This is a genomic window from Sulfuricella sp., assembly GCF_035531155.1.
Lineage (GTDB): Bacteria > Pseudomonadota > Gammaproteobacteria > Burkholderiales > Sulfuricellaceae > Sulfuricella.
Genome location: NZ_DATKTK010000056.1, coordinates 229,438 through 343,640, shown reverse-complemented (window position 1 = coordinate 343,640; position 114,203 = coordinate 229,438). Strand labels below are relative to the sequence as shown.

113 protein-coding genes, 1 tRNA gene, 1 other RNA gene and 2 pseudogenes (2 of these 117 only partly in view) are annotated in these 114,203 nt (G+C 57.6%); 26 read left to right on the top strand and 91 right to left on the bottom strand.

What is annotated here, in order from left to right; all coding sequences use genetic code 11:
• The 7 genes from VMV64_RS14035 to VMV64_RS14005 form a co-directional block, all read left to right on the top strand.
• On the top strand, positions 1-363 hold the 3' portion of the coding sequence (locus VMV64_RS14035; RefSeq protein WP_325331385.1) for a TRZ/ATZ family hydrolase. 984 nt of this gene lie to the left of the window's left edge; only the last 363 of its 1,347 coding nucleotides appear in the window; its start codon lies beyond the left edge, outside the window; its stop codon occupies positions 361-363.
• A 61-nt stretch (positions 364-424) separates the two neighbouring features.
• Positions 425-1,132, top strand: a complete 708-nt coding sequence (gene ubiG / locus VMV64_RS14030) for a bifunctional 2-polyprenyl-6-hydroxyphenol methylase/3-demethylubiquinol 3-O-methyltransferase UbiG (RefSeq protein WP_325331383.1) — start codon at positions 425-427, stop codon at positions 1,130-1,132.
• Complete coding sequence (locus VMV64_RS14025; protein ID WP_325331381.1) at positions 1,129-1,779, top strand: HAD-IA family hydrolase; 651 nt, start codon at positions 1,129-1,131, stop codon at positions 1,777-1,779. Before ubiG ends, VMV64_RS14025 begins: the two co-directional genes overlap by 4 nt.
• A gap of 121 nt (positions 1,780-1,900) precedes the next feature.
• Positions 1,901-2,359, top strand: coding sequence for a (2Fe-2S)-binding protein (locus VMV64_RS14020; RefSeq protein ID WP_325331379.1), 459 nt, complete (start codon positions 1,901-1,903; stop codon positions 2,357-2,359).
• Positions 2,360-2,362: 3 nt separating this feature from the next.
• The gene (locus VMV64_RS14015; RefSeq protein ID WP_325331377.1) at positions 2,363-4,558 is read left to right on the top strand and encodes a xanthine dehydrogenase family protein molybdopterin-binding subunit; all 2,196 of its coding nucleotides are present in this window, start codon (positions 2,363-2,365) and stop codon (positions 4,556-4,558) included.
• The gene (locus VMV64_RS14010; protein WP_325331507.1) at positions 4,558-5,562 is read left to right on the top strand and encodes an XdhC family protein; all 1,005 of its coding nucleotides are present in this window, start codon (positions 4,558-4,560) and stop codon (positions 5,560-5,562) included. Before VMV64_RS14015 ends, VMV64_RS14010 begins: the two co-directional genes overlap by 1 nt.
• Positions 5,559-6,167, top strand: coding sequence for a nucleotidyltransferase family protein (locus VMV64_RS14005; protein ID WP_325331375.1), 609 nt, complete (start codon positions 5,559-5,561; stop codon positions 6,165-6,167). Before VMV64_RS14010 ends, VMV64_RS14005 begins: the two co-directional genes overlap by 4 nt.
• Before the next feature lie 126 nt (positions 6,168-6,293).
• Here VMV64_RS14005 and hybE read toward each other — a convergent pair whose 3' ends face one another.
• From hybE to VMV64_RS13980, 5 genes are read right to left on the bottom strand one after another with little or no spacing between them, the layout of a single operon-like run.
• Positions 6,294-6,872, bottom strand: coding sequence for a [NiFe]-hydrogenase assembly chaperone HybE (gene hybE / locus VMV64_RS14000; RefSeq protein ID WP_325331373.1), 579 nt, complete (start codon positions 6,870-6,872; stop codon positions 6,294-6,296).
• Complete coding sequence (locus VMV64_RS13995; protein WP_325331371.1) at positions 6,865-7,377, bottom strand: molecular chaperone TorD family protein; 513 nt, start codon at positions 7,375-7,377, stop codon at positions 6,865-6,867. The genes hybE and VMV64_RS13995 overlap by 8 nt, the downstream gene beginning before the upstream one ends.
• A 6-nt stretch (positions 7,378-7,383) precedes the next feature.
• Positions 7,384-8,340: an NrfD/PsrC family molybdoenzyme membrane anchor subunit gene (gene nrfD / locus VMV64_RS13990; RefSeq protein WP_325331369.1), complete on the bottom strand. Its 957-nt coding sequence runs from the start codon at positions 8,338-8,340 to the stop codon at positions 7,384-7,386.
• 3 nt (positions 8,341-8,343) lie between these two features.
• Positions 8,344-8,955, bottom strand: a complete 612-nt coding sequence (dsrO, locus tag VMV64_RS13985) for a sulfate reduction electron transfer complex DsrMKJOP subunit DsrO (RefSeq protein ID WP_325331367.1) — start codon at positions 8,953-8,955, stop codon at positions 8,344-8,346.
• Positions 8,952-11,744: a molybdopterin-dependent oxidoreductase gene (locus tag VMV64_RS13980; RefSeq protein ID WP_325331365.1), complete on the bottom strand. Its 2,793-nt coding sequence runs from the start codon at positions 11,742-11,744 to the stop codon at positions 8,952-8,954. Before VMV64_RS13980 ends, dsrO begins: the two co-directional genes overlap by 4 nt.
• 213 nt (positions 11,745-11,957) lie before the next feature.
• Between VMV64_RS13980 and ssrA the strand changes: the two genes are divergently transcribed.
• Positions 11,958-12,330: a transfer-messenger RNA gene (gene ssrA / locus VMV64_RS13975) on the top strand.
• A gap of 89 nt (positions 12,331-12,419) precedes the next feature.
• Here the strand turns inward: ssrA and VMV64_RS13970 are convergent.
• The 19 genes from VMV64_RS13970 to VMV64_RS13880 all read right to left on the bottom strand — a co-directional run bounded on the left by VMV64_RS13970 (position 12,420) and on the right by VMV64_RS13880 (position 32,527).
• The gene (locus VMV64_RS13970) at positions 12,420-12,914 is read right to left on the bottom strand and encodes a TlpA disulfide reductase family protein (protein ID WP_325331363.1); all 495 of its coding nucleotides are present in this window, start codon (positions 12,912-12,914) and stop codon (positions 12,420-12,422) included.
• Between the two features lie 85 nt (positions 12,915-12,999).
• Positions 13,000-14,088: a hypothetical protein gene (locus tag VMV64_RS13965; RefSeq protein ID WP_325331361.1), complete on the bottom strand. Its 1,089-nt coding sequence runs from the start codon at positions 14,086-14,088 to the stop codon at positions 13,000-13,002.
• Positions 14,085-15,197 carry a YeeE/YedE family protein gene (locus VMV64_RS13960; RefSeq protein WP_325331359.1) on the bottom strand — a complete coding sequence of 371 codons (1,113 nt, stop codon included), beginning with the start codon at positions 15,195-15,197 and terminating at the stop codon, positions 14,085-14,087. Before VMV64_RS13960 ends, VMV64_RS13965 begins: the two co-directional genes overlap by 4 nt.
• Positions 15,198-15,299: 102 nt before the next feature.
• Complete coding sequence (soxA, locus tag VMV64_RS13955; protein ID WP_325331357.1) at positions 15,300-16,130, bottom strand: sulfur oxidation c-type cytochrome SoxA; 831 nt, start codon at positions 16,128-16,130, stop codon at positions 15,300-15,302.
• Positions 16,131-16,167: 37 nt separating this feature from the next.
• Complete coding sequence (soxZ, locus tag VMV64_RS13950) at positions 16,168-16,482, bottom strand: thiosulfate oxidation carrier complex protein SoxZ (protein ID WP_325331355.1); 315 nt, start codon at positions 16,480-16,482, stop codon at positions 16,168-16,170.
• A gap of 26 nt (positions 16,483-16,508) precedes the next feature.
• Positions 16,509-16,979: a thiosulfate oxidation carrier protein SoxY gene (gene soxY / locus VMV64_RS13945; protein ID WP_325331353.1), complete on the bottom strand. Its 471-nt coding sequence runs from the start codon at positions 16,977-16,979 to the stop codon at positions 16,509-16,511.
• 20 nt (positions 16,980-16,999) lie between these two features.
• Positions 17,000-17,365: a sulfur oxidation c-type cytochrome SoxX gene (soxX, locus tag VMV64_RS13940; RefSeq protein ID WP_325331351.1), complete on the bottom strand. Its 366-nt coding sequence runs from the start codon at positions 17,363-17,365 to the stop codon at positions 17,000-17,002.
• Between the two features lie 78 nt (positions 17,366-17,443).
• Positions 17,444-17,953, bottom strand: a complete 510-nt coding sequence (locus tag VMV64_RS13935) for a DUF302 domain-containing protein (RefSeq protein ID WP_325331349.1) — start codon at positions 17,951-17,953, stop codon at positions 17,444-17,446.
• 29 nt (positions 17,954-17,982) lie between these two features.
• Positions 17,983-18,552 carry a pentapeptide repeat-containing protein gene (locus VMV64_RS13930; RefSeq protein WP_325331347.1) on the bottom strand — a complete coding sequence of 190 codons (570 nt, stop codon included), beginning with the start codon at positions 18,550-18,552 and terminating at the stop codon, positions 17,983-17,985.
• Between the two features lie 125 nt (positions 18,553-18,677).
• Positions 18,678-19,166, bottom strand: a complete 489-nt coding sequence (locus VMV64_RS13925) for a hypothetical protein (protein ID WP_325331345.1) — start codon at positions 19,164-19,166, stop codon at positions 18,678-18,680.
• 72 nt (positions 19,167-19,238) lie between these two features.
• Complete coding sequence (locus VMV64_RS13920; protein WP_325331343.1) at positions 19,239-20,696, bottom strand: hypothetical protein; 1,458 nt, start codon at positions 20,694-20,696, stop codon at positions 19,239-19,241.
• 69 nt (positions 20,697-20,765) lie between these two features.
• Positions 20,766-21,467, bottom strand: coding sequence for a TlpA family protein disulfide reductase (locus tag VMV64_RS13915; RefSeq protein WP_325331341.1), 702 nt, complete (start codon positions 21,465-21,467; stop codon positions 20,766-20,768).
• A gap of 411 nt (positions 21,468-21,878) precedes the next feature.
• Positions 21,879-23,237, bottom strand: coding sequence for a sigma-54 dependent transcriptional regulator (locus VMV64_RS13910; RefSeq protein ID WP_325331339.1), 1,359 nt, complete (start codon positions 23,235-23,237; stop codon positions 21,879-21,881).
• Complete coding sequence (locus VMV64_RS13905) at positions 23,234-25,813, bottom strand: ATP-binding protein (protein WP_325331337.1); 2,580 nt, start codon at positions 25,811-25,813, stop codon at positions 23,234-23,236. The genes VMV64_RS13910 and VMV64_RS13905 overlap by 4 nt, the downstream gene beginning before the upstream one ends.
• Positions 25,814-26,077: 264 nt before the next feature.
• Positions 26,078-29,188, bottom strand: coding sequence for an efflux RND transporter permease subunit (locus tag VMV64_RS13900; protein ID WP_325331335.1), 3,111 nt, complete (start codon positions 29,186-29,188; stop codon positions 26,078-26,080).
• 11 nt (positions 29,189-29,199) lie between these two features.
• Positions 29,200-30,258, bottom strand: coding sequence for an efflux RND transporter periplasmic adaptor subunit (locus tag VMV64_RS13895; RefSeq protein WP_325331333.1), 1,059 nt, complete (start codon positions 30,256-30,258; stop codon positions 29,200-29,202).
• Positions 30,259-30,325: 67 nt separating this feature from the next.
• Positions 30,326-31,216: an efflux RND transporter periplasmic adaptor subunit gene (locus VMV64_RS13890; RefSeq protein WP_325331331.1), complete on the bottom strand. Its 891-nt coding sequence runs from the start codon at positions 31,214-31,216 to the stop codon at positions 30,326-30,328.
• A 59-nt stretch (positions 31,217-31,275) separates the two neighbouring features.
• Entirely contained in the window at positions 31,276-31,755 is a 480-nt protein-coding gene (locus VMV64_RS13885) for a hypothetical protein (RefSeq protein ID WP_325331329.1), read from the bottom strand.
• Between the two features lie 190 nt (positions 31,756-31,945).
• Complete coding sequence (locus tag VMV64_RS13880; protein ID WP_325331327.1) at positions 31,946-32,527, bottom strand: superoxide dismutase family protein; 582 nt, start codon at positions 32,525-32,527, stop codon at positions 31,946-31,948.
• Between the two features lie 282 nt (positions 32,528-32,809).
• On the opposite strand from VMV64_RS13880, the gene VMV64_RS13875 reads away from it, so the two are divergent.
• Positions 32,810-33,091 carry a hypothetical protein gene (locus tag VMV64_RS13875; RefSeq protein WP_325331325.1) on the top strand — a complete coding sequence of 94 codons (282 nt, stop codon included), beginning with the start codon at positions 32,810-32,812 and terminating at the stop codon, positions 33,089-33,091.
• A gap of 37 nt (positions 33,092-33,128) precedes the next feature.
• On the opposite strand, the gene VMV64_RS13870 is transcribed toward VMV64_RS13875, so the two are convergent.
• Positions 33,129-34,547: a homospermidine synthase gene (locus VMV64_RS13870; protein ID WP_325331323.1), complete on the bottom strand. Its 1,419-nt coding sequence runs from the start codon at positions 34,545-34,547 to the stop codon at positions 33,129-33,131.
• Between the two features lie 9 nt (positions 34,548-34,556).
• Positions 34,557-35,861: an FAD-binding oxidoreductase gene (locus tag VMV64_RS13865; protein WP_325331321.1), complete on the bottom strand. Its 1,305-nt coding sequence runs from the start codon at positions 35,859-35,861 to the stop codon at positions 34,557-34,559.
• Positions 35,862-36,777: 916 nt separating this feature from the next.
• Between VMV64_RS13865 and VMV64_RS17490 the strand changes: the two genes are divergently transcribed.
• The 5 genes from VMV64_RS17490 (at position 36,778) to VMV64_RS13845 (ending at position 39,358) form a co-directional block, all read left to right on the top strand.
• Entirely contained in the window at positions 36,778-37,389 is a 612-nt protein-coding gene (locus VMV64_RS17490; RefSeq protein WP_422664381.1) for a hypothetical protein, read from the top strand.
• Between the two features lie 107 nt (positions 37,390-37,496).
• A complete protein-coding gene (locus VMV64_RS13855; RefSeq protein WP_325331317.1) occupies positions 37,497-38,564 on the top strand; it encodes a Fic family protein in 1,068 nt (355 codons plus the stop codon).
• A gap of 292 nt (positions 38,565-38,856) precedes the next feature.
• Positions 38,857-38,997 carry a hypothetical protein gene (locus VMV64_RS13850; RefSeq protein WP_325331315.1) on the top strand — a complete coding sequence of 47 codons (141 nt, stop codon included), beginning with the start codon at positions 38,857-38,859 and terminating at the stop codon, positions 38,995-38,997.
• A gap of 9 nt (positions 38,998-39,006) precedes the next feature.
• On the top strand, positions 39,007-39,141 hold the full coding sequence (locus VMV64_RS17485) for a hypothetical protein (RefSeq protein ID WP_422664380.1): 135 nt from the start codon (positions 39,007-39,009) through the stop codon (positions 39,139-39,141).
• Between the two features lie 16 nt (positions 39,142-39,157).
• Positions 39,158-39,358, top strand: coding sequence for a DUF2905 domain-containing protein (locus tag VMV64_RS13845; RefSeq protein ID WP_325331313.1), 201 nt, complete (start codon positions 39,158-39,160; stop codon positions 39,356-39,358).
• A 58-nt stretch (positions 39,359-39,416) separates the two neighbouring features.
• Here VMV64_RS13845 and VMV64_RS13840 read toward each other — a convergent pair whose 3' ends face one another.
• Both VMV64_RS13840 and VMV64_RS13835 read right to left on the bottom strand, forming a co-directional pair.
• Complete coding sequence (locus tag VMV64_RS13840) at positions 39,417-39,698, bottom strand: hypothetical protein (protein ID WP_325331311.1); 282 nt, start codon at positions 39,696-39,698, stop codon at positions 39,417-39,419.
• A 44-nt stretch (positions 39,699-39,742) separates the two neighbouring features.
• Positions 39,743-39,928, bottom strand: coding sequence for a hypothetical protein (locus VMV64_RS13835; protein WP_325331309.1), 186 nt, complete (start codon positions 39,926-39,928; stop codon positions 39,743-39,745).
• 122 nt (positions 39,929-40,050) lie between these two features.
• On the opposite strand from VMV64_RS13835, the gene VMV64_RS13830 reads away from it, so the two are divergent.
• Positions 40,051-41,022: a helix-turn-helix transcriptional regulator gene (locus VMV64_RS13830; protein WP_325331307.1), complete on the top strand. Its 972-nt coding sequence runs from the start codon at positions 40,051-40,053 to the stop codon at positions 41,020-41,022.
• 71 nt (positions 41,023-41,093) lie between these two features.
• Positions 41,094-41,336 carry a hypothetical protein gene (locus VMV64_RS13825; protein ID WP_325331305.1) on the top strand — a complete coding sequence of 81 codons (243 nt, stop codon included), beginning with the start codon at positions 41,094-41,096 and terminating at the stop codon, positions 41,334-41,336.
• Positions 41,337-41,566: 230 nt separating this feature from the next.
• Here VMV64_RS13825 and VMV64_RS13820 read toward each other — a convergent pair whose 3' ends face one another.
• Together VMV64_RS13820 and VMV64_RS13815 are read right to left on the bottom strand one after the other, a co-directional pair.
• On the bottom strand, positions 41,567-42,238 hold the full coding sequence (locus tag VMV64_RS13820) for a glutathione S-transferase family protein (RefSeq protein WP_325331303.1): 672 nt from the start codon (positions 42,236-42,238) through the stop codon (positions 41,567-41,569).
• 79 nt (positions 42,239-42,317) lie between these two features.
• Positions 42,318-42,773, bottom strand: coding sequence for a MarR family winged helix-turn-helix transcriptional regulator (locus tag VMV64_RS13815; protein WP_325331301.1), 456 nt, complete (start codon positions 42,771-42,773; stop codon positions 42,318-42,320).
• A 111-nt stretch (positions 42,774-42,884) separates the two neighbouring features.
• Between VMV64_RS13815 and VMV64_RS13810 the strand changes: the two genes are divergently transcribed.
• Entirely contained in the window at positions 42,885-43,214 is a 330-nt protein-coding gene (locus VMV64_RS13810; protein ID WP_325331299.1) for a TusE/DsrC/DsvC family sulfur relay protein, read from the top strand.
• Positions 43,215-43,242: 28 nt separating this feature from the next.
• Here VMV64_RS13810 and VMV64_RS13805 read toward each other — a convergent pair whose 3' ends face one another.
• A complete protein-coding gene (locus VMV64_RS13805) occupies positions 43,243-43,389 on the bottom strand; it encodes a hypothetical protein (RefSeq protein WP_325331297.1) in 147 nt (48 codons plus the stop codon).
• Between the two features lie 161 nt (positions 43,390-43,550).
• Between VMV64_RS13805 and VMV64_RS13800 the strand changes: the two genes are divergently transcribed.
• Entirely contained in the window at positions 43,551-44,171 is a 621-nt protein-coding gene (locus VMV64_RS13800; protein WP_325331295.1) for a 3'-5' exonuclease, read from the top strand.
• Between the two features lie 27 nt (positions 44,172-44,198).
• Here VMV64_RS13800 and VMV64_RS13795 read toward each other — a convergent pair whose 3' ends face one another.
• From VMV64_RS13795 to VMV64_RS13785, 3 genes are read right to left on the bottom strand one after another with little or no spacing between them, the layout of a single operon-like run.
• Positions 44,199-44,576: a YajD family HNH nuclease gene (locus VMV64_RS13795; protein ID WP_325331293.1), complete on the bottom strand. Its 378-nt coding sequence runs from the start codon at positions 44,574-44,576 to the stop codon at positions 44,199-44,201.
• A gap of 44 nt (positions 44,577-44,620) precedes the next feature.
• Positions 44,621-45,154 carry a peroxiredoxin gene (locus tag VMV64_RS13790; protein WP_325331291.1) on the bottom strand — a complete coding sequence of 178 codons (534 nt, stop codon included), beginning with the start codon at positions 45,152-45,154 and terminating at the stop codon, positions 44,621-44,623.
• Positions 45,155-45,183: 29 nt separating this feature from the next.
• On the bottom strand, positions 45,184-45,750 hold the full coding sequence (locus VMV64_RS13785) for a phosphohydrolase (protein ID WP_325331289.1): 567 nt from the start codon (positions 45,748-45,750) through the stop codon (positions 45,184-45,186).
• 175 nt (positions 45,751-45,925) lie between these two features.
• Between VMV64_RS13785 and VMV64_RS13780 the strand changes: the two genes are divergently transcribed.
• From VMV64_RS13780 to VMV64_RS13765, 4 genes are all read left to right on the top strand, one after another.
• Entirely contained in the window at positions 45,926-47,524 is a 1,599-nt protein-coding gene (locus VMV64_RS13780) for an MFS transporter (protein WP_325331287.1), read from the top strand.
• 158 nt (positions 47,525-47,682) lie between these two features.
• Positions 47,683-47,976 carry an HU family DNA-binding protein gene (locus tag VMV64_RS13775; protein WP_325331285.1) on the top strand — a complete coding sequence of 98 codons (294 nt, stop codon included), beginning with the start codon at positions 47,683-47,685 and terminating at the stop codon, positions 47,974-47,976.
• A 189-nt stretch (positions 47,977-48,165) separates the two neighbouring features.
• A complete protein-coding gene (locus tag VMV64_RS13770; protein WP_325331283.1) occupies positions 48,166-49,371 on the top strand; it encodes an NAD(P)/FAD-dependent oxidoreductase in 1,206 nt (401 codons plus the stop codon).
• A 207-nt stretch (positions 49,372-49,578) separates the two neighbouring features.
• A complete protein-coding gene (locus VMV64_RS13765) occupies positions 49,579-50,427 on the top strand; it encodes an ABC transporter ATP-binding protein (protein ID WP_325331505.1) in 849 nt (282 codons plus the stop codon).
• An 18-nt stretch (positions 50,428-50,445) separates the two neighbouring features.
• On the opposite strand, the gene VMV64_RS13760 is transcribed toward VMV64_RS13765, so the two are convergent.
• From VMV64_RS13760 to VMV64_RS13740, 5 genes are all read right to left on the bottom strand, one after another.
• Entirely contained in the window at positions 50,446-51,240 is a 795-nt protein-coding gene (locus VMV64_RS13760; protein ID WP_325331281.1) for an ABC transporter ATP-binding protein, read from the bottom strand.
• Between the two features lie 2 nt (positions 51,241-51,242).
• Positions 51,243-52,076: an ABC transporter permease gene (locus VMV64_RS13755; protein WP_325331279.1), complete on the bottom strand. Its 834-nt coding sequence runs from the start codon at positions 52,074-52,076 to the stop codon at positions 51,243-51,245.
• Between the two features lie 16 nt (positions 52,077-52,092).
• The gene (locus VMV64_RS13750; RefSeq protein WP_325331277.1) at positions 52,093-53,064 is read right to left on the bottom strand and encodes an ABC transporter substrate-binding protein; all 972 of its coding nucleotides are present in this window, start codon (positions 53,062-53,064) and stop codon (positions 52,093-52,095) included.
• Positions 53,065-53,159: 95 nt separating this feature from the next.
• Positions 53,160-54,227 (bottom strand): NADH:flavin oxidoreductase/NADH oxidase, encoded by a 1,068-nt coding sequence (locus VMV64_RS13745; RefSeq protein WP_325331275.1) that lies wholly within the window; start codon positions 54,225-54,227, stop codon positions 53,160-53,162.
• Between the two features lie 70 nt (positions 54,228-54,297).
• A complete protein-coding gene (locus VMV64_RS13740) occupies positions 54,298-55,347 on the bottom strand; it encodes a class I fructose-bisphosphate aldolase (protein WP_325331273.1) in 1,050 nt (349 codons plus the stop codon).
• A gap of 154 nt (positions 55,348-55,501) precedes the next feature.
• On the opposite strand from VMV64_RS13740, the gene VMV64_RS13735 reads away from it, so the two are divergent.
• Positions 55,502-55,642 (top strand): hypothetical protein, encoded by a 141-nt coding sequence (locus VMV64_RS13735; protein WP_325331271.1) that lies wholly within the window; start codon positions 55,502-55,504, stop codon positions 55,640-55,642.
• 276 nt (positions 55,643-55,918) lie between these two features.
• Positions 55,919-56,971: a hypothetical protein gene (locus VMV64_RS13730; RefSeq protein WP_325331269.1), complete on the top strand. Its 1,053-nt coding sequence runs from the start codon at positions 55,919-55,921 to the stop codon at positions 56,969-56,971.
• A gap of 124 nt (positions 56,972-57,095) precedes the next feature.
• Here the strand turns inward: VMV64_RS13730 and nosD are convergent, their stop codons facing one another.
• From nosD to VMV64_RS13705, 5 genes are all read right to left on the bottom strand, one after another.
• Positions 57,096-58,322 (bottom strand): nitrous oxide reductase family maturation protein NosD, encoded by a 1,227-nt coding sequence (nosD, locus tag VMV64_RS13725; RefSeq protein WP_325331267.1) that lies wholly within the window; start codon positions 58,320-58,322, stop codon positions 57,096-57,098.
• Positions 58,323-58,474: 152 nt separating this feature from the next.
• Complete coding sequence (locus VMV64_RS13720; protein WP_325331265.1) at positions 58,475-60,379, bottom strand: ATP-binding cassette domain-containing protein; 1,905 nt, start codon at positions 60,377-60,379, stop codon at positions 58,475-58,477.
• Positions 60,380-60,669: 290 nt separating this feature from the next.
• Entirely contained in the window at positions 60,670-62,277 is a 1,608-nt protein-coding gene (locus VMV64_RS13715; RefSeq protein ID WP_325331263.1) for a putative bifunctional diguanylate cyclase/phosphodiesterase, read from the bottom strand.
• A 14-nt stretch (positions 62,278-62,291) separates the two neighbouring features.
• Positions 62,292-62,687: a TraR/DksA family transcriptional regulator gene (locus tag VMV64_RS13710; protein WP_325331261.1), complete on the bottom strand. Its 396-nt coding sequence runs from the start codon at positions 62,685-62,687 to the stop codon at positions 62,292-62,294.
• Positions 62,688-62,783: 96 nt separating this feature from the next.
• Complete coding sequence (locus VMV64_RS13705; RefSeq protein ID WP_325331259.1) at positions 62,784-63,581, bottom strand: hypothetical protein; 798 nt, start codon at positions 63,579-63,581, stop codon at positions 62,784-62,786.
• A 60-nt stretch (positions 63,582-63,641) separates the two neighbouring features.
• Here VMV64_RS13705 and VMV64_RS13700 point away from each other — a divergent pair.
• Positions 63,642-63,717 (top strand) — tRNA-Arg (locus VMV64_RS13700).
• A 152-nt stretch (positions 63,718-63,869) separates the two neighbouring features.
• Here the strand turns inward: VMV64_RS13700 and VMV64_RS13695 are convergent.
• The 29 genes and pseudogenes from VMV64_RS13695 to VMV64_RS13560 form a co-directional block, all read right to left on the bottom strand.
• Positions 63,870-64,100, bottom strand: coding sequence for a hypothetical protein (locus VMV64_RS13695; RefSeq protein ID WP_325331257.1), 231 nt, complete (start codon positions 64,098-64,100; stop codon positions 63,870-63,872).
• 173 nt (positions 64,101-64,273) lie between these two features.
• Positions 64,274-64,939, bottom strand: coding sequence for a hypothetical protein (locus VMV64_RS13690; protein ID WP_325331255.1), 666 nt, complete (start codon positions 64,937-64,939; stop codon positions 64,274-64,276).
• Positions 64,936-65,349, bottom strand: a complete 414-nt coding sequence (locus VMV64_RS13685; protein ID WP_325331253.1) for a hypothetical protein — start codon at positions 65,347-65,349, stop codon at positions 64,936-64,938. Before VMV64_RS13685 ends, VMV64_RS13690 begins: the two co-directional genes overlap by 4 nt.
• Before the next feature lie 116 nt (positions 65,350-65,465).
• Entirely contained in the window at positions 65,466-67,439 is a 1,974-nt protein-coding gene (locus tag VMV64_RS13680; RefSeq protein ID WP_325331251.1) for an AAA family ATPase, read from the bottom strand.
• On the bottom strand, positions 67,432-67,773 hold the full coding sequence (locus tag VMV64_RS13675) for a hypothetical protein (RefSeq protein WP_325331250.1): 342 nt from the start codon (positions 67,771-67,773) through the stop codon (positions 67,432-67,434). Before VMV64_RS13675 ends, VMV64_RS13680 begins: the two co-directional genes overlap by 8 nt.
• Before the next feature lie 430 nt (positions 67,774-68,203).
• Complete coding sequence (locus VMV64_RS13670) at positions 68,204-68,812, bottom strand: hypothetical protein (protein ID WP_325331247.1); 609 nt, start codon at positions 68,810-68,812, stop codon at positions 68,204-68,206.
• Positions 68,813-69,382: 570 nt separating this feature from the next.
• Positions 69,383-69,709 carry a HigA family addiction module antitoxin gene (locus VMV64_RS13665; protein ID WP_325331245.1) on the bottom strand — a complete coding sequence of 109 codons (327 nt, stop codon included), beginning with the start codon at positions 69,707-69,709 and terminating at the stop codon, positions 69,383-69,385.
• Between the two features lie 13 nt (positions 69,710-69,722).
• Complete coding sequence (locus VMV64_RS13660) at positions 69,723-70,004, bottom strand: type II toxin-antitoxin system RelE/ParE family toxin (RefSeq protein WP_325331243.1); 282 nt, start codon at positions 70,002-70,004, stop codon at positions 69,723-69,725.
• A gap of 40 nt (positions 70,005-70,044) precedes the next feature.
• Positions 70,045-71,391 carry a tyrosine-type recombinase/integrase gene (locus tag VMV64_RS13655; protein WP_325331241.1) on the bottom strand — a complete coding sequence of 449 codons (1,347 nt, stop codon included), beginning with the start codon at positions 71,389-71,391 and terminating at the stop codon, positions 70,045-70,047.
• A gap of 355 nt (positions 71,392-71,746) precedes the next feature.
• A complete protein-coding gene (locus tag VMV64_RS13650) occupies positions 71,747-72,013 on the bottom strand; it encodes a hypothetical protein (RefSeq protein WP_325331239.1) in 267 nt (88 codons plus the stop codon).
• A 473-nt stretch (positions 72,014-72,486) separates the two neighbouring features.
• Positions 72,487-73,548 carry a chemotaxis response regulator protein-glutamate methylesterase gene (locus VMV64_RS13645; protein WP_325331237.1) on the bottom strand — a complete coding sequence of 354 codons (1,062 nt, stop codon included), beginning with the start codon at positions 73,546-73,548 and terminating at the stop codon, positions 72,487-72,489.
• Positions 73,549-73,616: 68 nt separating this feature from the next.
• A complete protein-coding gene (locus VMV64_RS13640) occupies positions 73,617-75,332 on the bottom strand; it encodes a GGDEF domain-containing response regulator (protein WP_325331235.1) in 1,716 nt (571 codons plus the stop codon).
• The gene (locus VMV64_RS13635) at positions 75,332-75,922 is read right to left on the bottom strand and encodes a chemotaxis protein CheD (RefSeq protein WP_325331233.1); all 591 of its coding nucleotides are present in this window, start codon (positions 75,920-75,922) and stop codon (positions 75,332-75,334) included. Before VMV64_RS13635 ends, VMV64_RS13640 begins: the two co-directional genes overlap by 1 nt.
• Before the next feature lie 2 nt (positions 75,923-75,924).
• Complete coding sequence (locus tag VMV64_RS13630) at positions 75,925-76,737, bottom strand: protein-glutamate O-methyltransferase CheR (protein ID WP_325331231.1); 813 nt, start codon at positions 76,735-76,737, stop codon at positions 75,925-75,927.
• Positions 76,738-76,772: 35 nt separating this feature from the next.
• Positions 76,773-77,105, bottom strand: a complete 333-nt coding sequence (locus tag VMV64_RS17440) for a CZB domain-containing protein (protein WP_414718901.1) — start codon at positions 77,103-77,105, stop codon at positions 76,773-76,775.
• 117 nt (positions 77,106-77,222) lie between these two features.
• A pseudogene (locus VMV64_RS17435) lies at positions 77,223-77,639 on the bottom strand (methyl-accepting chemotaxis protein); the annotation flags it as partial.
• Positions 77,640-77,858: 219 nt separating this feature from the next.
• On the bottom strand, positions 77,859-78,419 hold the full coding sequence (locus tag VMV64_RS13620) for a chemotaxis protein CheW (protein ID WP_325331227.1): 561 nt from the start codon (positions 78,417-78,419) through the stop codon (positions 77,859-77,861).
• Between the two features lie 23 nt (positions 78,420-78,442).
• A complete protein-coding gene (locus tag VMV64_RS13615; RefSeq protein ID WP_325331225.1) occupies positions 78,443-80,449 on the bottom strand; it encodes a methyl-accepting chemotaxis protein in 2,007 nt (668 codons plus the stop codon).
• 105 nt (positions 80,450-80,554) lie between these two features.
• Positions 80,555-81,121 (bottom strand): chemotaxis protein CheW, encoded by a 567-nt coding sequence (locus VMV64_RS13610; protein ID WP_325331223.1) that lies wholly within the window; start codon positions 81,119-81,121, stop codon positions 80,555-80,557.
• An 11-nt stretch (positions 81,122-81,132) separates the two neighbouring features.
• Positions 81,133-82,755 (bottom strand): methyl-accepting chemotaxis protein, encoded by a 1,623-nt coding sequence (locus VMV64_RS13605; protein WP_325331221.1) that lies wholly within the window; start codon positions 82,753-82,755, stop codon positions 81,133-81,135.
• 42 nt (positions 82,756-82,797) lie between these two features.
• Complete coding sequence (locus VMV64_RS13600; protein ID WP_325331219.1) at positions 82,798-85,005, bottom strand: chemotaxis protein CheA; 2,208 nt, start codon at positions 85,003-85,005, stop codon at positions 82,798-82,800.
• 32 nt (positions 85,006-85,037) lie between these two features.
• Entirely contained in the window at positions 85,038-85,361 is a 324-nt protein-coding gene (locus VMV64_RS13595; RefSeq protein ID WP_325331217.1) for an STAS domain-containing protein, read from the bottom strand.
• 58 nt (positions 85,362-85,419) lie between these two features.
• Complete coding sequence (locus tag VMV64_RS13590; RefSeq protein ID WP_325331215.1) at positions 85,420-85,788, bottom strand: response regulator; 369 nt, start codon at positions 85,786-85,788, stop codon at positions 85,420-85,422.
• Positions 85,789-85,801: 13 nt separating this feature from the next.
• A pseudogene (locus VMV64_RS17430) lies at positions 85,802-86,407 on the bottom strand (methyl-accepting chemotaxis protein); the annotation flags it as partial.
• A gap of 604 nt (positions 86,408-87,011) precedes the next feature.
• Positions 87,012-87,401, bottom strand: a complete 390-nt coding sequence (locus VMV64_RS13580) for a response regulator transcription factor (protein ID WP_325331211.1) — start codon at positions 87,399-87,401, stop codon at positions 87,012-87,014.
• Positions 87,402-87,909: 508 nt separating this feature from the next.
• Entirely contained in the window at positions 87,910-88,548 is a 639-nt protein-coding gene (locus VMV64_RS13575) for a response regulator transcription factor (RefSeq protein WP_325331209.1), read from the bottom strand.
• Positions 88,545-90,038, bottom strand: a complete 1,494-nt coding sequence (locus tag VMV64_RS13570) for a PAS domain S-box protein (RefSeq protein WP_325331503.1) — start codon at positions 90,036-90,038, stop codon at positions 88,545-88,547. Before VMV64_RS13570 ends, VMV64_RS13575 begins: the two co-directional genes overlap by 4 nt.
• A gap of 136 nt (positions 90,039-90,174) precedes the next feature.
• A complete protein-coding gene (locus VMV64_RS13565; protein WP_325331207.1) occupies positions 90,175-92,037 on the bottom strand; it encodes a sensor histidine kinase in 1,863 nt (620 codons plus the stop codon).
• A gap of 557 nt (positions 92,038-92,594) precedes the next feature.
• Positions 92,595-93,227 carry a surface-adhesin E family protein gene (locus VMV64_RS13560; RefSeq protein ID WP_325331205.1) on the bottom strand — a complete coding sequence of 211 codons (633 nt, stop codon included), beginning with the start codon at positions 93,225-93,227 and terminating at the stop codon, positions 92,595-92,597.
• A 449-nt stretch (positions 93,228-93,676) separates the two neighbouring features.
• Here VMV64_RS13560 and VMV64_RS13555 point away from each other — a divergent pair, with 449 nt between their 5' ends.
• Positions 93,677-94,231, top strand: coding sequence for an NUDIX hydrolase (locus VMV64_RS13555; RefSeq protein WP_325331203.1), 555 nt, complete (start codon positions 93,677-93,679; stop codon positions 94,229-94,231).
• A gap of 34 nt (positions 94,232-94,265) precedes the next feature.
• On the opposite strand, the gene htpG is transcribed toward VMV64_RS13555, so the two are convergent.
• The 18 genes from htpG to nuoG form a co-directional block, all read right to left on the bottom strand.
• Positions 94,266-96,176, bottom strand: coding sequence for a molecular chaperone HtpG (htpG, locus tag VMV64_RS13550; RefSeq protein ID WP_325331201.1), 1,911 nt, complete (start codon positions 96,174-96,176; stop codon positions 94,266-94,268).
• Between the two features lie 243 nt (positions 96,177-96,419).
• Positions 96,420-96,917 carry an RloB domain-containing protein gene (locus tag VMV64_RS13545; RefSeq protein ID WP_325331199.1) on the bottom strand — a complete coding sequence of 166 codons (498 nt, stop codon included), beginning with the start codon at positions 96,915-96,917 and terminating at the stop codon, positions 96,420-96,422.
• 9 nt (positions 96,918-96,926) lie between these two features.
• Positions 96,927-98,108 (bottom strand): ATP-binding protein, encoded by a 1,182-nt coding sequence (locus tag VMV64_RS13540; protein WP_325331197.1) that lies wholly within the window; start codon positions 98,106-98,108, stop codon positions 96,927-96,929.
• Positions 98,109-98,314: 206 nt separating this feature from the next.
• The gene (locus tag VMV64_RS13535; RefSeq protein ID WP_325331195.1) at positions 98,315-98,977 is read right to left on the bottom strand and encodes a DUF6680 family protein; all 663 of its coding nucleotides are present in this window, start codon (positions 98,975-98,977) and stop codon (positions 98,315-98,317) included.
• A complete protein-coding gene (locus VMV64_RS13530; protein WP_325331193.1) occupies positions 98,977-100,152 on the bottom strand; it encodes a restriction endonuclease subunit S in 1,176 nt (391 codons plus the stop codon). Before VMV64_RS13530 ends, VMV64_RS13535 begins: the two co-directional genes overlap by 1 nt.
• The gene (locus tag VMV64_RS13525; RefSeq protein WP_325331191.1) at positions 100,149-101,846 is read right to left on the bottom strand and encodes an HsdM family class I SAM-dependent methyltransferase; all 1,698 of its coding nucleotides are present in this window, start codon (positions 101,844-101,846) and stop codon (positions 100,149-100,151) included. The genes VMV64_RS13530 and VMV64_RS13525 overlap by 4 nt, the downstream gene beginning before the upstream one ends.
• Positions 101,847-102,023: 177 nt before the next feature.
• Positions 102,024-102,317 carry a GIY-YIG nuclease family protein gene (locus tag VMV64_RS13520; RefSeq protein ID WP_325331189.1) on the bottom strand — a complete coding sequence of 98 codons (294 nt, stop codon included), beginning with the start codon at positions 102,315-102,317 and terminating at the stop codon, positions 102,024-102,026.
• Entirely contained in the window at positions 102,314-104,461 is a 2,148-nt protein-coding gene (locus tag VMV64_RS13515; RefSeq protein WP_325331187.1) for a DEAD/DEAH box helicase family protein, read from the bottom strand. The genes VMV64_RS13520 and VMV64_RS13515 overlap by 4 nt, the downstream gene beginning before the upstream one ends.
• Positions 104,462-104,502: 41 nt before the next feature.
• On the bottom strand, positions 104,503-105,060 hold the full coding sequence (locus VMV64_RS13510) for an NUDIX hydrolase (RefSeq protein ID WP_325331185.1): 558 nt from the start codon (positions 105,058-105,060) through the stop codon (positions 104,503-104,505).
• 99 nt (positions 105,061-105,159) lie between these two features.
• A complete protein-coding gene (locus VMV64_RS13505) occupies positions 105,160-105,462 on the bottom strand; it encodes a DUF2818 family protein (protein ID WP_325331183.1) in 303 nt (100 codons plus the stop codon).
• The gene (gene nuoN / locus VMV64_RS13500) at positions 105,459-106,907 is read right to left on the bottom strand and encodes an NADH-quinone oxidoreductase subunit NuoN (protein WP_325331181.1); all 1,449 of its coding nucleotides are present in this window, start codon (positions 106,905-106,907) and stop codon (positions 105,459-105,461) included. The genes VMV64_RS13505 and nuoN overlap by 4 nt, the downstream gene beginning before the upstream one ends.
• Before the next feature lie 174 nt (positions 106,908-107,081).
• Positions 107,082-108,563, bottom strand: a complete 1,482-nt coding sequence (locus VMV64_RS13495) for an NADH-quinone oxidoreductase subunit M (RefSeq protein WP_325331179.1) — start codon at positions 108,561-108,563, stop codon at positions 107,082-107,084.
• A gap of 8 nt (positions 108,564-108,571) precedes the next feature.
• Entirely contained in the window at positions 108,572-110,554 is a 1,983-nt protein-coding gene (nuoL, locus tag VMV64_RS13490; RefSeq protein WP_325331177.1) for an NADH-quinone oxidoreductase subunit L, read from the bottom strand.
• Positions 110,555-110,638: 84 nt separating this feature from the next.
• The gene (gene nuoK, locus VMV64_RS13485) at positions 110,639-110,944 is read right to left on the bottom strand and encodes an NADH-quinone oxidoreductase subunit NuoK (RefSeq protein ID WP_325331175.1); all 306 of its coding nucleotides are present in this window, start codon (positions 110,942-110,944) and stop codon (positions 110,639-110,641) included.
• A 1-nt stretch (position 110,945) separates the two neighbouring features.
• Positions 110,946-111,548 carry an NADH-quinone oxidoreductase subunit J gene (locus VMV64_RS13480; protein ID WP_325331173.1) on the bottom strand — a complete coding sequence of 201 codons (603 nt, stop codon included), beginning with the start codon at positions 111,546-111,548 and terminating at the stop codon, positions 110,946-110,948.
• Positions 111,549-111,652: 104 nt separating this feature from the next.
• On the bottom strand, positions 111,653-112,141 hold the full coding sequence (gene nuoI, locus VMV64_RS13475) for an NADH-quinone oxidoreductase subunit NuoI (protein WP_325331171.1): 489 nt from the start codon (positions 112,139-112,141) through the stop codon (positions 111,653-111,655).
• Positions 112,142-112,151: 10 nt separating this feature from the next.
• Entirely contained in the window at positions 112,152-113,126 is a 975-nt protein-coding gene (nuoH, locus tag VMV64_RS13470) for an NADH-quinone oxidoreductase subunit NuoH (protein ID WP_414718899.1), read from the bottom strand.
• A 66-nt stretch (positions 113,127-113,192) separates the two neighbouring features.
• Positions 113,193-114,203, bottom strand: partial view of an NADH-quinone oxidoreductase subunit NuoG gene (gene nuoG / locus VMV64_RS13465; RefSeq protein WP_325331167.1) — the end only. 1,281 nt of this gene lie beyond the right edge of the window; the window shows 1,011 of its 2,292 coding nt (coding positions 1,282-2,292); its start codon lies beyond the right edge, outside the window; its stop codon occupies positions 113,193-113,195.

Sequence of the window (114,203 nt, the reverse complement as noted above, 5' to 3'; positions counted from 1 at the left end):
GCCAAGGGCCAGAACCTCCATGCCGCCGCGCTGCCCGCCCATCAGGCGCTGGACATGGCCACCATCCATGCTGCCAAAGCGCTGGGGATCGACAGCCTGACTGGATCTCTCGCCATCGGCAAGGCGGCGGATATCACCGCGGTGGACTTGTCCGCCCCGGAAACCCAGCCATGTTATGATGTCATCTCGCACCTGGTGTATGCCGCTGGACGGGAAAACGTCAGCCACGTCTGGGTAAACGGCAAGCTGGTGCTGGACGAACGGCGCCTCACCACCATCGACATCCATGAACTCAATGCCAGAACCCGCTTCTGGCACGAAAAAATCAACAACCAAAAAAGTTTCAGCGAAGGGCAACCTTGAGGTTAGCCGGAACTCAAATTTTTTTAGTGGGGTTAACCTCCAGGGTTAACCGGAGCAAAAAATGAATGAACCGAACTTGAACGTCGACGCACAGGAACTGGACAAATTCGCCCAGCTCGCCCATCGCTGGTGGGATCCCAACAGCGAATTCAAACCGCTGCACGACATCAACCCGCTGCGCCTCGACTACGTCGACCAGACCGCCGGGCTGGCCGGCAAGAAGGTACTCGACGTCGGCTGCGGCGGCGGCATCCTGGCCGAAAGCATGGCCGCCCGCGGCGCCCAGGTTACCGGCATCGACCTCGGCGAAAAAGCGCTCAAGGTCGCCAAGCTGCACCTGCTGGAAAGCGGCCAGAAAGTCGACTACCGCCTGATCGCGGTAGAAGAGCTGGCCAAGGAGCAGCCGCACCAGTACGACATCGTCACCTGCATGGAAATGCTCGAACATGTACCCGATCCGGCCAGCGTGGTGCGAGCCTGCGCGGAACTGGTCAAGCCCGGTGGCCATGTGTTCTTCTCCACCCTCAACCGCAACCCGAAATCCTACTTGTTCGCCGTGATCGGCGCCGAGTATGTGCTCAACCTGCTGCCCAGAGGCACCCACGAATACGCCAAGTTCATCAAGCCTTCCGAACTGGGCGGCTACTGCCGCGCCGTCGGCCTCGGTGTCGCCGGCATCACCGGCATGAGCTACGACCCGTTCGGCAAGACCTATTCCCTCGGGTCGGATACCAGCATCAACTACCTGATCCACTGCCGACAGGAATGATTCAGGCAGTCTTGTTCGACCTCGACGGGACGCTGGCCGACACCGCGCCCGACCTCGGTTACGCCCTCAACCTGCAGCGCGAACGGCATGGCCTGGCGCCGCTGGCGCAGGAAACGATCCGCCCCTATGCCTCCCACGGCACGCGCGGCCTGTTCGAAATCGGCTTCGGCCTGACGCCGGAAGATGCGCGCTTCGACCCCATGCGCGAGGAATACCTGGAACTCTATACCGCCAACCTGTGCCGCTTCACGCAACTGTTCCCCGGTATGGCCGCTTTGCTGAAAGCACTGGAGGAAAGAAACGTCCACTGGGGCGTGGTCACCAACAAGCCGGCGCGCTTCACCAACCCGCTGCTCGAGCAACTCGGATTGATCAAGCGCGCCGCCAGCATCATCAGCGGCGACACCTGCCTCCACCCCAAACCCCATCCCGAACCTCTGCTGTGCGCCGCCCGCGAAATCGGCGTGGCGCCGCAAACCTGCCTGTACGTAGGCGATGCCGAGCGCGACATCGAGGCGGCGCGCGCCGCCGGCATGCCAGCCCTGATCGCCGACTATGGCTACCTCGGCGCGGCAGACCGCCCCGAAACCTGGGGTGCTCAGGGACGCATCGACACGCCGCTGGGCATCCTCACTTTCCTTGAATAATTCCTGAATTGTCTATAATGAGTTCAGCTTTGAACTCGTGACGAGACGCGCTGCCCGGCGTCTGTGTAGCAACCCTCGTTTCCCCCATCTTCGTTATTGACCAATACCGGAGGGAATCCGCATGATCTCTTTTATCGTCAACGGCAAACCGCGCAATGTGGACGCCGCGCCTGACACGCCCCTGCTCTGGATACTGCGTGACAATCTGGGGCTGACCGGCACCAAATATGGCTGTGGCATGGGCCAGTGCGGCGCCTGCACCGTCCATCTGAACGGCGCCCCGGTGCGCGCCTGCATGACGCCGGTTTCGGCAGTTGCCGGGCAGAAGATCACCACCATCGAAGGCGCCCAGAGCAAGGCCGTGAAAGCCCTGCAGGATGCCTGGGTCAAACTCGACGTGCCGCAATGCGGCTACTGCCAGTCAGGGCAGATCATGTCGGCGGCGGCGCTGCTCGCGCGCAACCCCCATCCGACGGATGCCGATATCGATGCGGCGCTGGACGGCAACCTGTGCCGCTGCGCCACCTATCAGCGCATACGCGCGGCGGTGCATCAAGCCGCCAGAACGATGAGGGGGTGAGCCATGGACAAAATCATTAACCCGAGCCGGCGCGAGTTCCTGAAAACCGGCGCCGCTCTGGGCGCCGGCCTCACCATCGCGTTCTACCTGCCTGTCGGCGCCGCCAGGATGATGGCGAGTCAAGGCGCAGACAAATCCTTTGCGCCCAATGCCTTCATCCGGATCGCGCCCGACGACACCGTGACGGTAATCGTCAAGCACCTGGAGATGGGACAAGGGGTCAATACCGGCCTGCCGACCCTGGTCGCCGAGGAACTGGATGTACCCTGGGAAAAGATCAGAGTCGAATCGGCACCAGCCGACGCCAAGCTGTATAACAACCTGCTCTGGGGTCCGATGCAGGGTACCGGCGGCAGCACCGCCATGGCCAATTCGTTCGAGCAGCTGCGCCGGGCGGGCGCCACTGCGCGCGCCATGCTGATCGCGGCAGCGGCGGATAACTGGAAAGTGGACGCCAACACGCTCTCCACCAGCGACGGCATGGTGCTGCACCGCGCCAGCGGCCGCAAGGCAAGCTATGGACATCTGGCGGAGAAGGCAGCGACCATGCCCCAGCCTGCCGAAGTGCAGCTCAAGTCACCCAAGGATTTCAAGTACATCGGCAAGCAATTCAAGCGCACCGACTCGAAGGCAAAAGCCAACGGCAGCGCCCAGTTCGCTTTAGACCTGCGGCTGCCCGGCCAGCTCACCGCCCTGATCGCGCGCCCGCCGCTATTCGGTGCCAAGGTCAAACACGTTCAGGCAGAGCGGGCGAAAGCGGTGCCCGGCGTGCGCGCCGTGGTCGAAGTGCCGCGCGGCGTTGCCGTGATCGCGACGGACTTCTGGAGCGCCAAAAAAGGGCGCGATGCACTGCAGGTAGAATGGGACGAAACGGGCGCGGAGCGGGTCAGCACCGCCGATCAACGCGAACAGTACCTGGGATTGCTGAAACAGCCGGGCAAGGTGGCGCGCAACGAAGGCGATGCGGCGCAGGCCCTCGCCCAGGCGGCAAAAAAACTGGAAGCGACGTTCGAGTTTCCCTATCTCGCCCATGCCCCGATGGAGCCGCTCAACTGCGTCGTGCGACTGAAAGAAGGCGGCTGCGAAATCTGGGCAGGCTCCCAGTCGCAGACTGGCGATCAGGCAACTGCCGCGAAAATTCTGGGGCTCAAGCCGGAACAGGTACAGATCCACACCCTGCTTGCCGGCGGCAGTTTCGGCCGGCGCGCCAACCCCACCTCCGACTACATTGCGGAAGCGGTCTCGGTAGCCAAGGCCACAAACCATCTCAACGCACCGATCCACCTCATGTGGACGCGCGAAGACGACCTCCACGGCGGCTATTACCGGCCCATGTTCGCCCATGCCATCAGCGGTGGACTGGATGCCCAGGGCAACCCGGTAGCCTGGAGCCAGCGTCTTGTCGGCCAGTCGATTGCTGCCAACACGGCGTTCGAAGGCGCGATGATCAAGGACGGCGTCGACGTGACTTCGGTCGAGGGCGCATCCAACCTCGCCTACGCCATTCCCAATCTGCACGTTGAGCTGCATTCGCCCAAGCTGGGCGTGCCGGTGCTGTGGTGGCGCAGCGTCGGTCATACCCATACCGCCTTCTCGACGGAGATTTTCATCGACGAACTGGCGGTAGCCGCGGGCAAGGACCCCTACGAATTCCGCCACTCCCTGCTGGCCCATCAGCCGCGCCACAGGGGCGTGCTCGAACTGGCCGCCGCCAAGTCGGACTGGGGCAAGCCGCTGGCGCCAAAAAGCGGCGTGCGCCGCGGGCGCGGCATCGCGGTGCATGAATCGTTCCGATCCTTCGTCGCCGAGGTGGCGGAAGTCAGCGTCAGGCCGGACGGCTCGTTCACCGTCGACCGCGTGGTGTGCGCCGTGGACTGCGGCCTCGCGGTAAATCCTGACCAGGTCAGGGCGCAGATGGAAGGCGGTATCGGATTTGCCCTGTCGGCGGCCTTGCACAGCGCCATCACCTTCAAGGAGGGACGCGTCGAACAATCCAACTTCAAGGATTATCCGCTGCTGCGCATCCGCGAAATGCCCAAGGTCGAAGTGCACATTGCGCCGTCCGAGGCGGCACCCACCGGCGTCGGCGAACCGGGCGTGCCGCCGCTCGCCCCGGCGGTCGCCAATGCGCTGTTCGCCGCGACCGGCAAGCGCCTGCGCAAGCTGCCGTTCGAAACCGCTGAACTGCGGAGCGCATGATGGACAGCACGGATCTGGAAGTCCTGCGCAAGTGCCTGCAATGGCAGCAGGAAAGCCATCGCGTTACGCTCGCCACGGTGGTCAAAACCTGGGGCTCTTCACCGCGGCCAGTGGGCTCCATGCTTGCGGTGCGCGACGACGGCATGCTTGCCGGATCGGTTTCCGGCGGCTGCATCGAGGCCGATCTGATCGAGCGAGTGCACACCGCGCCGCCCACCCGACCGGAAGTGCTCACCTACGGCGGCTCCGCCGAGGAGTGTCACCTTTTCCGCCTGCCCTGCGGTGGCACGCTGCAACTGGTGCTGGAACCGGCGCCCAACGCACTCGTGCTGCAAGCAATCCTGGACGCCCTCACCCAGCGCAGGCTGATCGGCCGCCGCCTCGACCTTGCCATCGGCCGCACCACTCTTTACACGCCACACATCGACGAAACCACGCAGTTCGACGGACAGATGCTGACCGCCGTGCACGGCCCGCGCTGGCGGCTGCTCCTGATCGGCGCCGGCCAGATTTCCCGCTATCTGGCACAGATGGCCCAAGCCCTGGATTATCAGGTGCTGGCATGCGACCCGCGCGAGGAATACAGCGCGGTTTGGGGGGTTGCAGGCGCCGAACTCGTTCCAGGGATGCCGGACGATGCGGTAATCGCCTTCATGCCCGATGTCCGCAGTGCGGTGATTGCATTGACCCACGACCCCAAGCTCGACGACATGGCCCTGCTGGAAGCGCTCAAGTCGCCGGCATTCTACGTCGGCGCCGTCGGCTCGAACGCCAACAACCTGAGGCGGCGCGAGCGGCTGCGCCTGTTCGATCTTACGGAAATGGAAGTCGGCCGTCTGCATGGGCCGGTGGGACTGCCCATCGGCAGCCGCACGCCACCGGAAATCGCCGTGTCCGTTTTGGCCGAATTGACTGCGATACGCCACGGCATCGCGCTTGGCGTTCTGCCCGCTGCAAATGGCGAGAACAGGCTTTCACGCATGCCGGTAGCGACAGCCTCATGATCGTCGGCATCCTGCTGGCGGCGGGTTCTGGAACGCGCTTCGGCGGCGACAAACTGCTGTTCCCCCTGCCTGAAGGCACCCCGATCGGGGTAAAGGCGGCGCGCAATCTGCTAAGCGGCGTCGACCGTGGCGTCGCGGTGGTGCGCCCATCGGACCGGCGGCTTGCGGATTTGCTGGAGAGGGAAGGCTTGCAAGTGGCGTTCTGTCCCGATGCGGAAGCTGGCATGGGAACAAGCCTCGCTTTCGGTGTCAGTGCCGCGCAGGACGCAGACGGCTGTCTGATCGCCCTGGCCGACATGCCTTTTATCCAGAGCGGCACCATCCGCGGAGTAGCCGGTCTGCTCCGGGCCGGCGCGCAGATCGCGGCGCCGCAACATCAAGGCCGCCGAGGTCATCCGGTCGGCTTTGCGCACGGGTTTTTCCACGACCTCGCCCAACTCAACGGCGACCGGGGCGCGCGCGCTGTGCTTGCCGCCCATGCTGCTCGAATTCAGGTGCTTGAATGTGAAGACCGTGGCATTTTCACTGACATCGACACGCGGGACATGGGAATAATGAGCTTGGGAAAAGCGGTCAACCACAGAGACACAGAGGCACAGAGTTAAAAAACAAGAGAAAAATCCGGCGTACAACCTTCACCCCAATGGTGACAGGAAATTTGCTGGCAATTCACTGTTTCCTCTGTGTCTCTGTGCCTCTGTGGTAAAGAAACTGCCGTTTTATTGATGAAGCTATGCCTGATCCGTGCGCCCGGCGCGATTTCCCGCCAGCCGGGCGAAAAACTCCCGGCGCGAGACTTCCTTCTGCCAGCCGCATTCCCGTTTCTGCTCTTCCATCACCCGGTCGCGGGTCTTGATGACTTCGTCCCAGGCGGCGAACACCGCATCGGCGGAATCGAACCTCTCCATCGACTGCACCAGCGGTTGCAACAGGAAATGCCCGAGTTCGGGCAGGTAGTTGAGGTGCGCCTTCTGCGCCCCACCCAGGATGGTGAAATCCAGCAGCGGGCCGATCACGAGGAAGGAAGCCGCGGCGCGCTCGGCGGCGCTCCACCCGGCAGGAACGAGCAGGCCGGGATCGCGTTCGGGCAGGAACACCCGCGCCATCATCCACGGCGTCAGCAGGAGGAACACGCACCAGCCGTCGCTGCGGCGGAAGGCGCGGACTTCAACCGGCAGGTCGTGGTTGACCAGGAACTCGCCGCTGAAATAGTTGCGGTAAATCTCGCCGAAGGAGTCGCCTACTGCGGCGATCACCGCCTGGTCGTCGCTCTTGGGCAGCGCCCCCAGCTTCCAGGCTAAATCACTCATCGGACAGGCCCGCAAGCTGCTGGCCGAGCTGCCGGTAAATCAGCAGCCGGCTTTCCTGTTGCAGCACCGAGCCGATCCGGGGCAACCAGGTAGCGAGATGTTCCCCCCACAATTCCTGCAACAGTTCATTGCTGTGGCCACAGGGTTGCTCCTGCAAATAGGCGGCGCACTCCAACAGGGTGCCGAGATAGTCCGGCGGTGCGCCCTCGGCCTGCAAGCCGGCGCGGCGGTACAAATCGCCGAGCTGGTCGCAGGCGGCGCCGAACATCGCCCCGCTGAGGAACGCCGATTCGAACGGCGGACAGATGGTTTTCGGATGGCCGGAGATGAACAGGCGGGCGTGCTCCGCCTGCCATTCCTCCAGCGGCGTTAGCTCCAGCTCTGCGATGGACTCGCCGAGCCAGGCATGTTCCCCGGCCAGTTCGCGCAACACCTCCAGTGAATCGCCGCCGGGGCTAGCCAGCAGGCCGGAGAGCAGGTGCAGGGTTTCAGGGGAGGCGTTCATCCCCCACTACCACGGATAGGCATAAACGCCGGCATACATGAAATAGTGCCGCAGCATGTAGCCGCCCATCAGCACCAGCAGCGCCGCCGCCACTGTAGGGAGGCGGCTGCCCCAGCCCTTGATCACGCCCTTGAGTTCGAGGAAGAACGGCACCAGCAGGCCGAAGCCGATGAAGCCGACCAGCCAGCCGAAATCGTGCCACAACAACTGCGCCGAGCGGTAGCCGGATTCCGAGCCGGACAGGGTGTAGTTGAAGAAGGCGAACAGGATCACCAGTTCGGTAGCGATCAGGATCACGTCGAAACGCTCGTAGCGGTGGCGGATGTCCTGGTCGTTCTCGTCGGGGATGAACACGTTCAGCAGCAGCAACAGGTAGGCGAACGCCGTCGAGAACGCCGACACCGTGAACAGCAGCGGCACGCCGGGGTTGTGCCACAGCGCCACCGCCGGGAACGACTGGATCAGCAAGCCGGTATACACCGTGGTGCCGATGCCGTTGATGGTGGCGAGCCAGCCGACGATGCGGCGCCGCTTCAGGCAGCAGCCGGACAGCCATGCCACAAACCTCATCTGCAACAGCGCCCCGACTAGCGGCATGCGCATGAACAGCGGCGTTTCGCGCATGTAGGGCAGCGCGTAGAGCATGCCCCACACCATCATCCACAGTATGAACTGGGTGCCCCAGGCGATCCAGGCATGCGGCTGGTAAAACAGCACCAGGGGGTTGAGCACATAGATCACCGCAGTGTGGTGCAGAAGGTGGGCGAACAGCACCGCCGAGCTGATGGCGAGCATCACCACGCCGGACAGCGCGCCCCACAGAACGAGCTTGCGATGCGGCCGGCAATACATGTCGGTGAGGAAGCTGACCGAAAGGGTCGCCGCGCCCAGTCCGCCGAAGAACAGGTACATGGCGATCCACCAGGTCCAGATGCTTTGCGTCGTATAGGTCATGGTATCCATGGCTTAACCTTTCCGCTTCATGTCGTCGATGTAGTACACGTTCGGCCTGGTGCCCAGGTGCGGCATCAAGGGCTGCGCCACCCCGCTTGCCACCAGCTGCGTGACCGGGTCGGCAGGGTTGTCCAGGTCGCCGAACTGGCGCGCCGAGCCGACACAGGTTTCCACGCACGCCGGCTTCAGCCCCTTGTCGAGGCGGTGAGCGCAGAACGAGCATTTGTCCATGCTCGGGCTGGTGCGCTGGAGCTCGCCGTAGAATTCCTTGCCTTCGCGGATGTCGGCGTAGGTCACCTCGTAGCGGGCATCGTATGGGCAGGCCATGGCGCAAGCGCGGCAACCCATGCAGCGCTCCGGATCGATCATGACGATGCCGTCGGCACGCTTGTAGGTCGCCCCGGTCGGGCACACGGTCAGGCACGGCGGGTTGTCGCAGTGGTTGCACAGGCGCGGGAAGAAGCGCCGCCGCACCTGCTCGGCAACGCCGATTTCCTTCTCGTGCACGTAAGTGCGCCAGCTGCCCTTCCACACCGGGGTCTGGTTTTCCATCGCGCAGGCCGCCATGCAGGCATTGCAGCCGACGCAGGTATTCAAGTCGATCACCATTGCGTAGTGCGTCATGCCTGTACTCCTTTGCCTTCAATCTTCTTGATCCGAACCGTGAATTCCTGGGAGCGGAAGCCTGCCACCACCGGCTCGACGCTGTAAGGGATCAGCTTGCTGGTGGCGGTGCCCACGCCCACCGTGCGGGTGAGCATCGGGTTTTCCGCCCCGAAGCAGGAGTACAGGAAGATCGCGTCGCGGTGGATCAGGCGCGTGACATGGGCGTGGCCGTCCGCCGACTGGCCGGACATAACGTTGACCAGGTTGATCGCGTCGCCGTCCTTGATGCCGAGATAGGCCGCCCGCGCCGGGTGGATCCAGACGTTGGTGTAGACGCCCTTCTTGAACTTGTTGATCGCCGCCAGCACCGGGTTGTTGCTGTTGGTCGAGGCGTAGGACACGGTCGGCGCCTTGCCGTAGGTGAAGTAGAACTCGTCGTCGTCCAGCGCCCCGGTCTTGGCGCCCTTGCGGCACTCCGCCGGGATGTGGGTGGCCAGCACGCTGAAGTTGGGCGCCTTGCCGCCGCCCTTCCTGAGCATGTCGAACAGGCCGGAATAGAACTCGACCCGTCCGCTGCCGGTGGGCATCGGCAGCTTCCACGGCATGGCGGAATGTTCGAGGATTTTCTTGTGGTCCTCTTCCATATACACGCCCTTTTCGCGCAGCACGGTGTCGAGCTGCTTGACGGTGATGCCGGCCTTCTTCGCCGCCATTTCGAACGCCACCTCGCGGCAGGCGGCTGAGAACGGGCTCTTCACCTTCTGCGCCTGGTTGCGGGCGAGCTTCTCCCTGACCGGCGCGGCCGGCATGCCTGTGAGCTTCTCGACCCAGTCGAGGAAATGGTCGGTCTTGCCGCTGATGATCTCGGTGATTTTCAAGAGGATGTCCGGCATCTCGCGGGTGTCGTAGAGCGGGTCGATCGCCGGGTAGCGCGTCACCATGGCCAGATCGTGGTTGACGCCGTTGCCGTAGATATTGGGCTCGCCGCGCTCCAGATAGGTGGAGTTGGGCAAGATCACGTCGGCGTACATGGTGGTGTCGGAAGGCAGCACGTCGATGGCGATCACCAGTTCGACGTTCTTGTGCGACAGGATTTCCTTCCAGCGGCTGTCCGGGTAATAGTGGCGCACCGGATTGGCGGCGTTGACCAGGATGGCGCGGGTCAAATAAGGCTCGCCGTTGAAGTTGAGGTTGCCCTCCACCGACTCCTTCAGGCCGGTGTCAGCCATCACCGGCAGCATCACCCACGGCCGCCCAGCCTCGCGCTCCTGCTTGGAGAAGGCCCACGCCCAGCCGGGCTTGCCGTGGCCGAAATTCTTGCCGTCGGAGAAGGTGTCGATCACCATCTTGGCGAACGGCATGCCGGCCAGCGAGGTCATCGGCGGGCCGGCGGGATGCCCCTCTTGCTGCGCCTTGAAGGCGTGCGCCGCCTTGTGGTGGAACTCGCCGCTCATGATCCAGCCGCCGGTGCGGTCGATGCCGCCGGTCAAGGCCTGGATCATCGCCTGCACCCGGCGCAACATCATCATGTTGCCATAGCGCGCGCCGTGCCAGCCGGGATCGATGATCGCCGGGCGGGTGGTGCCGAATTCGCGCGCGATGCGGCCGATGGTGGCGGCCGACACGCCGGTGGAATGCTCCGCCCATTCCGGGGTGTAGCTCTTCACCTCGTCGAGTTGCGCCTGCAACACCGTCACCACCTCGTGGCCGTCCAGCTTCAGGCCGGGCGGGGCATAAAGCGCCGGATAGAAGGCTGTGCCGTCCACGTCGGTGGTGTTGTCGTTGGTCACGGCAGGAAGGGTGCGGATGGTGGAGGTTCTTTCCTGCACCACGCGCGGCTTGCCCTGGGCGTCCAGCGCCAGTTGCCACTGGCCTTCGGCATCTCGGTAAGAGAGGAACGGCATGTTGGAGTGACGCATCAGGAAATCGGCGTCGTAGAGCTTCTCGTCCAGCATGATCTTCAGCATCGCCAGGCAGAAATCCAGGTCGGTGCCGGGACGAATCGAAATCCACTCGTCCGCCTTGGAGGCGGTCTCCGACTGGCGCGAATCCAGCGCCACCACCTTGGCGCCGTTCTTGCGCCCCTGGGCGAAGCGCACCATGCGGCAGGTGGACACCGCGCCGATCGAGGCGTTGTTGGCGACGAACAGGATGTACTTGGCGTTGTCGTAGTCCGGCAGCACCTCGTCGTGGATGTTGAAGTTGCCGGTCACCGAGTCCGTTCCCAGATGCCCGGTGGTGACGCAGTGCTGCATCGGCGAGGCGATGATATTCGGCACCTTGTTGGCCAGCGCGAACGGCACCGCCCAGTTCATGTAGAACACGCAGGAAGTCCAGCCCCCCACCATGGTCCATTCCCAGGGCTGGATGTTGGCGGACTTCTGCTTCTTGGCGATGTACTCCCAGGTCTCTTCCCAGCTCGCCGGGCGGAACTTCATCTCGCCGCGCTTGGAGCCTTCCACCCGGATCAGCGGCGTTTTCAGCCGGTCGGTGTCATAGGTCTGGCGCAGCCCGGCCTGGCCGCGCGCGCAGATCTTGCCGCGGTTGAGCGTGGAATTGGGATTGCCGTCGAGCTTGACGATGCGCTTGACGCCGTTTTTCGTTTGCGTGGTGACGCGCAGATTGCACAGCGACGAGCAGAAATTGCAGATGCTGTAAGTGTATTCTTCGCTATCCGCCGCCCCGTTGCCGGCAGCGGTGGATTTGCCCAACAAACCTGCCGGCTTCAACAGCGTCAACCCAGCAGCGCCCAACCCTGTCGCCTTCAAAAAAGTGCGACGGGTCAGGCTCGGAAAGTTCCAAGCCATGTGCGACTCCTCCATTGTTATAATTCAATCCGCAAAAACAATTTATCCAGCCGGATTGTTCGGACTCAATCCTAGGTAAAACAACGAAGGAACGTCATTGATAATTCGCAATCCGGGGTAAATTTCCCGGAACCGGCTTCCACCTCCCTATTTCTGATAGAATTTGGATGTAGGTTGAACTTTTTGCTTCAGGGTTCATCTTATAGTCAGCATGGGGGCGACCCGGTTTCGACGTGGGTTGCAAAGCAGCGTAGGGCATACCGAGGCTCAGTTACCTCGTAAATCCATCTGAAAAAAACTAGTCGCAAACGACGAAAACTACGCTCTAGCCGCTTAATTGCCGGTTAGACTCTGCACCGGTTGGTCTCTGGGCCGGCTTGAAGCCGCAAGGTGGAAAGAGCAGAGTCATTTACAGAGACTCGTGTCGGTCCGGGTTGCTTGAACCGATCCTAAACTTAAGGCAACTAGCGTGAATTCAGCCTGTTCGGTTGGCGTGATTCGGGCGAAATCAAATAATCGGACTAAGTATGTAGAACTGCCTGTAGAGGGCTTGCGGACGGGGGTTCGATTCCCCCCGCCTCCACCATAATCGAGATAACCCGTTGAGAAATCAACGGGTTTTTCTTTTTCCACCTGTCGAACTGGTTTGGTGTCCCAAACTAGTGTCCCAAACAGCTATTCTTCTTTCAGTAGCGGCACGATGATTTTTTCCAGTTCACTGGCCGCGTTCTTGGGCTCGCAGTACCAAGCGCTTTTCCGCACGATACCGTGCCGGTCGATGATGAAAGTCATGGGAAGTCGCCAGATTCTTCCGAATTCGTCTGCCTTGACCGCCTCCAGCAGGGCGACTGGGTAGCTGTAGGAGTGTGCTACCGCCTTGACATTAGGTTCGTCGGCCTTGCCATCAATGCTAATGCCGATGATTTCCAGCCCCTGGTTATGGTAGAGCTTATAAAGTCCGTCGAGGGCCGGCATTTCTTCTCGGCAGGGCGGGCACCATGCGGCCCAGAAATTTACGATTACTACTTTCCCTCGCATGTCCTGCAAGCTGAAAGCGGTTCCACTCAGATACCGCCCTTCCAGTCCGGGGGCGGGTTTTCCTTCGTCAGGACCTCTGGCAAAGGCATTCCAGCTTGCCAGCAGGAGCAGGCAACAGATGATTTTTCGCATAGAAATCCCCGGAAAGCGGGAACCCCATTTGCCCATGAGGCTCTCCCCTTGGTATGGTCAGTTAGAAACGTGGTGCCCTGTCTTTTCAGAATGAATAGCGTGCACCCAATGAAGCGGTATAACGCGGCGCCAATTGCACCCCATTAACATTCTGATAAACCGGCAGTTGAACGTAACCATACACCGAAACCTGCTTGTTGACCGGCACAACGACACCTGGGCTGAGGTAGCTCAAAGTCCCGCCCGTGCTGATCGTATCCGCGTTTTGTCCGACATCGTGCTGGACATGACGAACGTTCAACTGAAGCTGGGGCGTTAAACCGGTAAAGCTCATGTAACGCACGCCCAGGTTGAGGTTGATGCCATCGCCAGGTTTGTACTGGTCACTTGAGTTCAACGCTTTTTGGACAATCGCCTGGGTAAAGTAATCCCAGTTCTGATTTATAACGTCAGCATAATAGGCGCCGAGAATGACATCGCTGGTGCCGGTTCCCGGTTGCAATCCGCGGTCGATCACGACCGAACCCGGCGCGGTAAGGTCGGTTGATGTGCCTGTTTTGGTATGGCTGCCAGTCGGTAGCTTGGCGCCAAAAAGCACACCGAAATTGTGCTGCGGACTGAAGCCCTGGTAGCGTCCGATGACCTTCACATCGCCAAGACTTGAAGTTCTTGAGTCGTACTGTCCGCCGCCCGCTCCCGGTGTTGTCCCGTCCGATGCCGTGCCGAGCGTGCTATGGCTTCGATCAATATAGGGCACTTGGACATTGACGCCCCAGTTGGGGTTGGGACTGTAGTCAAGTCCTACTGTCAGATAGTTGTTTTTGGTGTATTTCTCGACTTCCTGATTGTTGCCGTTGTTCACGATTTGGCTGGCGGAAGAGGGAGAAATCTTTCCAGTTCCGCTGCGCAGCTGATTTTGATTCAGATAGTCGTAGCGCACATCCAGCTTCAGTCCGGGCGAGGTGGAAAACCCCAAATTTTCCCAGTCTGAGCTCAGGGTGCAGCCGCAACTGGCGCAGGCCTGAGCAAGTATGGGAAAGCAGAATGTTATGCCCACCAATATGGCGGATGGCCGACGAATAATAAAAGACATTGCTGCCTCCTTGACGTTCTTGTCGAGAAACCCCGGGTTCAGCACGTTGCCGTTGACATAGCCATCGGCGGCTCCCTTCACGCTTCCCGCATCATCGTGTAATACTGCACCTTCATGGTGATGGCCGAACCGGCGACAATCGATGCAAACACCAGAAGAGAGCCCAGCGAGAGTGTAGAAACTCCGGTAATCCCCTGTCCGATGGTGCAACCCATCGCAGTGACGCCACCGAACCCCATCAGTGTGCCGCCGATAATGTGGTAGAACATGTCCTGTGAAGAGGAGAAGTGCTCCCAGCGGAATGACTTGGTAATCAGCGCATAAACGAAGGAGCCGATTCCTACACCGAATACGGTCGCAATGGCGAAAGTTATGATAGTCGAGGTATCGGTCCAGTACGCCCACAATTCCATGGTATAGGCGGTGGGCGCGATGAAGGACATCGATTCAGCCAAATGCGAATTGGTGCCGAAATAGGTGATTTCCAGCGTTTCCGGATTTTCTGCCAAGCCCAGATGACCGGTGACATACCAGCCTCCGACGACGACCAGGCCAATGATCAGGCCGGCCAGGTTGTTATCAAGGTGTTTGCGGAATTCGCGATCCATGAAAACGAAGATCAAAATCGCAAGTACGATGATGCCGGTTACCGCCAGTTGCATAGTTTTTGCATCAAGACCGCCCAATCCGGTTAACAGCGAAGGAATCGTCTGACCATGATCGAGCTGGAGCGTTACGGCAGGGGCTTGCAGAACCTTGGCACGAAAAGCGCCGAGTATGCCTTTCAATGTCACCATCGCGGCAAAGCCCATGTAAATGAACACCACGACCGATTTCAGGTTGCCGCCTCCGACACGCACCAGCGTTTTATTGCCACAGCCGGAACCCAGGGTCATACCGACGCCGAAGACCAGTCCGCCGACGATGTAGGCCAGCCAAGGAAAGCTGTTGCCGGTGTATAGGGTTTTTGACAGGTCGAGATAGCCGAGATAAGCAAGGACATTGGTGCCGATCATGGCTACGGCAATGGCCAGGAGCCATGCGCGCATGCGGCCCCAGTCGCCCATGTTGACCACATCGGAAACGGCACCCATTGTGCAGAAATTACTTTTATTGGCGATGAAGCCGAAAATCGTTCCCAATCCAAAACCCCACCAGGCAATCGTCGTTGCCAGATTAGATGCAGCCATCTGTAATTCACCTCATTTTGACGCGATATTCATTAGCCGATGGACGTGTCCCAGTGTTAAAAAAATGCCGCGCGAACGCGGCACAAAGGAGGGAGCGCGAGATTATTTACGGAATACGGATGCCTTCATGGCGAGCCCGTTGCTCTGGTATGAATGGTAGTATTCAAGGTTGTTGTAATATTCGCCGCCCAACGGCTGCGGTATGGCCCGGGTCATCACATTGCAGGCCGCATAACGCTTTTGCAGGGTAAACAGATTTTCGCCTTCCCTGAACACTGGCCAGTGAGTGGTCTGCCCGGGTACCGGAGACAGGTATTCGGTGCGAACGATGTTGCCAACATTGTCGATATGGCAACTTGCACAGGAGAAGTTGAGCTGTCCCCGACGGCCGTAGAATCCGCCTTTCCCCGCTTCGTACGCAGCCCGTGCACGAGGCGTATCGACGTGAATATTCATCTTCATGCCATCGGAAAGTGTGCGCGCATAGGCCGTCAGAACACCCATGGTGCTCATGTCGTCATAGGCGAACTCAGGCTCTCCGTTGTCCTTGCGGCACTTGTTCAAGGCCATCTCGAAGGTGACCACCTTGCCCGATTGCTCATCGAAATAAGGGTAATTGCCGGCCACCATCTTGCCTCCGTTAGGGAAACAGCCCGCTAAACTCTTCCTGTTCCTGAAAGGAGCTTCCCAAATGACGCGTCCTTTCTCGATCTGGTTTTCGAACGGCGGGAATTCCATCAGGCTGTCGTACTGCGCCTTGGAATCACGCGTGAAAATCAGTGCACCGTAGATATAATCCTCCACCTTGATTGCAGGAAACTTATGTCTCATGGTTTCGATGAGCTGCTTGCGATCCTCTTCCGGGGAAGCCGCAACGTTAAACGTAGCGGCGAAAACGCTGGCGCAAAATAGGGTCAATAATATTTTGTTCATTCCTGCCTCCAATATCTAAAGCTGATAGGGCCACTCATCAACCGACCGTTGCCTCGCCCTTGTTCTTCTCGCCCTTGTTATCGACCGTGCTGATTACAACTTTGTCGCCGGGCTTGGCGCCTTTTACTTTGAAGCCGAGAAATGGGTTCTTTGAAATCGCCACGCCCCATTGTGCCTCCAGTACGGTTTTGCCATTCACCTCTGCGGTCACTGTCTGAATGAAGTGGGCAGGAATGAACTGCCCGGTCTTGGCATCTTTGCGCAGACCAGTTTCCATAATGTGCAGCATCAGCACTTTGATATCCACTACATCGCCCGTCGCCTGGGCGCGAATTTTCATCGGTTCAGCCATGTCGTTCTCCTTATTCAGCTATTCCATCAACCGCCACAACCGCCAATAGTGACTTTGACCTCTTTGCTGGCGGTATAAAATTTGCCTCCAGAATTGACCACTACGCGGACAATGGACGTCTGGCTCATCTTGATGCGGGTCGAGACGAAGCCTTCGGCTCCATGAGCCAGCGTAAAATCTGCTATTAGCGGGTTCACATTTTTCTCGACGAAAATCGCAATCGACTGGGTATCGGGCAGCTTACTGATCACCTCCACCGGAACAACGGCGCCGTTTTCGGCAATATCGGGAGCCTTGATGAAGATTTCCTTGGTCTCGATGGGAGATGCGGCACCCAGCCCTTTCAAGGCATCCGGAACGGCTTTGGCTTCGAACGCGGATTTATTCCATTCCAGCGCCAAAACTCGAGTCGGCTGCAATAATCCGGCGGCGACACATACTGCCAGCGCGGTGGCGGCACCGCCTGTCTTCAAAAATTCCCTGCGTAACTCATTCATGGTTTCTTCTTCCTTTAACGTCAAAGACCGAATACGTAATCCACCACCTTGTCGATTTCCTGTTCGGTCAGGATGCTGTGCCTGCCGAAAGGCGGCATTACTGTTTTGGGATTGGCCACGGTGGCATCCCAAATCTGGGTGCGCAGCTTCGCCTTGTCAGGATATCGTTGGCTTATCACGATCAAGGGCGGCCCGATATTGGCTTGCGTGACCGCTGCGGGGTCTGTCGGAGCGGTATGGCAGCCCAGACAGTTTCCCTTTTTATTGTCGAATGCCAGTTGCTGACCCGTCATTTCCTTTTTGACTGAGTCGGCCATTGCCGGGAGAACGCCCGGACCGAATGAAAGCACGCACATTGCAGCGGTCATGTATGAAACAGGTTTCATTTAATGCTCCTTCCTAAACAAAAGGATTTAATAACTACTTTCAACAAAATCAGGGTATAACCCGTCTCGTTATTCAATTTAGAACCCTCCCGCGGCAGCACTTTCCAGGATGGCGTGAATATCCTTGTCGAACTCTTCCAGGGTGTTTTTCGCCTCCGCCGAGAGTCCGCCTTCGGTAGCCAGAACCGTCCCGATATAGCTGGGCCTGAGTACCATCACCCTGGTCTTGCCCTCTTCCTCGAACAACGCCAGGCGCAGCGGAGCGAACATCTCGAAACCGTGGTTCGAGCGGGTTACCCGGTATGCCTTGGCCAGGTTGATGAATTCGACGAGCAGGATCGGGCCGGCCTTGATGCCTCGTCCGGCAAGCCCTTCCTGTACGTCAAGCTGGTTGATGATGGTGTAATTCCTGCCTTCCAGGGCCGAAACCAGCATATCCCGGGCAGCCTCGATTTTCTCGCCGACGCTCGCCCGGTAGAGAACTTGCGTCTTCTCCACGCCTGCCGCCGTGGCCGGCGATGCTGCCAGCAGCACGGCAGCCAGTCCGAGCGCGGCAAACGCCGCCCGCAGCAAATACATTCCGCCCATCAGGTTACCTCCGTAATATCTGGGAACCGCTACCATTTGCATGGCCCCGGTTCCCGGTTAGGACAAGTTGTGGCCGCATCGGACTCGACCCTTTCGAGATTCGCGTCGCTCAGGTTGGCGGAATTTAGATCCGCACCCTTCAGGCTTGCCCCGACAAGTTCCGCAAACATGAATCGCGCTTCGTAGAGATCGGCCCGATCCAGGATCGTCCCAGCCAGGTTTGCACCCTCCAGATTGGAGTAATCCATCTTTGCGCCGGCCAGATTGCTGTTGCTCAAGTCGGCCAGATTGAAATTGGTCCTGCTCGCCAGAGCATCCCGCATGTCGCAACCGGTGAGTCTGGCTTGCACCAGGCTTGCGCCGCTGATATTGGCGCTTTTCAAATGCGCCCGGTTCAGGTTGGCTTTGGCAAGATCCGCACCAGTCAGGGTGACCCTTTCCAGGTTCGCCGCGGCAAGATTGGCACCCGCCAGCTTTGCTCCCATCAGGTTGAGGCCGGCCAAGTCCGCACCCGCCAGATTGCATCCGACGCACGCGTTGGTTGCAAGCAGCGTCTGCCGCGCATCGCCTGCCGCCATGGTCTGAGTCGCCGCCAGCATTTGAAATACTCCCCAAACAACCCGCGCGCCATCTGTCAATCCGATCTTCCTCATACCCTGTGTGCTTGCCTGAAAAAAGATGCGTGACTCGATCCCGGTTGCCCTCAGGGAAACCGCCGCTTCCGCTAATGATGATGTTGCATTGCTTCAGCCTCCGCTTTCGCGCCGGGCGCATACCGGGCTTGCAGGGGAGGGTGGCCTTTCATGGTGACAGTCAGTACCACCCGGGTATTGGGGGTCGATTTGATGCGCGGGTCCAGCCCGACCAGCTGGTTCTTGCCACTCGGGGCAAGGGCAACGATGACCCGCTCGCCATTATTGATGACCATTGCCTCGGCTTTGGCCCCGACCGTGTCCTGTGGCTGGTCGCCGTGATCGGTTACCCACACCGTGGCCACACCGTCCCGGATCAACAACTCGAAATGGTACATGTCGGCCATTTGTAGAGAGCCGCCATGCGGTCCCTGGATAGTCGCCAGATAATCATTGCTGTGCGACAGCGCAACGCCAGAATGGATAAAAAAAGCGGCGGTCAAAAAAAACCATGCGGCCAGCCTGCTGTACGGACGGTGCGCCACCGTCAAACAGGTTGAAGAATATTTCGAATCGAGCATTTTAATTCCCTCCAGCGGGAGCCGGTTACCCGGCCCCCGATCGGTTTTATTAAAAGGAAATAGCCATTGCCGTTATACCGAGGTGCTGCGCGAGGCTTTCATCCCCTCCCAGTCTTTTGGTACGACGACGTGATCATGGTGGCCGGCGGGACTTGGAAGACGGGCTTCGATCTTGTCGGTATCACAATTAATCACCACCAATCCAGTTTGTCCGGCCTGATTTCCGCTGTATACGGTTGTCATGTACTTGCCGTCGACCGTGCAGTCGCAAGTGTGCGGATCGGGACCAGTATCCCATTTGGCGACCACCTGCCAAGTCTTGGGATCGACCTTGCAGATATAGCCATTGTTGGGTTTGCGCGCCCAGATCGTGAAGAAGGCCCAGCGCGAATCCGGCACATTGCCCATATGCAACGGCAGATACTTGTTGCCGAAGCCTTCGACGAAGGCTTCCTTCTTCCACTTGAGGGGATTGGGATCGGTGCTGCGGTAGACCGCGATATTGTTCTGCAGCACGTTGTTGCAGGCGAGGAAGTATTCGCCGCTGGGAAGGAAGCCCGCCTCGTGCAACGGAGTGAGCACGGAGGGCACGGAGAAAGTCCAGGTATATCCCTGCTGCTTGGTCAACGGGAAATTGTCCGGGGCGCCCTTGGCAGTGGAAAGCAGCGCCAGAACCTCCCAGGTACGGGTGTCGACAATCGCGCAACAGCCGAGGCGGCGAATCAGGATGGCGCCCAGCGGCAGCGTCGGGTGCCAGGTAAATGCGTCGACGAAGACAGCAGTCGGATCGGCCGGCATCAACTCTTCGCCCAGCATCGCCTCGTGCGAGGTCTTCATCCCCTTGCGGCCCTGGAAATCGAACTTGCCGGTGGAAGCTTCCGGGAATACGTGAGAGATATTCACCTGGCGTGCCACCGGATCGTAATCCACGCGCATCGCCTTGACGATCTTGGGGTTGTCGTCAACGGTGGTAATGAGCACCATATCCTTCTGGCCGTCGGCAAAAGCCACGTACTTGTTGGCATTCTCGCCGACCCCGATGGAAACGTGTACGCCCAGCGCCATCCCGGTAGTGGCCGAAATATCGTTGACCACGCTGAAATGATTCTGCTTGCCCTCGCCGTGATAACGCATTTTCAACATTCTGAAATCACCTCTGTTTCTCCACTCCGGCGAGTTCTCGTTGACGTACGGCGAAGCCGGCGGCTGGAACGTCTGATAGAAGTCGAATGTCTTGTACGGATCGGCCGACGGCATCGCGGCAATATGATGCGGGATGGCCATTTCCATGCCCGTCAGACTGTAGGGAAAAAAGGCCAGCGATTCGGGCACTGCAAGGTCGAACGCACTCACGTTACCGCTATATTTACCGGGCAATAAAATAACGTTTCCCTCAAATTTCTTGAAGACTTCCGCCTGACCCTCCCCTGTGTTGTCGTGCCTGGCCGCCATTGCATAATTGGACAGCATCAAACCTCCCACGCCGCCAGCCATGCCTACCGTCATTGCGCCTTTCACGGCGCTCTTCATAAAATCTCGTCTAGTAATTGACACGTTCGTACTCCTTAGAAATAAGCAAAATGATCTAGCTGGCTATAACTAGATGTCCCCATGTTTCCAGTTTTGCGGACCCACAAAAACCTTCTCCACGACCCCACTCGCGGTTAGGACAAAAATGGTCGGCAAACCTCTGAAACCCAGGCGATTGGACAGGCCAGTCGGGCTCAACGCGTCGTTGGGCGCCACATACATGGGAGTGGTAATGCCTTTTTCTTTCTTGATAACATTCAGTGTTCTCACAGTCCCTTCGATCGGCGAAATCCCCATCAGGGCGGTCCCTACCGTATCGGTATTGAGGGACAGCATCTGGGTTGTCGCAGCGTTCTTGGCCATGAAATCCTGAACTTTTTTCAGTTCGTTTACCGAAACCGGCACGGCAGAAATGAAGAACACCAGCACCGTTCTTTTTCCGGCGATCAGCTTGCCGAAATCTGCGGGCTTACCAGATAGATCGAAGATTTCGATATCCGTAGGAAATTTGGCACCCACCTTGATCGGGTCCGGGTAGACTTGCCCCCCGACCTGTTCCGCAGTGGGAAAAATGCCGTCCTTGCTGTCAGCCATGGCGGCACCGCTGAACATCTGCAAAAAAGCAAAGCCCAAGGCAACCGATAAGCCAGCTCTACGGCTAAGTGCTCCGGTCCCCTTCCGAATTAACGCTGTCTTCCGTTTCATGGATTGCCTACTTTCTTTAATTTGATAAAAAAAAAGATACTGCAACCCTCTCTTAGCAACAGCCATGCCAGATTGTTTATATGATATTAATCAGTATGTTGAGTTTTATAAGACAAGCCGATGCGAGCGCAAACCACTATCCGGTTTCAACTTGGAACGCGCGTGAAACACGGAAAGCAGCTGGGTCGAAAAGCAGGGGAAAAATAAACAACCAGGGAGGGCAGTGATTAATGACACCAATCAAACCGTAACCCGGATGGGATGAAATGGAATTCAGGTATACACGCTGAAATTCCGTTCGCCTTGGGTAGGCGGGAAGCCGTATCGAAGCGCGCTTCGACAAACTCTGCACGAACGTCGAACATTCTGATGGCCGTCCTTAGTCCGGCCAATAGTGTTTTTGCAACATTCGTTCCAATATGGAACAGTTTGGGAATCGTCAGGAAAACAAGTCGACCAGGTAATCGATTGGAAGAGCTAATTCCGGTTGAGGTTGTACTGACGAATCTTGCGCCACAGGGTTGTCCGTCCGATGCCCAGTTCTCGCGCCGCATCTGCAAGATGCGGAAATCGCGCGAGGGTGGCTTCGATCAGTTTTTTTTCGGCGACCTCGATGCCGCCTCCTTCGTATTCCAGCACGTTGATCGCCGGGTCCCGATGTCGTGCCGGGTTGTTGAGGATATCCTCGGGAAGGGCATCGATATCGATAATGCCGTTTTCATCGGCAAACACCACCATCTGCTCAACAAAATTTTCCATTTGCCGAATATTGCCGGGAAAAGGACAGCCCAGCACGCAAGCCAGCGCCCGCGGGGTCAGACGGAGACCGGTACGTCGGTACTTTTTCGAATACAGTACGATGAAGCGGTCGAGCAGGATTTTAATATCTTCATTCCGCTCGCGTAGCGGCGGCAAGTGTAGCCTCATGCCGTTCAAACGAAAATAAAGATCGGCGCGAAAAACCCCTTTCTCCATTAACTCGTTAATTTCCTGGTTGGTGGCGGACACGATCCGGATGTCCACCAGTTTGGTCTTGTTCGAGCCTACTCGCCGGATCAGCCGCTCCTGCAGAACGCTCAACAGTTTGGCCTGCATGGAAGGAGATAAAGTGTCGATCTCATCCAGAAAAATGGTGCCTTTATCCGCCTCCTCGAAGAGCCCTGCCCTGGACTCGGTCGCTCCCGTGAAGCTTCCTCGCACATGGCCGAACAACTCGCTTTCCAGAAGCTGTTCGGGCAGGCTGGCGCAGTTGATGCTGACGAACGGATAGGGGCTGCGTACGCTGCTTTCATGGATCAGCCGCGCGATCCGGGTCTTGCCGGTTCCGGTTTCGCCCGTGATGAGCACACTGATATCGGTCCTGGCGACCCGCCCCGCGCGGATCAGCGTCGCTTGCATTTGCGGCGTCGCTGCGACGATATCGCTGCCAACCTGTTCCGGCGCCGGCATGCTCTGGACCTGAGCCCGGATGGCATTGCGGATGGACTGGCTGGCGCGGATTTTTTCTACCAGCTCCATTTCTTGAAACGGCTTGGTAAGATAGTCGAAAGCGCCGAAACGCATCGCATCCACAGCCGACTGGATGCATCCATATGCCGTAATCAGAATGACCGGCAAATCGGGATTGGCTGTTTTCACCTCGCGCAGCAGATCGATGCCGGACATTTCATCCATGCGCAAATCGGTGATAACCAGATCGAAGGCACTTTTCGGCAACATGCGCAAGGCTTCTTCTCCGCTCCCCGCCTCGCTCGTCTCGAAGCCCGCGTTTTGAAGCATCAAAGCAAGCGAGCGGCGCAGGCTGCGCTGATCGTCTACCAGCAATATCCGCGTCATTGTCCGATCTCCATGCCATTACCCAATCCAGTGAGAGGAAGCCGGATAAGAAAGGTAGTTCCCTTGCCCATGGCGCTCATGACCCGGATGCGCCCGTGCCACGCTTCAACAAAACGTTGCACAATGGCAAGGCCAAGGCCCACGCCGTGTGAACGCTGAGAATAAAAAGGTTCGAAAATACGGCACCGCTCGGAGGCCGGAATGCCCTTCCCCGTGTCCGAGACTGCCAGCAGCAGCCGATTTTCCGAAAATCTGGATGTCAGGCTGATTCTGCCTGTACCGCCGATCGACTGTGTGGCGTTCAAAAGCAGATTCCACAGTACCATCTCCAGGCCATCTTCGTCGAACAGGAGGGTTTGCTCGAACAATTCCGGACAATATTGGATACTCACCGGCAACTCCATCTCAGCCACATGCCGCTCCAGAGTGGCAACCATGCGCAGCAGCAGCCTGTCGAGCCGAACCGGCTTGAGGGTTTTGAGTTCGGGCCGGCCAAAAGTCAGGAAATCGCTGGTCAGTTTGCTTAGCCTTTGCACTTCGTCCTGAATAATCTCCAGTGCGGTCTGCGAGCGGCTTTCGAGCCCGGATTCCGTCTTCAAAACCGCCAGGCAGTTGCTGATTGCGCTCAAAGGATTTCTCACCTCGTGCGCCACCGAAGCGGCCATTTGGCCTAATACTGCCAAGCGCTCGTCCCGGAGCTTCTGCTCTTCGGCGAGTTTAAGCTGGATATTTTTCTCGTTGAGCTGGCTGTAACTGCGGGCATTGTGGATGGCTATCCGTACATTTCCCGCCAAAAGCTCGCCCTTTGCAAGGGTGGTCGAGCTGTACTTGATTCTGTTCTGGCGAGCCAAGGCCATCACCCCGATCAGGTCGCCATCTTCGACTAGCGGGAAGATGGCAAGCGCCCCCCAGCGGCATCCCGACGACGGCAAACCGGGCTCGCTCTCGACCCACATCATCGCCTCTGGCCGGTAGCCGTCTGCGCCGTTTAAAAAATCCCGGTTTGTCAGTCCGCGCTCCAGCCAGGCCGCAAATTCCTCCTTTTGTGACGCGCTTTGCTGAATCGGGCAGAAGCTGGCGAAAGTAGAGGCTTCGCCGCTTCTGCCCGGGAGCCAGACCATCGCACCATCGCTCTCCAACAAACGAGCGCTTTCCCGGCACACGGATTCCAGCACCGTGCCGAAGTCGAGGGTAGAGGAAAGCATCGCCGAAACCCGTAACAATGCCGACCTGAAATCGTTGGCATCGAGCCAACGATGGTAAAGCAGCGCATTGTTGACGATCGGGCCGGCCTCGGCGGTGAGTGCCCGTAGCGCCTGCAATTGGGCTGAGTTCATTTCCACACCCTGGTGGAGCCAAAATACCAGGTAGCCGATTTCTTCACTATTAGCGAGCAGCGGAAGGCAGCTAGAGCATGTTCGGTCGCCGTGTCCCAGCGCCGGTGCGGCATGGCTCCCCATAATGGTGCAACCGCCTGGGTGGACCAAGTTTCCAGACGTGTCCGCCGGGGTCGTGGGCAGATCGATAGCCTGAATCATTCGTTGAAACTCATCCTCTTCATCGCTGGCCACCTTGACGACCAGCTGGCAGCTAGCTCCGCCGGCGAGCCGCGCTACGGCCTTGGAAATGACGCGAAAGGCATTCGCAAGATCGAGAGAGGCCATCGCTTCCTGGGCCATATCATGACGTATTTCCAGTTCCTGGTTGACACGTTTGACCTCAAATTGCGCACGGATCAGCTTGCGGTTCGAGTCGATGAGCACCCGCCGGGATTTTTCGACTGCCTGCAATGCCACAAGAAAACCCATGAAGACAGTGACCAGCAGACTGAGATAGAGAATGACCTTGACCCCGTGCCACATCCACCAGGTAAAGTCCCACATGGTGGAAAAGCTGAACAGGTAGGCGCTTTCCGCAAATATCAACAACATGCCGATAACGATGGCACGAGGGATGCCCTTGTAAGCAAGGCGATACCGGTAAAAAATCATGGCCGCCGCAGCGAAGAAAAAGCCGGTCAGTTTATGGATTTTGCGGATCCCCGGATCGAAACTGACATGTCCGGCTTCGTTCCACGATGGGAGATAAAACTCGTAAAGAACAGCGAATACCGAGATGGCGCCAATACCAATCGCGATCACCGTCATATCCAGCCACCCCATACGTCCATGACCACGAGATTGAGCATCCACCAAAGCGCCGATCAAGATCAGAGTGCCACCGAAGAACGAGGAAAAAGTATGGAGCAAAACAAACCATTGCTCATGCTCAAGCGGATTGGTCAGGGCATGCAAACCGTCAAACAGCCCCATGCAGAAAAAGGCAACCGCAAAGATGAATATCGGGGGGTTTTTCTGCCGGATACCGATCACTAGCAACATGCTTCCGATCAATATGGCGAAGAAGCCGCAAAACGCCTCGATCAGAAAGTGCCCTTTCGGCTCGAAGAACAAAGCATGCAGAAACGTTTCTCCCAAGCTGCTCGCAATGCCGAGCGGTACCAGGATCAGGATGATGGCCCACAGCAGGGGCACGGCTTCTTGCCAGGAAAAGGGAATAGCCACGATTGCCGGCAAGGCATCGGCGGGGAGATTTGTAAGGGATGCTTTAGAATCATTCATTTACGTATCCCTCAATACTTTAGAGACGATCCATCGGAGTGTTACCCGTTCGTGTCGAGACACCCTTCAATACGGCCTCCGGCTTACTCTGGCGAATGGAATCACAGTATTTAACTCTGTTCGATTGCGAGCATGGCCTTCAGCGGCGCCGCATAAATACCGCTTATACCATCGTATAACAAAATCGCGTGTGAGGTATGAAAGCCCTGTCTCGATTGGCTAAGCGTCTTGTTGAGTGAACGATTCGGTTGAGCGCGATGCCATCCAGTTGAACAGAGTGGGAATGACGAAGAGATTGAGCAGCGTCGAAGTCATCATTCCGCCTAACAACACGATCGCGAGCGGGCGCTCGAGTTCCTTGCCGGCGGGATCGCCAATTATCAGGGGAATCACGGCAAGCGCGGCGGCGCAGGCAGTCATGAGGATCGGCAGAAGCCGGTCGAGCGCTCCTTGCAGGGCGATCTGTGCGATGGGTGTCCCGGGCTTCTCCAGCAGCAGCACCTGGAAACGCGACATTAAAAGGATGCTGTTTCGGGTGGCGACTCCAAAAAGCGCCACCATGCCGATCAGGGACGATACGTTAAGCGTCTCGCCGCTCAGCTTGAGCGCGAAAACACCTCCTATCAGGGCAAGAGGCAAATTCAGCATGATCAGCAGCGTGGCCGACCATCTTCTGAACGCCTGATACATCGTCACTGCCATCAGGACAATCGCCGCCCCTCCAGAAATCAGGAGATTGCGGGTAGCGCGCTGCTGCCCCTCGTAATCCCCGCCGATCTCGACCGAATAACCGGACGGCAGGCTGATCTTTGCGATGCGGGCCCTGGCATCTTCCACCACCGCATTTAAATCCCTGCCATCGGTATTCCACTGAACAATCGCCCGCCGGGCGCCTCCATCCCGGTTAATCATGTAGGGCTCCTGCATGACTTCGAGCCTGGCGACATCCCTGAGCGCCACCAAGGCGCCCGTGGGCGAGGAAAGCGGCAACGCTCCGAGCGCCTCGATATTCGAACGCGACTGATCGTCGATGCGCACGTAGAGATCGAAGGCTCGGTCGTTCTCCAGCACTTTCGATACGGCAATACCGTTGAGCGCCTGCCCTGCCTGGCTGACGATCTGGCCAGGCGTGAACCCGTAAATCGCCGCTTTCTCGCGATCCACCCGAATATCCACGACGGGAACCAGGATCATCGGTTCGGCCTGCAAATCGACGACGCCGGGCACGTCCTTCACCGCTCGCAGAATTTCCTGCTGTTTGGCTTGCAGTACGGATAAATCTTGCCCATAAATCTTGATGACTACTTGCGCGCGGATTCCGGAAAATATTTCCGACATGCGGTGAGTAATGAACTGCGAAACGTTGACCGCCATGCCGGGAATGGAGGCAAGCTTTTCGCGTATGGCATGAATCACGTCCGTGGTATTTTGCACGCCGGGTTTGAGCGCAATATCGTATTCGCTGAAATTCACCGGCTGCGCATCCTCGTCCAGAGGAGAGCGGCCCGCGCGCTGGACTATGCTTGCCACCTGCGGCATTGTGCCGATCAGCTTGTCGACCTCTTTGCCGACCCGCAGGCTCTCGTCCAGCGAAGCCCCGGGGAGCAAAGTTGCCGCCACCACTATATTGCCCTCATGAAACGAAGGCATGAACGAACGGCCGAGGCCCGGCACCAGCAACAGCGCGACAGCGAGAGGCACCAGCAACAGCGCCGCCATCCACCAAGCCGGGCGGCGGAGACAGGGGGTGAGAAGCCGCCGGTATTGGGCCAGCAGGAACGCCGTCGCGTGAGAAACCCCAAGCGACAAGCGGGCTGAATTGCGCCCCATCAGGTAGTAGCACAACACCGGAACCAGGGTGATAGCCACCACCAGGGAGCTTGCGATCGCTGCCAGGTAAGCAATGGCCAGCGGCCTGAAGATGCGTCCTTCGATCCCCTCCAGAAAAAAGATCGGCATGAACGCTATCGCCACGATCAGGGTGGCGAACACCACCGAATTGCGGATCTCCCGGGAACCCTCGTAGACGATTTCGAGTGCAGAAGCGGGATGGGCAGCCTGCTTGTTTTCATGCAGACGCCGCATGATATTTTCAACATCGATGATGGCGTCGTCGACCACTTCCCCGATAGCAAATACCAGTCCGCCCAGGGTAAGCGCGTTTATTCCCACATCCAGCAGCCACAGGATGAACACCCCCGCGAGCAGCGAGGTCGGAATCGCAACCAGGCTGATGAGCGTCGGTTGCCAGCGCATCAGAAACAGGATCAGGACGAAGGCCACGATCAGGCAGGAGGTATACAGCGATTCTTTCAGGTTGTGTACCGACGACTCGATGAAAGTCGCCTGCCGAAACACATTGGGTATCAGTTCCACATCCTTGGGCAGGGAAGCCCCAAGTTCCTTCAGCACCGCCTCCACGCGTCGGGTGCTCTCCAGCGTATCTGCCCCCCACAGCTTGGAGACCGTAGCCACTACCGCCGGCCCCCCGTAGATTTGCCCATCGCCGCGCTTAATCTCGCTACCGAAGCGCGCCTCGGCCACATCCTCAAGACGAATCGGCTGCCGTTCGCGGATTGCAACCACGGTACTGTTGAGATCGCCGTAATTTTTTACCACTCCGTTGACCCGTACCAGATACTCTTCCTCACGGCTCGGGTAGACGAAACCACCGGGAGCCACCGCATTGGCGCTACGCGCGGCCTGGATCACCTCCTCCGAAGTGACACCGAATTTCTGCATTTTGAGCGGATCCATCATCACCTGGTACTGCTTGACCCCGCCTCCCACCGCAGTGACCGAGGCTACGCCGGGCTGGGACAGCAAGCGGTTGCGGAAATCCCAGTCCACCAGGCCGCGCAGTTCGTGCTCGCGAAACTTGGCGGACCAGTCCACCAACGCAAACTTCAGCAGCCAGCTGACGGCCGAAGTGACCGGCATCAGTTGAGGAGCATTCACCGAAGCCGGCAGGCTGGATTGGACTAGTTGCAGGCGCTCCTGGATAATTTGGCGAGCCCGGAATATCTCGACGCCCCACTTGAACACGATCGTAATGCGGGAAAGCCCGACAGACGAATTGGATCGAATCTGTTCTACATTCGGCGCGCCCTGCAGGGCGACCTCGATCGGACGGGTGACCAGCACTTCGACGTCATGGCTGGAAAAGCCCGGCGCTTCGGTCTGAATCTGCACCTGGGGAGGGGCAAACTCGGGAAACACATCGACTTTCATGTGGCCGACCACAAACGCAGCGGTGACCACCAATAAAATATACAGCAGAAGGACTGCCACCCGGTTCCTGATCGACCAGCCGATCACCCAGTTAAACATGTCCGCTTTCCTTAATCATCATGGTGATGGCTATTCCCGCCCCGACCGGACATGCGGTAAATGCCCTCCAGGATCATTTTCCCTTCGGTGACGACCCGCGCTCCCGCGACAATCCCTTTGACGCTGACGGCATCGCCGGCTTCATCGAGAACGGAAATCGGCGTGCGATCATAGTGTCCTGGAGATTTTTCCACGTAAACGACGGGAGCGATGCCCTGGCTCATCACCGCCTCTCGCGGTACCCAAATTCCCTTGCGATCGAAGCGAACGTCCAGGTTGACGGCTGCGCCGAGTGCCAGCTCGTTGCCACTCCGCCCAAGGTCGATTCGAAATTTGCGGCGCTGGGTTTTGTCGTCCATGCCGGGGAGAACCTGGCTGATATTCCGTTCCAGAGTCTTCCCGTCGGGCAACTGAATTTTTACCGGATTCCCGGTTGAAAGCAGGGCTTGCCGGTCGGGAAAAATATAGGCATCGATCCACCGGGGAGCGTTGTCGGCAACCATCCGCGCGACCGGTTTCCCCATCACGACGAACGCTTTCATGGCTTGATCGCCGGTATTGATAAAAGTGCCAGGCTGGACGAACACGTCCGTGACGATGCCATCCATCTTGGCTGTCACCAGCATCTCCTGCACCATCTTCCCTTCATTCACGAGCGCGTCGATCTGCTTGCCGGTCATGCCCCACCAAGCCAGGTTCTCTTTCGCATCTTTCAAATAGTTGGGAAGCCGGCCTTCTTCGCGCAAAATATCGAGCTGCTCCCGATTATGTAAAAGCGCCATGTGAGCCGTCTGGGTAGCGATGAATTCCGGGCTGTAGATGGCAACCACCGGGCTACCGGCCTTGACCGCATCGCCCTGGCGCACGTATACCTGCCGGATTTCACCGCTGATGTAGGAATTAATTTCCGTCACCGCACGGTAATCCGGCACCACCTGACCGTAGGTGTGCAGCCAGGCAGTGCGCCTTTCATTACGGGCAAGGGAGGTGGCAATCACCCCGGCTCGCGTACCCGGCGGCAGCACCACTTCCCCCGTAACGCGCGCAACCGGAGCGCTCTGAAAAACCAATGGATCGCCGTGAGGCCAGACCGGCCCGCTGCCCACCAAGATAAGGCCTGCGCACAGGAATCTCCTGTCAATCCTCATGTTTTTCCTCGAGACCGTTCGCCGGAATGCGCACGGCGACCAGCAGCCCATTGATGAGCGGCGAATCGGTAGCCTGACGCTCCAACTGTAACCGCACCAGCCGGCGCTGGGTTACCGGGTTGACGAAGCCGTATATCTGTATGACCCGTGCCCGCAGCTCCTCGTTTTTTTCATCTTTCCCCGGGATTCGCACCATTGCAGGCTGGCCGATTTTCAGCCGCGCGGCTTTAGTGGCTGGAACGCTGGCCTCCAGCAGGATGCCGCGAGGATCGGAAATACTGGCGAAAAGTGTGCCAGCAGCGGCGGTCTGTCCTGTTTGAATACCGCCGTTTACGATCTGATCGTTAACCACCGCTATCCTTGAGATGAATCCCGCGACCGGCGCGCGGATTTTCACCTGCTTCAACGGCTCTTTGGTCAGGTCGATTTGGCTCACATCCGCTTCCGACATGCCGCGCCAGACGAGATTGAGCTTCCCGTCCGCGACTTTCGCGCCGGAAGTGACGGAAAAAGCATCGACCGCGGCCAGATTCGACACGGTGGCGATGTAGGCTCTTTGCAAAGTCTCCAGTTCGGCGCTTTCAATTTCGGCCAGCACCTCACCCCTGGACACATATTTACCTATGTAGAGGTCGTGTTGTCCGACGAGCCTGGCATTGATCTTGATTACGATATCGGTCACCCGGCGCGGATCGATCACCACGGTAGCCGGATAAAAAGTCGAATGTATCTCCCCTTGCGCCGGGTGATCGCCATGAGCATCGAGAGCTCCGAACATCGACACGTCGGAGTGGGCCCACGTCGCAGTAGCAAAAGACAGAAGCGCGCAAAGGACGAATTGGGCCGGCATCGTTCGGCCCAATCCGGCCTCGGCGAGCATGAACGTCCATGGCGGATTCACTTGCCGCGCATCGTTCGCCGTCAACGCACATTGATGTCCTATACGCCGACACATACATTTCCAGTCGCCTGAACGTCCCAATATTTCACAAATAAGGTTTCGCCCCTGATGGAAGTATTCAGCATTATTCTCATGTCATTGCCTTGCCTGATCCGGCTATCCCGGGCAACCAGATTATGGCCACCTCCGGAAGACAGATTCAAAACGTAGGGCGAAGCTACGGGCGGCCCGCTGATAACGATCGCTTTAGCGGACACATCTTCGGAAGAGATGTGTTGACCGTTACGGTCGGTCACCCATACCTGAAGTTCGCCATTTCTTATCAGCAACTCAAAAATATAAGACTGCATGACACGTACCTGACCGCCATGCAAACCATCCTTAACCGCTTTCGTGGGCTCGTCGAAATAGAACAAAGCACCTTCCAGAGAAGCCAATAGCAAAATCGATATAACCAATCCTTGCCAACTTTTCATCTCAACCTTCCCCATCGCTTTTTCCTGCTTATGTGCACTCATCGCATCACAAAGCAAGCGGCATGCCATAACTATTTTTACTGCTGCAACAAAATGTTATAAATGAATTTCAGCCTCATCCCGCATCGATTAAAACTCTCGTTTCAGAATGAAACTACAGTTGGAACAAGCATGAAACCTGTTGCAGATATCCATAGAGCCGGTCATCGACAGCATGAGCCAGGAATTCCGATTACATTCGCATCATGTCGGGTTCTATTTCGCCGCACGCCACCCGTGCCCCTGAGTTTCCAGCAGGGTCGGAAAAATCGTCAGGATTGGCGTGAATGATCAAGCTTCTTTCGGCTATCGAATTCATTCCGATCAGTGCCACTGTCACCCCAGGAATTTCAATGTTGACTTTGGCCTGCCCACGATCATTCGCTTCGATATTGCCCAGGTCGCCCAAATGATGTTCCCCGTCCCGGGAGGATCCGTGATGGTTTCCCGTCGGGTTAAAGTGCCCGCCCGCACTCATCGCATCAGGTGAATCGCAATTGTTATTCACATGAATGTGAAAGCCATGCTTGCCCGGAGAAAGCCCTTCGACCATGCCGGTCACAAGCACTTTATCCGCCGACAACTGAATCAGTTTTAGCGTTCCGGAAACCTTACTGCCCGACTTGGGAGCAAGCTCCGCTGTCGCCGATAAATCACTGTGGGCAAGCGCATTTTGGGCTGACACCCCCAAAATTAAGGAACCGGCCAGGAACGCCATTTTGAATTTACGACTTTCCATGGTTACTGCGTTTTTCTTTGTGTTTGAAAAAATCATGATTATTCCCTGTTCAGATTGGCGAGAATGAGAAATCGCGGCAGTAAGCCAGGCGGCCAAAACATGCCGACATAACCTAATGAGCATATTGCATACCAGCATTTGGATTTCTAAGGGATGACGTTGTCCAGCCTACCTGGCAGCCTAGAATCCTGAGCCAGGCCTGCCGTGGATTATCCGAGCGGCGTTCCAGAATGAAACATTCTGAAACAATCGCAACACCATTTCCGTTGACTCATCAGGCCCGTAGGCCGAGGCCAGGACACCCTTAAGGAACTGCACGTGCTCTTTGCGGCGCACTACATCGGCCTCATAAAGCTGGATATGAAAAATCCATCCGAGAGTCAGGTCCTGATTCCGGCGAGGGTGTCAATCAGCGCGCATTTTGCGAAAGGAGGGGGCTTGGGAGACACTTTCTTTTTCGGATTTAAACAGAGCGGCATCCTGGACGAAGTGAATCGTTACAGGTGGCGGGTTTCAATTGGAAAACGTTGCGGTCTGGATATGACTTCAGTCACAGTGGTGCCGTTTTCGTTTGGTGGCGGCGGGATAATGAGTCCATGACGTTTTCAGACGCCACCTGGCAGCAGTTGGCATCTCCTCACGTCACACGCACATTGCTGAACTGCCACGGGTCGTCCCTGTCCAGCTCCTCACTGATGGGCCGGCCTCTGTCGCGCAGCGGCGTCCAGTCGCCATAGACCCCCACCACCTCACCCAGATACGGCTTGGCGATCTCCAGCACGGTCTCATGGTCGAGATCGTCAGGCTCCACCACGCCAGCGCGAGGGTTGCGCAGTGCCCACACCATGCCAGCCAGAACTCCGGCGGCCACCTGCATGCTGGTGGCGTTGTTATAGGGGGCGAGTTGCCGCGCCTGCTCGATGGAGAGGCGCGATCCGTACCAGTAGACCCCCTTGGCGTTGCCCATCAGCAGCACCCCCAGCTCATCCATGCCGGCGGTGATCTCGTCGCGGATGATCCGCTGGTTGCGCTGCGGTTGCCAGTTCCTGCCAGCCATTTCGTGCATCGAGAGGAGCGCATCGTCGCAGGGTTGGTAGGCGTAATGGACCGTTGGCCGGTAGACCACTGCACCGTTTTCCCTGAGCGTAAGATGATCGGCGATGGAGATGGTCTCGCCGTGGGTGATCAGCAAACCGTGGTAAGGCCCTTCCAGGGGCGTCCAGCTGCGCACTTGGGTGGCGGCGCCGGGGCGGTTGAGGTAGATGACGGCATCACAGCCCGATTCGTGCCGCGCGCCGTCGGCCGGCCAATGACGCTCATGAGTGCCCCATCCCAGTTCTGCAGGCTGGAGCCCCTCGGAGATGAAGCCTTCCACCGACCAGGTGTTGACGAACTCGCCGCGCCGCTTGCGCCGGGCTGTAGTCTGGGTATCGCGTTCGGCGATATGGATCGCCTTGATACCGAGAAGGCAGGCCAGCCTGGCCCAGTCCTCATGGCGTGCCGGTTTTTTTACGGCGACGCCGCTATCCGCCGCGACATCAAGCAGCGCCTGTTTGACAAACATTGAAACCAGGCCGGGATTGGCGCCTTGAGTGACAACCGCCGTCGGTCCTGGTCCGTTGGCGCGCCCGTAGCCCAAGACGTCTTCACGCAGCGCGTTATTGGTGCGCTGCGCTACCGGTTTCGAACTGTCGGTGTAACCACCGGCCCATGGTTCGATGCTGGCGTCCAGGTAGAGTGCGTCGCGCCGGCGGCACAACTCGATCAGCGCCAGGCTGGAGATATCCACCGAGAGATTGAGCAGGAAATCGCCCCTGCCCAGCAACGGCTCAAGCACGGAGCGATAGTTTTCCCTTGTCAGCGTCTGCCGCGTGAAGGCAACGCCAGACTCGCTGGCGATGGCGGCGCCTTCCTCATTCGCTGCAACTATCCTGATCTGTTGCGGCTGGATATCAAGGTGGCGAAACAGCAGCGGCAGCGTGGCCTGGCCAATACAGCCAAAACCCACCATCAGCAGGTTGCCGGGGAAATGCGCATGTTTGATCTCGGTTTTCAATGTCGCCCCTCACAGCAGCTCCCGCAGCCGGTAATAGAACATCCCCAGCACCAGCGCCGGGGTGCGCAGCAGCGCGCCGCCCGGAAATGCATGATGCTTGATGCGCGACAGCACATCGAAGCGCTCCGCCTGTCCGGCAATGGTCTCGGCCACCAGCTTGCCCGCCATCACCGCCATCGCCAGGCCATGACCGGAAAAGCCTTGCAGGTAATAGATGTTGCTGCCCAGCCGCCCGAAATCGGGCGCCTGATTCATGGTGATATCGACGAAGCCGCCCCACACATAGGGCACCGGCAGATCCGCCAACTGCGGGAAGACCGCCAGCATCCGCTGCCGCATCCGCCCCGCCAGATTGCGCGGCGTCGCTGTGCTGTAGCTTTCGCCGCCGCCGAAGAGCAGCCGATGGTCGGCAGTCACGCGGAAATAGTCGAGCACCAGATTGGTGTCAAACGCCGCCGCCCGCTGCTGGATCAGCGCGTCGGCGCGCTCCTTGGCCATCGGTTCCGTGGTGATGATGTAGGTGCCGACCGGCATGATGCGCGGCATCAGTTCCGGCGCAACGCCTTTGCCGAATTCCCCCAGATAGACATTGCCGGCCAGCACCACGAAGCGGCAGGCGACCTCGCCCGCTGCCGTCTTGACGATGGGCTTGTCGCCGCGTTCGATCTGGATGGCCGCCGAATTTTCGAAAAGCTGCACAGCTGCAGCACGCGCCGCCGCGGCCAACCCGAGACAATATTTCAGGGGATGGAGGTGGCCCGATTGCGGATCGAAGGCCCCTGCACGGAAGCGTTCGCTGGCGATCCAGTTGCCCACCTCGGCGGTGCCGATGGATTGCAGCGGATAGCCGTAGGCACGCGCCACGTGGTTGACCCACGCCTCCAGCGCCCGCGCCTTTCTGGCGTTGACGGCCAGGCTCAGGTGGCCGGGCACGTAATCGCACTCGATGGCATGTTTGTCGATACGCGCGTGCAGCAGTTGCAGGGCCTCAACCGAGATATCCCAGGCGCGGCGCGCATCCGCGGCGGACAATTGCACCTCGATCGCCTCCTGACCGGCGAAACCGAAACCGGCCAGCGCCTGGCCGCCATTTCTGCCGGAAGCCCCCCAGCCGACCCGCTGCGCCTCCAGCAGCGCCACCGAATAACCGCGCTCCGCCAGCTCAAGCGCGGCCGACAGACCGGCGTAGCCGCCGCCGACCACGCAGACATCGGCCGTGATGCGCCCAGCCAGTGGCACAGAGGCCTGCGGCCGCGTCACGCTCACCTCGTAGTAGGAGTTACGGGTCAGTTCAATTTCCTGCGGCCCCACCATGATCGCTCCACGTAAAGTTCTCGCCGTTCTTTTTAACTATAGAACGTGGGGTTACGACCATTCAGGAATAACACGGGAGGAACATCCGGGCGACGGCGGAAGGTGTTGGAACAGACATCAGCCAACTGCTTCAGGATTGACTGAAAACTGTGGTCTGCCAGCTGTCTTGCGACACATGCCGGGTCGAGACTTGCAATGCACAGGGGCAACCGCGGGAATTTATTCGTCCCAATTCAAAGGGAAGACTAATGGGCGCCCATGTGTGCTATTTAATGATTGAGCCCGACCCCATTTTTACCGGTCACGTCGGTCATGATCTGGACCTCTGCCCCGGTCATCAGGGCCGCCTCTGCGCCTGATCTCTTTAGGGTAGTGACTCCTGGGCAGATCAGTCCAAGGACCAGATCTTGAACGTGAGTAGCTCCAGCGGTCATTGTTGTAGTAATAATGATATCCGCTTTGATAATAATATGGCTCTGGGCCTAATTCCACGACCAGCGGCAGTGCTGGTGCCACAACGACTCCTCCATATCCATACCCCCGGTCCGCAGGTGCCACTATGCACGCGGTGAGCAGAAGCGCCATAAGTGGCGCGACAATTAGCATCCTATACATATCTGTTCTCCTGGTTAGGCGCCCTGAATACGATGCTCATCCTCGCTCATGCTTGTGGTTTGATCACCAACCTGCTAAGAACAAACATCGGAACGCTGGTCGCAAAGCTATGCCAATCGGCTGGATAGTCACATAAGCGCTGAGACACAAGATAACTAATTGTCAGTGAATGACCTTTTAATGTTAGCTCATCAAGCTTGAATTTCAAGCTTGGTGTTCTGATTCCTGTGTTAAAGATTGAATCACCCCGGTTCTAGTAGACACCTCCAGGCCTTAAGCTGAGGCATCAACAGGAGGCGTCATGAGCAGCAAGCGTTGCCCCGAAGAATTCCCCCAGGTAGACATTGCCAGCCAGCACCACGAAGCGGCAGGCGACCTCGCCCGCTGCCGTCTTAACGACGGGGTTGTCGCCGCGTTCGATCTGGTAACTGCGTCAGGATTGACGGAAAACTGTGGTCTGTCCCCTATTTTGTTGCTATTTTGCTATTTTGCCCTGAAAACTGTGGTCTGTCCCCTATTTTGCCCTATTTTGCCCTATTTTGCCCTATTTTGCCCTATTTTGCCCTATTTTGCCCTATTTTGCCCTATTTTGCCCTATTTTGCCCTATTTTGCCCTATTTTGCCCTATTTTGCCCTATTTTGCCCTATTTTGCCTATTTTGCCCTATGTCCCCTATTTTGCCCTATTTTGCCCAACACCAGGCTGCTCACCTTCGGCCGCAGCTTGGGAAGCTACGTTCAACAGCTTGTTAACTTTCAATCCTTCAATACCGAGGAAAAGCCTTTTCCTTTCAACGATTGGCCGACGTAACGCCAACCTGCGCAGCGCACCAATAAGGCTATCGGCTCAACATGGCGATCATGCCGATTCTTACCGCCATTTTCGAGACCCACGAAAATCCGGCGTTTCTTGAACACATCCCCAGCGACGTGATAAGAAAATGCGATTATTTATACACGTTATCGCTGACGTGATAAGATATTTGCAATTTCTTATCACGTAATGACGCAGGTATAGGATATGACTGAACTGGATATTCCCAGCCACGCCAGCCTGGAGATCAAGGCGGTCTGGCAAAGCTTGGCCGAGGCGCACCGACAATTGGCGGAGCTGAAGGGCTTGTGCGAATCGCTGCCCAACAGCGCCATTCTGCTGGATACGCTTTCCATCCAGGAAGCGAAAGACAGCTCGGAAATCGAAAACATCATCACCACCCATGATGAGCTGTACGCTTACGACCAAAGCAGCTCGGCCTCGCCTGCGGCAAAAGAGGTGCAAAATTACATTGCCGCCTTGCGGGTGGGGTTTCAGGACGTGGTGGATTCCGGCTTGATCCGCATGAGCACGATTTTGCGGGTACAGGAAGAAGTCGAACAGAATAATGCCGGTTTCAGGAAAGTGCCGGGGACGGTGCTGAGAAACCAGGCCACCGGCGCAACTGTGTATGAGCCGCCGCAGGATGCCGTGCTGATAGAAAAGCTGATGAGGGATCTGGTGGAGTTTATTCATGCGGATGACGACCTGGACCCTTTGTTGCGCATGGCCATTGCGCATCATCAGTTCGAAAGCATCCACCCGTTTTACGACGGCAATGGTCGCACCGGGCGCATCTTGAATTTGTTGATGCTGCAACGAGAGGGCTTGCTGGATTTGCCCGTACTGTATTTAAGCCGGTATATCACTTCGACCAAGAGCCAGTATTATCAATTGCTGCAATCGACGCGGGAAACCCGTGATTGGGTGGATTGGTGCGTTTACATCGTGAAGGGCGTGGCCATCACCGCCAGAAGCGAAATCAGGCTGGTCAAGAAGTTGCGTGCGCTGATGCAGGCCACCAAGCACCGGTTGCGCGATGAATTGCCCAAGATTTACAGTCAGGAGTTGCTGAATAACTTGTTCCGCTACCCTTACACAAAAATCGAGTTCGTCGAGAATGACTTGGGGGTTTCGCGGATTACGGCCGCAAAGCATCTGGATACGCTGGCGAAGAGTGGCTTTGTGGAAAAGAAAAAGATCGGGCGCACGAATTTTTACATCAACCGCCCATTGTTTGAGCTTTTGACGCGGATCACCTTAGACAATAAATGAAACCGAAACGCGCGCCGTTTCGCTGATCGTGAGCCTGGTGGTGTGGCTATTCCGGCACTGACATGAACACCCTGCTGTTGGCGCCTTGCTCAAGCTTGGCCAATCAGAATGCAGACCACGAATCAAAGGGGTCAGCTTCGGATTATATTTCTTAGACTCTTTCATTTCGTTGCCCCTTTGAAAAAAACCATTCCCCCCCAACCTTTAGCTCGCGATACTTCGCGCAGCACTTCTAACCCTAGCCCGTTTCATCCCTATAATGAATTTAGAGCTGCGCTCGGAGGGATGGGCCATGTTCTGGAAAGACCTGATCGAGCTCCTGTTTCATCACCCCATGGGGCTCTACGATATCGCCAAGCCTTTGGGCATCGACCCCAAGGATATGGAGGACGATATTCGCCATCTCGCCCGCACCCTGAAACGCTCCTCCTAATACCGGTTAGTGGTGCACCCGGCGACCTGCCACAAGTGCGGCTTTGTTTTTTCCGCCGAGCACCTGCACAAGCCCGGCAAGTGCCCCCACTGCCGGGAAACGTGGATTGTCGAGCCCCGTGTGGAGGTGGAGGAAAGAAGATGAACCCGAGGGAGACCTCATGGCCAGGTGGCTGATCACCCTGGGCGTGATCCTCGTCGCGCTGGGCCTGCTTTGGCCTGTGCTGGCCAAGATTGGCTTGGGTAACCTGCCGGGGGACATCCGTATCGAGCGCAAGGGGGTGTTTTTCTATTTCCCCCTCACCAGCGGCCTGATCGTTTCCGTGCTCGTCAGCCTGGTGTTGTGGCTGCTCCGGCGCTGACATGAAAATCCCGCTTTGACCGGCGCCCTGGCGTGGCACGGCTTTTTAGTTCGGTGATTCAGTGTTTGGCACGCCGAATCCGGTTGGTGCGATAGCCCACCGTGATCACTTCGTTTTGCGGGTCAAGGACGGCGTACATATCCGCCCAGCGGTCGATCTGGTTTGGCGGCAGCGATTTTGACAGCGCAGCCTTTCCCAAGCTGCTGAAATACACTACCCGGCTGCCGTGAGGCGCATGTGCGACCCGGCCGTAGGCGAACAGCGTTTCCAGGGCCTGGGGCGGGATGCCGCGGCGCTTCATGCTCATTCTGGCGTGGCTGCTGACGATTCCAAGTTTCATGTTTTTCTCCTTGCTCAAAGCAATTCGTCCGGTTCCGGTTGTGGTCAAAATAGGCTTGCGGTGGCAGCCTTTTCGGATGGCCCGGCCTTGAGGATTTTGCGCATCTGGCTGATCTGCCTGTCCATCCGGCGCAGTGTGGCCGGCTGCACGGTGGTTTTTCCCTCCTTAGCCGCCCGGTTGCAGATCCGGCGTATCGCCATCATCAGTTTCAGTCCGTTGTGGTTTTCCATCTCTTTACCCTTTCCAGTCAAGTCATGCGGTTTTTTCAAATAGCTGCTCTCGTTCTGTCATGCATTGTGGGGTATAGTGTGGCTCACAGGATGAGCCACATAAATTCCCTCAGGAAATTTTCATGGACCGCACGGAACGCTTCTATCGCATCGACCAGCTGCTGCATGAACGCAGGATTGTTCCCATCGAGGTTTTCCTTGGCGAACTGGAAATCTCCCGCGCCACCTTCAAGCGGGATATCGAATACCTGCGGGACAGGCTGAACGCGCCCATCGTCTGGGACCGGGAAGCCGGGGGGTACCGCTTCGACAAGCCGATGGCCGGGAACAAGTACGAGCTGCCCGGCCTGTGGTTCAACGCCTCGGAAATCCACGCCCTGCTCACCATGCAGCAACTGCTGCAGAACCTGGGGCCGGGCCTGCTTTCCCCCCATGTCGACCCGCTGCTCACCCGGCTGAAACTGCTGCTGGAGTCAGCCGAGATCCCGATGGATTCGGTCGAAAAGCGCATCCGCATCCTGCGCGTCAACGCCCGCGCCTACGAACCCGAGCATTTCTCCCCGATCGCGACCGCCGTCCTCCAGCGCAAGAAACTGGAAATCAGCTACTACACCCGCAGCCGGGACGAAACGCAGGACCGGGTCCTGTCTCCCCAACGCCTGACGCACTACCGGGACAACTGGTATCTGGACGCCTGGTGCCATATGCGCAACGGCATCCGCAGCTTTTCGCTGGACGCCATCCGCCGGGTGAAACTGATCAGCGAGCAGGCGCTGGATGTCAGCGAACAGGAGCTCGACGCAATATTGGGCACCGGCTACGGGATTTTCTCGGGCAAGGAGGTGAAGTGGGCGGAACTGCGCTTTACGCCGCAGCGTGCGCGCTGGGTGAGCCGCGAAGCCTGGCACCCGGAACAGAAGTCGCGCTTCGACGACGAAGGGCGCTACATCCTGAACGTGCCCTACAGCGACGACCGGGAACTGGTGATGGATATCCTGAAATTCGGCCCGGAGGTGGAAGTGCTGGGGCCCGATCCGCTGCGCCGCCGGATCATCGATCTGGTCGGCCAGACCTCGGGGATTTATGGCGGCTAGCATATTAACCGGCGCGGCGAATGCTCATGCCGTGCTAGGATGGGGAATCACAGATTACAGGGAAAACCGCCATGAAAAAACTGACCATCCATATCCATGCAGAGCTGGAAATTCCGGACGACTGGGAGGTTGTCGAACACAAGTCGGGCATCCAGGCACTGAAAATCGGCGACAGGTTCATCGATTTCGACATCGTGCCGCTGGCTACCGAGGAGAATGACGTGGACGCGACCTGGACCGACGAGGATGAGGAATTGACCAACGATATCCTCATGACTGTGACCGGGCTGGATGCCACGCTGGAAATAGACTGATCTGCCGGCCGAAGCAGCGCTTACCGGCGCCCCGCCACCTTAATGATAAATCACGTTAAACCGATTTCTAAGCTGCTCAAGCTCAGGCATATCGTGGATGCCAATATACGGTTGCCGGGGATGGCGGGCCAGGTAGCTCTGACTGGCAATCCTCCGCCAGGTAAAACTGCTTCAGCGGCGCAAACAATAACCTCAGCACCTTAGCCTGCCTTGCACAGGCATTTCTTTCTCTACTGTGCCGCAGCAGCGATGCGCCGCGAGAGCTCGGAGTCGCGGCTTTTAATGAAATTCATGAGTTTCTGCGGGTAGTCAGCCGCAACCGCATTCCTGACGGAGGGACGCATCGCCAAGGCCTGCCGCCATGCGCGCACCTTGGGCGTGTTGGCAAATACGCCAAAGTCGGCGAAGCCGTCATACACGTCGAAGTAGCGGAAGATCGGGCCGAAAGCCGCATCAACCAGGGAGAAGTTCTTCCCGGCGAAATAAGGCCCGTCCTGCAAAGCATTTTCAAGCATTTCGAACCTGGATTGCAGTTCCATGCGCTTGGCCTCGAAGACTTCCGCGGCCTTTGTGGTATTGAACTCCCAAATCGTGCCCAGAATCGCCGAACCGAACTCGATCCATGCACGGTGCTGCGCGCGCTTTAGCGGATCGTCAGGGTGGAGGCGCGGTGCTATCGTTTCGTCCAGGTATTCGCAAATGACGGCCGATTCGAAAATAACCTCGTTGTCGACCTGGAGCAGCGGCACCTTGCCGAGAGGGGAAGTTTTGCTGAACCAGTCCGGCTTGTTGTCTAAGTCGATGTTGGTGCGCTCGAACGGTGCATTCTTTTCGATGAGTGCAATGACTGCACGTTGCACATACGGGCAGATTTCATGGCTTACCAGATGCAATTTCGGCATGATCTTGATCTCCTGTCAGGTTGACGACAGCTCGCCTAAACAAAAGCGCGGTTGCTCGGTAATCTTAAAATATTTCCTCTCAAGCGGATTGCTCAGGGGTCGCCTTCTCGGTCGCGCCATCCCCTTTAAGGTCTTGAATGCCGGGCACCTGGAAGATGCCTTGCAGCTTCAGCAGTTCATCGCGGTGCAGGCGCGCGAGATTTTCCACCGTTTTCTCGCCCTTAGGGGTGAGATGCACTTCTACCTCGCGCCGGTCCGCCTTGCCTTGCTCGCGGTATACCAGGCCCAGTTTCTCGCAGCGCGACACCAGGGAAACAACGCCGTGGTGATGGGCCTGCAGCCGTTCCGCCAGTTCCCCGATGGTCGCCCATTCCCGGCCCTGATAGCCCTTGATGTGAAGCAGCAGGAGGTATTGGAGATGGGTGACGTCGTAGTTGTGCGTCACTTCCTCGCTGAAGCGCAGGAAACGGCGCAGCTGGTATCTGAAATGGGAGAGGGTTTCGAACTCTCTCTTGCTGAGAACGTCTTTGTCCATGGGGTAATACTACTCGTTTTGTTAACGCCCACAAAATAGCATATTGTGATAATATCAAACTGTGATATATTATTTTCGTGGGCATTTGATTCATTTTTTGCATGGAGGTGAATGATGGATGCGTTTGTGCAATTGCCGGCCGTCGATGGCGAGGGCTATTTGATTGACCCGCAGGACTGGAGCGAGGAACTGGCGGAAGAATTTGCCAGCCAGGAAAACATCCGGTTGACGGAAGACCACTGGGACGTGATCCGCTTTATGCGCGGGTTTTACGAGGAGCACCAGATCGCGCCCGACGCCCGCTATGTAATCAAGCATCTGGCGGAGCGGCTGGGAACGGATTCGCGCAACAAGCTGTTCGAGCTATTTCCCTACGGTTACGTAAAGCAGGCCTGCAAGATCGCCGGCATGAAGCGGCCGCGGGGCTGGAGTACGGGCTGACAGGTTGATGGGTTCCGTCGGGATGCGGCTACAGATATTTTGTTCCCGACGGGTTTTCCGGCTGGTCGATTCCGGCGTCAATCGCGCCGCGCAAGTACAGTTGGTCGAAGGCGTCCTGATCGGTTGCAAAGAAATTGTCGAGGCCGATGCTCTGGCTTAGATTGGTTCGATTCATCTAACCAAAGGGGTTAGCTTCAATTTTTTAGTTCTCTCTCCATCTCCATCCCTCAAAACCCAAAATCCGTTTGTGTTCCGTTTCGTTCTGATGTCACTATCCCAGCCAGAAGGCTCAAGGTATGATTCCGTCTGAAATCATTACCGACCAATAGGATATACATGGAGACCGTAGCGGTCATCGACTTTGAAACAACGGGGCTATCGCCAGCCATGGGGGACCGGGCGACCGAGGTTGCGGTGGTTATCGTGGCTGATGGCAAGATCGTCGATCGCTACCAAAGCCTGATGAATGCGGGTGTGCACATTCCTCCATTTATCGAATCCCTGACCGGGATATCCAACGCCATGATCCGCAACGCGCCGCCGGCAAAGGAGGTGATGCGTGCGCTGGCGGAGTTTGTCGGCGACGTGCCCCTGGTGGCGCACAATGCCTCATTCGACAGCCGGTTTCTGGATGCCGAGTGGCTGATGATCAACCAGCAGCGGCGGCAGGAATTTGCCTGTTCGATGTTGCTGGCACGCCGGATTTATCCTGCTGCGCCTGATCACAAGCTGGGCACGCTGGTCAGGCATCTGGGGCTTCCCTCGGCAGTCCGCCATCACCGCGCCCTGGCTGACGCGGAAATGACCGCCCATCTATGGGTAAAAATGGGGGCGGATCTCAGGCGGCAATATGGCCTGAGCGCCGTTCCGCACGAGTTTTTGCGCGCCCTGCAGAAAGCGCCGAAGGCGCAGATGAATCGCTGCGTTGAGAGAGCCAAGTGCAGATTCGGCTTGTGATCGGCGACTGAATTTGACCAAGGGCCATCAGCCCTTCTTCCCTTCCAGCTTCGCTTTCAGGTCGGCAAATGGATTATGGGTTGCCACGGATGCCTGATCGCCAGAGCTTCTCCCCCTTACCGCCTCATCCATAACGCGGGAATGCTCGTTATCGTGGCAATACAGGCAGAGCAATTCCCAATTGCTGCCATCCAGCGGATTGTTGTCGTGATTGTGATCTTTGTGGTGCACCGTCAATTCTTTCAGGCGCACCCCGGCAAACTCGCGGCCACACCGCCCGCAAATCCACGGAAATAATTTGAGCGCCCGCTCGCGATAAGTGGCCTCACGCTCGCTGCTGTGCCGGCGTGCTTCGGCGATAACGCGATCAAGTCGCGCGTGATCAGGAATAGTATGCTTGGTCATGGCTGTTGGCTGGCTGATTGTTGGCTGAAACTATATCAATAATATCAGTTGCCTTTCAATCGGGTAAGGTCGTCCACGATCTCCCTGGAATGGCGGGAAGTGTCGACCTTGAGGTACGTCTTGGCAACCTTGCCCTGCGGGTCGATCAAAAAAGTGTAGCGCCTGGCAAGCTTGATCAAAACCAGATTCCTCAGGGCGCCGTAACTGTCGGCGATTCTGCCATCTTTGTCGGCAAGAAGCGGAAACGGCAAATGGTATTTCTTGGCGAATTCCGCGTGCGAGACGGTGTCATCCACGCTCACTCCGATGACCTGCGCCCCCAGAGCGGTGAGTTTGTGAAGATCGTCACGAAACTCGCAAGCTTCTTGTGTACATCCCGGCGTATCGTCCTTGGGATAAAAATAGAGCACCACCCAGCGCCCTTTGTAGTCGTCCAGAGAATGCACTTTGCCGTTCTGGTCGGGGAGGCTGAACAAGGGGGCGGGTTGTCCAACCTGAGGCAGTTCGCCCGCGTAAGCAAGGCGCATCCACAACACGATAACCGCAAGCAATGCCAGGGAAACAGCTAATATTTTCATAGGAATTCTCCGTAATCAGGTTCAATTACTTAAGATTGTAGGTCAGCGCGCCCGCCGCCAGACCGCTTGGCCCCGATGTGCATCCGCTCAAACTCCCGCAGGAATTCTCGCTTGGCCACATCCGGCGGCATGGACAGTATCGTCTCCCCCATCGGTTCCACGTCGATCAGAGTGATCCATTCTTCAACGGAGTACGGCATCAGGTCGCGCTTTTCCGTGGCCAGCGCGATCAGGTCGGCTTGCTTGACGATCGGGTTGTGGTTCAGGTCGACCCCGAAGCGCTCGCCGATGATGCGGCTGACGTTATCCTCGATTTCCGAGAAGCTCGGCAACAGCACCTTGAGCGGTTTTACCATGTCCCCGAGGTAGGCTTCGGCGGCATCGTGGAGCAAGGCGGCGAAGCGCAGTGCTTCCGGCACCAGCGAGGCGACGATCAGGCTGTGCTGGGCGACCGAATAGAAGGCATTGGTCTGGCCGTTGAAGCGGCACTGGTAGGCCAGGCCGTGCGCGATGTCCTCGATATCTACATCGTCGATGCGCGGCTCCAGCGGATAGAACCGGTTGCCCAGGTAGGTCGAGACGTAAAGTTTGCTCATTGGCGTTCCAGGTGACGGCTATTCGGTTTAATTAAAGTATGACATCCTTCAGACTCACCATGTGAGCCACAATGGGCTGATCGATGGATAACCAGAAAAGGCCAGGTTCGATTAATCTATATGCTAAACGACAATGTACGCGGTACGGCATGGCTGCAAATGCAATCCAGATACGATGAGCACCCACATTAAAAAAACTCCGGCAGCAACCCCATGGGCGCCACTGCATCACCGAGTGTACCGGATACTGTGGATAGCCTCGGTTTTCTCCAACATTGGCTCGTGGATGCACGAGGTCGGTGCCGGCTGGCTGATGACATCGCTCGCACCCACTCCCCTGATGGTGGCCCTGGTCCAGGCAGCCACGGCTGCGCCGGTATTCATGCTGGCGTTGCCCGCAGGAGCTCTTGCCGATATCGTCGACCGGCGACGCTACCTGATCGCAACGCAGGTATGGATGATGATCGTTGCAGCAATTCTTGGCGCACTCACCCTGACCGGGCTGACGACTGCACCCCTGCTGCTGATTTTTACTTTCGCGCTTGGAATAGGCACTGCAATGATGATGCCCGCATGGGGTGCGATCACGCCGGAACTGGTTCCGCGTGCCGAGCTCCATGCCGCCATCAGCCTCAACACCATCGGAATGAACCTGTCCCGATCCGTTGGCCCGGCGCTTGCCGGGTTGATCGTTGCCGTAGCCGGGCCTGGATTCGTCTTTATCCTGAATGCCGTTTCATTTCTCGCCACCATAGCCGCACTGAAAAGCTGGCAGCGCCCGACCAGGGAAAGTGAATTACCCGCAGAACGACTCATCGGCGCGATCCGCGCCGGATTGCGCTATGCGCGGCATTCCCCGGAATTGCGGGCTGTGCTCGCTCGGGGCATTGCCTTTTTTGTGTTCGCCAGCGCTTCCTGGGCATTATTGCCCCTGATCGTTCGACAAGAGCTGAACAGCGGTCCCGGCACTTACGGGCTGTTCCTGGCTTGCGTGGGTGTAGGCGCCATCGGCGGCGCGTTGCTGCTGCCGCGTGTTCACCGTCATGCCTCACGGGACGGGATCGTGGCAGGCGCCACCGTGCTTTACACGGTTGCCATGCTGGCTCTTGCCCACAGTGGAAACGTGATTGCGGCCGGGGCTGCCATGCTGATTACGGGCGTGGCCTGGATCAGTGTCGTTTCATCCCTGATGACGGCAACCCAGACCGCCCTGCCAGGGTGGGTGCGGGCTCGTGGCCTGGCTTTCTTCTGGGTCGTGTTCACGGGAGGCATGGCGGTGGGTAGCGCACTCTGGGGGCAGATTGCCTCGTGGATCGGCATTCCCGAAACACTGACGGTGGCAGCCATCGGAGCGCTGGTCGGGATCGGTGCAACCTGGCAATACCGAATCGGACTGCACGATGTCGCTGACCTTACGCCGTCGATGCACTGGGCCACACCGATGATGGCCGATGACCTGGAACTGGATCGAGGGCCGGTGATGGTGACGGTGGGATACCAGATCGATCCGGCAAGAACCCATGAGTTCAAGCCTGTCATGCAGCAAATGCGCAGAATCCGGCGGCGCGACGGTGCATTCATGTGGGAACTGTTCAACGACATCGAAGACCCCGGACGCTTCGTGGAATGCTTCATGGTCGAATCATGGCTTGAACATTTACGCCAGCACGAGCGGGTGACCGTTGCGGACCGGGATATCAGCGAGAAGGCGCGGGTATTTCATATCGGCGCCGAACCTCCCAAGGTGACTCACCTGGTTGCAGGGAATGCGTGACCACGACAAAATAACCTGACTGGTGCTTCCAGCCAATTAGACACGGCGACTGCACGGCGAAAAATATCACTCCAGCATTTATTCAATGCCGATTGGCTTGACGCGAAATTTCCCCTACAATGTGTTTGCTTTAATCAACCACAACGGGAGCTAACACCATGAACAAAGCAGAACTGATCGATGCCGTAGCCAAATCCACCAAGCAAACCAAGGGCCAGACCGAAGAAACCCTGAACGCGCTGATGGCCACTGTCCAGAGTGCCATGGCCAAGGGCGACAATGTCCAGCTGATCGGCTTCGGCACCTTTGCCGTTGAAGAGCGCGCCGCACGCATTGGCCGCAACCCTGCCACCGGCAAGGAACTGAAGATTCCTGCCAAGAAGGTCGCCAAATTCAAGGTTGGCAGCAAGCTGAAAGACGCTGTTGCCGGCGTCAAAGCCAAGAAGAAGTAATAAAGCAATTCATGAGGGCGGCCTCCTCGGCCGCCCTTCTTTTCTCAGCGATACCCCTATTGCGCAGGATCTCCGCAACCCGCGCTCCCCGATCATGCCGCTTCAAAATGCAGCAATAAGCACAGAATCCAGCCGTTTCGACTTCTCGGCGCCAGCATCCTCTCTATCGCTTAAACCATTTTCCCTTCCATGCGCTTCGATATCATCGTAATCGGCGCCGGCGCCGCCGGCATGATGTGTGCCGCACAGGCCGGACGCCGTGGCCGGCGCGTATTGATCATCGACCACTCCGCCAAACTCGGCGAGCGCATCCGCATTTCCGGCGGCGGGCGCTGCAATTTCACCAACCGCAACGTAGGCGCAGAGAACTATCTCTCGCAGAACCCGCATTTCTGCCGCTCGGCGCTCGCCCGCTTCTCGCAGCGCGATTTCATCGCGATGATTGAACGGCGCCGCATTTCGTACCACGAACGGGAGCACGGCCAGCTTTTCTGCGACGATACGGCACAAGATATCATCGATATGCTCAAGGACGGCTGCGACGACGCCGGGGTACAGTGGGCAATGCCGTGCGCAGTGCACCACATCGAACGCATCGAAAACCATGAGGAAGGCTTGCGCTTTGCGGTCGCCACCGGGCTCGGCAGCTTTCGTTGCCAGTCGCTGGTGATCGCCACCGGCGGCCTCGCCGCTCCGAAAATCGGTGCCAGCCCCTTCGGCTACAAGATCGCGGAACAATTCGGCCTGCGCGTGATACCCCCCAAGCCCGCGCTGGTGCCGCTGGCGCTGGCGCCGGAAACATTGGTCCCACTGAAGTCGCTCGCCGGCGCATCGCTCGATGCCGGTACCCACTGTGACGGCGGCTCGTTCCGCGAAAATGTGTTGATCACCCACCGCGGCCTTTCCGGTCCGGCCATCCTGCAGATTTCGAGCTACTGGCAGATGCAGGAGTATGGCGGCGGAAAGAAACAGCCGGTTGAAATCGACCTGCTGCCCGATCTCGACGCGGCCGCCTGGCTGGCGGAGCATCGCCGCAGCAAGGCGTTGCTGTCGAATCTGCTGGCTGAACGGCTGCCGCGCCGCTTTGCGCATGAATGGTGCGCGCTGTTCGGCTGGGCAAAGCCGGTGAACGAGCTTTCCCAGCGCGAACTCGATGCCGCCGCGCAGGCCCTCAAGGGATGGGCACTGCTGCCATCCGGCACGCTGGGCTATGCCAAGGCCGAAGTCACGCTGGGTGGCGTCGACACCGACGGACTTTCGTCGAAAACCATGGAGGCCAAGCCGGCGCCGGGGCTCTATTTCATCGGCGAAGTGGTTGACGTCACCGGCTGGCTCGGCGGCTACAACTTCCAGTGGGCGTGGTCATCGGGCTGGGTTGCGGGACAGGTTGCGTAGTAAATTATTAAAAACCGTTGTTATCCACGGATTAACACGGATGTACACAAATTATCAATGGGTTACATGAAGCAACCAGCCCACCCTCGGGTAGCCAACGGCTCATGCGCAACCATTTGTTTTATCAGTGTTAATCTGTGTTAATCCGTGGATAAACTGCCGTTTTTGGCAACATGCGATAAGATAATGGATAATGTCGTTCAGACAATGACCCGAATCAGCAAGGAGGCGCAAGTTTTGAAGCAATCCCCGGAAAACCTGGTCGAGATCAGCAATCTCCACTTCGCGTATGGCAAACGGAAGATACTTAAAGGCATCAACCTCACCATTCCTCGCGGAAAAATCGTCGCCATTCTGGGGGTAAGCGGGTGCGGCAAGTCCACCCTGCTTCGCCATGTCGGCGGGCAGCTCAGGCCTTCGCGCGGCAGCGTCAAGGTTGAAGGCAAGGTCATCCACGAACTCGACAATGACGGCCTGTACGCCATGCGCCGGGAAATGGGCATGATGTTCCAGGTGAGCGGGCTGTTCAGCGATCTGTCGGTTTTCGACAATATTGCGTTCCCGATGCGCGAACACACCGACCTCCCGGAGGAAGTGATCCGCGATCTGGTATTGATGAAACTCCACGCAGTCGGCCTGCGCGGCGCCCATGCCCTGATGCCGAGCGAGCTGTCGGGCGGCATGGAGCGGCGGGTGGCTCTGGCGCGCGCAATCGCTCTGGACCCCACGTTGATTATCTACGACGAGCCCTTCGCCGGTCTCGATCCGATCTCGCTCAACACCATCGCAAACCTGATCCGGCGCCTGAACGATGCGCTGGGCGTGACTTCGGTGGTGGTGACCTACGACGTATCGGAATCCCTGAAGGTCGTCGACTACGTCTACTTCATCAATGACGGCGTGGTGGTGGCCGAGGGTGCGGCGGCAGAAATGCTCGCCTCCACCGACCCATTCGTCCACCAGTTCGTCCATGCGGAGCCGGACGGACCCGTCGGCTTCCAGTACCCGAGCAAGCCCTACGCACAGGAACTGGGTTTGAGGAACAAAGGCGCTTGAAGCAATACAGCCGGCTCATCAGTCGGCGGTGGGCGCCTTGATTTCTTCCTGGTTGTGCCGGCTTTGCTCTTCCATCACCAGCAGCGACAGTTCTTTCTTGAGCTCGTTGAACTCGGCTGAACTGGGGTCGCGCGAGCGCGGCATGGCGACGCTGACATCCTTCTTGATCTTGCCGGGGCGATAGGTCATGACGACGATCCGGTCGGCAAGGTAGATGGATTCCTCGATGCTGTGGGTGACGAAGATGATGGTCTTCTTGAATTCCGTCCAGATCCGCAGCAGCTCGTCCTGGAGATTGCGCCGGGTGAGCGAGTCTAGCGCCCCGAACGGCTCGTCCATCAGCATGATCGGGGAGTCCAGCGCCAGCACGCGGGCGATCGCCACGCGCTGGCGCATGCCGCCGGACAGGTCTTTCGGATAGCGGTCGCGGAAATCCTGCAAATTCAGCATTTCCAGCAGTGCTCCCACTTTCTCCCTGATTTGCGCCTTGGGCTGCTTCTTGATCTCGAGGCCGAAGGCGATGTTCTTCTCCACCGTCATCCACGGGAACAGGGCATATTCCTGAAACACCATGCCGCGATCCGGCCCAGGCGACTGCACCGGATGTCCGTCGACGAGGATGGCGCCGGTGGTGGGCGGCGAGAAGCCGGCGACGGCATTGAGCAGGGTGGACTTGCCGCAGCCGGAAGGCCCGAGCAGGCAGATGAACGTCCCGCGCTGGACGTCCAGGTTGATGTCGTCCAGCGCCACCACTTCGCGGTCGCCGGTGCTGAATACCTTGCTTACTTTGCCGATCTGGATATGGGGCTGCATGGTCAGTTGCTTTCGATACCTCGATGCCACTTGAGCAGATAATTGTTGAGACCGTTCATGCCGGTGTCGATGGCCAGCCCGAGCAGGCCGATGCTGAACATGCCGGCGATGATCTTGTCCGACCAGAAGAACTCGCGCGCTTCCAGAATCCGGTAGCCGAGGCCATTGTTGACGGCGATCATTTCCGCCACGATCACCACGATGAAGGCGGTGCCGACGCCGATCCGGGCGCCGGTCAGGATGTAGGGCGTGGCCGCCGGCAGCATCACGCGCAGGAACATGGTGGTCTGGCCCGCACCCAGGCTGCGCGCGGCGCGGATGTAGATGCCGTCGACATGGCGCACGCCGGCGATGGTATTCATCAGGATCGGGAAAAATGCGCCGATGACGATGAGAAAAATCGCCGGCGGGTTGCCCAAGCCAAACCACAGAATCGACAGCGGGATGAAGGCGATCGGCGGAATCGGCCGCAGCACCTGGATCAGCGGATTGAACAGCTTGTAGATGCGATCGTTCGCACCCATCAGCAGGCCCAGCGGCAGCGCCAGAACAGCGCCCACAAGAAAACCAGTCACCACGCGATAGAGGCTGGCGTAGGCATCACGGATCAGCTCGCCGGAAAAAAACCATGCCAGATAGCTCGCTTTGGCCGGATCGAAAAGCTCCTGTGGCTTGAGGTATTCCCACCACCTGGCCAGCACCGCAGTGGGTGCTGGCAGAATTTGTGGATTGACGATCGCTTGCACCGACAGCCACTGCCACACCGCCAGCAGCGCGATCGGCACCAGGAAGCCTTGCAGGGTCTCGAATATTTTTGCCCGGTAGGAATTTTTCATCTTTGCCCGCACCGCCTTATTTTACCTTTAATTCTTTCTTCGCCTTGTCGAGCAGCGCAAGCCGCACCCAGTCCTTTGCCAGCGGCGGATTGGCCATCTTGCCGACGCCGTATTTCTTCATCAGGTCGGTGGTAATCTGGACGTGGTCGAGGCTGACGTCATAAGTGAAGGAGGCATTGCTCATGGCGTCCTGGTAGTCGTCGATGCTGATCTGATTCTTGAACATCTGCTCGCGCACGTATTTTTCCGCCAGCTTGGGGTTGTCCTGGAAAGTCTGGGTCGCTTCCACGAACAGCTTGAGCACCCGCTCGGCGACGTCACGCTTCTCGTTATACATCTTCTCGGTCATCACCAGCGCCCGCACCGGCTCGCCCAATGGCGTGTCGTAAGGCTTCAGCACCTCCACCCCGAAGCCCTTGTTGATCGACTGGGAGGATTGCGGCTCGGACTGGCACATGGCGTCGATATGTTTCTGCATCAGAGCCTGGTTCAGGTCGGCGAACGGCATGAAGAATATCTGCACGTCCTTGCCCGGTTGATCGGACCAGGTCAGGTTGTGCTTGGCCAGCTCGGCTGCCAGCAGCAGTTCCTGCGCCCCGCCGCGCGCCACGCCCACCTTCTTGCCCTTGAGGTCGGCCACCGACTTGATGTTCAGGTCGGGGCGGGCGACGATGCGCGCGCCGCCCTTGGCAAAGCCCGCCACCACGTAGATCGGCACGCCGCTGGCGCGGCCGGCAACGGCCGCATCCAGCGCGCTCGCCGCGATGTCGATCTCGCCGGCGATGGTTGCCGGCAGGATGTCGAGGCCTTTGGCAAACACACGTTCTTCGATCTGCAGATTGTACTTAGGCGCGATCTCCTTCATGTAGGAAACCGCCCCATAATGGGCGAACTTGAGATTGCCGAGCCTGACCACATCCGGCGCGGCCTGCGCGCCAAGCGCGAAAAACAAGGTGCATGCCAGCAGAAATAATTTTGAAAATTTCATGTGATCCCCCTTGAAGAACTTGAAACAAAAGCGCATCGCGCCGCAAAAAAATCGATTATACCCTCAGCCATCCCTCCTGCCCTAGCAGGGGCTAGTCACTCCGGCCTGGCCCGTTCATACTGCAATGGCCACGGAACTTCCACCCCCAATTTGCGCGCCGCGTGCAGCGGCCAGTAGGGGTCGCGCAGCAGTTCGCGGGCGAGGAAGACCGCGTCGGCCAGGCCGGTTGCCACGATCTGCTCGGCCTGTTCGGGCGCGGTAATGAGGCCGACGGCCCCGACAGCGATCCCCGCCTCCTGCCGGATGGCGGCCGCGAAAGGCGTCTGAAAGCCGGGGCCGGCCGGTATTCGGGCATCAGGGGTCAAGCCGCCGCTGGAACAATCGATCAGGTCGACACCCGCCTCTTTCAGCCAGCGGCAAAGCTGCAGCGACTGGGCCAAGTCCCAGCCGCCCTCCACCCAGTCGGTCGCGGAAATGCGCACGAACAGCGGCAGATCCTGCGGCCACACCTCGCGCACCGCCCGCGCTACCCGCAACGGCAGGCGGGCGCGGTTTTCCAGGCTGCCGCCGTAAACGTCGTTGCGGCGGTTGCTGAGCGGCGACAGGAATTGGTGCAGCAAATAGCCGTGGGCCATGTGGATTTCCGCCACCTCGAAACCGGCGGCCAGACAGCGCCTGGCGGCAGCGGCGAAAGCAGCCACGATCCCGTCCAGTTCCGCCACATCCAATTCGCGCGGCAGTGGCGAGCCCGGCGCAAAAGGAATGGCGCTGGGAGCAACCACTTGCCAGCCGCCCTGTTCCGGCCCGAGCGAACTGCGGCTGAGCCAGGGCGCATCGGTGGAAGCCTTGCGCCCGGCATGGGCAAGCTGGATGGCGGGTGCCGCGCCCTGCTCGCGGATGAAGCGTGCGATCGGCGCCAGCGCCTCGGTATGGTGCTCCGACCAGAGGCCAAGATCGTAGGGAGAGATGCGCCCCTCGGGCGCAACCGCGGCGGCCTCCACCATTACCAAGCCGGCCCCGCCGACGGCGCGGCTGCCCAAGTGAACCAGGTGCCAGGTATCCGCCATGCCGTCCTGCGCCGAGTACTGGCACATGGGGGAAACGAAAATCCGGTTTTTAAACTCCAAGCCGCGCAACTTGAAGCGCGAGAACAGCTTGCTCATTTTTGCACTCCTGAAAGCGACAAAGCCAGGCAGTTGCCTGGCTTTGTCCATGACCCTGACCCCAAGCATCTTAGGCGATAGACACATCCCCGGACAAGTATACGTCCTGTATCGCGTTGAGCAACATCACGCCATCCTGCATCGGCTTCTGGAACGCCTTGCGGCCGGATATCAGGCCCATGCCGCCGGCGCGCTTGTTGATCACGGCAGTGCGCACCGCCTGACCCAGGTCGTTCTCGCCCGAGGCGCCGCCGGAGTTGATCATGCCCGCCCGCCCCAGATAGCAGTTCGCCACCTGGTAGCGCACCAGGTCGATCGGATGGTCGCTGGTCAGCTCGGAGTACACCTTGGGGTGGGTCTTGCCGAACTTGATCGCGGTATAGCCCCCGTTGTTCTCGGCCTGCTTCTGCTTGATGATGTCGGCCTCGATGGTGGCGGCGAGATGGTTGGCTTGGCCGGTCAGGTCGGCGCTGGTGTGGTAGTCGACGCCGTCCTTCTTGAAGCCGGGATTGCGCAGGTAGGCCCACAGCACCGTCGCCATGCCCAGTTCGTGGGCGTGGGCGAAGGCTTCGGAAATTTCGAGGATCTGGCGGCGCGATTCGGGCGATCCATAATATACCGTCGCGCCCACCGCCACCGCGCCCATGTCGAATGCCTGATCGACGCTGGCGAACAGGGTCTGGTCGTAGATTTCCGGGTAGGTCAGCATTTCGTTGTGGTTGATTTTGACGATGAACGGAATCTTGTGCGCATACCTGCGCGCTACCGATCCCAGTACGCCCAAGGTCGAGGCCACCGCGTTGCAGCCGCCCTCGATCGCCAGCTTGACGATGTTTTCCGGGTCGAAGTAGATCGGGTTGGGCGCAAAGGAGGCGCCGGCCGAATGCTCGATGCCCTGGTCCACCGGCAGGATGGAAAGATAGCCGGTGCCGCCCAGCCGCCCGTGGTCGAACAGGGTTTGCAGCGCGCGCAGCACGCCGGGCCTGACGTCTTTCTGCGCCACCACGCGGTCGACAAAGTCCGGCCCGGGCAGGTGCAGCATGTCCTTGGGAATCCCCTTGCACTGGTAGGCCAGCAAACTCTCCGCTTCGTTGCCCAGCAACTTGATGATATCGGTCATTTTCGTTTCCCTTGCTGATCAAAGTGAATAAGGCGCATCACTTCTAAATATAGCAGCCACCTCGAACATCCCCAAAATACCTGCTTAACTTGGGGAACCGGCAAGAATTTCGGCAAAATGCATGAATACCAATTTAAAACAAAGGGGAGCTGCCATGGGATTTCTCGCCCTACTTGCCATTCTGGCTGTCGCCGCGGTTTATTCCATCATGCTCTACAACGGCTTGGTCAGCCTCAGGCACAATGTTTCCAAGGCCCTGGGCCAACATCGGTGTGCTCCTCAAGCAGCGCCATGACGAGCTGCCCAAGCTGAAAGTGCAAAAGCCGACATTCCAGCTAAAATTAAACGACCTACCTCATTTCCCGTCTAAAGCCTCATGTGCATCCGAAGCGAAATTTCGGTCGTTCTGCGCATCTTTGTATTGCCGCTCTGTTTCGCCTTCGACGCGTCGGCGGAGAGCTATGATCGGCCACCTCATGAGACAACAATTTCCAGGAGCGAGAACACATCCGATGATCAGGGTATCCGCTTTGCCTGCAAGCCAAACCAGCTTGAAGTAGTCGAGTCTGACATGTCGGATTATTTGGCGTCCTTGGAGGTTGCTCCAGGCTTGGTCGTAAAAAAAATGGATCGAACGAATGGAACACTGGTTTTTACCTTGAATACCCCTAAAGACGATGTAGATACCCTAAGCCTTAAAGACAAACCAGAGCTGATGCTCCAAGACGAGGTCGTCAGCCTTCCCGCGAAACGGGGGAAAGAGAGAAAGGTTCACACCGTTTCAAAAAAAGAAATTTTACTTGCCACCCTCCAGCACGGGCGACTTACGGAGTTCAAAGACGGAAATTGCAATATAGAAGCTCTAAAAGATCATGTAGGGATTCGTCAAAACACGGTGGCATGGTCTGAGAGGATGAACTTGGTCTGGCCTGACGGAGGCTCTGCCAGGTGGAATATGAAATATTGGGAACGCGGCACACCCAAGGCAGGCTTCCCCCTGCACGAAGCCATCAACGACGTTTTCAACAACCAACACAAGTATTCCATCGGATGCTACGCGGCCGCAAAAATCGTGATGATTCAAGGCTTGCTGGATTACTATCGCCGCATCAAGAAAGATCCGGCACTTCTGAAAATAGTGGAAAACAGGCTTTGGGCCGATAAGGAGCCACTAGTAAATGTCGAACCGGGAATAATGTGGGACTTTGAGACGGATTTTGATCCAAATGAACTAGAACGGCCAGGAAAGATATTGAAAATACAATATGGTATTGCACCAAAGAATTTCATTCCCGGAGATTGGGCCTATTTGCTGAACACAGACCAAATATCTTACCGGAAGACTGGATATGAAGGTTCCAATGCGATCTACATGGGACGCAATAAATTCATTGATTTATACAATGACCGCGGACACTTCTATACCTTTCAACAGAAAATAGATGAGGTGTATCAGTGGAGAAATGGTGTTTTTAACCGGTCCCGTGATTCAGCAAAGATAAAACCCCTTGCCGAACAAGAGATGGAGCGGCTGAGTACCCCCCCTTCCGAAGGCGGCATCTTGATGGATTTCAGGGTCTCCCCCTATCTTTTCCGGTCCAATGAATTGCCGAAAATTCAATAACCCTATTGGCGTGAACCCCTATGACAATCTGAATTTGTTACAAGTGCGACTGATCGCCGTGTGTCAGTTGCAGCTGTTGAGGGCTTACCCAATCGCCTGATCACGGATCACGCAGCCAACGCAGCTAACGCCGCCCCACCGGCTTGTTAAACAGCGGAGCCGAATCGCGCAGGATCATGTCCGGCGGGGAAAAAGGCGCCAGCCGTTCGAGAAAATCCAGCAGCTCCAGCACTGGCGAATTGCGGAAAAACCGCGCTTGGGGAATTTCCATCCAGATCCGGTCGGCAAAGATATACATCTCGTGGGGAGTGTCGCCGATTCCGTCATGATTGCGGTCGAAGCCCTCGTAATCGTCCCAGTAGTTGCCGCGCCAGTCGTTTTTGCCCGCATCGCCGCTGCCGAACATCATCGCAACATGGATGAGATTGCTCTCGAAGCTGTTGCCGTGCAGGACATGGCCGCCCCGCTCGCCGGAAAACTGGATGCCGGTGGCGTTATGGGCGATCCGGTTGCCGCTCAGCACGGTCCTGTCCGCCTGTTCGGTGGGCGAATCGGCGAGGACGCCGACAGCGCAGTGGACGATTTCGTTGCCTTCCGCCAGACCTTCCGCACTCTTCTTGAAGGCCAGCCCCGCCCCGCTTACGCCGAGCGAATGGAAAATCCGGTTGCGCCGGACCTTCACCCGGTCCGAATTCAGAACGATGATGCCGGTGGCGTTGTGAGCGAGGGCGTTGCGCTCGATCGCGCTGTCTGGCGAAAAAATCAGGTGGATGCCGTAACGGCTGTTGCGGATGATGTTGCCGACAACGCGGTTGCGCGGCGAATTCATCAGGGTAACGTCGCGCGCCTGGTCGATGTCGTTGCCCTCGACCAGGTTGTCCATGCTGTACCAGAGGCGGATCGCCTCGCCCCGCATCGCCAGCTCAGCTGGTTTGGAGCGGATGCGATTGTGGCGCAGGATGTTCTGGTTGGCCTGTTTCAGGCTGATGCCGAACAGCGCGTCGTCGATCACGTTGTCCTCGATGCGGTTGCCGTTGCCGGTCAGCGCGATGCCGGTATCCACCCGGTCGTGCGAGCCGCCCGAGTTCGTCAGCCGCAGCCCTCTCACCACCGCCCCGTTGGCATTGATGATCAGCACCGAGCCGGTGCCACCGCCATCGATCGTGACCTTGCCGCCGCCATCAACGATGATCTGGCGCGAAATCAGCGCCGGCCCGGCATAGACCCCGGGCTGGGGATGCAACGTTCCCCCGGTGGGCGTGGCGTCGACCAGGGCCTGGAAGGAAGGATAGGCTGCCGACGCAGCCAGGGGACACGCCAGCAGAAACAGGAAAAGAAAAATTGGGGTCACAAGTGAACACGCATAAAACGATCTTCGCTATGTAACAGCATTTACCCGCTGCCGACAATGCGCGATATCAATTCAACTCATTCCTGCTTTGCCAGTTATGCAGGTTGGGTTAACCCGTAGCCCGGATGGAATGAAATCCGGGCTACAACTTATCACGCCTTTTGCTTGGCCTCCAGCTCTTCCCAGCGCGCCAGGGCGGTCAGCAGCGCTTCCTCGATCTCGGCGGTGCGCGCCTGCAGGCGCTTTACCTCCTCGGGATTGGCGCGATAGAGTTCGCCGTCCGCCAGCTTTGCGCCGAGCATGGACTGCTCCCGCTCCAGCGCCTCGATTTGCCCCGGCAATGTTTCCAGCTCGCGGTTTTCCTTGAAGGACAGCTTGATTTTGGCCGCCGGCTTTTCCTGTGCCGGCTTCGGTTTGGCCGCAGCAGCGGCTTTCTTCTCCGCTTCCGTTTCCACGCGGAGGCGGTAACGCAGCCAGTCCTCGTAGCCGCCGGCATATTCGGCCAGTCGGCCATCCCCTTCGAAGGCGATGGTCGAAGTCACCACGTTGTCGAGGAAGGTCCGGTCATGACTCACCAGAAACAGGGTGCCGGAATATTCCAGCAGCAGCTCTTCGAGCAGTTCCAGGGTTTCGATGTCGAGGTCGTTGGTCGGTTCGTCCAGCACCAGCACGTTGGCGGGGCGGGTGAACAGGCGCGCCAGCAACAAGCGATTGCGCTCGCCGCCGCTGAGTGAAGAAACCTTGGCGCGTGCTCGTTGCGGCGGAAAGAGGAAATCGCCGAGATAGCTGATGACGTGCTTCTTCACCTCGCCGATTTCGACGAAGTCGTTGCCCTGGCTGATGGTGTCGATCAGGGTCGCCTCCTCGTTGAGCTGCTCGCGCATCTGGTCGAAATAGGCGACGGCGAGCTTGGTGCCGCTTTTCACCGTGCCGGAATCGGGCTGCAGCTCGCCCAGGATAAGCTTGAGCAGGGTGGTTTTCCCGGCACCGTTCGGCCCGATAAGGCCGATGCGGTCGCCGCGCATGATGCGCGTGGAGAAATCGCGGATCACGGTCTTGTCGCCGAAGGATTTGGTGACGTGCTCCAGTTCCGCCACCAGCTTGCCGGAGCGATCTCCTGCATCGAGCGCCAGCCGGGCCTTGCCGGTCTGGTTGATGCGCGCCGTATGCTCGCGGCGCAGCTGCTCCAGCTGACGCACCCGGCCTTCATTGCGGGTACGCCGGGCTTTGATGCCCTGGCGTATCCACACCTCTTCCTGGGCTAGGACCTTGTCGAATTTTGCGTTCAGGACCTCTTCGGCTTCGAGCATCTCCTGCTTTCTGCGCTGGAAAGTGGAGAAATTGCCGGGAAAACTCGCCAGCTGCCCGCGGTCCAGCTCGATGATGCGAGTCGCGACGTTGTCGAGAAAGCGCCGGTCGTGGGTGACGAACAGCACGCCGCCGGCAAAGGATTTGAGCAGCTCTTCCAGCCACTCGATGGCGGCCAGGTCGAGGTGGTTGGTGGGCTCGTCCAGCACCAGCACATCCGGCTCGGCAACCAGCGCCCGGGCCAGCGCAACGCGCTTCTTCCAGCCGCCGGAAAGCGATGAAACCAGCGCATCTTCAGGCAGTGCCAGGCGGCTCATCACCGCGTCGATACGGCTTTGCTGGCGCCAGCCGTCGCGCGCCTCCAGTTCGGTCTGCAACACCTGCATGCGCTCCAGCAGCGCATCGGTATCCGCGCCTTCCTCCCCCAGCGCATGAGAAACGGCATGGTAGTCGATCAGCAGCTGGCTCAAGCCGACCAGCCCCTCCGCCACCGCCTCGAATACGGTGTGGTCGGGATCGAGCTGCGGCTCCTGGGGGACATAGGCCAGATTCAGCCCGGGCGCGCGCCATACCTTGCCGTCGTCGGCGGAAGCCACGCCGGCGATGATCTTCAGCAGGCTGGATTTGCCGCCGCCGTTACGGCCGATCAGGCCCACCCGCTCGCCGAGGTCGAGCTGTAAATCCGCCTGATCCAGCAAGGGATGGTGGCCATAGGCGAGAGATAGTTTTTCCAGGGTGATGACGGGCATAATTGAATGGCTTGGAGATTTTAACGAAAGGCGGATTTTACACCGCTCAGGTCGAACCGGGAGATTTAACCAAAAAACTTACTCACCGCAGAGGATGCCGGATAATTCAACCTAAAAACGGCAATTGCTTAACCGCAGAGGCGCAGAGACGCAGAGACGCAGAGGAATAAATGGGTTACAGCAATTTTCCATCCCTCCAAATGAATGAGATCATGCAATACCATAATCGTTGTTTTTTCTCAGCGCCTCTGCGCCTCTGCGGTTCAACTGAGTTTTTTAGGTTCAAAGACTCAAAGGGGTTTTTCAGGCTTGAACAGGCAAACGATTTCTTCGGGCGGAACCGGGCGGCTGAAGTGGTATCCCTGGTATTCATCGCATTTCTGCACACCCAGGAATTCAAGCTGATCTTCGGTTTCCACGCCTTCGGCGATCACGCTCAGGCCCATGCTGCGCCCCAGGCTGATGACGGCTACGGCGATTGCCGCATCGTTCGAATCGGTAATGATGTCCCGCACGAAAGATCGGTCGATCTTGAGGCGGTCGATCGGGAAGCGCTTAAGGTAGCTGAGCGAGGAATAGCCGGTGCCGAAGTCGTCGATGGCCACCAGCACGCCGCGACTCTTGAGCTGTCCCAGAATCATGCTGGTCTTGCTGGTGTTTTCCATCAGCAAGCCCTCCGTCAGCTCAAGCTCCAGCAGCTTGGGGCTGATCCCCGTTTCCCGCAATATGCTATCGATCATTTCCACCAGGTTATCCTGGCGGAACTGACGAGCGGATAAATTCACCGCCATGCGCAGAGGGGGCAGTCCGGCATCCTGCCAGGCCCGGCACTGGGCGCAGGCGGTGCGCAGTACCCACTCGCCGACGAGAATGATCAGATTGTTCTCTTCCAGCAACGGAATAAATTCATTCGGCGGAACCAGGCCCCGCTCGGGATGGTTCCAGCGCAGCAGCGCTTCCACGCCGATCACCCGCCCGCTTTTAATGTCCACCTGGGGCTGGTAGTGGAGGGTAAACTCTTCTCTCTCTATGGCTCGCCGCAACGCGCCTTCCATGGCAAAGCGCTCAATCGCGAGCGCATTCATATCCGTGGTGTAAAAACGAAAATGATTGCGGCCATATTCCTTGGCACTGTACATCGCGGCATCGGCATTCTTGAACAGGCTATCGCTGTCGTGACCGTCCATGGGGTAGATGGTGATTCCCATGCTGGGCGTGACATAAATCTCCTGGCTGGAGGGCGTAAAGGGCAAAGAAAAAATCTCCACGACTTTCTGTGCGATCAACGCAATTTCTTCAATCTCCGACACCCCTTCCAGAACAATGGCAAATTCGTCACCGCCAATCCGCGCCAGGGTGTCATCCTCCAGCACGCAGCGGCGAAGGCGATCCGCGATATCCTGTAGCAGCAGGTCGCCATGGGTGTGCCCAAGGGTATCGTTAATGGTCTTGAAATTGTCGATGTCGAGCAGCATCACCGCCACCATCCGGTGACTGCGGGCAGACCGGCTAATCGCATGCCCAAGACGGTCGAGAAACAGGAAGCGGTTCGGCAGTCCCGTCAGCGCATCGTAGTTGGTCACCTGGACCAGGTTCTGTTCCGCCTCTTTATGATGGCTGAGAATACTGGTTATCTTGAGGGATCTTTCCGACAGCGCTTTTTCGGTTTCCCGCAAAACGCTGACCAGATAATAGAGGAAGGGAACCATGGCCGTTGTGGCGACAACAGCCGTGATCAGGCTGACCCAAAAATAATCGGCCGATCCGTTGCCGGTGAGCACAATGATGGATTCCGTCAAAAGCACGGAGACCAGAACCGGCAGCACGACGAAAACCCATAACCTCCCGGATTTAGCCTTTTCGGCCAGGCGCGCCGCGGTCAACTTGATCAGTTCCAACCCGTCACCTGACCTTACATAGTAGGACGTCCTTCATGAGCGTAGGTGAGCTCATGAAGGGATTGGCAGGAAATGCAGCGCGCGGCAGTCGGGTAAGCCCGTAGCCGCTCAAGCGGAATATCCGCGCCGCAGTCAACGCAGGAGCCATAATCCCCTGATGCGAGACGCTTGAGCGTCACCTCGATAGCACGCACCTCGATGACTTGCCGGTCGACCATCGCAGCGCCCAGGTCAGCCAGCATGTCTGCCACCGACTCATCCCCCAGATCGGGAACGCGTCCGGCCAGATCAATATAATGCTGCTCACCCGAACGGGCCAGCTCGTCACGGATTTCTTCAAGCAGTAGCTGGCGGCGCTTCTCCAGGCTCTGCTTGAGCTGCGCAGCTTCGTCAGCAGTAAAAGCGGCCATTATTCAGACTCCTCGTAAAAATCCGGTGAAACAAAATGACAATTTTATCACAGGACACAAAACTCCTGTTTATACGATTGTTCATCAAGCGGCTCTTCAATCGCCACTCAGATTTCTCTGTGCCCGCCTCACAATATAGCAGCAAGCGCTGTTGTCCGGGTAATTCCGGAACCAATCCCGGCACACTTCTCTGACCCATTCCGGCCGGCTCTTGGCGGCATCGTTCAGCCAGTTAGCAACAGAATCCTGTACATAACGACTTTCGTCGCGGCAGCACGCCTCAAGCAATGGCAGGCCATACCAGGGCTCTGCCTGCAGCGGAGCAATGTGCTTCGCCCACACCCCGCGTGGCCGCGTAATCTCAACGGCAAATCGGCGCAAATTGGCGTCCGGCTCGATTACCCACCTATGCAACCGGGCAATCGCCTCAAACGGCGCGGTCACGACAACCGGACGCAACGCCAGCCAGGCCCATTCGCGCACGCCGAAATGACGATCCGCGGCAAGCGGCCTCATCTCCATGAATTTATCGGCGAAACCCAACTCCGGATGCAAAGCAATCGCAAAACAAGCAAACCCCCGCACCGTATCGGATGGATGAGCGATGAGCTGCTGCAATGCCCCCATATCGTCAAAAGCACCGTGCCTGCCCACCATCCACCCGGCCAGTTCCATGCGCTTTACCAGGCCATGCCCGGAAAAATCCTGACGCGTAGCTTCCTGCGCCAGTCCTGCCGCGTTTCCCGACCAGCCATTCAACGTGCCGAGCAACACGGCAAAATTCATCGCCGTCTGCTCGGTCAGGGTCGCGGTTTCCATTTCACCGCGATTGAGAAGAGCGGTCAGGTCGGGCGGGATATCGCGCCGCCGGACATAGCCTTTACGTTTCGGCATGAATCGGCTGCCACAATCGATTTTATCCATCCATGAATTTTAGCGTAAAATGGCGACCTCGCCCCAGTAGCTCAGTGGATAGAGCAACCCCCTCCTAAGGGGTAGGTCGGACGTTCGATTCGTCTCTGGGGCACCAGTATACATAAGGCTCTCAGCGATTCAGGCTTTTTTCATGTCTAGCAGCATTTCAAATATGTAACCAGTCTGTAACCGCATTTACTCAATGGCGCAGCGGTTCACTTGGTTATTTTCTCCATGCGTAAATTAAAACCGCTTGGCTACTTGAGACTACTGGACACAGTCGAATACATAGTTTCTATCCCAATAGTCGGCCTTGCTGGCCATCCTGGCGAACCGCTTATGTTTCGCGCACTCGGCATTTGCCAGTGTCTGCGCATCGCCTGCGTTCATGGATTGAGATTCAACAATCACACTACGCTCATTCGAGCTAACAACATTCGATGCGCAGCCAGCAAGCGCGATGGTGACAAAAAGAAATGCGGCGATTGGTTTCTTCATTGAGCGCTCCGAGTTGTTTGGAAAATTCAACTACGCAAACAGCATACGCCACTTAATTAGACACGTCCTTGCACTGGCGCAAAAACTCATTCACCTCTCGCACCTGCTCCAGCCACTCACTCGAGCGCATCCCGTGTTTTGTTGAGTTGGCAGCACTAGCGGCCTTTCCTTCCTCAGTCTTTGGCCCGGTGGATTGCTCCCACGGTTTCCACTTCCTGATTAACTCCGCACGCAACCGCTTGTGTTCTGGTGTCCGGTAATAACTCATGGTTCCCCCTTGAAAGTTCGTTTGACTGATTTGGATTATTCCCGTGCGTGCGAGACTCGCCAGCCTGCATGCCGTTATTCACCTGTTGCGGCCCGTGCGAAATATTCGCCTGTTTCACGAATGCCACCGGGCGCGGGTTCTTTATCTCTGCCAGAGCTTCCAAGGTAGAGCGGCACTGTGCTTGCGCTTTGAATGCGTGCCTCAGATAGATTTCAGTTGCGGGCAAATGCTCCCCCATGTTCAATGCTGCCCGCCTCGCCAACTCGTTAAATATGGTGTCGAGCGTTGTGGCCTGCGCCGTCAAAGTGGCCTCCACGTCTGACAGGTCGCCAGATTGCACCTTCACGGCTTTCTCGCGCATCACCGCCATGGTTTCAGTTAAACCAAGCTCTCCAAATGTGCCCTGTGAAAATATCCGTGACGTGCTGGCGTTGGCGGCCACAGCAGATAATCCAAGTTCAGCCATAACGCGCTCGTCGCTCTTCCCTTCTTCGTGGCGGAGCATAAGCGTATTGGCTTTTGATGCTGCGGGTGTTTTCTTTGTCGCCGCTGTTTTCCGTATAGTTGTCATCGTTGCCCACCCCCTGCTTTATCAAGTTCACAAAAAACGTCCCGGCAATCTCTCGCCATGAATGCCACGCCACCAGCAAACCGGATGCGCTCCAGAAAGACAGACTGCTCAGGTCTTAACTTTCCTTTCTGTGCCTTCACTTCCACACCCAGCAGGCGACCATCCTTCAACTGTCCCAACACATCAGGACAACCCGGCCAGCCAAACCGCACAAACCGCTTTCCAATCCTGAATGCTCCCGAGTTCATCCTATGGCACCAAGCAACAGCCGTATGCGATTCCAGTGCCTTTAAAACCTCAGTCAGTGCGGCGGCTTCCGGTCGGTCGTTCTTTCGCCCCAATGGAAAGTCATCACCAAGTAAATCAGTCGTGCTTTCTGCTTTACAGGAAATAGGGACGGGCTTTCCCACTTTTCCCACTTTTCCCGTTTCGGGACTTTCCGGGAATGTTCCCGTTTTCCCACTTTTCCCACACTGACTATAGGAAGTGGGGGAAGTGGGAAGGGAACCGGGAACGGGCGGGGTTATTAGTGGCACCATAACCATTCTCCCTTCATTCCCATGTAACCTTTAGCCACCAATCCACCTATTGCACTTATGGCGCGGCTTTTTCGGTGTTTCGCATCGGTCGGCATCCGCTCGGCTACAATTTCCACGGCTTCGCTGTAGTCAAGGCATGGCCTACCTACTGGCGCGCCTTCCTTGCCTATGTGCGACGATTTGCGCAGTGGTTCACCTAACACATCGAAAGCTATCTTCTGATTAGCGCCTAGTGTGGTTCGCCTCGCTTTCATTCCTTCGTCTGATTCGTCTGGAACGGCCACGCATGATGTTATTTCCTCGCCCTCATCATCATTGCCCACTGGCACAATCTCCAGCTTGAACGGGTGCGCATCGCCGGTCACATCGTCTTTAGACTTGGCCACGCTCCACGCTCTACGGGTGTCGGAATTAATGACTTCAATCGCGCCATCAAGCGCAGCATATAAACTCGAATGCCCGCGTAATCCCTTGGTTGTGTCCTTGCCTGTGTGGTGAACCAACAGCACCATTCCACCCGTCAGGCGTTGCAGTTGCTTGGCGGCGGCGATAAGGTTGCCCATATCCACGGATGAATTTTCATCAGCTCCAGGTGCGGCACGGTTCAGGGTGTCGAGTATCACCAAGCCACCAGCACCACCACCGGCAATTACCGCCTTGGCCAGTTCTGGCACGTCATCACTCAGCAAGTCGAAAGGTTGCGTAATAAATTGCAGCGCATCCGGCACGGGCTTTTTATAATGCAGGCTCCACGCTTTAACGCGCTTCCCCATTCCCGCTTCACCCTCAAGGCAAACGTAAGTCACCGGGCATTGATTAACACGGCGGCCAAACCATTCATAATCACCACCAGCAACAGCGCACCCTATATCCAACATTAAAAAACTCTTGCCGCTTCCACTGGCACCAAAGAGCGCGGCCAACCCTTCCACCGGCAGCACACCACGCACCATCCAGCGCATCGGCGCGGAGTTGCATAGGTCAGCACCAGAAAGCAGCTTAAAACGCATAGACGGGGCTTGTGGTCGCTCTAGCAAGGCGGCAAGGGCTTCGCTCCCTTTCTCGGCGGCGTAGTCGTTTGCATCGTAGTTGCTGGGCTTGTTATCGGGCATCGCCATCCACTGGCCAGCAATAGCGGCGGCGATTGTTGCGGCCTGCTCTTCCTTGCCACGGTCAGGCACTACCACCAGACGGGCGGCGGGATATTTAGCACGCAATACCTTGCCCACTGCCATCATGCGGCCAGCACCGAAACACACCACGGCGGCGGCTCCGGTTGCCTTATTCGCCGCCCACGCTTGGCCGATTCCCTCGCAGATAAAAACCCGGTCGGTTATATCGCCCACGGTGAAAAACCCATCATTGAACGATGCACCCGGCAGGTTTAACTTGTCGCCACCATCAGGCGGGATAAATTGCAGGGTTTGCAGGTCGGCACCGCTCCAGCATGGGGCCACCAGATAACCCGCCACATTCTGGCCACGAATTACTAGCGGTTCAGCACTGGCCGGATAGACTTTCATCCCGTCCGGTTTCCCCTGTTTCCGATAAATGTAACCATCGGCAGGCGTTGCGGATATGCACCTGTTCCAGACTTCCACCGGATTCATCCCTTGGGGCGTTTTAACGGGCCTTGCTGGGCTTGGGGTAGGTTTGGCCGTGGGAATGCTTGGGCGCGTTCCTTTGGCGCGTGATTTGGCGGGGTCTTGCCATCCTTGCGCGAAGGCCATGCCGTAAAGTGTCGCGGGTGTCACACCACCAGATTCATTAAACGATTTCCAGACGGCGCGGCACTCGTTTTCACTCGCATAGTTACCAGCGGATGCGCTCCAGTGGTGGAAGTCATCAAACCCTAATCCGGCAGCCTTTGCACCCATGCCAGCCTTCACCCAATCCTCACGCGGGCAACCTGCATCGAGATGGCGAAGCGCAGCGCGGGCGCGGTCAATTTCGTTAACCATTTGCGCCACCTCCGAAAACCGCCTGTATTGTTTTAGGGGTCAGAAAATAGCGGCTAATTGCACGGGTCGGACACCCCTTTGTTGGCGCGGGTATCTCGAACGATTCCACCGGCCAACCCAGCCCCTTCAAGGTGAAAACAACAGCGGATAATCTCCAACTTCCGGTTATCTGCTCAAACTCAGGATGAATGAAACTTTGCCCGTTTAACATCATGCTTAAACAGCGGGCGGGCAATGTGTTCGGGGTGGGGTAAATTGGGTTAAAATCAGGCTCAGGCAAGAACGATGTTTGCTTAAACCCGGATGATGCTTGGCGGCTGTCCGGGTTTTTCATTTGGAACCGCCTTCCAACAGCGCACGGATTTCAGCAACAGGCCATGCAAGGCGGGAATTGATGCGAATAGGACGGATAGGGCCTTTTTCTGTAGAAGCCCAAGACCTCATTGTTTGCGGCTTGCGGTTCAGGTAATAAGCGGCTGCTTCCGTGTTGCATGTGGGGCGGGTAACTTGCTCCAACGGTGGAAATGCTTGGTCTGGCCAGTGGGCGGCGGCGGCTTCTAGCGGTGGGAGTGTTTGAGCGGTTTGCATTTGGAGCCCTTCTTTTACTGTTTAAGAAGTCTCCTATTCTTGTAGTGGGAATTTTCCCCACGCCACACAAACAAAAAAACCAGCAACCCCATATGGGTACTGGCTTTAATCAGTATCAATCAACAGTGGGGAAAGCCTTGTTTATATGTTTCCCAGATTTCCCACGCCCCCCACAGTCATTTTGATTTGTTCGCCCACCATTTTCCCGCCTGCAATGCTTCACGCTTTACAGTGTTCGCGTTGTCGATAATCCCACGCGGCCCCACAATTCCATGCTTCTGCATTTCCTCCATAACGCGATTGGAATAACCGTCCAGGGAGTCCCGGCAAATATTGGCCGTGTCTCTATTAAAACATTCACCGGCAATCACTCGGGCCTGTGCCGTCCAATGGTCACCATTCCGGCTTGGGTCTGTCTCGGCTTCCACCTTCTCGGCGGCTTGTGGCGCAGCCTTGGCTAATGCCGATAACTCGGGCGGAATTGCAAAGCCAACATGAGCGCACCATGCCGCAAACTCATCTAGTCGCACCTCGCACTGATACCAATTAGCCATATTTAGAATGCAGGGCGTTGGAAAGTGTGTCCGGTTTGAAGCGTGTTTATTGAATATAGTTAGGCGGTCGTTAAACTCTTCGCCTTCATTGAAAGGGTGCGCTTCGTCGTCTTCGCTGTCGGTTTTAATTTTCCCCGGCTCGATATTCAGCGAAAGGGAAACAGCTTCCCATTCTTTAACTTCGGGCATCAAACGCCATTTGTTCCAGCGCGGTAATCTTTTGTTTTCCATGGTGCGCATCCTTTCCAATGCTCTTTCAATTCAGGAACCCCCGTCAGGCCGGTGAAAGTGTCCGGCTCTTCGCCCGCTAAAGCTAGGCGGGGGTTTATCTCATATTCTTCAGGCTGCCCTATTTGGTTTGCCCTTAGAAATTTAGCTTACCTGATATGTGCCAGTAGATAAGGATTACGCCCATAGCAGCTACAAAACAAAAGTTCTTTATCCATATCAGGTGCTTTTCAATTCTCAGCAAAGTTGCATCAGTAAGCTCACTCATTTTTTCCTCCTTTTTCACCCTCGCATGATTTAACGCTGGGTTTCCCCTGCTTTCACCTGATACCGTCAAGCGCGGTTAATCATCAACAGCTAGGCCCTTCGTATAGCCCTCAATCTTTAGCGCGGCGGCCACTGCCATGTGTTGATATATCTCGGCAGGCCAGTAGTACATATCCCCTGTAGCCGAATCCTTGAGCCACTTAGCGGCCTTGTGCTCTGACTGGTCAATCAGGGTTTTTATTTCTTCCTTCGTGGGGTTCCTTACGGGAATCACAGGTATTTCTCCTATTCAATGGCCTGATACCGTCAGGCGGCGGTCAAACTCTGCTCCACTGGTGCGCGTTGAACATGCAACGGCGCGGCCTTGAGCCGCTGCTCAGCCTGCCACACGTCATAGGCGCTTTGTTCTGCGAGCCATAGACGGGCTTCGCCACCACGCTCCACGCCTAGCCATGCCTCGATGCGTAAGGCCATTTCAGGTGAGATAGCGGCACGGCCATTCAGCACACGGGAAAGCGTCACGCGGGCAACGTCCAATTGTTGCGCGGCCTCGGTCACGGACAGCCCCAGCGCGGGCAACACGTCGTCGCGCAGGGTCAAGCCGGGATGCGGCGGATTGTGCATTTTTCTCATGTTCGATTTCCTTTCAGTGATAGTCGAGATAGTCCACCAGCACGGCATCCGTGCCCTCAAACGTGAATGTCATTCGCCAGTTGCCGCTAACCCATACCGAAAAATGTCCCTTCAGTTCTCGCCCCTTCAACGGATGCAAGCCCCAACCCGGCAGGTTCATACCTTGGGCGTTGGTCGTTTCGTTCAGGCGTCGCAGCATGGCAGCCAGTCGCGGGGCATGGGTGGGCTGAATACCGGCCACGCGCCCCTTCTCGAAAAAGGCTTTCAGGCCCTTATGCCGGAATGTCTTAATCATGTTTTATTGTATCCCGTAACGCCTCACGACTCAATATAGATTAACTCTTCACCAATTGCAAACCCGCTTGCACTGGCACAAATTTAATCCCGGCCTGCTCCAGAATCCACGCTTCAATTTTGACGTGCCACAAGTGCAACAGGTCGAGTTCCCGCTGTATGTAGTGCTTTTCTGCAATTGCGCTGGGCTTGTGTCCCATGATTTGCGCAACGATTCCGGCAGGGACTTCCACCCACTCGGACAATGTGCCAAAGGAACGGCGTAGACCATGCAGGGACAGGGCGGGAAGTGCGGCGGCAGCCAGTGCCTTGTTGTGGGGATTGCGTGGCTCCTCCAGCCTTCCAGATTTGGCGGTGGGACTACTGAAAACAAACCCATTACGGCGCGGCAATGTGGCTATTAGATGTTCCACAAAGGGCGTCATCGGTATGGTGCGCTCGCCTTCCACCTTGTCGCGGATGGTCAAACTCTTCCACTGAAAATCCACATCTTGCCAGCGTAGCGCGGCCAGTTCGTTACGGCGTGCCCCGGTCAATAACAGGCATTGCAGATAGGCGGCGATTACCGGATTTCCAACCTTTTGCACCGCCTCAAACCATGGCTGAATTTGCGCTTTTCTCAGGCTGTCGTTCTTTTTGACTTTAGGGGTGGGCACCATCTTCTTCACATCATCGGCCTGGCACGCATCGGGATGCACGGCAACGCGGTATTTGTCTTGCTTGGCGCACCAAGTAAGGAAGGCACGCAAGAAGCGAAAGGCTTTGGCGGCAGATGTAGGGGCTTGCTTTACCTCTTTTTCCATCCATGCGCCCACGGCTTTTGCGTCGAGGTCGGCAAGGCGCAGGGACATAAGCGGCACCAACATGCCGGGGCGTGTCGTTTTCCGTTCGTTCGGGCGGCGGCCTCGGGTGCGCTTCACTCCACCGGCTTGCACAAAGTATTCATGATGCGCTTTATGCCTTTCGCCCCATTCCGGCTTGCCGTCAACGATAGATGCGGTGCGGTCGGCAATATAGACCTTCCATGCTTCGGCAACAGTTACGGACTCACTTACCTGTTTCTGTACCAGCGCAGCGGCTTCGGCATCCTGGGCGGCTTCAATATCGGCTTTTACTTGGCGCGGGTCATTGCCGTTGTCTATCAGCCTTTGCAGGCGGCGGGCTTCGACTTGTGCTTCGTCAATACTCCATGCGCTAACCTTCCCAATCGTTACGCGCATTGATTGGCCCTTAACCTTGGCTTGGAAAATGTAACGCTTGGCAGTTGAAGCGGCAGTTGCACGCACACCCAAACCGGGCACTTCGGCGCACCATAGGAAGGCTTGCGATTTGCCTTCATCACACTGAAAGCCTGCAATCCGTCCGGCTGTTAATTTCACCTTTGCCATGATGCGCCCCTTCTTTGTAACCGATTTGTAACCACATTTTCAGTATAGCGCGGAATACTTATCAACACAACGAACAGGGGTAAAACCGCTAAATCATTGTTTTATGAGAAATCATGCTGGCTTTTGGAATGGCAATCAACAGGGGGAAATGGCTTTATTCTCCCCCTCCTAAGGGGTAGGTCGGACGTTCGATTCGTCTCTGGGGCACCATATAAAAGGATGTTTGCGATAGCGCTCGCTAACATTTATGCTGAAAAAACGGCACAAAACGGGTGGCGGCGGCACAAAAAAGTCACACCGGGTAAAAACTACTCGCTAGCCGCCTCCTGCGCCCTCACCCACTCCTGCAGTCCTCTCAATTGCTCGGTGCTTTCGCCGCATCGCTGCCGTCGAATGCCTGGTTCGCTTCGAGCAATTGGTCATAGGTGGTTTCCGCCGCCGATTCATACTCCTTGATCGTTGCCCCGACCTCAGTCAGCCGGGCAGCCGTGGCCGCCATGTCATGCCCCTCGACTTCGGCCAGCACATCCGCAATCGGCCGGGCAGCGCTGCGAACCAATTGTTCGTCAATCTCGGCTATTCTGGCGGAAAGCAGTGGCTTGCGCGCCGAGTCCGTTTCCACTCTGTAGGCAATTCGTCGGGCGACTGCACGCCGGCACGACGAACCAACTCCACCAAGCGTTCGCGTTGCGATGATAACGAAACCGACTTAGAAGCTGCCCTTAATAAATATCGTGGGATGCGTTGCTGCCAGAAAGCCCGGCAGCTAGGCGCGCGACGCGAGTCGTAGCCGGGCCTACGATGCCAAGGAGCGCCAACCCCCATCCCAACCTTCCCCCGCGGGCGGGGGAAGGGGCGATCGCCTCCCCTCCCGCTTGCGGGAGGGGATTGAGGGGAGGGCTGACGCTGCCGGGCTTTCTGGCAGCAACCCTTCGGGACGTCGGCATTTGGCCCTCCGGCTATGTCGCGGCTCTCTTGTTTGGAACAACCAAACGGCGCTTCACCGCTTCGCGCCGGAGGGCCAAATGCCATAGTCGCACCCATGATATTTATTGAGACAGCTTCTTATAATCCAGCCCAGTTTGGCGTGGGGGATCAGCCGTTGATGATCTCCCCGGGAATCGCCGACAACGGGACGATTTTCTCCGCCGCGCCGCGTTTGATGGCCTCTTTGGGCATACCGAATACCACGCACGAGGCTTCATCCTGGGCAATGGTGCAGGCGTTGGCCTGGCGCATTTCCAGCAGCCCTGCCGCGCCATCGTCACCCATGCCGGTCATGATGATGCCCAAGGCGTTTTTACCGGCCACCTTGGCAACCGAACGAAATAACACATCCACGGATGGCCTGTGACGGTTCACCAGCGGCCCGTCAACCACTTCGACAAAATACTGCGCCCCGCTACGCCTGAGCACCATGTGCCTGCCGCCCGGCGCAATAAGCGCGCGCCCAGGAAGTACGCGATCGTTATTTTGCGCCTCCTTGACCTCGATCTGGCTGATACCGTTGAGTCGAGCGGCAAATGCTTCCGTAAATTTTTCCGGCATATGCTGGACGATGACGATACCGGGACAAACACGTGGCAACGCGGTCAGCACGACCTCCAATGCCTGCGTTCCTCCGGTGGATGTCCCGATAGCAACGATGCGTTCCGTGGTTTGCGCCATGGCCTGGCCGCCGCCGGCAGGCAGAATGGCGTCGGCGTTGAGTTTTGGCGCCACCTTGAGTAGCGGCGCAGCCACCATGCGTCGAACATTGGCGTGTGATGCCGCCTTGACCGCACCCACAATATCCGAGGAAGAGTCTTCCAGAAAGCGTTTGAGCCCGATCTTGGGTTTGGTGACAATGCTGACGGCTCCGGCGGCCAGCGCCTGCATGGTCGTCTCCGCCCCCTTTTCCGTCAGGGTGGAACAGATCACCACCGGCGTTGGACGTTCGGCCATGATCTTTTTCATGAAACTGATGCCATCCATGCGCGGCATTTCAACGTCCAGCACGATCACGTCGGGCCATTGACGGCGCATGTGCTCCATCGCAAAAATCGGGTCGGAAGCGGCGCCTATCACGTGGATCGCGGGGTCGTCCTCCAGCAGGCCGGACAGCACCTGCCTCACCACCGCCGAGTCGTCCACGATCAGCACGTTGATTTTTTTCATTAGATGCCTTTTATTTGGCGCACAGCCTACTGACGTTCGCACTCAGGCAAATGCAGCGCAGCAACGAATTAGCATCGCCCGTTCAGTAAGGTGGTGGCATCTTCCACTGTCAGTGGGCGCGAGAAGAGGTATCCTTGCACCTCATCGCAACCGTGCAGATTCAAAAACGAGGACTGCGCCTCCGTTTCGACCCCCTCCGCAATGACCTTGAGGCCGAGGCCGCGCCCCAGAGCAATGATCGCTTGCACAATCGCACCGTCGGCATGCTGCCCAGAATCGATATTGCTGACAAATGACCGGTCGATTTTAAGCTTGTGAATCGGAAACCGCCTCAAATAGCTGAGAGAAGAGTAGCCCGTGCCGAAATCGTCGATGGCCAAACCGATTCCCAGCGCTTTCAGATCGGTCAAAGTGGCGATGGTTACCTCCTCGTTATGCATGGCGATATTTTCCGTGATTTCCAACTCCAGCCAGCTCGGATCTGTTCCACTCTCTTTCAATATATTGCGGATCGTCCCGACCACATCAGGCTGCTGGAACTGGATAGCCGAAAGGTTCACCGCGACTCTTATTGGGCCGATTCCCGCATCCTGCCACGCCCGCGCCGTTGCGCAGGCAGTGCGTAGCACCCACTCCCCCACCGGAACGATCAAGCCGGTTTCTTCCAGCAAGGGAATGAACTGTGCGGGGGAAACCAGTCCATGTTCCGCATTCTGCCAGCGAAGCAAAGCCTCCATGCCAATGATGGCGCCACTGTAGAGATCGAATTGGGGCTGGTAATGCAGCAGGAATTCGTTCTGGCTCAACGCCCGGTGGAGGGCATTCCCCATGCTGAACAAGCTTTCATGCCCCGCGCTCATTTCGCGGCGGTAAAGCCGATACTCGCCCATCCCCGCGGCCTTTGCACTATAGAGGGCGATCTCGGCATTTTTGTAAAGCTGGTCGGGTTGATGTCCATCTATTGGATAGCGGCTGCCCCCTATGCTACAACCCAGAAACAGCTCGTGACCACCGATCTCGAAGGCCTTGAGGAAGGCGTTTTGAATAGCCGCAACCGCGCTTGCGATGCGGCTTTCATTCCCTGCATCAGACACCACGACGGCAAAGCCGTCCGCGCCAAGCCTGGCGACAAAAGCATCCTCACCCAGCGCGCCGCGTAGCCGTTCGCCGACTTCCTGCAGCACCTTGTTGCCGATAAGAATACCGAGCGTTCTGGTGATTTGGCGAAAGCGGTTCAGATCCACAAGAAGAACCGCAATGCTTTTCTTCCCTTGCTCCTGGCCAACCAATGCGCCGAGATACTTGAACAGGTGATCGCGGTTCGGCAGGCCGGTAAGCGTGTCATAAAAAACCAGGTGCTCGATGCTGGCATGCGCCGCCCGAAGATCGGCGCGCGCGGCCGCCTCCCTGAGTTCCCGCTCGATAACGGGTGCCAGCCGCACCAGGTTGTCTTTTTTGATAAAATCGGCCGCCCCTGCGCGCATCGCCGCCACGGCGGTCTCATCCGGAATCTCTCCAGAAACAATGACAACAGGGATATCCAGCCGGCTTTCCTTCACAATCTCCAGCGCCGAAATCGAGTCCAGTTGCGGCATATTGTGATCGCAAATAATCAGATCCCACGGCCCTTCTTCCAGCGCCTTCCTTAGGGTGGCTTCCGTTTCCACCCTCCGGGAGGCCACGTTGATCCCATTTTCGTCCAGTTCATGAAGGGTAAGCGCCGCATCGACTTCCGAATCCTCCACGAACAAAACGCGCAACGTACCCCGCAAGATATCCATCATCACCCCTTCGCTCCGCGAATCGAACCCGCTCCATCCATCAACGCCCTCGCCGGCAATATCTCGTAAACCGGGCTATCCTCACTCATATCGAATTGGGAAGGGAGCGCGGCCGAATTCTGCCTGACCCAGACGTCGCCACTCCAGATGTCGAAAATGATTCGGCGATGGCCAACGCCGCCCAAATCCTCGGCCTTGATCTTGAAACCATAGCGCTCGACCAGTTCCCGTCCCACCAGGACATTTTTGCACGGAACGTCCTTGCAGCCCCCGCCCTGCCTGTTTTTTGGGAACATATTACCCCCGCCGAACAATTTCACTTCATATTCGGCTGGAGAAGTTCCACTTTGCCGGATCTCCTGCATGAACAGCGCCATCGCGTCCTCCGCATAACGCCCGTCCAGGGTGTCGCTGCGCTTTCCAGCCCGGCTCGGCAAGAGATAATGGCACATGCCGCCGATTTGCAAACCTGGATGCCAAATGGCAATTGAAACGCAGGAACCCAGCAGGGTACGAATGCGCGTACTTTTGTCGCCGAAATAAAAGTCGCCCGGGTGCAGGAAAATTTCGATGATATGGGCGGGTTTTTTCATGTTTACGGCTTCCGGTATACGGAAGGCTTCACCACCTGCATCCGGTCGAAAACCCCGTTCAGGCTTTCGGAATGACCGATAATCAAGTAGCCCTGCGGCTTGAGCGTATGCCACAGGCGTTCGACCACCCGGCGCTTCGTTTCCGTATCGAAATAGATCATTACGTTGCGCAGGAAAATCACATCGAATTCCCCGACACCGGGAAGATCGGCGTTCAGATTGACCTGCTGGAATCGCATACGGCTTTTCAGCCTTTGGTCTATCAGGAAAGTCCCTGCCTGGCTCTTCACGCCCTTCAGGCAGTAATTAACCAAGTGCTGCCGCGGAAGGTCCTTTGCTCTTTCCATGAGGTAATGCCCGGAACGTGCTTTCTCCAGCACCCGGCTGCTGATGTCGGAGCCGAACACCTCCCAGCTTTCCTCGCCCAGGCAATCCGCCAGGGTCATGGCAATACTGTAAGGCTCCTCCCCGCTGGAACTGGCCGCGCTCCACACCCTGAAAGGGCGGTTCCGCGCAAACTGGGGAAGAATTTGCTCGCGCAAGAATTCAAAGTGTTTCGCCTCGCGAAAAAAATAGGTTTCGTTGGTGGTCAGCAGGTCAATGGCGGTCTGGAGTTCCGCAGGATCTTGACCACTGGAAAGAAAGCGGAAATATTCGCCATAGCTTTCAAGCTGGCGTTCCCTCAGGCGTTTTGCCAGCCGTCCGCTGACAAGCGCCTTCTTTCCCGCGGATAAATTGATGCCGGTGATCCCGTAAAGCAGATTCCTGAAATCACCGAATTCCCTGTCGGAAATAATCTGTTTTTGCACGTCCATCTATTATGCCCACCGCAATCTCTGCATGAACCTTGTCAGTCGTTCGCGGCGGAAACTTTTTCGCCGCTTTTCGCCATATTTTCCAGCTCCTGGAGAACGACCAGACTGGCTTTTTCCATCTTGTTTATCGCCTCGCTCCCTTCCTTGAGTTCGCCCGCCAGGAAATGAGCGACGGCGGCGACCCCCGCTTGGTGGACAATCTTGTGGGGCGTTTCGAGATTACGGAAACTGGGCAGCGAGGAAAGATTGGCTGAGCCGCTGCCGTAATACCATTTGCCGAGGCGGCAGCCGGTATGGCTGGCGAAATCCGCCGCGGTTTTTTTGGACAGGCCCATGAACACCTTGTAGATTTCGAATTTGAAAATCATGTGGTCCACCTTGACCACCTCCACAAAACTGCGCAGAGCGCTGGCGGAAATGGCGGTCTGCATATCGCGGGAAAGCGTCAGCACCTCGTGGACATCCTGCGTCGTCTTATGGCCGTCAGCGCTGAATTGGCGGATATGCACCGCATCCTTCTCCATGTTCTCCTTGACATGGCCGGTACCCTCCTGAATGTCGGAAACCAGGGCAACAATCTCCCGCGTCGCCGTAGCGGTGCGCACCGCAAGCTTGCGCACCTCGTCCGCCACCACCGCGAATCCGCGCCCATGCACCCCGGCCCGCGCAGCTTCGATGGCCGCATTCAATGCCAGCAGATTGGTTTGATCGGCGATATCTTCGATCATGTTAACGAAGCCGCTGATTTTTTCAGTGCGCTCGTGCAGATGATCCACACGCGTCACGGATGCCTGGGTGTTTTGCGACAGCTGTTCCAGGTTGGTCGAAATTTTCTCGATCGAATCGCGAACCGCGCCGAACGAGCTTTCTGCCTGGAGGGCATGTTTTTTCTCGCCTTCCATGGTCGCCGCCAGGCTGGCAAGCGAACTCTGCACTTGCAGGAAGGAATCGCCGAAGGTCTGCATGTTGACAAAAATCTGGCCGGAGAACCAATTTTTTGCCCGCTCCTCGTCTAGCTCGGTTTGCAACAGATTAGCGGTTTCAGCCTGCGAAGCCGATTGCGCCCGGCCATTTTTCTTTAAAAGAGACAACATAACGATAGGTTCCTTTACCAAATCCAGTTAAGCCAAGCGCCGCGAATCGGAAGCGCCTTCCGGGTTGAGCACGGGTTGTCCATCAGCCTTCGCATCGTCAATTCCCGCAAGAGCAGCCATTTCGTCAAAGCTGAGAACGCGATCGACATCGAGAATGATCACGAACTTTCCATCCACCTTACCCATCCCGCCGATGAAATCCGCCCTGATCTTTGCCCCGAACGTTGGTGCCGGTTCGATCTCGGAGTCCGGAATATCCATCACCGCGTTGACCGCGTCCACGATCACGCCGATATCCTGCTTCTCGCCCCCGGCTTCGGTCTCGATAATCACGACACAGGTACGGCGGGTGATTTCCGTTGGGTTGCGGCCGAATCTCACCGCCATGTCCACCACCGGCACCACCGCCCCGCGCAGGTTCACCACCCCGCGAACGAATCCCGGCATCATCGGCACCGTGGTCAATTGGCCGTATTCGATAATCTCCTTGATGCCCAGGATGCCGATGGCAAAGGCTTCTCCTCCCAGCAGAAATGTCAGGTATTGTTGCCGCTTATCAGCCATATCGGCCTTTTGTTCCGCTCGCATTAGCGCTCCCATGCTCCGCCCCTTCAGAATTTAACGAATTCGGCTTCATTGAGTACCGGGATGGCGGCAGAACCGGTTCTGACCGGGCGCCTCTCATGATGCTGGTGCGTGGCGACAGTCTTCTTCGCCTGGGCAGTGGAGGCCGCCCCACCGCCAAGCTTGAAGAACCCCATCAACTGCTGTAGCTGCTCGGCCTGGCCCAGCATCTCTTCCGACGTCGCCGCCAGCTCTTCCGAGGAGGAGGCGTTCTGCTGCGTGATCTGGTTGAGCTGGTTCACCGCCGAGTTCACTTGACCCACCCCGGACGACTGCTCTTCCGAGGCCGCAGAGATCTCCTGCACCAGGTCGGAGGTCTTGTTGATCGCCGGGACGATTTCGTCCAGCAGCTTGCCGGCTTTCTCCGCCAGTTCTACGCTGCTGCTCGCCACTTGCCCGATCTCCTGCGCTGCGACCTGGCTGCGCTCGGCCAGCTTGCGCACTTCCGCAGCGACCACCGCGAAACCCTTGCCGTGCTCGCCGGCGCGCGCCGCTTCGATGGCCGCATTGAGCGCTAGCAGGTTGGTCTGGTAGGCGATGTCGTCGATGATGCCGATCTTGTCGGCGATCTGTTTCATCGCCGATACCGTCGCCTTCACCGACTCGCCGCCATCGGTCGCCTGCCTGGCTGCCTGGGCAGCCATGCTTTCGGTTATCTTGGCGTTCTCGGTGTTCTGGCTGATCGAGGCCGACATCTGTTCGAACGAGGCGCTGGTCTCTTCCACGCTCGCGGCCTGTTCGCTTGTCGCCTGGCTCAGCGATTGCGCCGTCGAACTCACCTGCTCCGAGGCCTCGGACAGGGAGATTCCTGCTTGGCGTACATCCCCGATAATATGGGAAAGTTTCTCAACCATGCCCTTGACCGCAAACAACAGGCTAGCCGAGTCGTTTTCCGCAGTAACGACCTTCACGGTCAGATCGCCATCGGATACCTTGCGCACCACTTCGACGACATAGCTGGGCTCTCCGCCGAGCTGACGGATCAGGCCGCGCGTAATCCCAATGCCGAGGAGGGCAGCAACGACCAAGGCCAGGGCGGCTATCGCCACATTCAACAGCAATTCGTTGTGTGCCTTGTCGGCAAGCTGGGTGGCGTGCGCACTGATACTCGTGGCCACCTTGTCCTCGGCCACTTTCATGGCGTTGATCTTCTTCGTGATGGCGTCAAACCAGTTTGCCGGATCGACCCCGAAATCGCCTTCCTGCGCCTTGTCCAGGGCGACCTTGCGCATGCCATCCACCTCCCTGGAAGCGGAGCTATCCGCGACCGCATTGAGGGAAAGCTTCATTTCTTCCGAGGCCGAATCCAGAAACGTCTTGAAGTAGACGTCCTGAGAGGCCAGAACCGTCAGAAAACGGCTGTGACTCTCCGCGTCGAAACGGTTATTCGCAAACACGACATTCATCGTCGCCCTTTCCCGGCCAGCCTGCTCCTTACCCTGCAGGAACGCCAGATATGCGCTCGCCTCCTTCACGATGGCCGGATGATCGCTTGCTGCCACCACGTGGCGGATCACGTCCGTGAGCAAGCCGATCGTGTCGGTGTAATAGGTGAAGCTTTCTTTCGGTTTGACGCTGAAGGCGTTGATGCCGTTCCTGACGGCGCCGATTTTGCCCAGCTCCCCATTCGCCGCATCCAGGGACGATTTCAGTTTCCCCTGGGTCAGGCTGGCCCCGGCCTGCGCCACAAAGGACTTCAGTTCGGCCATTTTCTTGTCGGTGACCTGGCGCTGGACTGGCAGTTCGGTGGCGAGCTTCGCGCCTTTTAGGGAAATGAAGACGGCGGACATTCCCCGCTCGACCTGCAACTCATGGATCACGGCACTCGATTTCTCGGCCAGATCCACCAGCATCTGCAATTCCTTCATGCTTTCCGTGGTGCGGTACTTGGTCAGCACCCCGTCTGCGGAAAAGTACAGCAATCCCACCAGCGCAGGCAGCAGCATCAACACCAGTTTGGCTTTGAAAGAAATTCCGGATATTCCCGACTTCATTTTGGGTTCCTTAAAATAGTGCCCGGCATTTTTGCCCGGACAGTTACATAACAACTTGTTTTACAGAATTAAATCTGTGCGTTTAGGGGTGCCGCCGATTTGAACTCACGGAATATTTGCCACGACAGCCGTTTCGCCGCTACCGACATCGCCGGAGCCGGCGGCCATGAGCATCGCCATTTCGTCGACGGATAGCACCTTGTTCACGTTGAGGATGATCACGAACTTGCCGTTGACCTTGCCCATGCCGCTGATGAAATCGGCACGGATTTTCGCGCCGAAGGACGGTGCCGGTTCGATCTCGGAGGCCGGAATCTCCAGCACTTCCGACACCGCATCGACCACAATGCCGATATCGACCGCTTCGCCGTCCGCTTCGGTTTCAATGATCACGTTGCAGGTGCGCTTGGTGATCTCCGTGCTCTTCCGCCCGAACCGGGCCGAAAGATCGACCACCGGCACCACGCGCCCCCTCAGGTTGATCACGCCACGGATAAACTCGGGCATCATCGGCACCGTCGTCAACTGGCCGTATTCGTTGATTTCCTTGATGTTCAAAATCTCTATGGCGAACATCTCGCCGCCCAGCAGAAAGGTGAGATATTGGTTTTCATCTCCCGCTGCTGCAGCTACCGCCGCCGTTTTATTTCCCACTGGAACCAGTGCAGTCATGGCGGTCTCCCTTAGAAGCGCACGAATTCATGTTCGTCATCGTGATCGTGTTGTGCGTGGCCGGCGGGTTTGCTGCGTGCCATCGCAACGGCCGGTTTGTGCGCAGCCTTGGCTTTTTTGCCGCTGGCCATCGCCGCGCCCTCAACCTTGAAGAATTCCATGAGCTGTTGCAGTTGTTCGGCCTGGCCGCTCATTTCTTCCGAGGTGGCGGCCAGCTCTTCCGACGAGCTGGCGTTCTGCTGGGTGATCTGGTTGAGCTGGTTGACGGCGGAATTGACTTGTGCGGCACCACTCGATTGCTCTTCCGAGGCGGCGGTGATTTCCTGCACCAGGTCGGAGGTCTTGTTGATCGCCGGGACGATTTCGTCCAGCAGCTTGCCGGCGCGCTCGGCCAGTTCCACGCTGCTGCCCGCCACTTCGCCGATTTCGCGTGCCGCTACCTGGCTGCGTTCGGCCAGCTTGCGCACTTCCGCCGCCACCACCGCGAAGCCCTTGCCGTGCTCCCCGGCGCGCGCCGCTTCAATGGCTGCGTTCAGGGCCAGCAGGTTGGTCTGGTAGGCGATGTCGTCGATGATGCCGATCTTGCTGGCGATCTGCTTCATGGCGGCGACGGTGGATTTCACCGCTTCGCCCCCTTCGGTGGCCTGTTTCGCCGCCTGCGAGGCCATGCCGTCGGTGACCTTGGCATTCTCGGCGTTCTGGTTGATCGAGGCGGACATCTGTTCGATCGAGGCGGAGGTTTCTTCTACCGAAGCCGCCTGCTCGCTGGTCGCCTGGCTCATGCTCTGCGCCGTGGCGCTGACTTCTTCCGAAGCGCTGGAGAGGTTATCCGCCGCACTGCGCACTTCGCCGATGATCTGCGAGAGCTTGCCGACCATGTTCTGCATGGCGTTCAGCAATTGACCTGTTTCATCCTTCGAGGTCACCTCGATCTTCGCCGTCAGGTCGCCTTCGGCCAACTGGTTGGCCACGCCGACCGCTTCGTTGAGCGGGCGGGTGATCGAGCGGGTGACCCAGAAGGCAAAACCGGAACTGATCAGGATAGCGCTGATCGCCAGAATCAGGATCAACTGTTTTGCATGGCTGGATAGATCATCCGCGACCTTGCCGGCCTCCGTCATCAGGTTGGACTGGAAAACGATCAGTTCGGTTACCGCCTTGAGATAATCGCCTTGGGATTTGCGGATTTTGCTGACTAACAACTCGACGGCTTCCTGCTTTTTGCCGGCCTTTTGCAGTTCGAGGAACTGGTCGAGATCCACATTGAAAATCTTGCGCATTTCCAGCGCATTGGCCAGCACTTTTTTGCCTTCTTCAGATTTGATGGTTTTTTCCAGTTTCTCGAAGCGGTCGGCGGTGATCTTGCGTTGCTCGGGGATGCGCGCCAGTTCCTTTTGCACTTCCTCGGGCTTGTCCAGCAGCAGAACATTGCGCATGGCGCGGGCATTCACGTTAATGGCGCCGACGATATCGTTGGCCGAGACCGTCTTGGGAAATTTGTCGTTGACGATATCGCCGAGGCTGGTGCTAATTTCGCCTACGCGCATGTAAGACATGACGGAAATGACGAGCATGAGGGTGAGGGCAAACCCGAAGCCGATGGCCAGGCGGGTGCCGATTTTCAAGTTTTTCATTGCAAGTTTCCTAAAAAGTTACTGCTGTTATTATTCCAAAATTCATGCCTGAGCCAGCGCCATCTGCGCCTCGGCGTTGACGGCCTGTTGGATCAGCAACGGCACATCGAGGATCAGCGCCACTTCGCCTGTTCCCAGGATGGTGGAGCCGCCTATCCCTTTCAGGTTGCCGAACAGCTTGCCCAGCGGCTTGATCACCGCCTGGAATTCGCCCATCAGCTCGTCCACCACCAGCCCGGCTTTCTGACCGCCGTATTGCACCACCACGATGTATTCGCGGCGGCCCGGCTTGCCCGACACTTCGAACAGGTTACGCAGCCGCACGAAAGGCAGCACCTCGCCGCGTAAGTCGATGTACTGGCGATCCCTAAGCGTCTGCCGCTCCTGCTCGGTCAACTGCACGCACTCCCGCACCACGTCCAGCGGCACGACGTAGGAAGACTTGCCCACACCCATCAGGAAGCCGTCGATAATCGCCAGGGTGAGCGGCAGGCGGATTTTCACCGAGGTGCCGACGTGCTCCTGGCTGTCCAGCTCGATGTTGCCGCGCAGCGCGGCGATATTGCGTCTGACCACGTCCATGCCGACGCCGCGGCCGGACAGGTTGGTTACCTGGTCGGCGGTGGAAAAACCCGGCTCGAAGATCAGGTTGTAAATTTCGTGATCGGCCAGATTCTGGTTCGGCGCGATGATTCCGCGTGCCAGCGCCTTGTCGAGAATCTTCTGGCGGTTCAGGCCGCCGCCGTCGTCACTGACCTCGATGACGATGCTGCCGGATTCGTGATAGGCGTTGAGGCGCATCGTGCCTTTCGCCGGTTTGCCGCGCGCCAGCCGCACCTCGGCTGGTTCGATGCCATGATCCATGGCGTTACGCACCAGATGCATCAACGGGTCGCCGATCTTGTCCACCACGGTCTTGTCCAGTTCGGTCTCGGCGCCGCTGATCGACAGCTCGATTTCCTTGCCCAGCTCGCGGCTGACGTCGCGCACCACCCGGTTGAAACGCTTGAAGGTCTCGCCGATCTGAACCATCCGCAGCATCAGCGCGCTGTCGCGCACTTCCTCCACCAGGCGGGAAATGGTCGCCGTGGATTCGAGCAGATCGGGCATGCCGGCGCGTTGCGCGAGCAGGCTGGTGCTGGCTCCCGCTATGACCAGCTCGCCGACCAGGTTGATGAGCAGGTCCAGCCTGTCCGCATCCACCCGAACGGATTGGCTTTCCCGTACCTTCGCTTCCTTGACCTGATTCTGTTTCTCCAGCGCGGCCTCTACCACCGGCGCCTGGACGATATGTTCCGCGACGAGGATTTCGCCGATTTGCCGGTGATGCTCTCCGATGGCAACGGAAACGCCGGAATTTGCATCTTCGCTGCGCTGGATACGAAGCGCTTCGTCTAGTTCCAATTGGGTCAGCGTGCCGCAGCCGACGAGGATTTCGCCCAGCCGCATGGTTTCCTCGGGCAGGCTGGAGATCATGCCGAGATAAGCCCCGATCCGGCTTTTCGGTGGCAGGATGTGAATCTGGCAATCGTCGCGCACGAACTCGAACACGCCCTCGATCGCAGCCTTGTCGGCGTTGCTCTGAAAGTTGATTTCGTATCCCAGGTAGCAGGTCTCGGGGTTCATTTCTTCGGCTGCCGGCATGGCATCGCAAAGCGTGGTGATGCCAACGATCTTTCCTATCGTTCCCAGATAGCGGATAAAGGAAAGCGGGTCCATGCCGTTGCGCAGCACGTCCTGGCCAAAGCGCAGGGAAATGTGCCAGTTGTCGGTTTCCACCTCCCCGCCGCCGCTCGCGTGAACCGTTTCTTCGCGTTGCGCGGCAACGCTGGAAGGTCCGTCGGTTTTCTCGGTGTCATCCGTCAGATAAGCGTTCAAACGGGTCAGCAGGGGCTCCCCCTTCGCCAGCTTTTCCGCGCTCACGTCACCACTGCCCTCGGCGATGTCCGCCACCAATTCGCCAATGTGGTCACAGCAAGACAGAAGCAACGCCACCAGATCGCCATCGATTTGAATGTTTCCGTCGCGCACCTTGTCAAGCACGCTTTCGGCTACGTGCGTAAATGCGACGATACCGTCCAGGCCGAACAATCCCGCCGATCCCTTGATGGTATGGGCGGCGCGAAAAATGGCGTTGATCGTATCCTCGTCCTGCGGCGCGCTTTCGACGCGTAGCAGGGCTGCTTCCATGTCCTGCAGCAGTTCGCGGCTTTCGATGATGAATGTCTGGAGGGCTTGATCCATGTTCATGCGGGTATTCCTCGTTTATTTTTTAATACAGGCTAGGCGGCATGGGACTGGATGACGATCGGATCGCCAAACGCTCCGCTCATGTTGCACAGATCAAGAGTTTCCACCACGGCCGGGCTATGGGAAATCAGCCGCAGCGTCTTGTTCTTCGCCGCCGCTTCTCGCTTGGCGAGAACCAGCAATTGCAGCCCGGCGGTATCCATCTCGCTTACCTGTGACAGGTCGATCTCCAGCTCTTTGCACTGCCCCAGCGCAGCCACCAGTCGGCCCTTGAGTTCATCCGCGGTATAAATGGTCATCTCGCCTTCGGGGCGCAGGTGACAGAGATCGCTTCCGTTCTCGGTAGTGTTTTCCATCGTGTTCTCCTTGATTTAGTGCTGAGTGCTGCGTGTCCGGAAGTTACTCAGGACTGATTCAGGGCAAAATCAGCTTGGAAACCGCGGTCAGCATCTGCTCGGGCTTGAACGGCTTGATCACCCAGGCCTTGGCGCCAGCCGCCTGACCGGCGGCTTTTTTAGCCTCGCCGGCCTCGGTGGTGAGCATGATGACGGGCGTGAATTTGTAGGCTGGCAACTTCTTCACCTCAGTGACGAAGGTGAGGCCGTCCATATTGGGCATGTTGACGTCGCTGATGATCAGATGAACTTTCTGCCCGGTGAGCTTGGTCAGCGCATCCTTGCCGTCCACCCCCTCAAGCACATCGTAGCCTGCCCCCTTTAGGGCAATGGAGACCACCTGGCGCAAAGTGGCCGAGTCGTCAACGATCATGATGGTTTTAGCCATAGCGTGTTACCCCCTAGAAAAAAGTGATTTCGTCATCTGCCGCGACCGACTGCTTGCCGCCGCCATGATTGCTGCGTTCTTCCGTGGTCGCGTAGGAACGCTCCAGCTCATGCAGCAGGCCTGACCAGTCGATGGCCGTCAAACGGCCACACTCGCGGTATTTCTGCTCGCCTTGCTGCAAATAACCCGGGAAGGCATTGATGTTGTCGCGCACGTGGCACAAAATCTGGCTGACCCGATCCTGGAACTGGAGCTGCACCAGCGATTCGCCCACTTCGCTCTTGATGCCTACGCTGCTTTGACGCAGCGTTGAGGCGGCTTCCAGCAGGCCGTCCGTGACGCCACGGAAATCTTCCAAGACGACATTGATGGCGGCTTCCGCTCCGTTAACGGCGGCGTCATCCTGTTCACCTGCTTCTTCCGCGATTTTGACCACGGTTGAAATGGCGCTGCTGATTACTTCTACATTTTTGGTGATGCTGCGACCGGTTTCTCCGGATAGATTGGCGAGTTTCCGTACTTCATCCGCTACGACGGCGAATCCACGCCCGGATTCGCCGGCGCGGGCGGCTTCGATCGCTGCGTTGAGCGCCAACAGGTTGGTCTGGTCGGCGATTTTGGAGACTGAGGCGGCCATGCCCTTCAACTGGTCGATGTATTGCGCCAGGGGGCCGATGTTGCCAGTCAGAATGGCGTCTTTGTCACGCATTGCGGTACGCAAGTATCCGATCGCCTCTTGCAGTCCGGCCTTGCCTTTGGCAAATACCGTCACCAGCCCTTCGGCGCTATCCACCGTGTCGGCGGACAGGGTCGATGCCTTGACCGCTTCATCCAGTTTGTCGACGATGCCGGAGAAGCGTCCAGTCAGCTCGATCATGGCTTGCTCGCTCTGGGTGCGTCCGGTCTCGATCTGTTTCACCCACAGCGAGGTAACCTCGTTCTCCAGACCACTCATCCCGTTCAGGAAGGATTCCACGTCGGCACTGTACGTCTCCTGATAGGACTGTTCCTTCTCCGCTATCGCAGCTTGCAGTGCGGCAGCATGGCGTTTGGTCAGAAGCGCGCCTGAAACCACCCCGACTGCAACCAGGCATGCCGCTGTGAGCAGATTAACCATCGCCCCCCCACCCATGAGCGGCAATGCCGCCGCACCCAGCACGGCAGGAACCAGCGGGTAAATCCATCCATTCGAGAAATGCTTGCCTTTGTTCATTTACACCTCTTCAGCCTATGCATTTTTTGTACAAGCACACACCGTTGGCCAGATCGGCCAGCAGATCGCCCAGCAATCCGATATCCCTGGACTTGTCGAGGAAATAATCGGCACCCAGCTCAATGCATCTTTTGCGGTATTGCGGATAGGCATGGTTGGTCAACATGACAACCTGGATCGCCGGCTGTTTCGTCTTGACCTGGCGCAGCACTTCCATGCCGGTGCCGCTGGCCAGATGCAGATCCATAATCACCACATCCGGTTGGGTTTCGAAAATACCGCGCACGGCGTCTTCCTGGTTGTCTGCCTCCGCCACCACATCGGCGCCCGCGACTTCCGAAATCAGGATGCGCAGACGATCTCTAATATCAGGTGAATCTTCCACGAGAAAAATCATCATTTAGGCGCCAACCCAGGGTTTATTCAGTTGGCGCCATGATGCCGTAGGGCGGCAAAAAAATGCATCAGCGAAAGTTGAAATTTAATGTAAGAAAAGCAGGGGGGCGCCACCAGAAAATTCTTAGCGCAGCCTTGGCTATTTATTGAATATCAATATGTTATGCGATGGCAAAACACCAACCATTGCTGCATCACAGATGGGAACAGAATATAAGATGGGGGCATGGAAGCGCCGTTATTGAAAAAGCGGCACTCTTACATGCGGGGATAAGGACGAAGCGATGAGAATATGGGGGGCGTATCCAGCCGGATGCGCTAGCAGCCTGTCGGACTTGAAGAATCGAAGCGAAAATTTGGCTGGGCGAGGACAGATTTTGCCGGTTTTGCAGGTCAATAGTCGTTCTATTGACCAAAAAAGCGGCGAAATATGGACCGCTCAGGCGGATTTGCAGCCGATTTCCTTTAAGTCCGACAGGCTGCTAGGTCTTACAGGATGGCAGGAAACATCTTCACGCCTCGCCGGTGATCCCGTGGCGGACTGCGTAGCGGATCAATTCGGCATTGCCGTTCAGGTTGAGTTTTTGCATGATACGGGTTTTGTGGGAGCCCACGGTTTTCACGCTCAATGACAATTCCTCCGCGATGGCAGTGAGCGACTTGTCGGAAACGATCATACGGAATATTTGGTATTCCCTGTCGGAGAGCAGGGTGTGCGGATGATCATCCTTCGCCGAGCTGAATTCGAGCGCCAATCTTTCGGCCACACCGCTACTGATGAACACGCCGCCGGATGCCACCTTTCGGATCGCTTCGACCAATTGGGAGGAGGCGCTTTCCTTGGTCATGTAGCCCGATGCTCCGGCCTTGATCGCGCGCACGGCGTACTGCTCCTCGCCGTACATGCTGAGCACCAGAATCGGCACCTTGATTTTTTCGCTCCGGATCTGCTTGATCAGCTCAATGCCGCTCTTGCCCGGCATGGACATGTCCAGCACCAGAACGCCCCAATCCCGCTCGCGCACTTTGGCCATCACTTCGTGACCGTCAACCGCCTCGCCCTCGACCGCTAGGTCGTCGGCATCGGCAAGCACTTTCTTAAGGCCTTCCCTGAAGATCGCGTGATCATCTGCTATGAGAATCCGAATCATCTTTCCGACCTCTCTTCCTTCAATGCTGCTTTCGGAATCGTTACCTCTACAAGAGTACCCTGCCCCGGACTGCTTTCTATTTTCAATTCACCCCCCAGGGCATAGGCACGCTCCCTGATGCCCAATAGGCCATATGAGATTCCGCTCTTTTTATCCGCATTGGCATCCATCCCCTTGCCATTGTCCTTGATAGAGAGAACGATCTCATCGCCCGTATCCAGCAACGCCACGGCGACCTTGCTTGCCTGCGAATGGCGTGCCACGTTGGTGAGAGATTCCTGCAGGATGCGGAAAATGGCGGTAGCACACTGGCTGTCAAAATCGAATTCATCGTGGCTACGCCGTAGCGTATATTCGATCCCGCTGCGTTTGCCGAAATCCTCCAGCAGCCATTCGATCGCCGCGCTCAACCCCAGTTCATCCAACAACCAGGGGCGGAGATCCGAAGCGATACGCCGCACCGCAAGCACGGTGGCGTCGATCATTTTGGCCATTGACTCGGCCTGCAGGGACAAGGCCGCCTGATCGCTGGAAAACCTCGCGCGCATCCAGGACAAGTCCATTTTAAGCGCGGTCAACACCTGCCCCAACTCGTCGTGCAACTCACGCGCGATACGGGTTCTTTCCTCCTCGCGAAGCGTCTGCAGGGATGCGGACAACTGGCGAAGCTGCTGTTGCGATTCGCGCAATTGATCTTCGGCGCGCTTGCGTTCGGCAATATCGCGGAAAGCGATTACGGAAGCCACGACCTCACCGTCTTCTTCCACGATCGGGGTGGAAACATAGGATACCGGGAAAATCGCCCCGCCCTTACGCGTAAAGACATCGTCCTCTGTGCGGTAAATTTCTCCACGCGCTCTGATAGCCGCCACAGGACATTCGGCCTCGGAATGGAGTGATCCGTCGGCTTTCTGGTAATGGATCACCCGATGGATGTTCTCGCCGAACAGTTCCATCTCGGCCCATCCCAGTAGTCGCTCGGCTTCCGGGTTCATGAAAACCAGCCGCCCTGCCCGGTCCATTACCAGTATCCCCTCACCCAGCGCCAAGGCAATGTTGCGCAGCATTCTTTCGCTCGCACGCGCCTTCTCCATCGCCTGACTGTGTTTCTGGCGTCTTCTTGCCTCCTTGACTTCGCGCTCGATCGCCGGAATCAGGCGCGCCAACTTCTCTTTCGTGACGAAATCGTGGGCGCCGGCCCGCATAATTCCGATCGCAGATTCTTCATCGATAAACCCGGAAACAACGATAAACGGCACATCCAATCCGCCTTCCTGGATGATGCGCAAAGCTTCAGGCGCACCAAATGCAGGCAGGTGATAATCGCAAATCACAACGTCCCACGGTTGCTCGGTCAGTGCGGCGCTCAGGGTTGCCTCCGTCTCGACCCGCTTCCAGGAAAACTCGACCCCGCCGTCCCGAAGTTCGCCCAGGATGAGCATTTCATCAACGGGCGAGTCTTCGATCAACAGGATGTTCAGCTTGTCCATGCTCACAACGTCGATCCAGGCAATCGACCGCCACGACGCATTTTTAACATTATGTTTTTCATAAATTTATGCATAAATTAAATTACCCACGGCAAAACCGGGGGCTTACCCCCACTGAATTATCAGGCTTGCATGTTTAGAGCGTAAAATAAAATGTCGCGCCTTTTCCCTCTTCACCTTCCGCCCAGACTCGCCCCCCGTGCCGGTTGATGATGCGCTGGACGGTCGCCAGGCCTATGCCGGTGCCTTCGAATTCGGTGCTGCTGTGCAGACGCTGAAAAGCGCCGAACATTTTTCCGGCGTATTTCATATTGAATCCGGCGCCGTTATCGCGCACATACAGGATTTTTTCACCCTCTTTTTCCATCGCGCCGAACTCGATTTTCGCTGCCGGCTGCTTACTGGTGAATTTCCAGGCATTGCCCAGAAAATTCTCCATCACGATCTTGAGCAGGCGCAAATCACCGTTCACATTGACATCTGGCTGCACGATGCACTCCACATCGCTTCTGGGCATGCTTTTTTGAATAGCACCCAGGATGGATTGCACCAGCCAGCTCAAATCAATCGGCACTTTCTTGATTTCCATGCGGGTGACACGGGACAGCGCCAGCAGATCATCAATCAGTTCGCCCATTCCCTGGCTGGCGAGGCGTATCTGATCCAGGTATTCCCTGCCTGTCTCATCCAGGGTATCACTGTATTTTTTGCGCAGCATTTGGCTAAATCCGTTAATGCTGCGCAGGGGTGCGCGCAGATCGTGAGATACGGAATGGCTGAATGCTTCCAGTTCCTTGTTGGCGGCTTCAAGTTGTTGGGTTCGTTCGATGACACGTTGCTCCAGTTCGGCATTCAGCTTTACAATTTCCGATTGGGCTCGAATCAGCAGGGCGTGCTTGCGCTTAACCTCCTCCACATGAAGCGAACGGAGCGCCTCTTTGGCCTGGTTTTCTTCGATGAGGCTGCGGCGCGCACTTTCCAGTTGCCGCTGCACGCGTTCCGCGATGTTGTAAAAAATCAGAAATAGCACCGCGCCGACCCCAAGAACCATCCATCCGACGAGCAACAGCATGCGACGCGCGTCGACACGCAACTCGCTCACATCCAGCAACGGCAATATCTGTCCCACCCTGCGTCCGCCCGCATCCAGCAAAGGAAGAAAGTTGCCGCAATAATGGCGTCCGGCGAGGGTCAATTCCAGCATCTTGCCGCGCGCATTCCGGTCGGCCTGGGCCAGAATCGGCGCAAGAGCAGAAGGGACAACCCCCGTGCTATGATAAATAATAGTCGGCTGAGCCGGGTCGCCCCAGATGCTATCTCGGCCCAGCATCTTCATGCTCTCTTCCCATGCCTGGCGGTTTATGTAGCGCTTGTCGATCTCAACAATGAATTCGGCATCGAGAACCTCTTGCATCTCGTGCACGATTTCGCCGATTTCCTTACCGAGTTCGACGAATCCCAACAATTGGCGGTTTTCGTCGTACCAGGGAGAGACGACACGCAGGGTGAAAGTGCCCAATGGGCCGAGTTCGATACCGTAATAAAGCTTGCCGGTTTTTTCTGCTTCCAGCGTGGTGATGCGGTCAATTCGGTCGCCGTGGCGCGCGGGTTGATGCACCCGGAGAAGATTCACACGATCCGGCCCGGTGAAGTACATATGCGTGACATTGCTGCGGCTGCGCAAAGTCTCGAACAGGGGCTGGGCGCGGTTCAGTATGGCATCGCGGTTTTTCTCGCGGAAGGCGGCACGCAGTTTGTCGTCTAGCTGCAATGCGTTCAGCGCCATGGACAAGGATTCCGCATCAGTTTTCAGACGAACAGCGAACAGCTTTTCGAACTGTTTTGGCAAATTGGCTGCCTGCTCGGCGACATGGCGCTGCTGATACCAGTTGACGCCGAGTACAAAAATGCCGAGCAGAAGCAGCCCGGCGAACACCAAGGGAATAATGACGCGGATTTTCAGGCTTGCGCCTTCCAGGGCAAGCCTAATTGACTTCATCAACGACCACATAGGTGAATACCGGCAATCGCTATCAAGGCGTCAAGCGCCACCAAGAGGCCCTTGTGATCTTCCACGTAGTCTGAGACCTTCTTGAATGCACATTCCACTGCCCACCTGTTCCGAAGTAAATTTGTCCATGGTGCTCCCCTGCTACCCGAAGCGACGCCAAATTTTGAATTATGCCTCCGAGTGGGCAGTTTGGGTTAAATTCGTTTTTCTTTTCCGCATGGAATCTCCCTGCAACTGGATCTTGTGAGAGTTGCTCCAATGCTCAGGCACCCGGAGACGGAGGGTGTCACCGAAACCGGAAAACCGGCCGAGAAATGTCCGCAGTGCGGACGTGGTCGGATGCTGAGGTCGGTTGGCAATAGTGGAGTCCAACGGGTTAAGCAGCGAGTTGATTTGCATAGTATCGCTGCGTGAAGGCGGCGGGTGACAGGTAGCCGAGGCGTGCCGACGCCCATGCTGAAAAAAATCGGTATCCAGGCCGAAGCACGCTACGGAACTTGATTTGCGGGAGACTCAATTCGCCAGCCCCCACTGCGATATACAGATTATTTCTGTGTCGATCCTTTGCTGGCATCCGCAATCGGCTTGGGCAAAGTTCCAGATGGCTTGCGAATTGGCAAGGATCTGGGAGGAGCCTTGACAGGATTTTCTGGCGCTACGGCTCTAGCCTTGTCGCCGGATGTTGTTTTCTTTGCTGACATGTCTGCGGTTTTATCAGCCTCTTTCGACTTTTCGCTCTTCTTCCTGATGGCAGCGGCAGGCTGCTTTTCCACTGGTTTTTTATACTGGCAGGCATGCTCGAATTTTTGTTCGCCCTCAGTATCGGGAATCACGTAATTCGGCTTGCCGTAGTAACTGGCGGTAAGGGTTGTAATCTCGCTGCCATCCTCAGCGTAATACACTTTCATCAGCATATCTGCGGTGCGGGCGTTGCAGTTGTAGCGCATCAGGGACTTTGCCGACTTGAAATAGAAATCGCCTGGACGCGCCTGCTCCAGCGCCGAGTAAACCTCCCGGTCCCAGGCCGTCACGATGCTCCCCTGACGCAGGAAACTGGCCAGGTCGATCTCGGCACGCACTCTTTCGTTGGCGATTACTGACGACCACATCGCCGCCTCGGTTCCAGGCGGGAAAGACAAAAACGCTGCCGTCAGCAAAAAAAGCAATGGTGTTTTCATGCGTCTCTATCAATATATGAACATATCCTCCGGACAAGGATATTTTTGTTATGACGCGCCAGACAACCTGACGCATAGCGATTCAGCCGACCGTTCCATGATTATCGGCCATAACCGGAATAAGTTTAATTTTACCGAAAAACACTTACCAATTAAGGCATTGGCAATGACAGGAACATACCCGCCAGCTGCAATTAATGCACACTTTACAGAAGATGGATGCGCATTGGCGACTAAGCCCATGATGTCAGTATATATTTGCATATCATGTTGATTTTATACACTTATTGTTTAGAAGAATTTTTAAGCTTCGCATCAAAATCCTTTTCCAGCAAGACACTTAGGGTTGATCCAGACAGGTTCTCCACAGAGTTATCCACAGTAAATGTGCACAAGCCGCAAGTCGCCAACCTATATCTATCCGCAGCTTTTTTTGGTAACTTTAAACAATGAATTATTGCAGCCATTGCGGGGCCAAGGTAGCGCTGAAAACCCCGCCCGGAGACCACCTGCCACGCCACATGTGCAGCATCTGCGGCGCCATTCATTACGAAAATCCGAAAATGGTCGTCGGTGCGATCCCCGAATGGGGAGACAAGATTCTGCTGTGTCGCCGTGCCATCGAACCACGCTACGGGCTGTGGACCTTGCCGGCGGGTTTCATGGAAAACAACGAAACCACGGCCCAGGCGGCGGCGCGCGAAACTGCTGAGGAGGCACACGCCCGCGTGGAAATCATCGCCCTCTATGCGCTCTACAACATACCGCACATCAGCCAGGTACATCTGTTCTTCCGCAGTCGCCTGCTCGACCTCGACTTCATGCCGGGCAGCGAGAGCCTGGAAGTGGCTCTGTTCAGCGAAGCCACTATCCCCTGGGAAGATCTGGCCTTTTCCAGCGTCCGCAACACCCTGCGGCATTTCTTCGAAGACCGGCGCAAGGGTGAATTCGCCCTGCACTTCGGCGACATTACCCGGCCTCTGGACGAGAAAAAGGGCGCCTAGGGCGCCCCTTGACTCCGAGCCGGCACCCGAGTAACTAACTTCCCGCCATCGCCAGCAACAGGCCGTTAAGGCGCTGCACGAAGCCGGCGGGATCGTCCAGCTGACCACCCTCGGCCAGCAAAGCCTGATCGAACAGAATGTGGCTCCAGTCGCCGAAGCGCTCGCCCCCTGCTTCGCCCTTGATCTTCTGCACGAGCGGATGGTGCGGATTGATCTCCAGGATCGGCTTGGTCTGCGGCGCTTCCTGCCCCATGGATTTCAGCATCCTGGCCAGATTTCCGCCCAAATCGTGGGCATCGGCCACCAGGCATGCCGGGGAACTGGTCAGGCGGTGGGTAATGCGCACTTCCTTGACCTGGTCGCCGAGCACTTCCTTGATCTGGTCGATCAGCGCCTTGTACTCGCCCGCTTCCTTTTCCTGCTCCTGCTTCTCGGCCTCGTCTTCCAGCTTACCCAGGTCGAGCTCACCCTTCGCCACCGACTGCAGCGGCTTGCCGTCGAACTCGGTAAGGTGCGACAGCATCCACTCATCCACCCGATCCGAAAGCAACAGCACTTCGATGCCTTTTTTCCGGAAAATTTCCAGATGCGGACTGTTCTTCGCAGCGGCAAAGCTGTCGGCCGTGACGTAGTAAATCTTGTCCTGACCCTCCTTCATACGGCCGCTATAGTCGGCAAAGGAAACACTCTGCTCGGCGGTGTCGGCATGGGTCGAGGCAAAGCGCAGCAGCTTGGCGATGCGTTCCTTGTTGGCATGGTCCTCGCCGACGCCTTCCTTGATCGCCTTGCCGAACTCGCCCCAGAACTTGGCATATTTCTCCTTGTCGTTCTCCGCCAGGTCGTCGAGCAGGCCGAGCACCTTCTTCACCGATCCGGCCCGAATGCTGTCGATATCCTTGCTGTGCTGGAGGATCTCGCGCGAGACGTTGAGCGGCAGATCGTTGGAGTCGATCACCCCGCGCACGAAGCGCAGGTAGCGCGGCATCAGCTGCTCGGCGTCGTCCATGATGAACACTCGGCGCACGTATAGCTTGATGCCGTGACGCACCTCGCGGTCCCACAAGTCGAACGGCGCACGCGCCGGAATGTAGAGCAGCTGGGTGTACTCCTGCTTACCCTCTACCTTGCTGTGGGTATAGGCCAGCGGCGCTTCAAAATCATGCGCCACATGCTTGTAGAACTCCTCGTATTCCTCGGCGGTCACTTCGTTTTTCGGCCTCGCCCATAAAGCACTGGCGCGGTTCACCGTTTCATCCTCTTCGGTGAGCCGGCTTTCCTGCTTGTCGGCATCCCACTCTTCCTTCTGCATCAGGATGGGCAGCGTGATGTGGTCGGAATACTTCTTGATGATGCTCTTGATGCGCCAGCTGTCGAGCAGATCGTCCTCGCCCTCTCGCAGATGCAGGATAACATCGGTGCCACGACCGGCCTTCTCCACTGTTTCCAGGGTGTAGTCGCCCTCGCCAGCGGATTCCCAGCGCACGCCGTGCTCGGCGGTCAGCCCGGCGCGGCGGGTGATCAGCGTGACCTTGTCGGCCACGATAAAAGCGGAATAGAAGCCCACGCCGAACTGGCCAATGAGGTTGGCATCCTTGGCCTGGTCGCCGCTCAACGCCTCAAAAAACTGGCGCGTGCCGGACTTGGCGATGGTGCCGATATGCTCGATCACCTCCTGGCGCGACATGCCAATGCCGTTGTCGGAAATGGTGATGGTGCGCGCCGCCTTGTCCTGGCTGACGCGTATCCTCAAACTGGAATCGCCTTCGAACATCGCATCGTCGGCGAGTGCTTCAAAACGCAGCTTGTCAGCGGCATCCGAGGCATTGGAAATCAGCTCGCGCAGGCAAATTTCCTTGTTGCTGTAGAGGGAATGGATCATCAGCTTCAGCAGCTGACGGACTTCAGTCTGGAAACCCAGTGTTTCCTTGTGTGCTTCTACGGTCATGTTGTTTTTTCTCCAGTTGCGAAAACCCTATACTGAATAGGGGCTGACGCAGGAAATTCAAGAGGGCAATCTACCTAAAAACGGCGATTGACCGCTCATGTTTCGATACGGCCTTCGGCCGACTCAACACGAACGGCCATTATGCGGCATCACCATCTGGGTGAAATCCGTTCGTCCTGAGTGGCGCGGTTTCTCGCGCGTATCGAAGGATGCGGGTTGATCGGTTCGTGTAAACGATCCGATTTAGGTTTTAATGAGGTTAAGCAATGCGTCGATAGTCAGCTCATGCGAGCGACCCGCTTGCAGGCGTTCAGGGCTGAAATGGTTGGCGTAGTTCTGACTTTGCGTTGCGTCGTTATTAACGAAGGGGGCGAACTGCTTTTTCAGCGCTTGGGCATTGCCGTTGGGGTTTTCCTCCAACACGCGCAGCATCAGAGCCTCAAAGCAGGGTTCCGATGTGAGCACCTGAATTTTCTTTTTCTTTGCCAGCTTTCCAACGGCAGGCGACCAATCGACATCAGTGTCTAGCAGGGCGGCAACCTTATCATAATCAGCGATGGCCATTTGCCGTGCAGTCCACTCGACCACATGCTTTGCACCCTTGCCCTGTGCATTTTTGATCTTTACCGATAACCCGCAACCACGCGGCACATATAACTGCTTAACATGGTTGAGAAACGCCACTTCATCGGCACCTTCCCCCACGATTAGCAGCGTACGCTTTGCTTGCCAGATAGCCATGAGTGTCGATCAGATTTGCGGCACGGCGCCATAGGCACCTGCCATGTATTTTGCGTAGAAATTATCGTCGTTGCGGATGCCCGCTACTGCATCCAAACGAATTGCTGAACTCTCACAGTTAGAATCCTTCTGCACCAGCATTACCTGAGACTTGTGAATAACATTCAACACTTCAACAGCATGGCAGGTAAACAAGAGTTGTGCCTGGTGCGGGTTGCTGGAAGGATTGGCGAACAAGTCGAGAATGGGTTCCAGCATGTGCGGGTGCAGGTCATTCTCGAACTCGTCTATGATTGCGAGGCCACCAATCTCCAAGGCGTTTAGCAGACGCGACAGCAGCACGAATGCACCCTGCGTGCCGCTCGACTCCATGACAAAAGGCAAGCTGAATTCAGTCTCCCGGTCTTTGTGCTTGCCGAAGGGCACCCATACTTTCTCATCGGGCTTCTGAGGGTTATTGGTAGGCATTTCAAGCAATTCGACACCAGACAGTCCTAAATCCCACGCCGCCAGCAGTTGATCCATCCGCTCACGCTGATTGGGATAAACCGAGAAATGCTGTGCGGCTGACGATACGTCCTGAGCTCCTATCGGTATCCTGCCCAGCACATTGACGTTGGTGACGACATAAGGCATGACCATGCGAGTCGCCAGCGGCACGCCGAACTGCGCCGCCCATGAAATCAGCGAGACATTCGGACGCACCTTACGTGCCTCCTGTGCCGCCAAACCGAAATCTTGCTGCTTCACCATATAGGTGTTGGTTGCCGCGTCCCAATCACGAACGAAGACATAGCCGAAACGCTCACGTTTCTGGTAAAGCGCTTCATGGAGCACTCGCTCTGGCGTGCATCGCAGCACATACCGCCATAGCTTGCCGTCAAAATCCAGCATGCATTCGAATTCGGTCGGCTCGTGATGGGCTGCGGCGTGTGGCGCAAGAGGGATGCCCGTATCCGGCTGGCTCTGAAATGAATGAGCAACAAACCAGCTCAAAAAAGCCATGGGTTTAAGCAAAGCCGTCTTGCCGCTGCCATTAGGGCCGACAACGGCCATTAACTTCGACACACGCTCACCCGTGGCCGCCTCGTCCATCCAATTCGTCAAAGGCACCTTGCGGCTTAACGTCAGATCGACTTCGGTCCGCTCCCGAAACGACTGGAAGTTGGAAAACGCATAACTATGGAGCATGGGAATCGCCTTTAAATGCAATAATCAACAAAATATTGTTCATTATATGAATTAATATTGAAATGTCCAGCAGGGATGTTAAACAGGCCACGTGGTTGTCGTTCAACTTGTTACGAGGCAAAAAGCAGGGCGTGCCCGTGATGCTTAGCCCTTGTCGTGTAGTGTTATCGGATAAAACCTGAGCCAGAAAAGCGGCTAAGTAGTAATTACTCCTTAGCTGATTCCGAATCTTGCACTTGTTGATCTAGTTTTACAGCCACGCTTGCATCACCTTTCAACCAACTCAGCAGCAGATGGCGCAAGTCCTCTTGCTCCTTCACTGCAACCGGATCAGAGGGGAAACTCTTGACCTCCATCGGCAGTGCGACCTGACCACTCAAAAGAAGCGCCAATCCTCTACGGATAATATCCTGATCTGTTTCTATCCACGCATGACCTTTGGGAGCGTAAATTTCATTTGCAATCTCAACGGTATTAAACTCATACCCCAAGAAGTCCGCCATTTCATGGAGTAAGTCCACGAGCAGTTCTACCCTCTTATCACCCCATCCGGCCACATCCGCATCCTTATGCAGATGATCGAGGTATGTCTTCCATTTGTTGATAATGGCTTTCAATTTCTTATTTTTCCCATAAAATTCGATTGGGATAGCGTTTAGTGCCTCAACGTGCTGGGGTGATAGGTTAGTTGCGCGAGTAGACATCAGTTTCCGGAAAATCCACGCGCGCCGCTGTGTTACTTCTCGACCGCGTTCAAGCCATTTCTGGGCCTGCACCGCAAGTACTGGGCCAAGGATCGTCGCGAAAATGATAGCAACATCGGCAATCTTAAATGACCAGTCAACAGTTGCTGCAACCTCTCCTGCCATTACAAATTCTCCTTAGATGAAAAAGCATGTGCCAGCAGCGCGCTAAAAGTGGCTTCGGCCTTGGCAGTGGCGGTGATTTGTTGAGATAGAATTGAAAAAACGCTTGATCGTTTTTCCTCAAACGCTTTCTGTAATAGGAGTGGCGGGATAGGAACAACCAATGGGGTTAAGTCGCCCTTATTCAATTGTGGAACAGTTGTGCCGCTAGAAATGTCCGCGAGGTTGAAGGCTGAAAACCATTGATATAAGTAAGCCGTTCTTGCGACCTGTTCATTGGATTCAACGCCCATAAGGTTAGGATCAAGTAGAGTATGCCTGGTCGTAATCCGCTTCTTGTTCGTAGCAATCGAGGCCCCCCGTTTGGGGAAAACGATCGTTCCGGTCGCTACTTTGCTGTAACTTCGGGGCGGCTCGGTTATCCACTCCTTGCAAGAAATGATATTTACCTCATTGCCGGGCAAGTTCATGTCGCTGACTTTCATAAGCAGCACTCCATCGGATTGACCACAATATGTCTCACCAGGTGGGAGGCTGGAACCACCGATGATTCGGCTGAAATCGCCGAGATTTTTGCAATCCCACCCTTTCGGATTCGTTGCCGGGTCGCCGAACATATCGATAAAAATCCCCGGCACCAGCTCCGCCGCTTTCTGCTGTGCCTCGCGCCGTAGCCGCACAATGCCCGCAGCACGAGAGAGAATATCGACGATGCGGCGTTGTTCAGAGAGTGTAGGAACCCGAACCTGCCAGTTTTCTACTTCCGATTTTCGAATAGACGGCGGGTTAGAGTCAGAGGCGAAATCGCTGATGTTTTTTGCTAAAAAGAGAAAATAGAGAAAGTCAGGTTCAAGTAACTCGGCTTTGGGGATAACCGCCATTACGTTGTTATCAACGCAAGATGGTTGCGTCAGTTGTCGTTTTTTGTTGGTGCCGATTGCAGCACCAATTTTTGGGAAAATGAGCGATCCAGCCGGAAATGCTTTTGCCCTCAATTTGCCTCGCACTTCGTCCGAGACGCTATTATTCCAGCGCTGGATTTCGCGCTCGTTTCCTTCAAGGTTCATGTCACTAACTTTGAGGAAAGGAAATGTTGCGTTTTGGGTGCCTTGATACTGCAAAGGAAAGCCTGCACCAGAATCTACCTTCGCGACTTCTGCTAGCCGACAGTCCATCATGTAGACTGCTCCGCCAAAACCACTCGCAACGCCTCTACCTCCTCCACAATCTCCGCCTCAATCGCTGCCAGTTCATCCAGCAATTCACGCGGGTCGCGGTGCTCAACGGCGGCTTGGGACATAGGCCGATAACGCCCAGCAGAAAGATTAAAGTCGTTGGCCCGCAGCGTCGCCACGTCGGCAAACCAGTATTTAGCCGTCCACTCTGCACCGCAGTCACGAGCCTGCCATTTCACCCAGTTCTGTTCAGACACGTGGTACGCTTCTGTCAGGCCCGGCATGTCGTCGGCCTCGATGGGTGTGTCGTGGTTGGCATCCATTTTGTAGCCATCGTTGTCGGCATGGAGGAATTGCACTTTCTCAGTGCTGCCGCCTTTGCGGAAAAACAATACCGAAGTCTTCACCCCGGAGTAGGGCTGGAATACGCCACCGGGCAGGGACAGCACCGCCTCGACGCGGTTATTTTCGATCAGTTGCCGACGCAGTTCCTTGTGCGCGGTGGTTGAGCCGAACAGCACGCCCTCGGGCACGATCACGCCGCAGCGTCCACCTGGCCGCAAGCTGTCCATCATGTATTTCAGAAACAGTAACTCGGTGGCGGTGGAGGTGCCGACCTTCACTTCCTCGACGACTCTATCCTTGTCCACCCGCCCGGCAAATGGCGGATTTGCGAGCACGACATGAAATCCATCGGCGGGCAGCCCCAGCTCGGCCTTGCGTTCGTTGTCCAGCGTGGTGGTCAGCACATTACGCAGCAGGATGCGGACATTCGCCAGTCCTCGCAGGGTGAGGTTCATGGTAGCGAGCCGCACCATTTTCGGGTCAACATCGTTGCCGAAGAAGGTGGCGGTTTGCAGTGCAGAAACCTGTGCCGCCGAAAGTTTGTCGCCCAGGCCACGCTTTTGCATCTTGCCGTCGAGTTCGGCCTCATGAATCGCACCGGGCGAGGAATTGCCAAGGCGAATGTGGTTGTAGGCCGCCACCAGAAAGCCTGCCGTGCCCGCTGCCGGGTCGTAGATGGTTTCGCCGACCTTCGGGTCGATCATTTCGACGATGGTGCGGATGATGTGGCGTGGCGTGCGGAACTGGCCTAATTCACCCGCCTGTTTGATCTGCCGCAGCACATGCTCGAACAAGTCGCCCTTGGTGTCGGCGTCCGACTGGTCGAGCCGCAGGCCATCGACCAGATTAATAACCTGAGTCAGCACGGTTGGCTCGTCGATGGAAAGACGCGCGCCGCTCATGAAATTGTGGGCACCCCGCTCGCCCAGTTCGGTAACGAAGGCGAACACCTCGTCGCGCACGAATCGCACCAGCCCCTCGCCTGACAAACCCTTTGCCCATACCGACCAGCGGAAACGGTCGCGGGGAATGGTCATTGCCGTTTGTGCTGAGATTGTCGAAGCGGCATGCCCTTCGATATGCCCGCGTTGCGGGCTACTCAGGGCGAACGGCGCGGAAACGGTGGCATTGAGCGGATTGCGCAGTTTCCAGTCGCCCTCGAACAGGCTCTCGTAGGACAGTTTCAGCACCTTGGCTTTGAGTTTGTTCTCGGTGTCGATGCCCTCGATCAGGTAGAAGAAGAACAGAAATGAGAGTTGTTCGGCGTTGCTTACCGGGTCGGGATAGCCGCCGCCGAAGAGGTAGTCGCGTATCTGGTCGATAGACCGCCGCATGTCGGGGGTCAGGGGCATAAATGTTTTTCCTTTCTTGGGTTGTTCATCATGTCCCTCGATACGCCCGCTTTGCGGGCTACTCGGGACGAACGGAGATGGAAAGGTTGGCCAGTCGTGGTGAGTAGCGCGCACCGCGCATAGTTACAACCGTTCGTGGTGAGTAGCGCGCACCGCGCGCGTATCGAACCATCACCCCTACTTCTTCTTCGTGAAATCTTTTTTCGCCAACTGGGATACTTTCCCCCAATCGCTCTGCATCATGGCTTCCTTCTTTTTCCGGCTCCAACCCTTGATCTGCAATTCCGCAGCCAAGGCTTCTTCGCGGGTGGCACATTCCTGTGACCACGCAAGCTCGACCGGCAAACGTTCGGCTGTGTATCCACCGCATGTGCCGGTTTGATGTTCACCCATGCGTTTTTCAAGGTTATCGGTGTGCCCTGTGTAGTAAGAACCATCAGTGCAGTGAAGGATGTAAACCCAGAATATCATTGCATCAACCCGCGTCTGTCATCACTGCTGGAAGTATCCTGTGACGCCAATTTGTCATGGCCGAAGACGGCGGCGTTCAGGCTGTCGATCAACGCTTCGAGGCGTTCCTCGCCGCCGAAGACACGCACCGCCTGCGGGTAGCCGCCCAACTGCGAAAATGGATGGAAAGCGAAGTGGCCGACGCTGAACTCGTCCATGCTTCCGGCGTTGGCGCGCAACTGGCTGCCGATCATGCGCAGCCAGCTTTCCTCGCCGGGGTTGATGTCCTCCCGTGCCAGCAGCCATGCCTCGAAACGGGTGCCCAGTTCGGCGGCTTTCTGCTCGGACGCCTCGGGGAAAATCATGTTGCCGTTTTCATCGATGCTGATCCACTCGCGCGTCGTCGGGTCGATGTGGTCGTCGATATCCAGTGCCAGCAGGCGGCGAGGCTCGTATTTCTTCTTGGATGGGGTCTTGGCGATCATCACGCCACCCTCGGCCATTGGGTCTTCGTCGCCGTGGTAGTCGCACACGCCAGTGAAGTCGAACATGGTGAAGACGGGCTTGCCTGTCGCTTTGCGCGTGCCCCGCCCGCGCATCTGCTGGTAGAGGATGGTCGAGCGGGTGAAGCGGGCGAAGACCAGGCTGACCACCTCGGGACAGTCGAAGCCGGTGTCGAGCATGTTCACCGAAACGAGAATCTTGGGGAACGGCTCTTTCTTGAAGCGGCGTATCTTGCTCATGCCGTCGAGGGTGTCGTCGCTGCCCATGCCGGATACCACATAGTCCGCATAGCGGATGTCGGGCGAAGGTTTCAGGTCGGCAAATTGGGCATCGAAGAGTTGGGCCAGTGTCTCGGCGTGGCGTTTGTTGACGGCGAAAACGATGGTTTTGCCGAACAGGGGTTTCCTTTGCACGCCCTTGCTGTCGATGAAGCCGTTGTCCAGCACTTGGCGGAATTCGCGCACGATGGCGCGGTTGCGTTCTGGAATGGTGAAGCGGCGTTCCAGTGCGGAAGGATCGACCACCAGGGAGTCTATGCCCTGAAACAGTTTCTCGAGCTCGATGCGGGTGTCGGTATCCATTGTTGGCCAGTCCAGTTCGTCACGCTTGACCTCGAAGCCGCCCTCGGCAGCGGTCTTGACGGTGATGGCCTTGTAAATCTGATACGGGGCGAGATAGCCCTCTCGAATCGCGTCTTTGAGTTTGTAGGAGAAGGTGGGCTTCTCGACCTCGAAGAATCGCAGGGTGTCGCGCACGAAGAGCGTGTCTTCCTCGTCGCCGAAGTCGCCCTCGGCCACGCAGGGCGTGGCGGTGAGGCCGACCTGCACGCCGTCGAAGTGCAGCAGCACTTTCTTCCATTGGCCGTAGATGCTGCGGTGGCACTCGTCACTGATAACAAGGTCGAAATAGCCCGGCGAATAATCAGCGTAGATGTTCACCATGCTTTGCAGCGTGGTGATGGTGATTTGCTTCTCATCCTGGAACCGCCGCCCGGCACGCAGCACATAGGCGGGATAGTCGGGCAGGTGCTCGGCGAAGGCGTCTTCGGACTGCTTAGCAAGCGGAATGCGATCCACCAGGAACAGCACGCGGGTGATAGCGTTGGCCTCGAACAGCCGTTTGATGAAGGCGGCGGCAGTGCGGGTCTTGCCGGTGCCGGTAGCCATTTCCACCAACATCTTGCGCCGTCCCTGGCCGATCTCGCGGCACAGGGTGTCGATGCACTCGATCTGGTAGTCGCGCTCGACAATGCGGGTGTCGATATTGACGGTGAGCGGATCGCGGCGCAGCAGGCGTGTGGCGAAACGGCGTTCAAGGTCATCCTGCTTGAAGAAGGTCTTGACCGGATGGGGGAAGGCTTCGCGCTCCCATTCCCAGAACTGCACTTCGTTGCCGTTGGTGAGGAAGATGTAGGGCACGCCAAGCTGGCGGGCATAGCCCTTGGCCTGTTCGGCGGCATCGCCCGGACTCACCGAGAAGCGTTTCGCCTCGATGACGGCCATCGAGCGGCCATGGCGGTCGCACAGCACATAGTCAGCGCGCGTGCCATCATCGACGAACACTTCATAGCGGACGCTGTTCTGGTCTTGGGTGTTCCAGCTTTGGCTTGCAAGCTGGGTGTCGATGAGGACGCGAGAGTAGGCTTCGTTGGTTTTTGTCATGATGGGCGCCGCCCGGTTTATCCGCCTCGGTAAACCTCATTCTATGGCACCCACCTCTTTTCGACAATTTTCTCCGCCCAGAACAGGCCGATGATGGTTTTCACGTCGCTGATGCGCCCGTCGCGCACCCATTCCATAGCCGTATCCAGCGGCAGCCTGACGTTCTCCAGGAACTCGTCCTCATCGCGCCGGTGGCCGTGTTCGCTCAACCCCTGCGCCAGATAGATCAGTATCCGCTCGTCCGAATAGCCGATGCAGGGGTGGATGGTTGTCAGGAACTTCCAGTCTTGCGCGGCATAGCCGGTTTCCTCCAGCAGTTCGCGCTGGCCACAGATAAGCACATCTTCGCCGGGATCGATTTTGCCGGCTGGCAATTCATGGAAATCGCGGTTCAGCGGGTAGCGGAACTGCCGCACCATCAGCACATCGCCGTTGTCCAGCAGCGGTACCACAACTACTGCGCCGGGATGGACGATGTACTCGCGCGTGGTGGTGCTGCCGTTAGGCAACGCCACCTGGTCCTCACGTACATGCAACAGGCGGCCGTCATAGACGTTGCTGGTGGACAACTGTTTTTCGGTCAAATCGGGGGCATCCATGAGATCTCTATCCAGGCTAGATGAAGTGCTTAACAAGCAGAAAGCGTTACAGGGATTGTGGCTTTACGGTCTCAAGCCAATCTCGGGGAAGGAATCAGGTCAGGTGGCGCCCTTGCGGCGCCAGAGAAAGCGGTAAACGAAGCCGGGATAAGCGAACACCAGGAACAGGCAGGCTGTCGTGGCGTAGAACTCCCAGTGCTGCGGCTGAACCGGGCCGAGGTTTTTTTCTACCAGCCAGGCAATGCCGCCGACGGTGAAATACATCAGCACCAGTTCCAGCAGGCGCCAGACCAGGCTTTTGCCCTCCCCGCGCGGCGGCAATACGAACAGGCGGCGCTCCAGCATAAACGGCAGGTTCGCAGCAGCAAACGCCAATACCAGGATGATCAGTACCTGTGTCACAACAGCGAGCGCTGGATGCTATAGGCGCACAAGGCCATCAAGGGCTGCGGCAGGATGCCCAGCGCCAGCACGGCCAGCCCGTTCATGCTCATCAGCACGCTGGCGTCGGGTTGAGAGGCAATAGGAGCCTGATCTTCAGGCGCATCAAAATACATCAGCTTGACGATGCGCAGGTAGTAGAAAGCGCCGATCACCGACATCAGGACGGCGAACACGACCACCCAGACGAAGCCGGCCTGCAACGCAGCCTGCAGCACGGACAGCTTGGCGTAGAAACCCACTGTCGGCGGCACGCCGGCCATGGAGAACATCAGCAGCAACATCATGAAGGCATGCCATGGACTGCGCTGGTTCAAGCCCTTGAAGTCGTCGAGATTTTCAGCCTCGAATCCCTTGCGCGACAGCAGCAGGATCATGCCGAAAGTCCCCAGGCTCATCAGCACGTAGGACAGCACGTAGAACATGGAACCGCTGTAGCCGTTCAGGCTGCCGGAAAGGATGCCGAGCAGCAGGAAGCCCATGTGGGAGATGGTGGAATAGGCCAGCATGCGCTTGATGTTGGTCTGAGCGATGGCGGTGATGTTGCCGATCGCCATCGACAGCATGGCCATGATGATCAGCATGCCCTGCCAGTCATGCGCCATTCCCTGCAGGCCCTCGACCAGGAGGCGCATGACGAAGGCAAAAGCGGCGATCTTCGGCGCCGAGCCGATGAACAGCGTCACCGCGGTAGGGGCGCCCTGGTAGACGTCCGGCACCCACATATGGAACGGCACCGCGCCGAGCTTGAATGCCAGGCCGGCGACGATGAACACCAGGCCGAATACCAGCACCGTCCTGCTGCCGGCACTTTGCTGGACCGCTGCGGCCACCTTGCTCAGTTCCAGGCTGCCGGTCGCACCGTAGATCATCGACATGCCGTAGAGCAGTAAACCCGAAGCCAGCGCGCCCAGCACGAAATATTTCATCGCCGCCTCGGTCGCCTGTGCCGAGTCGCGCTGCAGCGCCACCAGCGAATACAGGCTCAGGGACAACAGCTCCAGGCCGAGATACAGGGTCAGGAAGTGGCTGGCCGAAATCATCACCATCATGCCCAGCATGGCGAACAGCACCAGCACGAAAAATTCGCCGCCAAACAGGTTGCGCAACTGGATATAGCTGCGCGAATAGACCAGCATCGCCGCCACGGCGAGATAGGTCATCATCTTCAGCACGTCGGCCATGACGTCATCCACGAACATGCCATTGAAGGTGTGAACCACGTCCAGACCACTGGTGCTGACGGTGATCCAGGCGGCGCCGAGCAGCGTGAACTGGGTCAGGGCGTAGCTGACGAACCGGTTCTTGCCTGACAGGAACAGGTCCACCACCAGGATCAGCGATGCCATGATCAGCACGAAGATTTCGGGCAGCGCAGGCGTCAGGTTGGGCATGGCGAATATCATTTAAAATCTCTCTTAGAGCCTGTTCATGAATAGGTTGGGCAATTATGGGTGTACTGGCGGGATGCGATGCAAGGCGCCGGGCGTGCCGCATGGCCATTCCCTGCAAGCGACCGGCAACGCCGCAGCGCGCCCGCCAGGGCGGCCAGAATGTCCAAGCTATTCATGAACAGGCTCTCATAGCTTGCTTTGCGCCACATGCGACAGCAGGTTGTTCACCGAATGGTGCATCACCTCGGTGAACGGCAGCGGGTAGAGTCCCATGCCGAGCACCGCGACGGCCAGCAGACCCAGCACCAGAAACTCGCGCGGTGAGATGTCTTTGAGATGCTCGACATGGTCGTTGGCGACGGCACCGAACACCACCCGCTTCACCATCCACAGCGTGTAGGCGGCACCGAAAATTAGCGTGACGGCGGCGAGGAAGGCATACCAGAAGTTGGCCTTGACCGCGCCCATGATCACCATGAATTCGCCGACGAAGCCGCTGGTCCCCGGCAGGCCGGAATTGGCCATGGCGAAGAGCACGAAAAAGGCGGCGAAGATCGGCATCCTGTTCGCCACGCCGCCGTAGTCGGCGATCATGCGGCTGTGCATGCGGTCGTAGAGCACCCCGACGGAAAGGAACATCGCGGCGGAGATGAAGCCGTGGGAAATCATCTGCACCAGCGCGCCTTCAACGCCATAGGCGTTGAAGATGAAGAAACCGAGGGTAACGAAGCCCATGTGCGAAATCGAGGAATAGGCGATCAGCTTCTTCATGTCCGTTTGCGCCAGCGCCACCAGACCGATGTAGACCACGGCGATCAGCGACAGGGTGATCATGAAGCCGGACAGGGCATGGCTCGCATCCGGCACGATCGGCAGGGAAAGGCGCAGGAAGCCGTAGGCGCCCATCTTCAGCATGATCGCCGCCAGCACCACCGAGCCGCCGGTCGGCGCCTCGACGTGGGCATCCGGCAACCAGGTGTGCACCGGCCACATCGGCACCTTGACCGCGAACGCCATGAAAAAGGCGAAGAAGATCAGGATCTGCTCGGTCAGGGTCAGCGACAGGCGATGGAAATCCAGGATCTCGAAGGTGCCGCCCTTGGTGTACAGGTAGATGAATGCCACCAGCATCAGCAGCGAGCCGAGCAGGGTGTAAAGGAAGAACTTGACCGCCGCGTAAACCCGGTTCGGTCCTCCCCAGATTCCGATGATCAGGAACATCGGAATCAGCATCGCTTCCCAGAACACGTAGAACAGCACTGCGTCGAGCGCGGCGAAAACGCCATTCATCAGGCCGGACATGATCAGGAAGGCCGCCATATACTGCGCCACGCGCTTTTCGATCACTTTCCAGCTGGCCATGACGACCAGCACGGTGGTGAAGCTGGTGAGCAGGATGAACAGCACGGAGATGCCGTCCACGCCGAGGTGGTAGGTGACCTTGAAGGTCTCGATCCAGGGGCTGATTTCGACGAACTGCATGCCCGCCTGCAGGGTGTCGAACTGGGTATACAGCGGCAGGCTCAGCGCGAAGCCGGCCAGTGCGCCGATCAGTGCCAGAACACGGGCAAGCCCGGCGTTACGGTCGCTGCCGGTGGCGAGCACGGCAATGCCGGCCGCAATCGGCACCCAGACAACCAGACTCAACAATGACAGGCCAGCAAACATGCTTGTTCTTATCCCTTCACAAACAGCGTCATCAACACGAACACGCCGATGATCATGGCGAAAGCGTAGTGGTAAATGTAGCCCGACTGGAGACGGCGGGTCAGCGAGGAAAACCAGCCGATCAAACGCGCCGTGCCGTTGACGAAGAAGCCGTCGATCACTGCGACATCGCCGCCTCTCCACAGACTGCGCCCGATCAGCCTCGCGCCGCCGGCGAAGAACCAGTCATTGAACTCGTCGAAGCCGTATTTTTTCTCGAGTATGGTCGAGATCAGGCCGAATTTGGCCTTGATGACCGGCGGCAGCTCCGGCCGCTTGATATACAGGAACCAGGCAGTGGCAATGCCGCCGACCGACAGCCAGAACGGTGCGGTGCCGAGCGCATGCAGCATCATAGCCAAGACACCGTGGAACTCCTCCGCCATGTGCGCCAGGGCATTGTGCTCCGGCGCAATGTGAATCGAGCTGCCGAAAAAGCCGCCGAACAGCATCGGACCGATCAGCCAGCCTGCCGCCACGGTGGGGATGGCGAGCAGCATCAGCGGCACGGTCACCACCCAGGGCGATTCGTGCGGCGTACCGCCGTGTCCATGGCCGTGATCATCATGTCCGTGACCATGGGTGTCGAAGCGCGGTTTGCCATGGAAGGTCATGAATATCAGGCGAAAGGTGTAGAAGGCGGTGATAAATACGGTCGTCAGCACGGCGAAGTAGGCGAAGCCGGAACCGGGCGTATGGGAAAGCTGCACCGCCTCGATGATCGCGTCCTTGGAGAAGAATCCGGAGAAGCCCGGTACGCCGGCGGAAGCCAGCGCGCCGATGAACATGGTCCAGTAGGTCAGCGGCATGTATTTCTTCAGGCCGCCCATCTTGGTTATGTCCTGCACGTGATGCATGGCGATGATCACCGAACCGGCGCCAAGGAACAGCAGGGCCTTGAAGAAGGCGTGGGTCATCAGGTGGAACACCCCGACTGAATAGGCCGATGCGCCCAGCGCCACGGTCATGTAGCCGAGCTGGGACAGGGTCGAATAGGCCACCACGCGCTTGATGTCGGTCTGGACGATGGCGATCAGCGCCATGAACAGTGCAGTGATGCCGCCGATCACCAGCACCACCGACAGCGCAGTCTCGGACAGTTCGAATAGCGGCGACATGCGCGCAACCATGAAAATGCCCGCGGTCACCATGGTGGCGGCGTGGATCAATGCGGAAATCGGCGTCGGGCCTTCCATCGAATCCGGCAGCCAGACGTGCAGCGGGAACTGGGCCGACTTGCCCATCGCGCCGACGAACAGCAGGATGCAGATCACCGTCATCAGTAGCCAGGGGCTGCCTGGAATCAGCTCTATGGTGGCATTCACCATTTCCGGCGCACGGGCGAATACTGCGTCATATTGCAGCGTGCCGAAATGCGCCAGTATCAGGCCGATGCCGAGAAGGAAGCCGAAGTCGCCGACACGGTTGACCAGGAAAGCTTTCAGGTTGGCGTAGATCGCTGTCGGCCGGGTGTACCAGAAGCCGATCAAGAGATACGACACCAGTCCCACCGCCTCCCAGCCGAAGAACAGCTGGACGAAGTTGTTCGACATCACCAGCATCAGCATCGAGAAGGTGAACAGCGAAATGTAGCTGAAGAAGCGCTGGTAGCCGGGATCTTCCGCCATGTAGCCGATGGTGTAGATGTGCACCATGAGCGAGACGAAGGTCACCACCAGCATCATCATGACGGTCAGGCGGTCGATCAGGAAGCCGACCTCGAAGCGGGTATCGCCCGTAGTGAGCCAGGTATAGACGCTGCCGTTGAAGGTGTGGCCCGCCATCACGTCCTGAAAAATCACCACCGAAGCGACAAAGGAGATCACCACGCTGAGGATGGTCACCCAGTGCGAAGCCGCACGCCCGATCAGCCAGCCGAACAGACCGGCGATCGCCGCCCCGGCCAGCGGCGCCAGCGGTACCAGCAGATAGAGTTTTTGCATTTCAGTCATAGCATCTCGTGATGAGTGATGGGTGATGAGGAATGGTTGCCCGGCTTCCCGGATTTTCTCCCATCACTCATTACCCATCCCTCATTACCCCTTTAAATGATCCAGCTCGGTCACGTTGATCGTGTTCAGGTTGCGGAACAGCGCCACCAAAATCGCCAGGCCGATGGCCGATTCGGCCGCGGCAACCGTGAGTATGAAGAACACGAAAACCTGTCCGGCGGTGTCGTGCAAATAATGCGAAAAGGCGACAAAGTTCATGTTCACTGCCAGCAGCATCAGCTCGATCGCCATCAGCAGGACGATCAGGTTCTTGCGGTTGAGGAAGATGCCCACCACACTGATGGCAAACAGCAGCGCGCCGAGGATTAGATAATGGGTCAATGTCAGCACTTTATTCCCCTTTTTTCTCAGCCGGCATCGAGACCAGTCGCACTCGGTCTTCGCGCTTGACGCTCACCTGCCATGCCGGATCCTGATGCTTGGTACCGGGCCGGCGGCGCAAGGTGATTGCGATAGCGGCAACGATCGCCACCAGCAGGATCACCGCGGCGAGTTCGAATGGGTAGACATAGTCGGTATAGAGCAGGCGGCCCAGTTCCTTGGTGTTGCTGTAACCGCCGGCATGCGACACCTGGACGGTGCTGACGGTACGGCCGACCACGGTCAGCACCAGCGTCATTTCAATCGCCATCAGGATGCCGACGAAAGCTGCCAGCGGCAGGTTATCCCAGAAGCCCTGACGCATTTTCTCGATGTTCAGGTTAAGCATCATCACCACGAACAGGAACAGCACCATCACCGCGCCGATGTAGACCAGCACCAGGGTGATCGCCAGGAACTCGGCCTCCAGCAACAGCCACAGCCCGGCTCCGGTAAAGAACGATAGCACCAGGAACAGGGCGGCATGCACCGGATGGCGCGCGGTCACCACGCGGAATCCTGCAAACAGCAGGATGCTCGCGAGGAAGTAGAAAACCAGTGTTTCAAAGTTCATTATGAAACTTTCACCAAATTCGTTATTAACCGCAGAGACGCAGAGACGCGGAGGGTAATTACCATGGTTTTCTCTGCGCCTCCGCGCCTCTGCGGTTCATTTTTTTATCTGTATTTTGCGTCCGCCGCCCTGTCCTGGGCGATTTGCTCTTCGTATTTGTCGCCCACGGCCAGCAGCATGTCCTTGGTGTAAATCAGGTCGCCGCGTTTTTCGCCGTGGTAATCGAAAATTCGGGTCTCAACTATCGCATCCACCGGGCAGGCTTCTTCACAGAAGCCGCAGAAAATGCACTTGGTCAGATCGATGTCGTAGCGCGTGGTACGCCGGGTACCATCATCACGCTGTTCCGATTCGATGGTGATCGCCAGCGCCGGGCACACCGCCTCGCACAGTTTGCAGGCGATGCAGCGTTCCTCGCCATTGGGGTAGCGGCGCTGAGCGTGCAGGCCGCGGAAGCGCGGCGACATCGGCGTGCGCTCCTCGGGGAACTGCACCGTGATCTTGCGCGAGAACATGTGACGCCCGGTCAGCGCCATGCCCTTGAGCAGCTCGATGAGCAGGAAAGTCGAAAAGAAGCTTTTGATCTTGTTCACGCTTTTCGCCTCAATGGAACAGGTAGCCGAAGGGGGTCTGCATGGCGGCGCCAACCACCACGATCCACACCAGGGTCACCGGGATAAACACCTTCCAGCCCAGGCGCATGATCTGGTCGTAACGGTAGCGCGGAAAGGTGGCGCGGAACCAGAGGAACAGGAACAGCACGAACAACACCTTGGCCAGCAGCCAGAAGAAGCCCGGAATCCAGTTGAACGGCGCAAAATCGAACAGCGGGTTCCAGCCGCCGAGGAACATCAGCGAGGTCAGGGTCGCGACCAGGATCATGTTGGCGTATTCGGCCAGGAAGAAGATAGCGAAGGCCATGCCGGAATATTCGACATGGAAACCGATGATTTCGGATTCGCCCTCGACCACGTCGAACGGCGCGCGGTTGAGCTCGGCCAGGCCGGAGATCAGGTAAACGATAAACAGGGGAAACAGCGGCAGCCAGTACCAGTTGAATACCCCGCCCTGCTGAGCCTTGACGATCTCCCCCAGGTTCAGGCTCTGCGCCGCCATCAGCACGCCGACCAGGGCGAAACCCATGGCGATTTCGTAGGAAACGATCTGCGCCGCGGCACGCATCCCGCCGAGGAAGGCATACTTGGAATTGGATGCCCAGCCCGCCAGCACGATGCCGTACACGCCCATCGAAGTAATCGCCATGATGTAGAGCACGCTGGCATCGATATTGGCCAGCACCAGCTCCGGCGAGAACGGCACCACCGCCCAGGCCGCCAGCGCCGGGCCGATGGCCAGCACCGGGGCGAGCAGGAATATCCCCTTGTTGGCACCGGAGGGAATCACGATTTCCTTCATCAGCAGCTTCAGCCCATCCGCAATCGGTTGCAGCCAACCCTTGGGGCCGACGCGGTTGGGGCCGATACGCACCTGCATGTAGCCGATGATCTTGCGTTCGGCGTAGGTCAGATAGGCCAAGCCCAGCATCAGCGGCGCGACGATGGCGACGATCTTCGCCATGCTGTACACCAGCGGCCAGGCAAAGCCGAAGAATCCTTGAAGAATCGCGATTATGTCAGTCATGGTCTACCCCACCCGCCCCAGCACGATCTCGTCCAGCATGCCGCCGAGCATGGCGGTGGCCGGATGTCCGGCGGCGACCCGCACACAGCCGGCTGGCAGACGGTCGTCGCGCAGCGCTTTGAGAACGATGCTGCCTGCTCCCTGGCTGACGCTTACGTCCGCACCCTCGGCAACACCCACGCTGGCTAGCGTTTCTGCATTCATCCAGGCTCCCTGCGGCGCCGCTGCGGCAGTTTTCTGCAGCGCGGCAGCGCGGCGCACGATGGCGTCGGCATGATAGGCCGGCACTTCGCCGATGCGCTGCAAGCCGCTCTTCGCTTCAGCCGGCTTGGCAACAAAGGTTTGCAGCGAGTTATTCAACTTCGACGTGATGTCGCCATTCAGCACTTCGGCGCGCACCTGCTCGGCGCTGTCGTAATCGAAGCCCTTCACATCCATCAAATTGCCCAGCACGCGCAGTACCTTCCATCCCGGACGGGTTTCACCCAGCGGCTTGACCACGGCGTTGAAGCTCTGCACCCGGCCCTCGGTGTTGACGAAGGAGCCGGAGGTTTCGGTGAACGGCGCCACCGGCAGCAGCACGTGAGCGTAATCCAGCGCCTTGTTCTTGTAGGCGCTCAGGACGACGACCAGTTGCGCCGCTTGCAGCGCGGCCAGCGTCCTGGTCGGGTTGTAGCTATCCAGCTCCGCTTCGACGCCGAGCAAAATGTAGGCGCGGCGCGGGTCATCGATCATCTGCGCGGCGTTCATGCCTCCCGCGCTGGGCATTGCACCGGCCAGATGCGCGCCGACGCTGTTCGCCGCCTCGCCGAGGAATCCGAATTTGGCGCCGGCCAGCTCCGCAATCTGCTGCGCCAGGGCATGCAGCTCGGCGTAGCGCGGGTGATGCTGCGCCAGATTGCCGAGCAGAACCGCCTTGCGCTCGCCCTGTTTGAGGCTGGTGGCAATCGCTTGCGCTGCCGTATCGGCGGATTCGCCGGCCAGTGCGCGACGCACCTGGTCCAGCGTTGCCGC

Excerpts from the sequence above, each read along its gene's own strand:
- VMV64_RS13615 (WP_325331225.1), bottom strand. The coding sequence starts at position 80,449 with ATGAAGTCGGGAATATCCGGAATTTCTTTCAAAGCCAAACTGGTGTTG.
- VMV64_RS13770 (WP_325331283.1), top strand. The coding sequence starts at position 48,166 with ATGCGCTTCGATATCATCGTAATCGGCGCCGGCGCCGCCGGCATGATG.
- VMV64_RS14010 (WP_325331507.1), top strand. The coding sequence starts at position 4,558 with ATGGACAGCACGGATCTGGAAGTCCTGCGCAAGTGCCTGCAATGGCAG.
- VMV64_RS13980 (WP_325331365.1), bottom strand. The coding sequence starts at position 11,744 with ATGGCTTGGAACTTTCCGAGCCTGACCCGTCGCACTTTTTTGAAGGCG.
- VMV64_RS13865 (WP_325331321.1), bottom strand. The coding sequence starts at position 35,861 with ATGGTGGGGCCGCAGGAAATTGAACTGACCCGTAACTCCTACTACGAG.
- soxY (WP_325331353.1), bottom strand. The coding sequence starts at position 16,979 with ATGAATGAGTTACGCAGGGAATTTTTGAAGACAGGCGGTGCCGCCACC.
- VMV64_RS13780 (WP_325331287.1), top strand. The coding sequence starts at position 45,926 with ATGAGCACCCACATTAAAAAAACTCCGGCAGCAACCCCATGGGCGCCA.
- VMV64_RS13720 (WP_325331265.1), bottom strand. The coding sequence starts at position 60,379 with ATGCCCGTCATCACCCTGGAAAAACTATCTCTCGCCTATGGCCACCAT.
- VMV64_RS13830 (WP_325331307.1), top strand. The coding sequence starts at position 40,051 with ATGGACCGCACGGAACGCTTCTATCGCATCGACCAGCTGCTGCATGAA.
- soxZ (WP_325331355.1), bottom strand. The coding sequence starts at position 16,482 with ATGGCTGAACCGATGAAAATTCGCGCCCAGGCGACGGGCGATGTAGTG.
- VMV64_RS13565 (WP_325331207.1), bottom strand. The coding sequence starts at position 92,037 with ATGAAGTCAATTAGGCTTGCCCTGGAAGGCGCAAGCCTGAAAATCCGC.
- VMV64_RS13520 (WP_325331189.1), bottom strand. The coding sequence starts at position 102,317 with ATGATATTCTGGGTTTACATCCTTCACTGCACTGATGGTTCTTACTAC.
- VMV64_RS13825 (WP_325331305.1), top strand. The coding sequence starts at position 41,094 with ATGAAAAAACTGACCATCCATATCCATGCAGAGCTGGAAATTCCGGAC.
- VMV64_RS13530 (WP_325331193.1), bottom strand. The coding sequence starts at position 100,152 with ATGATGGACTGTCGGCTAGCAGAAGTCGCGAAGGTAGATTCTGGTGCA.
- dsrO (WP_325331367.1), bottom strand. The coding sequence starts at position 8,955 with ATGACGCACTACGCAATGGTGATCGACTTGAATACCTGCGTCGGCTGC.
- VMV64_RS13605 (WP_325331221.1), bottom strand. The coding sequence starts at position 82,755 with ATGAAAAACTTGAAAATCGGCACCCGCCTGGCCATCGGCTTCGGGTTT.
- VMV64_RS14005 (WP_325331375.1), top strand. The coding sequence starts at position 5,559 with ATGATCGTCGGCATCCTGCTGGCGGCGGGTTCTGGAACGCGCTTCGGC.
- VMV64_RS13935 (WP_325331349.1), bottom strand. The coding sequence starts at position 17,953 with ATGGGCGGAATGTATTTGCTGCGGGCGGCGTTTGCCGCGCTCGGACTG.
- hybE (WP_325331373.1), bottom strand. The coding sequence starts at position 6,872 with ATGAGTGATTTAGCCTGGAAGCTGGGGGCGCTGCCCAAGAGCGACGAC.
- VMV64_RS13995 (WP_325331371.1), bottom strand. The coding sequence starts at position 7,377 with ATGAACGCCTCCCCTGAAACCCTGCACCTGCTCTCCGGCCTGCTGGCT.
- VMV64_RS13800 (WP_325331295.1), top strand. The coding sequence starts at position 43,551 with ATGGAGACCGTAGCGGTCATCGACTTTGAAACAACGGGGCTATCGCCA.
- VMV64_RS13850 (WP_325331315.1), top strand. The coding sequence starts at position 38,857 with ATGTTCTGGAAAGACCTGATCGAGCTCCTGTTTCATCACCCCATGGGG.
- VMV64_RS13735 (WP_325331271.1), top strand. The coding sequence starts at position 55,502 with ATGGGATTTCTCGCCCTACTTGCCATTCTGGCTGTCGCCGCGGTTTAT.
- VMV64_RS13820 (WP_325331303.1), bottom strand. The coding sequence starts at position 42,238 with ATGCCGAAATTGCATCTGGTAAGCCATGAAATCTGCCCGTATGTGCAA.
- VMV64_RS13620 (WP_325331227.1), bottom strand. The coding sequence starts at position 78,419 with ATGCGAGCGGAACAAAAGGCCGATATGGCTGATAAGCGGCAACAATAC.
- VMV64_RS13845 (WP_325331313.1), top strand. The coding sequence starts at position 39,158 with ATGGCCAGGTGGCTGATCACCCTGGGCGTGATCCTCGTCGCGCTGGGC.
- VMV64_RS13785 (WP_325331289.1), bottom strand. The coding sequence starts at position 45,750 with ATGAGCAAACTTTACGTCTCGACCTACCTGGGCAACCGGTTCTATCCG.
- VMV64_RS13640 (WP_325331235.1), bottom strand. The coding sequence starts at position 75,332 with ATGATGGATATCTTGCGGGGTACGTTGCGCGTTTTGTTCGTGGAGGAT.
- VMV64_RS13790 (WP_325331291.1), bottom strand. The coding sequence starts at position 45,154 with ATGAAAATATTAGCTGTTTCCCTGGCATTGCTTGCGGTTATCGTGTTG.
- VMV64_RS13690 (WP_325331255.1), bottom strand. The coding sequence starts at position 64,939 with ATGACAACTATACGGAAAACAGCGGCGACAAAGAAAACACCCGCAGCA.
- VMV64_RS13740 (WP_325331273.1), bottom strand. The coding sequence starts at position 55,347 with ATGACCGATATCATCAAGTTGCTGGGCAACGAAGCGGAGAGTTTGCTG.
- VMV64_RS13775 (WP_325331285.1), top strand. The coding sequence starts at position 47,683 with ATGAACAAAGCAGAACTGATCGATGCCGTAGCCAAATCCACCAAGCAA.
- VMV64_RS13660 (WP_325331243.1), bottom strand. The coding sequence starts at position 70,004 with ATGATTAAGACATTCCGGCATAAGGGCCTGAAAGCCTTTTTCGAGAAG.
- VMV64_RS17490 (WP_422664381.1), top strand. The coding sequence starts at position 36,778 with ATGAGCAGCAAGCGTTGCCCCGAAGAATTCCCCCAGGTAGACATTGCC.
- VMV64_RS13535 (WP_325331195.1), bottom strand. The coding sequence starts at position 98,977 with ATGGCAGGAGAGGTTGCAGCAACTGTTGACTGGTCATTTAAGATTGCC.
- VMV64_RS13900 (WP_325331335.1), bottom strand. The coding sequence starts at position 29,188 with ATGTTTAACTGGGTGATCGGCTGGTCGATCAGGAACCGGGTGGCAGTC.
- VMV64_RS13915 (WP_325331341.1), bottom strand. The coding sequence starts at position 21,467 with ATGGCTGTTGCTAAGAGAGGGTTGCAGTATCTTTTTTTTTATCAAATT.
- VMV64_RS13675 (WP_325331250.1), bottom strand. The coding sequence starts at position 67,773 with ATGAAAAACCCGGACAGCCGCCAAGCATCATCCGGGTTTAAGCAAACA.
- VMV64_RS13910 (WP_325331339.1), bottom strand. The coding sequence starts at position 23,237 with ATGACGCGGATATTGCTGGTAGACGATCAGCGCAGCCTGCGCCGCTCG.
- soxA (WP_325331357.1), bottom strand. The coding sequence starts at position 16,130 with ATGAACAAAATATTATTGACCCTATTTTGCGCCAGCGTTTTCGCCGCT.
- VMV64_RS13815 (WP_325331301.1), bottom strand. The coding sequence starts at position 42,773 with ATGGACAAAGACGTTCTCAGCAAGAGAGAGTTCGAAACCCTCTCCCAT.
- nuoN (WP_325331181.1), bottom strand. The coding sequence starts at position 106,907 with ATGATATTCGCCATGCCCAACCTGACGCCTGCGCTGCCCGAAATCTTC.
- VMV64_RS13885 (WP_325331329.1), bottom strand. The coding sequence starts at position 31,755 with ATGAGTGCACATAAGCAGGAAAAAGCGATGGGGAAGGTTGAGATGAAA.
- VMV64_RS13670 (WP_325331247.1), bottom strand. The coding sequence starts at position 68,812 with ATGGAAAACAAAAGATTACCGCGCTGGAACAAATGGCGTTTGATGCCC.
- VMV64_RS13760 (WP_325331281.1), bottom strand. The coding sequence starts at position 51,240 with ATGCAGCCCCATATCCAGATCGGCAAAGTAAGCAAGGTATTCAGCACC.
- VMV64_RS13555 (WP_325331203.1), top strand. The coding sequence starts at position 93,677 with ATGAATTATTGCAGCCATTGCGGGGCCAAGGTAGCGCTGAAAACCCCG.
- VMV64_RS13665 (WP_325331245.1), bottom strand. The coding sequence starts at position 69,709 with ATGAGAAAAATGCACAATCCGCCGCATCCCGGCTTGACCCTGCGCGAC.
- VMV64_RS13630 (WP_325331231.1), bottom strand. The coding sequence starts at position 76,737 with ATGGACGTGCAAAAACAGATTATTTCCGACAGGGAATTCGGTGATTTC.
- VMV64_RS13755 (WP_325331279.1), bottom strand. The coding sequence starts at position 52,076 with ATGAAAAATTCCTACCGGGCAAAAATATTCGAGACCCTGCAAGGCTTC.
- VMV64_RS13705 (WP_325331259.1), bottom strand. The coding sequence starts at position 63,581 with ATGCCGAAACGTAAAGGCTATGTCCGGCGGCGCGATATCCCGCCCGAC.
- VMV64_RS13510 (WP_325331185.1), bottom strand. The coding sequence starts at position 105,060 with ATGGATGCCCCCGATTTGACCGAAAAACAGTTGTCCACCAGCAACGTC.
- VMV64_RS13710 (WP_325331261.1), bottom strand. The coding sequence starts at position 62,687 with ATGGCCGCTTTTACTGCTGACGAAGCTGCGCAGCTCAAGCAGAGCCTG.
- VMV64_RS13960 (WP_325331359.1), bottom strand. The coding sequence starts at position 15,197 with ATGGCTGCATCTAATCTGGCAACGACGATTGCCTGGTGGGGTTTTGGA.
- VMV64_RS13730 (WP_325331269.1), top strand. The coding sequence starts at position 55,919 with ATGTCGGATTATTTGGCGTCCTTGGAGGTTGCTCCAGGCTTGGTCGTA.
- VMV64_RS13595 (WP_325331217.1), bottom strand. The coding sequence starts at position 85,361 with ATGGAAAACACTACCGAGAACGGAAGCGATCTCTGTCACCTGCGCCCC.
- VMV64_RS13920 (WP_325331343.1), bottom strand. The coding sequence starts at position 20,696 with ATGAAGAGCGCCGTGAAAGGCGCAATGACGGTAGGCATGGCTGGCGGC.
- VMV64_RS13805 (WP_325331297.1), bottom strand. The coding sequence starts at position 43,389 with ATGAATCGAACCAATCTAAGCCAGAGCATCGGCCTCGACAATTTCTTT.
- VMV64_RS13560 (WP_325331205.1), bottom strand. The coding sequence starts at position 93,227 with ATGAAAACACCATTGCTTTTTTTGCTGACGGCAGCGTTTTTGTCTTTC.
- nrfD (WP_325331369.1), bottom strand. The coding sequence starts at position 8,340 with ATGGATACCATGACCTATACGACGCAAAGCATCTGGACCTGGTGGATC.
- VMV64_RS13695 (WP_325331257.1), bottom strand. The coding sequence starts at position 64,100 with ATGAAGAAACCAATCGCCGCATTTCTTTTTGTCACCATCGCGCTTGCT.
- VMV64_RS13680 (WP_325331251.1), bottom strand. The coding sequence starts at position 67,439 with ATGGTTAACGAAATTGACCGCGCCCGCGCTGCGCTTCGCCATCTCGAT.
- VMV64_RS13540 (WP_325331197.1), bottom strand. The coding sequence starts at position 98,108 with ATGCTCCATAGTTATGCGTTTTCCAACTTCCAGTCGTTTCGGGAGCGG.
- VMV64_RS13810 (WP_325331299.1), top strand. The coding sequence starts at position 42,885 with ATGATGGATGCGTTTGTGCAATTGCCGGCCGTCGATGGCGAGGGCTAT.
- VMV64_RS13925 (WP_325331345.1), bottom strand. The coding sequence starts at position 19,166 with ATGCTCGATTCGAAATATTCTTCAACCTGTTTGACGGTGGCGCACCGT.
- soxX (WP_325331351.1), bottom strand. The coding sequence starts at position 17,365 with ATGAAACCTGTTTCATACATGACCGCTGCAATGTGCGTGCTTTCATTC.
- VMV64_RS13930 (WP_325331347.1), bottom strand. The coding sequence starts at position 18,552 with ATGCTGGCGGCGACTCAGACCATGGCGGCAGGCGATGCGCGGCAGACG.
- VMV64_RS14025 (WP_325331381.1), top strand. The coding sequence starts at position 1,129 with ATGATTCAGGCAGTCTTGTTCGACCTCGACGGGACGCTGGCCGACACC.
- VMV64_RS13575 (WP_325331209.1), bottom strand. The coding sequence starts at position 88,548 with ATGATTCGGATTCTCATAGCAGATGATCACGCGATCTTCAGGGAAGGC.
- VMV64_RS13745 (WP_325331275.1), bottom strand. The coding sequence starts at position 54,227 with ATGAGCAAGCTGTTCTCGCGCTTCAAGTTGCGCGGCTTGGAGTTTAAA.
- VMV64_RS13515 (WP_325331187.1), bottom strand. The coding sequence starts at position 104,461 with ATGACAAAAACCAACGAAGCCTACTCTCGCGTCCTCATCGACACCCAG.
- VMV64_RS13890 (WP_325331331.1), bottom strand. The coding sequence starts at position 31,216 with ATGCTCGCCGAGGCCGGATTGGGCCGAACGATGCCGGCCCAATTCGTC.
- VMV64_RS14020 (WP_325331379.1), top strand. The coding sequence starts at position 1,901 with ATGATCTCTTTTATCGTCAACGGCAAACCGCGCAATGTGGACGCCGCG.
- VMV64_RS13600 (WP_325331219.1), bottom strand. The coding sequence starts at position 85,005 with ATGAACATGGATCAAGCCCTCCAGACATTCATCATCGAAAGCCGCGAA.
- nuoH (WP_414718899.1), bottom strand. The coding sequence starts at position 113,126 with ATGGCGAAGATCGTCGCCATCGTCGCGCCGCTGATGCTGGGCTTGGCC.
- VMV64_RS13750 (WP_325331277.1), bottom strand. The coding sequence starts at position 53,064 with ATGAAATTTTCAAAATTATTTCTGCTGGCATGCACCTTGTTTTTCGCG.
- VMV64_RS13880 (WP_325331327.1), bottom strand. The coding sequence starts at position 32,527 with ATGATTTTTTCAAACACAAAGAAAAACGCAGTAACCATGGAAAGTCGT.
- VMV64_RS13480 (WP_325331173.1), bottom strand. The coding sequence starts at position 111,548 with ATGAACTTTGAAACACTGGTTTTCTACTTCCTCGCGAGCATCCTGCTG.
- VMV64_RS13525 (WP_325331191.1), bottom strand. The coding sequence starts at position 101,846 with ATGCCCCTGACCCCCGACATGCGGCGGTCTATCGACCAGATACGCGAC.
- VMV64_RS13840 (WP_325331311.1), bottom strand. The coding sequence starts at position 39,698 with ATGAAACTTGGAATCGTCAGCAGCCACGCCAGAATGAGCATGAAGCGC.
- VMV64_RS17440 (WP_414718901.1), bottom strand. The coding sequence starts at position 77,105 with ATGATTTTCAAATTCGAAATCTACAAGGTGTTCATGGGCCTGTCCAAA.
- VMV64_RS13495 (WP_325331179.1), bottom strand. The coding sequence starts at position 108,563 with ATGTTTGCTGGCCTGTCATTGTTGAGTCTGGTTGTCTGGGTGCCGATT.
- VMV64_RS13970 (WP_325331363.1), bottom strand. The coding sequence starts at position 12,914 with ATGCGAAAAATCATCTGTTGCCTGCTCCTGCTGGCAAGCTGGAATGCC.
- htpG (WP_325331201.1), bottom strand. The coding sequence starts at position 96,176 with ATGACCGTAGAAGCACACAAGGAAACACTGGGTTTCCAGACTGAAGTC.
- VMV64_RS13835 (WP_325331309.1), bottom strand. The coding sequence starts at position 39,928 with ATGGAAAACCACAACGGACTGAAACTGATGATGGCGATACGCCGGATC.
- VMV64_RS13795 (WP_325331293.1), bottom strand. The coding sequence starts at position 44,576 with ATGACCAAGCATACTATTCCTGATCACGCGCGACTTGATCGCGTTATC.
- VMV64_RS13580 (WP_325331211.1), bottom strand. The coding sequence starts at position 87,401 with ATGATGATTTTTCTCGTGGAAGATTCACCTGATATTAGAGATCGTCTG.
- VMV64_RS13855 (WP_325331317.1), top strand. The coding sequence starts at position 37,497 with ATGACTGAACTGGATATTCCCAGCCACGCCAGCCTGGAGATCAAGGCG.
- ubiG (WP_325331383.1), top strand. The coding sequence starts at position 425 with ATGAATGAACCGAACTTGAACGTCGACGCACAGGAACTGGACAAATTC.
- nuoL (WP_325331177.1), bottom strand. The coding sequence starts at position 110,554 with ATGACTGAAATGCAAAAACTCTATCTGCTGGTACCGCTGGCGCCGCTG.
- VMV64_RS14015 (WP_325331377.1), top strand. The coding sequence starts at position 2,363 with ATGGACAAAATCATTAACCCGAGCCGGCGCGAGTTCCTGAAAACCGGC.
- VMV64_RS13635 (WP_325331233.1), bottom strand. The coding sequence starts at position 75,922 with ATGAAAAAACCCGCCCATATCATCGAAATTTTCCTGCACCCGGGCGAC.
- VMV64_RS13590 (WP_325331215.1), bottom strand. The coding sequence starts at position 85,788 with ATGGCTAAAACCATCATGATCGTTGACGACTCGGCCACTTTGCGCCAG.
- VMV64_RS13545 (WP_325331199.1), bottom strand. The coding sequence starts at position 96,917 with ATGGCTATCTGGCAAGCAAAGCGTACGCTGCTAATCGTGGGGGAAGGT.
- VMV64_RS13610 (WP_325331223.1), bottom strand. The coding sequence starts at position 81,121 with ATGACTGCACTGGTTCCAGTGGGAAATAAAACGGCGGCGGTAGCTGCA.
- VMV64_RS13570 (WP_325331503.1), bottom strand. The coding sequence starts at position 90,038 with ATGGACAAGCTGAACATCCTGTTGATCGAAGACTCGCCCGTTGATGAA.
- VMV64_RS13655 (WP_325331241.1), bottom strand. The coding sequence starts at position 71,391 with ATGGCAAAGGTGAAATTAACAGCCGGACGGATTGCAGGCTTTCAGTGT.
- VMV64_RS13645 (WP_325331237.1), bottom strand. The coding sequence starts at position 73,548 with ATGAAAAAAATCAACGTGCTGATCGTGGACGACTCGGCGGTGGTGAGG.
- VMV64_RS13765 (WP_325331505.1), top strand. The coding sequence starts at position 49,579 with ATGACCCGAATCAGCAAGGAGGCGCAAGTTTTGAAGCAATCCCCGGAA.